Source organism: Rhodophyticola porphyridii (assembly GCF_003688285.1).
Classification (GTDB): domain Bacteria; phylum Pseudomonadota; class Alphaproteobacteria; order Rhodobacterales; family Rhodobacteraceae; genus Rhodophyticola; species Rhodophyticola porphyridii.
In genome coordinates this window covers 56,534-169,925 of the sequence record NZ_RCNT01000005.1, presented here as the reverse complement: position 1 = coordinate 169,925, position 113,392 = coordinate 56,534, and the positions used below count along the sequence as shown (strand labels likewise).

Annotated in this window: 106 protein-coding genes (2 of these 106 cut by a window edge); 43 read left to right on the top strand and 63 right to left on the bottom strand. The window is 65.0% G+C overall.

All coding sequences use genetic code 11. The features are described 5' to 3' along the window. The 5 genes from D9R08_RS11230 to D9R08_RS11210 form a co-directional block, all read right to left on the bottom strand. A protein-coding gene (locus D9R08_RS11230) for an ATP-binding protein (protein WP_121898140.1) crosses the window boundary here: on the bottom strand, nt 1-1,212 show its 5' portion. It extends 183 nt beyond the left edge of the window; only the first 1,212 of its 1,395 coding nucleotides appear in the window; the start codon lies at nt 1,210-1,212; its stop codon lies beyond the left edge, outside the window. 135 nt (nt 1,213-1,347) lie between these two features. Then, nucleotides 1,348-2,625, bottom strand: coding sequence for a phosphopyruvate hydratase (gene eno / locus D9R08_RS11225; protein WP_121898139.1), 1,278 nt, complete (start codon nt 2,623-2,625; stop codon nt 1,348-1,350). A gap of 93 nt (nt 2,626-2,718) precedes the next feature. Next, nucleotides 2,719-3,585, bottom strand: coding sequence for a DMT family transporter (locus D9R08_RS11220; RefSeq protein WP_121898138.1), 867 nt, complete (start codon nt 3,583-3,585; stop codon nt 2,719-2,721). 168 nt (nt 3,586-3,753) lie between these two features. After that, nucleotides 3,754-4,167 carry a Fur family transcriptional regulator gene (locus D9R08_RS11215; RefSeq protein ID WP_121898137.1) on the bottom strand — a complete coding sequence of 138 codons (414 nt, stop codon included), beginning with the start codon at nt 4,165-4,167 and terminating at the stop codon, nt 3,754-3,756. A gap of 124 nt (nt 4,168-4,291) precedes the next feature. After that, a complete protein-coding gene (locus D9R08_RS11210; protein ID WP_121898136.1) occupies nt 4,292-5,533 on the bottom strand; it encodes a cation:proton antiporter in 1,242 nt (413 codons plus the stop codon). Between the two features lie 108 nt (nt 5,534-5,641). Here D9R08_RS11210 and D9R08_RS11205 point away from each other — a divergent pair, with 108 nt between their 5' ends. After that, nucleotides 5,642-6,583 carry a DMT family transporter gene (locus tag D9R08_RS11205; RefSeq protein WP_121898135.1) on the top strand — a complete coding sequence of 314 codons (942 nt, stop codon included), beginning with the start codon at nt 5,642-5,644 and terminating at the stop codon, nt 6,581-6,583. Here D9R08_RS11205 and D9R08_RS11200 read toward each other — a convergent pair. Then, nucleotides 6,510-7,232: an endonuclease/exonuclease/phosphatase family protein gene (locus tag D9R08_RS11200; protein WP_121898134.1), complete on the bottom strand. Its 723-nt coding sequence runs from the start codon at nt 7,230-7,232 to the stop codon at nt 6,510-6,512. The two genes, D9R08_RS11205 and D9R08_RS11200, sit on opposite strands and share 74 nt — an antisense overlap. Before the next feature lie 64 nt (nt 7,233-7,296). On the opposite strand from D9R08_RS11200, the gene D9R08_RS11195 reads away from it, so the two are divergent. Further along, the gene (locus D9R08_RS11195) at nt 7,297-7,941 is read left to right on the top strand and encodes a hypothetical protein (protein ID WP_121898133.1); all 645 of its coding nucleotides are present in this window, start codon (nt 7,297-7,299) and stop codon (nt 7,939-7,941) included. Here the strand turns inward: D9R08_RS11195 and D9R08_RS11190 are convergent. From D9R08_RS11190 to gltX, 4 genes are all read right to left on the bottom strand, one after another. Next, complete coding sequence (locus D9R08_RS11190) at nt 7,938-9,380, bottom strand: protein adenylyltransferase SelO (protein ID WP_121898132.1); 1,443 nt, start codon at nt 9,378-9,380, stop codon at nt 7,938-7,940. The two genes, D9R08_RS11195 and D9R08_RS11190, sit on opposite strands and share 4 nt — an antisense overlap. A gap of 48 nt (nt 9,381-9,428) precedes the next feature. After that, complete coding sequence (locus tag D9R08_RS11185) at nt 9,429-10,367, bottom strand: nucleoside hydrolase (RefSeq protein ID WP_121898131.1); 939 nt, start codon at nt 10,365-10,367, stop codon at nt 9,429-9,431. A 173-nt stretch (nt 10,368-10,540) separates the two neighbouring features. Continuing rightward, the gene (gene gltA, locus D9R08_RS11180; RefSeq protein ID WP_121898130.1) at nt 10,541-11,833 is read right to left on the bottom strand and encodes a citrate synthase; all 1,293 of its coding nucleotides are present in this window, start codon (nt 11,831-11,833) and stop codon (nt 10,541-10,543) included. A gap of 100 nt (nt 11,834-11,933) precedes the next feature. Beyond that, on the bottom strand, nt 11,934-13,358 hold the full coding sequence (gltX, locus tag D9R08_RS11175) for a glutamate--tRNA ligase (protein ID WP_121898308.1): 1,425 nt from the start codon (nt 13,356-13,358) through the stop codon (nt 11,934-11,936). A 112-nt stretch (nt 13,359-13,470) separates the two neighbouring features. On the opposite strand from gltX, the gene D9R08_RS11170 reads away from it, so the two are divergent. Next, a complete protein-coding gene (locus D9R08_RS11170) occupies nt 13,471-15,651 on the top strand; it encodes a ComEC/Rec2 family competence protein (RefSeq protein WP_325048884.1) in 2,181 nt (726 codons plus the stop codon). 46 nt (nt 15,652-15,697) lie between these two features. Here D9R08_RS11170 and lexA read toward each other — a convergent pair whose 3' ends face one another. Both lexA and D9R08_RS11160 read right to left on the bottom strand, forming a co-directional pair. Beyond that, nucleotides 15,698-16,387 carry a transcriptional repressor LexA gene (lexA, locus tag D9R08_RS11165; protein WP_121898129.1) on the bottom strand — a complete coding sequence of 230 codons (690 nt, stop codon included), beginning with the start codon at nt 16,385-16,387 and terminating at the stop codon, nt 15,698-15,700. Nucleotides 16,388-16,472: 85 nt separating this feature from the next. After that, nucleotides 16,473-17,813, bottom strand: a complete 1,341-nt coding sequence (locus D9R08_RS11160) for an MmgE/PrpD family protein (protein WP_121898306.1) — start codon at nt 17,811-17,813, stop codon at nt 16,473-16,475. 130 nt (nt 17,814-17,943) lie between these two features. On the opposite strand from D9R08_RS11160, the gene D9R08_RS11155 reads away from it, so the two are divergent. Continuing rightward, nucleotides 17,944-18,819, top strand: coding sequence for a LysR substrate-binding domain-containing protein (locus tag D9R08_RS11155; protein ID WP_158598986.1), 876 nt, complete (start codon nt 17,944-17,946; stop codon nt 18,817-18,819). A gap of 2 nt (nt 18,820-18,821) precedes the next feature. On the opposite strand, the gene D9R08_RS11150 is transcribed toward D9R08_RS11155, so the two are convergent. The 6 genes from D9R08_RS11150 to D9R08_RS11125 form a co-directional block, all read right to left on the bottom strand. Beyond that, nucleotides 18,822-21,239 carry a GcvT family protein gene (locus D9R08_RS11150; RefSeq protein ID WP_121898127.1) on the bottom strand — a complete coding sequence of 806 codons (2,418 nt, stop codon included), beginning with the start codon at nt 21,237-21,239 and terminating at the stop codon, nt 18,822-18,824. Between the two features lie 112 nt (nt 21,240-21,351). After that, on the bottom strand, nt 21,352-22,536 hold the full coding sequence (locus D9R08_RS11145; RefSeq protein ID WP_121898126.1) for a molybdopterin molybdotransferase MoeA: 1,185 nt from the start codon (nt 22,534-22,536) through the stop codon (nt 21,352-21,354). Then, nucleotides 22,533-23,012 carry a cyclic pyranopterin monophosphate synthase MoaC gene (gene moaC / locus D9R08_RS11140; protein WP_121898125.1) on the bottom strand — a complete coding sequence of 160 codons (480 nt, stop codon included), beginning with the start codon at nt 23,010-23,012 and terminating at the stop codon, nt 22,533-22,535. The genes D9R08_RS11145 and moaC overlap by 4 nt, the downstream gene beginning before the upstream one ends. Beyond that, nucleotides 23,012-23,824, bottom strand: a complete 813-nt coding sequence (gene trpC / locus D9R08_RS11135; RefSeq protein WP_121898124.1) for an indole-3-glycerol phosphate synthase TrpC — start codon at nt 23,822-23,824, stop codon at nt 23,012-23,014. The genes moaC and trpC overlap by 1 nt, the downstream gene beginning before the upstream one ends. Further along, nucleotides 23,821-24,840 (bottom strand): anthranilate phosphoribosyltransferase, encoded by a 1,020-nt coding sequence (trpD, locus tag D9R08_RS11130; protein ID WP_121898123.1) that lies wholly within the window; start codon nt 24,838-24,840, stop codon nt 23,821-23,823. The genes trpC and trpD overlap by 4 nt, the downstream gene beginning before the upstream one ends. Beyond that, the gene (locus tag D9R08_RS11125) at nt 24,837-25,424 is read right to left on the bottom strand and encodes an anthranilate synthase component II (RefSeq protein ID WP_121898122.1); all 588 of its coding nucleotides are present in this window, start codon (nt 25,422-25,424) and stop codon (nt 24,837-24,839) included. Before D9R08_RS11125 ends, trpD begins: the two co-directional genes overlap by 4 nt. Before the next feature lie 124 nt (nt 25,425-25,548). Here D9R08_RS11125 and D9R08_RS11120 point away from each other — a divergent pair, with 124 nt between their 5' ends. Next, complete coding sequence (locus D9R08_RS11120; protein WP_121898121.1) at nt 25,549-27,132, top strand: divergent polysaccharide deacetylase family protein; 1,584 nt, start codon at nt 25,549-25,551, stop codon at nt 27,130-27,132. Between the two features lie 36 nt (nt 27,133-27,168). Here the strand turns inward: D9R08_RS11120 and trpE are convergent, their stop codons facing one another. The 4 genes from trpE to ssb all read right to left on the bottom strand — a co-directional run bounded on the left by trpE (nt 27,169) and on the right by ssb (nt 32,456). After that, a complete protein-coding gene (gene trpE, locus D9R08_RS11115) occupies nt 27,169-28,680 on the bottom strand; it encodes an anthranilate synthase component I (RefSeq protein WP_121898120.1) in 1,512 nt (503 codons plus the stop codon). Between the two features lie 3 nt (nt 28,681-28,683). Further along, entirely contained in the window at nt 28,684-30,540 is a 1,857-nt protein-coding gene (locus D9R08_RS11110) for a peptidylprolyl isomerase (RefSeq protein ID WP_121898119.1), read from the bottom strand. Nucleotides 30,541-30,612: 72 nt separating this feature from the next. Further along, a complete protein-coding gene (locus tag D9R08_RS11105) occupies nt 30,613-31,806 on the bottom strand; it encodes an aminotransferase (protein ID WP_121898118.1) in 1,194 nt (397 codons plus the stop codon). Nucleotides 31,807-31,973: 167 nt separating this feature from the next. After that, nucleotides 31,974-32,456 (bottom strand): single-stranded DNA-binding protein, encoded by a 483-nt coding sequence (ssb, locus tag D9R08_RS11100; RefSeq protein WP_121898117.1) that lies wholly within the window; start codon nt 32,454-32,456, stop codon nt 31,974-31,976. Between the two features lie 221 nt (nt 32,457-32,677). Here ssb and D9R08_RS11095 point away from each other — a divergent pair, with 221 nt between their 5' ends. After that, complete coding sequence (locus D9R08_RS11095) at nt 32,678-33,223, top strand: lytic transglycosylase domain-containing protein (RefSeq protein WP_233557432.1); 546 nt, start codon at nt 32,678-32,680, stop codon at nt 33,221-33,223. A 102-nt stretch (nt 33,224-33,325) separates the two neighbouring features. Here the strand turns inward: D9R08_RS11095 and D9R08_RS11090 are convergent, their stop codons facing one another. From D9R08_RS11090 to D9R08_RS11080, 3 genes are all read right to left on the bottom strand, one after another. After that, nucleotides 33,326-33,541 (bottom strand): hypothetical protein, encoded by a 216-nt coding sequence (locus tag D9R08_RS11090; protein ID WP_121898116.1) that lies wholly within the window; start codon nt 33,539-33,541, stop codon nt 33,326-33,328. Continuing rightward, nucleotides 33,538-34,686, bottom strand: a complete 1,149-nt coding sequence (locus tag D9R08_RS11085) for an aromatic ring-hydroxylating oxygenase subunit alpha (protein ID WP_233557421.1) — start codon at nt 34,684-34,686, stop codon at nt 33,538-33,540. The genes D9R08_RS11090 and D9R08_RS11085 overlap by 4 nt, the downstream gene beginning before the upstream one ends. 186 nt (nt 34,687-34,872) lie before the next feature. Then, nucleotides 34,873-35,544: an RNA polymerase sigma factor gene (locus tag D9R08_RS11080; RefSeq protein ID WP_158598985.1), complete on the bottom strand. Its 672-nt coding sequence runs from the start codon at nt 35,542-35,544 to the stop codon at nt 34,873-34,875. A 326-nt stretch (nt 35,545-35,870) separates the two neighbouring features. Here D9R08_RS11080 and D9R08_RS11075 point away from each other — a divergent pair, with 326 nt between their 5' ends. Beyond that, complete coding sequence (locus D9R08_RS11075; RefSeq protein ID WP_121898303.1) at nt 35,871-36,155, top strand: EF-hand domain-containing protein; 285 nt, start codon at nt 35,871-35,873, stop codon at nt 36,153-36,155. A gap of 209 nt (nt 36,156-36,364) precedes the next feature. On the opposite strand, the gene ilvN is transcribed toward D9R08_RS11075, so the two are convergent. The 4 genes from ilvN to D9R08_RS11055 all read right to left on the bottom strand — a co-directional run bounded on the left by ilvN (nt 36,365) and on the right by D9R08_RS11055 (nt 39,783). Continuing rightward, nucleotides 36,365-36,925: an acetolactate synthase small subunit gene (gene ilvN, locus D9R08_RS11070; RefSeq protein ID WP_121898114.1), complete on the bottom strand. Its 561-nt coding sequence runs from the start codon at nt 36,923-36,925 to the stop codon at nt 36,365-36,367. 70 nt (nt 36,926-36,995) lie between these two features. After that, complete coding sequence (locus D9R08_RS11065) at nt 36,996-37,526, bottom strand: hypothetical protein (protein ID WP_121898113.1); 531 nt, start codon at nt 37,524-37,526, stop codon at nt 36,996-36,998. After that, nucleotides 37,523-38,032 (bottom strand): hypothetical protein, encoded by a 510-nt coding sequence (locus D9R08_RS11060; protein WP_147450664.1) that lies wholly within the window; start codon nt 38,030-38,032, stop codon nt 37,523-37,525. The genes D9R08_RS11065 and D9R08_RS11060 overlap by 4 nt, the downstream gene beginning before the upstream one ends. Further along, complete coding sequence (locus D9R08_RS11055; RefSeq protein ID WP_121898111.1) at nt 38,029-39,783, bottom strand: acetolactate synthase 3 large subunit; 1,755 nt, start codon at nt 39,781-39,783, stop codon at nt 38,029-38,031. The genes D9R08_RS11060 and D9R08_RS11055 overlap by 4 nt, the downstream gene beginning before the upstream one ends. A gap of 744 nt (nt 39,784-40,527) precedes the next feature. Here D9R08_RS11055 and D9R08_RS11050 point away from each other — a divergent pair. The 3 genes from D9R08_RS11050 (at nt 40,528) to D9R08_RS11040 (ending at nt 45,055) form a co-directional block, all read left to right on the top strand. Further along, on the top strand, nt 40,528-41,616 hold the full coding sequence (locus D9R08_RS11050; RefSeq protein WP_121898110.1) for a TRAP transporter substrate-binding protein: 1,089 nt from the start codon (nt 40,528-40,530) through the stop codon (nt 41,614-41,616). Nucleotides 41,617-41,737: 121 nt separating this feature from the next. After that, the gene (locus D9R08_RS11045) at nt 41,738-42,649 is read left to right on the top strand and encodes a TRAP transporter small permease subunit (protein WP_121898109.1); all 912 of its coding nucleotides are present in this window, start codon (nt 41,738-41,740) and stop codon (nt 42,647-42,649) included. Between the two features lie 48 nt (nt 42,650-42,697). Next, nucleotides 42,698-45,055, top strand: a complete 2,358-nt coding sequence (locus tag D9R08_RS11040) for a TRAP transporter large permease (RefSeq protein ID WP_121898108.1) — start codon at nt 42,698-42,700, stop codon at nt 45,053-45,055. Between the two features lie 154 nt (nt 45,056-45,209). On the opposite strand, the gene D9R08_RS11035 is transcribed toward D9R08_RS11040, so the two are convergent. The 5 genes from D9R08_RS11035 to D9R08_RS11015 all read right to left on the bottom strand — a co-directional run bounded on the left by D9R08_RS11035 (nt 45,210) and on the right by D9R08_RS11015 (nt 48,025). Next, nucleotides 45,210-45,596, bottom strand: a complete 387-nt coding sequence (locus D9R08_RS11035) for a VOC family protein (protein ID WP_121898107.1) — start codon at nt 45,594-45,596, stop codon at nt 45,210-45,212. 3 nt (nt 45,597-45,599) lie between these two features. Then, the gene (locus D9R08_RS11030; protein WP_121898106.1) at nt 45,600-46,418 is read right to left on the bottom strand and encodes an arginyltransferase; all 819 of its coding nucleotides are present in this window, start codon (nt 46,416-46,418) and stop codon (nt 45,600-45,602) included. 93 nt (nt 46,419-46,511) lie between these two features. Then, on the bottom strand, nt 46,512-46,961 hold the full coding sequence (locus D9R08_RS11025) for an RDD family protein (RefSeq protein WP_158598983.1): 450 nt from the start codon (nt 46,959-46,961) through the stop codon (nt 46,512-46,514). 97 nt (nt 46,962-47,058) lie between these two features. Further along, nucleotides 47,059-47,532: a DUF2852 domain-containing protein gene (locus tag D9R08_RS11020; RefSeq protein WP_233557420.1), complete on the bottom strand. Its 474-nt coding sequence runs from the start codon at nt 47,530-47,532 to the stop codon at nt 47,059-47,061. 82 nt (nt 47,533-47,614) lie between these two features. Continuing rightward, on the bottom strand, nt 47,615-48,025 hold the full coding sequence (locus tag D9R08_RS11015) for a DUF2852 domain-containing protein (protein ID WP_121898104.1): 411 nt from the start codon (nt 48,023-48,025) through the stop codon (nt 47,615-47,617). Between the two features lie 271 nt (nt 48,026-48,296). Here D9R08_RS11015 and D9R08_RS11010 point away from each other — a divergent pair, with 271 nt between their 5' ends. Together D9R08_RS11010 and D9R08_RS11005 are read left to right on the top strand one after the other, a co-directional pair. Beyond that, the gene (locus D9R08_RS11010; RefSeq protein ID WP_121898103.1) at nt 48,297-48,641 is read left to right on the top strand and encodes an ArsR/SmtB family transcription factor; all 345 of its coding nucleotides are present in this window, start codon (nt 48,297-48,299) and stop codon (nt 48,639-48,641) included. Further along, entirely contained in the window at nt 48,638-49,141 is a 504-nt protein-coding gene (locus D9R08_RS11005; protein WP_121898102.1) for an SRPBCC family protein, read from the top strand. Before D9R08_RS11010 ends, D9R08_RS11005 begins: the two co-directional genes overlap by 4 nt. On the opposite strand, the gene mmsB is transcribed toward D9R08_RS11005, so the two are convergent. From mmsB to D9R08_RS10980, 5 genes are all read right to left on the bottom strand, one after another. Next, a complete protein-coding gene (gene mmsB / locus D9R08_RS11000) occupies nt 49,138-50,118 on the bottom strand; it encodes a 3-hydroxyisobutyrate dehydrogenase (protein ID WP_121898101.1) in 981 nt (326 codons plus the stop codon). The two genes, D9R08_RS11005 and mmsB, sit on opposite strands and share 4 nt — an antisense overlap. Then, nucleotides 50,028-51,065 (bottom strand): enoyl-CoA hydratase/isomerase family protein, encoded by a 1,038-nt coding sequence (locus D9R08_RS10995; protein WP_121898100.1) that lies wholly within the window; start codon nt 51,063-51,065, stop codon nt 50,028-50,030. Before D9R08_RS10995 ends, mmsB begins: the two co-directional genes overlap by 91 nt. Before the next feature lie 43 nt (nt 51,066-51,108). Further along, nucleotides 51,109-52,254, bottom strand: coding sequence for an acyl-CoA dehydrogenase family protein (locus D9R08_RS10990; RefSeq protein WP_121898099.1), 1,146 nt, complete (start codon nt 52,252-52,254; stop codon nt 51,109-51,111). Nucleotides 52,255-52,321: 67 nt separating this feature from the next. Continuing rightward, the gene (locus D9R08_RS10985; protein ID WP_121898301.1) at nt 52,322-53,455 is read right to left on the bottom strand and encodes a carboxylate-amine ligase; all 1,134 of its coding nucleotides are present in this window, start codon (nt 53,453-53,455) and stop codon (nt 52,322-52,324) included. Nucleotides 53,456-53,554: 99 nt separating this feature from the next. After that, nucleotides 53,555-54,136 carry a L,D-transpeptidase gene (locus D9R08_RS10980; protein WP_121898098.1) on the bottom strand — a complete coding sequence of 194 codons (582 nt, stop codon included), beginning with the start codon at nt 54,134-54,136 and terminating at the stop codon, nt 53,555-53,557. Nucleotides 54,137-54,345: 209 nt separating this feature from the next. Between D9R08_RS10980 and D9R08_RS10975 the strand changes: the two genes are divergently transcribed. Further along, nucleotides 54,346-55,224: a hypothetical protein gene (locus D9R08_RS10975; protein ID WP_121898097.1), complete on the top strand. Its 879-nt coding sequence runs from the start codon at nt 54,346-54,348 to the stop codon at nt 55,222-55,224. Nucleotides 55,225-55,380: 156 nt separating this feature from the next. On the opposite strand, the gene D9R08_RS10970 is transcribed toward D9R08_RS10975, so the two are convergent. Continuing rightward, complete coding sequence (locus D9R08_RS10970; RefSeq protein ID WP_121898096.1) at nt 55,381-56,880, bottom strand: CoA-acylating methylmalonate-semialdehyde dehydrogenase; 1,500 nt, start codon at nt 56,878-56,880, stop codon at nt 55,381-55,383. Nucleotides 56,881-56,989: 109 nt separating this feature from the next. On the opposite strand from D9R08_RS10970, the gene D9R08_RS10965 reads away from it, so the two are divergent. From D9R08_RS10965 to D9R08_RS10935, 7 genes are all read left to right on the top strand, one after another. Further along, nucleotides 56,990-57,922, top strand: a complete 933-nt coding sequence (locus tag D9R08_RS10965; RefSeq protein ID WP_121898300.1) for a LysR family transcriptional regulator — start codon at nt 56,990-56,992, stop codon at nt 57,920-57,922. Nucleotides 57,923-57,997: 75 nt separating this feature from the next. Further along, nucleotides 57,998-58,432, top strand: coding sequence for a CBS domain-containing protein (locus D9R08_RS10960; protein WP_121898095.1), 435 nt, complete (start codon nt 57,998-58,000; stop codon nt 58,430-58,432). 198 nt (nt 58,433-58,630) lie between these two features. Continuing rightward, entirely contained in the window at nt 58,631-59,125 is a 495-nt protein-coding gene (gene coaD, locus D9R08_RS10955; protein WP_121898094.1) for a pantetheine-phosphate adenylyltransferase, read from the top strand. A 63-nt stretch (nt 59,126-59,188) separates the two neighbouring features. After that, nucleotides 59,189-59,689, top strand: coding sequence for a peptidylprolyl isomerase (locus D9R08_RS10950; protein WP_121898093.1), 501 nt, complete (start codon nt 59,189-59,191; stop codon nt 59,687-59,689). Beyond that, entirely contained in the window at nt 59,682-60,281 is a 600-nt protein-coding gene (locus D9R08_RS10945; protein ID WP_121898092.1) for a peptidylprolyl isomerase, read from the top strand. Before D9R08_RS10950 ends, D9R08_RS10945 begins: the two co-directional genes overlap by 8 nt. A 96-nt stretch (nt 60,282-60,377) precedes the next feature. Beyond that, on the top strand, nt 60,378-61,355 hold the full coding sequence (locus D9R08_RS10940) for a DUF3179 domain-containing protein (protein ID WP_121898091.1): 978 nt from the start codon (nt 60,378-60,380) through the stop codon (nt 61,353-61,355). Nucleotides 61,356-61,394: 39 nt separating this feature from the next. Next, a complete protein-coding gene (locus tag D9R08_RS10935) occupies nt 61,395-63,209 on the top strand; it encodes an ABC-F family ATP-binding cassette domain-containing protein (protein ID WP_121898090.1) in 1,815 nt (604 codons plus the stop codon). A gap of 36 nt (nt 63,210-63,245) precedes the next feature. Here D9R08_RS10935 and D9R08_RS10930 read toward each other — a convergent pair whose 3' ends face one another. Both D9R08_RS10930 and D9R08_RS10925 read right to left on the bottom strand, forming a co-directional pair. Further along, nucleotides 63,246-63,692: a DMT family transporter gene (locus D9R08_RS10930; protein ID WP_121898089.1), complete on the bottom strand. Its 447-nt coding sequence runs from the start codon at nt 63,690-63,692 to the stop codon at nt 63,246-63,248. Nucleotides 63,693-63,719: 27 nt separating this feature from the next. Further along, the gene (locus D9R08_RS10925; RefSeq protein WP_121898088.1) at nt 63,720-64,403 is read right to left on the bottom strand and encodes a hypothetical protein; all 684 of its coding nucleotides are present in this window, start codon (nt 64,401-64,403) and stop codon (nt 63,720-63,722) included. A 161-nt stretch (nt 64,404-64,564) separates the two neighbouring features. Here D9R08_RS10925 and D9R08_RS10920 point away from each other — a divergent pair, with 161 nt between their 5' ends. From D9R08_RS10920 to D9R08_RS10910, 3 genes are all read left to right on the top strand, one after another. Then, nucleotides 64,565-64,990: a c-type cytochrome gene (locus tag D9R08_RS10920; protein ID WP_121898087.1), complete on the top strand. Its 426-nt coding sequence runs from the start codon at nt 64,565-64,567 to the stop codon at nt 64,988-64,990. Nucleotides 64,991-65,055: 65 nt separating this feature from the next. Then, nucleotides 65,056-65,457 carry a c-type cytochrome gene (locus D9R08_RS10915; RefSeq protein WP_121898086.1) on the top strand — a complete coding sequence of 134 codons (402 nt, stop codon included), beginning with the start codon at nt 65,056-65,058 and terminating at the stop codon, nt 65,455-65,457. A 6-nt stretch (nt 65,458-65,463) separates the two neighbouring features. Next, nucleotides 65,464-65,904, top strand: coding sequence for a hypothetical protein (locus tag D9R08_RS10910; protein WP_147450663.1), 441 nt, complete (start codon nt 65,464-65,466; stop codon nt 65,902-65,904). Nucleotides 65,905-65,999: 95 nt separating this feature from the next. On the opposite strand, the gene parE is transcribed toward D9R08_RS10910, so the two are convergent. The 3 genes from parE to D9R08_RS19230 all read right to left on the bottom strand — a co-directional run bounded on the left by parE (nt 66,000) and on the right by D9R08_RS19230 (nt 70,018). Then, entirely contained in the window at nt 66,000-67,961 is a 1,962-nt protein-coding gene (gene parE, locus D9R08_RS10905) for a DNA topoisomerase IV subunit B (RefSeq protein WP_121898084.1), read from the bottom strand. A 76-nt stretch (nt 67,962-68,037) separates the two neighbouring features. Next, nucleotides 68,038-68,379: a hypothetical protein gene (locus tag D9R08_RS10900; protein ID WP_121898083.1), complete on the bottom strand. Its 342-nt coding sequence runs from the start codon at nt 68,377-68,379 to the stop codon at nt 68,038-68,040. Nucleotides 68,380-68,470: 91 nt separating this feature from the next. After that, the gene (locus D9R08_RS19230) at nt 68,471-70,018 is read right to left on the bottom strand and encodes a hypothetical protein (protein WP_199709332.1); all 1,548 of its coding nucleotides are present in this window, start codon (nt 70,016-70,018) and stop codon (nt 68,471-68,473) included. A 191-nt stretch (nt 70,019-70,209) separates the two neighbouring features. Between D9R08_RS19230 and ppk2 the strand changes: the two genes are divergently transcribed. Continuing rightward, nucleotides 70,210-71,157 carry a polyphosphate kinase 2 gene (gene ppk2 / locus D9R08_RS10890; protein WP_121898082.1) on the top strand — a complete coding sequence of 316 codons (948 nt, stop codon included), beginning with the start codon at nt 70,210-70,212 and terminating at the stop codon, nt 71,155-71,157. 95 nt (nt 71,158-71,252) lie between these two features. On the opposite strand, the gene D9R08_RS10885 is transcribed toward ppk2, so the two are convergent. Then, the gene (locus D9R08_RS10885) at nt 71,253-71,708 is read right to left on the bottom strand and encodes a hypothetical protein (protein ID WP_121898081.1); all 456 of its coding nucleotides are present in this window, start codon (nt 71,706-71,708) and stop codon (nt 71,253-71,255) included. 126 nt (nt 71,709-71,834) lie between these two features. On the opposite strand from D9R08_RS10885, the gene D9R08_RS10880 reads away from it, so the two are divergent. From D9R08_RS10880 to D9R08_RS10870, 3 genes are all read left to right on the top strand, one after another. Further along, a complete protein-coding gene (locus tag D9R08_RS10880) occupies nt 71,835-72,560 on the top strand; it encodes a DUF1007 family protein (RefSeq protein WP_147450662.1) in 726 nt (241 codons plus the stop codon). Further along, entirely contained in the window at nt 72,545-73,450 is a 906-nt protein-coding gene (locus tag D9R08_RS10875; protein ID WP_121898079.1) for a nickel/cobalt transporter, read from the top strand. The genes D9R08_RS10880 and D9R08_RS10875 overlap by 16 nt, the downstream gene beginning before the upstream one ends. A gap of 71 nt (nt 73,451-73,521) precedes the next feature. Beyond that, complete coding sequence (locus D9R08_RS10870) at nt 73,522-74,856, top strand: MATE family efflux transporter (RefSeq protein ID WP_233557418.1); 1,335 nt, start codon at nt 73,522-73,524, stop codon at nt 74,854-74,856. A 108-nt stretch (nt 74,857-74,964) separates the two neighbouring features. Here D9R08_RS10870 and D9R08_RS10865 read toward each other — a convergent pair whose 3' ends face one another. Next, the gene (locus tag D9R08_RS10865; RefSeq protein WP_121898077.1) at nt 74,965-76,338 is read right to left on the bottom strand and encodes a M20/M25/M40 family metallo-hydrolase; all 1,374 of its coding nucleotides are present in this window, start codon (nt 76,336-76,338) and stop codon (nt 74,965-74,967) included. Between the two features lie 179 nt (nt 76,339-76,517). Here D9R08_RS10865 and D9R08_RS10860 point away from each other — a divergent pair, with 179 nt between their 5' ends. The 6 genes from D9R08_RS10860 to D9R08_RS10835 all read left to right on the top strand — a co-directional run bounded on the left by D9R08_RS10860 (nt 76,518) and on the right by D9R08_RS10835 (nt 83,769). Further along, entirely contained in the window at nt 76,518-77,096 is a 579-nt protein-coding gene (locus D9R08_RS10860) for a 5-aminolevulic acid synthase (RefSeq protein ID WP_121898076.1), read from the top strand. A 203-nt stretch (nt 77,097-77,299) separates the two neighbouring features. Beyond that, entirely contained in the window at nt 77,300-78,523 is a 1,224-nt protein-coding gene (hemA, locus tag D9R08_RS10855) for a 5-aminolevulinate synthase (RefSeq protein ID WP_121898075.1), read from the top strand. Nucleotides 78,524-78,626: 103 nt separating this feature from the next. After that, complete coding sequence (locus D9R08_RS10850) at nt 78,627-79,892, top strand: helix-turn-helix domain-containing protein (protein WP_325048882.1); 1,266 nt, start codon at nt 78,627-78,629, stop codon at nt 79,890-79,892. An 81-nt stretch (nt 79,893-79,973) separates the two neighbouring features. Then, nucleotides 79,974-81,116 (top strand): flavodoxin-dependent (E)-4-hydroxy-3-methylbut-2-enyl-diphosphate synthase, encoded by a 1,143-nt coding sequence (gene ispG, locus D9R08_RS10845; protein ID WP_121898074.1) that lies wholly within the window; start codon nt 79,974-79,976, stop codon nt 81,114-81,116. Nucleotides 81,117-81,613: 497 nt separating this feature from the next. Next, nucleotides 81,614-83,023 carry an FAD-binding oxidoreductase gene (locus tag D9R08_RS10840; protein WP_121898073.1) on the top strand — a complete coding sequence of 470 codons (1,410 nt, stop codon included), beginning with the start codon at nt 81,614-81,616 and terminating at the stop codon, nt 83,021-83,023. Nucleotides 83,024-83,058: 35 nt separating this feature from the next. Beyond that, the gene (locus tag D9R08_RS10835) at nt 83,059-83,769 is read left to right on the top strand and encodes a VIT1/CCC1 transporter family protein (protein WP_121898072.1); all 711 of its coding nucleotides are present in this window, start codon (nt 83,059-83,061) and stop codon (nt 83,767-83,769) included. Between the two features lie 152 nt (nt 83,770-83,921). Here the strand turns inward: D9R08_RS10835 and D9R08_RS10830 are convergent, their stop codons facing one another. The 3 genes from D9R08_RS10830 to D9R08_RS10820 form a co-directional block, all read right to left on the bottom strand. Beyond that, complete coding sequence (locus D9R08_RS10830; protein WP_121898071.1) at nt 83,922-84,155, bottom strand: hypothetical protein; 234 nt, start codon at nt 84,153-84,155, stop codon at nt 83,922-83,924. A 71-nt stretch (nt 84,156-84,226) separates the two neighbouring features. Continuing rightward, nucleotides 84,227-85,306, bottom strand: coding sequence for a Gfo/Idh/MocA family protein (locus D9R08_RS10825; protein ID WP_121898070.1), 1,080 nt, complete (start codon nt 85,304-85,306; stop codon nt 84,227-84,229). Between the two features lie 44 nt (nt 85,307-85,350). Next, the gene (locus D9R08_RS10820; RefSeq protein WP_121898069.1) at nt 85,351-86,055 is read right to left on the bottom strand and encodes a GntR family transcriptional regulator; all 705 of its coding nucleotides are present in this window, start codon (nt 86,053-86,055) and stop codon (nt 85,351-85,353) included. A gap of 95 nt (nt 86,056-86,150) precedes the next feature. On the opposite strand from D9R08_RS10820, the gene D9R08_RS10815 reads away from it, so the two are divergent. Then, nucleotides 86,151-87,305, top strand: coding sequence for an LLM class flavin-dependent oxidoreductase (locus D9R08_RS10815; protein ID WP_121898298.1), 1,155 nt, complete (start codon nt 86,151-86,153; stop codon nt 87,303-87,305). Continuing rightward, nucleotides 87,305-88,201: an aldo/keto reductase gene (locus D9R08_RS10810; RefSeq protein ID WP_121898068.1), complete on the top strand. Its 897-nt coding sequence runs from the start codon at nt 87,305-87,307 to the stop codon at nt 88,199-88,201. The genes D9R08_RS10815 and D9R08_RS10810 overlap by 1 nt, the downstream gene beginning before the upstream one ends. Before the next feature lie 55 nt (nt 88,202-88,256). Here the strand turns inward: D9R08_RS10810 and uxuA are convergent, their stop codons facing one another. Genes uxuA through D9R08_RS10770 form a run of 8 tightly spaced genes read right to left on the bottom strand, consistent with a single transcriptional unit; the run spans nt 88,257 to nt 97,016 of the window. Continuing rightward, nucleotides 88,257-89,438 carry a mannonate dehydratase gene (gene uxuA, locus D9R08_RS10805; RefSeq protein WP_121898067.1) on the bottom strand — a complete coding sequence of 394 codons (1,182 nt, stop codon included), beginning with the start codon at nt 89,436-89,438 and terminating at the stop codon, nt 88,257-88,259. Then, entirely contained in the window at nt 89,435-90,517 is a 1,083-nt protein-coding gene (locus tag D9R08_RS10800) for an ABC transporter ATP-binding protein (protein ID WP_121898066.1), read from the bottom strand. Before D9R08_RS10800 ends, uxuA begins: the two co-directional genes overlap by 4 nt. Continuing rightward, nucleotides 90,517-91,569, bottom strand: a complete 1,053-nt coding sequence (locus D9R08_RS10795) for a carbohydrate ABC transporter permease (RefSeq protein ID WP_121898297.1) — start codon at nt 91,567-91,569, stop codon at nt 90,517-90,519. The genes D9R08_RS10800 and D9R08_RS10795 overlap by 1 nt, the downstream gene beginning before the upstream one ends. Continuing rightward, the gene (locus D9R08_RS10790) at nt 91,562-92,530 is read right to left on the bottom strand and encodes a carbohydrate ABC transporter permease (protein WP_121898065.1); all 969 of its coding nucleotides are present in this window, start codon (nt 92,528-92,530) and stop codon (nt 91,562-91,564) included. Before D9R08_RS10790 ends, D9R08_RS10795 begins: the two co-directional genes overlap by 8 nt. 48 nt (nt 92,531-92,578) lie before the next feature. Continuing rightward, entirely contained in the window at nt 92,579-93,850 is a 1,272-nt protein-coding gene (locus D9R08_RS10785; protein ID WP_233557417.1) for an ABC transporter substrate-binding protein, read from the bottom strand. A gap of 24 nt (nt 93,851-93,874) precedes the next feature. After that, on the bottom strand, nt 93,875-94,960 hold the full coding sequence (locus D9R08_RS10780; protein ID WP_121898063.1) for a Gfo/Idh/MocA family protein: 1,086 nt from the start codon (nt 94,958-94,960) through the stop codon (nt 93,875-93,877). Continuing rightward, nucleotides 94,957-95,964 (bottom strand): Gfo/Idh/MocA family protein, encoded by a 1,008-nt coding sequence (locus D9R08_RS10775; protein ID WP_121898062.1) that lies wholly within the window; start codon nt 95,962-95,964, stop codon nt 94,957-94,959. Before D9R08_RS10775 ends, D9R08_RS10780 begins: the two co-directional genes overlap by 4 nt. Next, nucleotides 95,961-97,016, bottom strand: a complete 1,056-nt coding sequence (locus D9R08_RS10770; protein ID WP_233557416.1) for a Gfo/Idh/MocA family protein — start codon at nt 97,014-97,016, stop codon at nt 95,961-95,963. The genes D9R08_RS10775 and D9R08_RS10770 overlap by 4 nt, the downstream gene beginning before the upstream one ends. Before the next feature lie 104 nt (nt 97,017-97,120). On the opposite strand from D9R08_RS10770, the gene D9R08_RS10765 reads away from it, so the two are divergent. Next, nucleotides 97,121-97,837, top strand: coding sequence for a GntR family transcriptional regulator (locus D9R08_RS10765; protein WP_158598982.1), 717 nt, complete (start codon nt 97,121-97,123; stop codon nt 97,835-97,837). 7 nt (nt 97,838-97,844) lie between these two features. Here the strand turns inward: D9R08_RS10765 and D9R08_RS10760 are convergent, their stop codons facing one another. Together D9R08_RS10760 and putA are read right to left on the bottom strand one after the other, a co-directional pair. Beyond that, a complete protein-coding gene (locus D9R08_RS10760; protein ID WP_121898060.1) occupies nt 97,845-98,747 on the bottom strand; it encodes a dienelactone hydrolase family protein in 903 nt (300 codons plus the stop codon). A 37-nt stretch (nt 98,748-98,784) separates the two neighbouring features. Next, complete coding sequence (gene putA / locus D9R08_RS10755) at nt 98,785-102,255, bottom strand: bifunctional proline dehydrogenase/L-glutamate gamma-semialdehyde dehydrogenase PutA (protein WP_121898059.1); 3,471 nt, start codon at nt 102,253-102,255, stop codon at nt 98,785-98,787. Nucleotides 102,256-102,377: 122 nt separating this feature from the next. Here putA and D9R08_RS10750 point away from each other — a divergent pair, with 122 nt between their 5' ends. Beyond that, nucleotides 102,378-102,848, top strand: coding sequence for an Lrp/AsnC family transcriptional regulator (locus tag D9R08_RS10750; protein ID WP_121898058.1), 471 nt, complete (start codon nt 102,378-102,380; stop codon nt 102,846-102,848). On the opposite strand, the gene D9R08_RS10745 is transcribed toward D9R08_RS10750, so the two are convergent. The 3 genes from D9R08_RS10745 to D9R08_RS10735 are packed head-to-tail and all read right to left on the bottom strand — an operon-like array spanning nt 102,845 to nt 106,191. After that, complete coding sequence (locus tag D9R08_RS10745; protein WP_233557415.1) at nt 102,845-103,816, bottom strand: glucokinase; 972 nt, start codon at nt 103,814-103,816, stop codon at nt 102,845-102,847. The genes D9R08_RS10750 and D9R08_RS10745 overlap by 4 nt on opposite strands. A gap of 14 nt (nt 103,817-103,830) precedes the next feature. Then, nucleotides 103,831-105,141, bottom strand: coding sequence for a GH1 family beta-glucosidase (locus D9R08_RS10740; RefSeq protein WP_121898057.1), 1,311 nt, complete (start codon nt 105,139-105,141; stop codon nt 103,831-103,833). A 24-nt stretch (nt 105,142-105,165) separates the two neighbouring features. Continuing rightward, the gene (locus D9R08_RS10735) at nt 105,166-106,191 is read right to left on the bottom strand and encodes a substrate-binding domain-containing protein (protein ID WP_121898056.1); all 1,026 of its coding nucleotides are present in this window, start codon (nt 106,189-106,191) and stop codon (nt 105,166-105,168) included. 259 nt (nt 106,192-106,450) lie between these two features. Between D9R08_RS10735 and D9R08_RS10730 the strand changes: the two genes are divergently transcribed. The 6 genes from D9R08_RS10730 to D9R08_RS10705 form a co-directional block, all read left to right on the top strand. After that, nucleotides 106,451-107,794, top strand: a complete 1,344-nt coding sequence (locus D9R08_RS10730) for an ABC transporter substrate-binding protein (RefSeq protein ID WP_121898055.1) — start codon at nt 106,451-106,453, stop codon at nt 107,792-107,794. A 116-nt stretch (nt 107,795-107,910) separates the two neighbouring features. Then, a complete protein-coding gene (locus D9R08_RS10725; protein ID WP_121898054.1) occupies nt 107,911-108,888 on the top strand; it encodes a carbohydrate ABC transporter permease in 978 nt (325 codons plus the stop codon). A 15-nt stretch (nt 108,889-108,903) separates the two neighbouring features. Further along, a complete protein-coding gene (locus D9R08_RS10720) occupies nt 108,904-110,061 on the top strand; it encodes a carbohydrate ABC transporter permease (protein WP_121898053.1) in 1,158 nt (385 codons plus the stop codon). Nucleotides 110,062-110,076: 15 nt separating this feature from the next. Beyond that, the gene (locus D9R08_RS10715; RefSeq protein ID WP_233557414.1) at nt 110,077-111,741 is read left to right on the top strand and encodes an alpha-glucosidase; all 1,665 of its coding nucleotides are present in this window, start codon (nt 110,077-110,079) and stop codon (nt 111,739-111,741) included. Between the two features lie 36 nt (nt 111,742-111,777). Then, nucleotides 111,778-112,908 carry an ABC transporter ATP-binding protein gene (locus D9R08_RS10710; protein WP_121898052.1) on the top strand — a complete coding sequence of 377 codons (1,131 nt, stop codon included), beginning with the start codon at nt 111,778-111,780 and terminating at the stop codon, nt 112,906-112,908. A gap of 281 nt (nt 112,909-113,189) precedes the next feature. Continuing rightward, on the top strand, nt 113,190-113,392 hold the start of the coding sequence (locus D9R08_RS10705; protein ID WP_121898051.1) for an SDR family NAD(P)-dependent oxidoreductase. It continues 559 nt past the right edge of the window; 203 of the gene's 762 nt are visible here — the first part of the coding sequence; its start codon is at nt 113,190-113,192; its stop codon lies off the right edge, out of view.

Here is a 113,392-nt window from a genome sequence, read left to right as displayed (position 1 = left end):
GGTCGTGAAGAACGGGGCCTTGACCTCTTCCAGGCGCGCCTCGGGGATGCCGGGGCCGTTGTCGCGGACCGCGATGGCACAGAACCGCCCCGACAGGCGCTTGCCGTCGGAGCGGTGCGGGGCGTGCGGGTTGGGCAGTTTCCGGGGCCGCGCGGTGACCGAGATATGCCCGCCCTCCGGCATCGCGTCGCGTGCGTTGATGACCAGATTGAGCAGTGCCGTGGACAGCTGGTTCGGGTCGGCCCGGCAGGTCAGACCCGGCGGCCCGGCATCCATGATGAGCGTGATCGTCGCCGGCAGGATGCGCCGGTACATCGTCCCCATACCGTCGAGAAACTCGGCAATCTCGATGGGTTCCGGGCGAAGCGTGGCGCGGCCCGAAAAGCTCAGCAACTGCGCGGTCAGCGTGGCGGCGCGATTGGCGGCGACCTGCGCCTCCCGGACGACGCTGTCGCGTTCGCCCGGCTGATCCAGTTCCTCGTAGAGATCCAGATTGCCCAGAATGACCGTCAGGATGTTGTTGAAATCATGGGCCACGCCACCGGTAAGCCGCCCCACGGCCTCCATCTTCTGGGCCTCGGCCCGGATCATCTCCGCGTTGTTGAGACGGCCGCGGATGTGCAGGCTGCCCAGATAGGCAACGCCGAAATAGACCGACAGCCCCACAACCCCGGTCAGGATCAGCACGGCCTCGCCGGTGCTGGCGGCGTCGCGGACAAAAACCCAGGCAACCAGCGCCGCCCCGATACCCATGAGGATGACATCCCAGACCGCCACATGGGTCAGCCCGCGGTGGCGCACCAGATTATGCACGCACATGCCCAGAAATCCGCAGAGGCCGACGAAGGCCAGCCCAAGCTGATCGGTGGTGATCAGATAATAGGGCATCACTGCAAAGGCCGATGAGGTGACGATGTTCATCGCCATGATCATCACGTAGCCAGGCAGGCGAACCGGCGGGCGCCAGCGGCGCATGATCGACACATAGGAGGCGTCGATCACGATATAGCTCATCGCCCAGATCAGCGGCAGGGGCGCGGCCATGGCATACCAAAGCGCCAGCGCGCCCACGGTGATGACCGACCACCTCACGACGATATCCAGCGAGGCGCGCGCGTCCGCCTGAATCAGTTCCGATGCCTCGGGCCAGAAGTCCCGGCGCGGGGGCGGGGCGTCTTCGGTCCGGCCATCATGGGCAGGCTCAACTCTCATACATCAACATCATACTCGATAGACTTCATGCGTCACCGACGAAGTTGGCGCCAGAAACCCGAAAAACTGGTTAACGATAGTTGACCATGTATCGCAACGCCGCACGCGGCCGGACACGCCCCCGGCCGAACGGCGTCAGCCGCGCAGAATGCTCCGCCCGGCATAGACCGCCGTATCGGCCAGTTGCTCCTCGATCCGGATCAGCTGGTTGTATTTCGCCAGCCGGTCCGACCGTGCAAGGCTGCCAGTCTTGATCTGTCCGCAATTGGTGGCAACCGCCAGATCGGCGATCGTCGCATCCTCGGTCTCGCCCGAGCGGTGCGACATAACGCAGGTCATCCGGTTGCGATGGGCCATGTCCACGGCGGCCAGCGTTTCGGTCAACGTGCCGATCTGGTTCACCTTGACCAGAAGAGAGTTCGCGGCACCGCGATCTATCCCCATCCGGAGACGTGCCGGATTGGTCACAAAGAGATCGTCGCCGACAAGCTGCACCTTGGCGCCAAGCGCGTCGGTCAGCATCTTCCAGCCGTCCCAGTCGTCTTCGGCGCAGCCGTCTTCGATCGACAGGATCGGGTAATCGGCGCAAAGCGCCTCCAGATAAGCCACATTCTCTTCGGCGCTCAGGGATTTTCCTTCACCGGCAAAGACATATCTGCCGTCCTTGAAGTATTCCGTTGCGGCGCAGTCCAGCGCCAGCATTACCTGTTCGCCCGGCGTGTAGGAGGCTTTCTCGATGGATTTCAGGATGAAATCCAGCGCATCGCGGGTGGAGGAGATATCCGGTGCAAAGCCGCCCTCGTCGCCGATCCCGGTGGACAGGCCCGCGGCCGACAGCTCCTTTTTCAGCGTGTGGAAGATCTCCGAGCCCATGCGGACCGCGTCCTGCATCGTATGGGCCGCGACAGGCATGATCATGAATTCCTGGATATCGATCGGGTTGTCCGCATGCTCGCCGCCATTGATGATGTTCATCATCGGCACCGGCAGCACATGGGCCCGGGTGCCGCCGACATAGCGATAAAGCGGCTGCGTCGTGAACTCCGCCGCCGCCTTGGCCACGGCCAGAGACACGCCCAGAATGGCGTTCGCGCCCAGACGGCCCTTGTTCTCGGTCCCGTCCATCTCGATCATCGTGGCGTCGATTGCCGCCTGTTCCGTGGCATCGAAGCCCACCAGCCCTTCGGCCAGTTCGCCGTTCACGGCGGCCACCGCCTCGCGGACGCCCTTGCCCAGATAGCGCGCCGGGTCGCCGTCGCGCTTCTCAACGGCCTCATGCACCCCTGTCGACGCCCCCGAGGGTACGGCGGCCCGGCCCATCGTGCCATCTTCCAGCAAGACATCGACCTCGACGGTCGGGTTGCCGCGGCTGTCGAGGATTTCGCGGGCGTGGATATCGATAATGGTGCTCATTGGGTCCCTCATGTTCAGGTGTCGGGCGGTCTATAACAGGGCCGGCGCCGGGATCGAAGGCATATGTTGGCGGTCGCGGCGCGCGCGCCCGGATCATGGCCGCCGCAGCCGCGCCTCGCGGGCGAATGTGTAAAGGCCGGTCGCGATGACGATCGCGGCGCCGATCAGCGTCCAGAGATCCGGGCGTTCGTCGAAGATCACCAGGGCGATGATCAACGCAAAGACCAGCCGCGTATAGCGGAAGGGCGTGACCGCGCTGATTTCCCCGACGCGCATCGCCTTGGTGATCGAGAAATAGGCAACCAGACCCATCGTCAGCGCCCCTGCCATCGCGCCCCAGATCAGCGGCTCGGGCCAGATCGCTCCGCCGCCGGTCAGCGCCAGAACGGCCAGCCCGCCGGGCACGATCGCGGCCATGCTGTAGGCCGAAAGCTGCGCTGCCGAAATCGAGTGCGGCACGGGCCGGGTGGCCAGATCGCGGGCGGACATGAAGATCACGCCGAAGACCGCGAACCAGACATTGGCATCAAAACCCTCAAAGCCCGGGCGGATGATGATCAGTACGCCCGCCAGACCCACGATGATCGCGGTCCAGCGCCGCCAGCCCACGGGCTCCGCCAGAAACAGCGCTGCACCAAGGGTGACCAGCAGCGGGTTGGCCTGCAAAATGGCCGAAAAGGTGGAAAACGGCACCAGTGCTATGGCCGAAACGACGCAGATCGTGCCGCCCATTTCGGAGATGTTGCGGATCATCACGGGACGCATCCACAAGACCGGCGACAACAGAATCGCTCCTTCGCGTTTGGCCGCCGCCCCAAAAACCAGCGCCCCGCCAAGCCCGAACATCGCAAGGATCTGGCCCACGGGCAGGGTTTCGGACGCGAATTTTATGAACATGTCTGCCAGCGCGAAGCCGAGCATCGCCAGCGTCATCCACGCTATGCCGCGAATATTGTCCATGGATCGGCCTTTCCGGAGGTCTCAGCGCTTGCCCATAGGCTCAAGCGCCGGAAAGGGAAAGCCCGGCGGGCCTGTTTCGCTGCCCCCCGGAGATGGACGGGCATGTCGCGCCGCACCGCTACGGCCATGGCAAGAAGACAGCGCCGCAACCCGGCCCGCCCGGCCAGGTCAGCGCTTCTTGATCGGGACGCCGTAAAGCTCCAGCTTGTGCCCCTTCAGGCGATATCCCAGTTTTTCGGCGATCTTTTCCTGCAACGCCTCGATCTCGGGGTCGACAAACTCGATCACCTCACCGGAATTCATGTCGATCAGGTGGTCGTGATGGTCGCGCTCGGCATCCTCGTAGCGGGCCCGCCCGTCGCCGAACTCCAGCCGCTCGATGATCCCGGACTCCTCGAACAGCTTCACCGTACGGTAGACCGTGGCGATGGAAATCCGCGGGTCGCGGCCCGAGGCGCGGGCGTAAAGCTCTTCCACATCGGGATGATCGGCGGAGGTTTCCAGCACCTGCGCGATGACCCGGCGCTGGTCGGTCATGCGCAGGCCCTTTGCCTCGCAGCGCTCCTCTATCGTGTCGGTCATGGCCCGGCCCCCGCGTATCGTGTTGGGCCATTCTTCTAGGGCAAAGCGGCGGTTTGGAAAACCCCGCCATCGGCCCTCGGCGCATGATTTTCAGCAGGCTGGCGAGCGGCCCCGTGGCGGGGGCTCAGGAGGCGTCGGTCAGCCGCCGGGCGAGGGTGCCGACGGTCAGGCCCTGAACGATGATCGAGAAGATTACCACCAGATAGGTGGCGCCCAGAATGACCGGCTTCCACTCCCCTTCTGGCAGGGACAGGGCCAGCGCGACGGAGATGCCGCCCTTCAGGCCGCCCCATGTCATGATCGGGATCACGCCATCGGAAAACTCACGGAACGGCCGCAGCATCAGGATCGGCACCGAAACCGCCACCAGCCGGGCCAGAAGCGCAAGGGCGATCGCCGCCGCTCCGGTCAGGAGTACATCGCCGGTAAAGGCCACGGCGAAGACTTCCACTCCGATCAGCAGAAACAGGACCGCGTTCAGGATCTCGTCGATCAGCTTCCAGAACGCATCCACATAGGAACGGGTCTGCTCGGACATGCCGCCCTTGGGCCCGGTATGGCCGATCAGTAGCCCTGCCACCACCGCCATGATCGGGGCCGAAACATGCAGCGCGATGGCCAGTTCATAGCCGCCGAAGGCCAGGCCAAGCGTCAACAGCACCTCAAGCGACGGATCGTCGATCCGCCGCATCACCCGAAAGGTCAGAAAACCGAGGACCGCGCCCAGCACCGCGCCGCCAACGGCCTCCTGCACGAACAGGATCGCGGCGTCGCCCAACCCGCCTTCGCCATGGGACTGGTCGCCGGTGAAGGCCAGCCCGATCAGGATCAGGAACATCACATAGGCGACCCCGTCATTGAAAAGGCTTTCACCCGCGATCTTGGTTTCCAGAGATTTCCGCAGATTGGCCGCACGCAGCACGCCCAGAACGGCCACCGGATCCGTGGGCGTCACGATGGCGCCGAAGACCAGCGCGATCAGCAACGGCATGCCGGTTATCCAGGAAAACCCGACGCCGATGATCACAGTCGACAGACCCACGCCAATCGTCGCCATCAGGGCCACGACCCGCCATTCGGCGCGGAGATCCTCGATCTTCACATGCAGCGCGCCCGCAAAGAGCAGCAGGCCCAACATCCCGTCCAGCAGCGCTTCTGAGAAATCGATGCTGTTGACCAGCCCGCGGGCCTGATCGGCGATGCCAAGCGCGGGGAAGGCTGCATCGACCGCAAGTGCGGCAAGCGAGGCCGCCAACGCCACGATCAGAATGCCGATGGCCGATGGCAGGCGCAGAAACAGATAGTTCACGGCACCGAACGCGCCCGCCAGCACGATGAGGAGAGAGGTGATCTGCAAAAGCGACATCTGGATAGTCCTATCGCGGTGTTTGGCCTCTCCTATCACGGGCCCGGGCGGTTGACACCGGGCGATTGCGCGCCTCTGGTCGGATTTCAGGGGAAGGGCAGGGTCGCCATGCAGCGCAAAGACACCATGGATACGTTCGGCGTGATCTCGCTGACCGGTTTCGCGCTGCTTCTGGCGATCAATCAGGTCACCATCAAGGTGACCAACGAGGGGATCCAGCCGATCTTTCTGGCCGGGCTGCGCTCGCTTGGCGGGGCAGTCTGCATTCTTGCCTGGATGCGGTTCCGGGGGCTTTCCACGCATGTGGCGCCGGGCACCGCGCGCGCAGGGCTGCTGATCGGGCTGCTTTTCACCTTCGAGTTCGTCTTCCTGTTTCTGGCGCTCGATCTGACGACCGTCACCCGCAGTTCGGTAATCTTCTACACCATGCCCGTCTGGCTGACGCTTGGCGCGCATCTGCTCCTGCCGGGGGAGCGGATGAGCGTATCCAAGGCCGTGGGTCTTGGCCTGGCCGTTGCCGGCATGGCCTGGGCGATCCTCAACCGGGGCGGCCCCGAAGGGGAGGCGTCGCTTCTTGGCGATCTTTTCGCGCTGGCGGCCTCGATCTGTTGGGCGGCGATTGCGCTTTGCGCCCGGGCCAGCGCGCTGAAGGCGGTCCGACCGGAGATGCAGCTTTTGTGGCAACTGGTCATCTCCACCCCGATCCTCTTGCTGGCCGCGCCGTTTTTCGGGCCGCTCCTGCGGGAGCCGTCGCTGATCCACTGGGCGGGACTGGGGTTTCAGATCGTGGTGGTGGTCAGCGCGGGCTTCCTGTTCTGGCTCTGGCTGCTCAGCCTCTATCCTGCGGCCTCGGTCGCCTCGTTCAGCTTTCTGTCGCCGATTTTCGGCGTGCTTCTGGGCTGGGCGCTTCTGGGGGAACATGTGGGTCCCGAGATACTGGTGGCGCTCGGACTGGTCTGTGCGGGGCTGGTGCTGATCAACCGACCCGTGAGATATCCGCCCATACCGGCAAATGATCCGAGGCCCGGCCCGCCGCGCCCGCCCGCATGACCCCGGCCCGTTCCAGCCGCAGATCCGGGCCCGTGGCGACCCGGTCAAGCGCGGCCACGGGCCGGAATGCGGGGAAACTGCGGCCCGGCCGGTGCACGGTGAAATAGGGGTCGAGCGGGGCAAACCCCGCGGCGGGCGCCCATTCGTTCAGATCGCCAAGCAACACCGTCGGGCGCGCGGGCAGGCCCGCAAGCTCGGCCATGATCAGCGTCATCTGCCGCTGCCGGTCGCGCCGCCTCAGACCCAGATGGGTGGCCACCACCCGAAGCGGCCCGAAGGGTCCTGCCAGATCCGCGATGACCGCGCCACGCGGCTCCAGACCGGGCAGGCTCAGCCGGTGGATATGCGTGCTGTCCCAGCCATCGGCCAGCAACAGCGCATTGCCGTGCCAGCCCAGAGAGACCGCGTTGAGCGCCACCGGCGCGCGCTGCAATCCCGCCTCCGCGCGGGTCAGATCGGCGGGCAGGGCCGCCCGGCGCGGCGGAAGCCGCCGATCGGCCTCCTGCAGGGCCACCACATCCGCCGACAGGGCAGCCAGGACGCGTGCCACGCGATGCGGGTCGCGCCGCTGGTCCAGACCCACGGATTTGCGGATGTTGTAGCTGGCGACGCGCAGATGATGGTCGGTTTTGCGGGGCAGGGCGGTCATGATCGGCAAAGTGCCAGTGTCTCCGGCTCTGGGAAAGTGCGGTTATGGTCCCTAGATATCAGACATGAGCATCCTGCGCGGGCAAACACCGGTCACCTATCTGATATGGGGTATTCTGGCCGTGGCCTGTCTGGCGTCCCTTGCCATGGGCCGCTGGGCCGTCGCTTTCGTTTCGGTCGCCACATGGGCCGTCTCCATCCTGCCGCTGATCCTGGCGCCACGCTTCGGCCTGCAATTGCCGCGCCAGTTCATTGCGCTGATCGTGGTCTTTGTGTTTTCCACACTGTTTCTGGGAGAAGTCTTCGATTTTTATGAGCGTTACTGGTGGTGGGACATCGCGCTGCACGGGCTTTCGGCGGTCGGGTTCGGGCTTCTGGGCTTTCTGCTGGTTTTCATCCTCTTCGAAGGCGACCGCTATGCCGCCCCGGCCTGGGCGCTCGGCACGATCGCCTTCTGCGTCGGCGTCACCATCGGCGTGGTCTGGGAGATCTTCGAGTTCGGGATGGACCAGATCTTCGGGCTGAACATGCAGAAATCCGGGCTGATGGACACGATGGGGGACCTGATCGTGGATTGCATCGGCGCGGCCCTGGGTGGTTTTGCCGGGTTTCTCTATCTCAAGGGCCGCAGTCTGGGCGGCAGCGGTGCGCTGATTGACGAGTTCATAGGCCTGAACCGGCGCCTCTTCGGCCGGTCCCGCAACCGCTAGGTGCCGCAGAAGGTGCGTGTGACCTCCTCCCCGGCGCCGGGTGCGGCCTGATAGGCCCGGTGCTCGGGCTGATCCTCGAACGGGGTCCGCAATATCTCGTGCAGGGTGAAGAAAAGCGCGTAATCCCCTGAAACGGCGGCCTGTATCATTTCCTCCACGCGATGATTGCGGGGAATATAGGCAGGATTGACGGCCTGCATCGCCGCGGGCCTTTCGCCCGGGTCGCGCCGCTCGCGGGTCAACCGCTCCCGCCAGCGGGCCAGCCAGGCCGTGAAAGGGGCCGGATCGTCGAATTCCTGCGCGGCAAGTCCCGGATCCTCGCCGGAGAGGGCGCGGAACGTCCGGGTGAAATCGGCCTTGCCGGCTTCCATCGCGGTCAGAAGGTCGAAGGCGAGCGCCGCATCGTCGGCCTCGGTCTCGGCCAGCCCCAGCTTGGCAGTCAGGATCTCGTGCCAGGCGGTGTTGAACAGGTCTGGAAAGCGGTTGATCTCCTCGGTGAAGACTTCGATCGCGGCCTCCCTTTTCTCCATCAGCGGCAACAGCGCGGTGGCCAGTTGCGCGAGGTTCCACACCGCCACATTCGGCTGGTTGGCAAAGGCATAGCGCCCGAACTGATCGATTGAACTGAACACCTTTTCCGAATGATAGGCATCCATGAAGGCGCAGGGGCCGTAATCGATGGTCTCGCCCGCGATCGACATGTTGTCGGTGTTCATCACCCCGTGGATGAACCCCACGCCCATCCATTTCGCGATCAGATCGGCCTGTGCCGCGATCACGGCCTTCAGCAGGCCAAGCGGGCCGTCCGCACCGGGATAGTGGCGCGCGATGGCGTGGGTCGCCAGTGCCTGCAACGCGTCCACATCCTGCCGCGCGGCAAAATACTGAAACGTCCCCACCCGGATATGACTGGCGGCCACACGGGTGACGACGGCGCCCGGCAGGGCGGCCTCCCGCAAGACGGTTTCCCCGGTGGTGACCGCGGCCAGCGCGCGGGTGGTGGGGATGCCAAGCGCATGCATCGCCTCGGACACGATGTATTCCCGCAGGACCGGGCCCAGCCACGCCCGGCCGTCGCCCATGCGCGAATAGGGCGTGGGGCCTGACCCCTTGAGCTGAATGTCCCGGCGGTTGCCCCTCGTGTCGACCACTTCGCCCAGCAAAATCGCCCGGCCATCGCCAAGCTGCGGCGACCAGCCGCCAAACTGATGCCCGGCATAGACCTGCGCCAGCGGCGCCGCCCCGTCCGGCAGGGCGTTGCCGGCGAAGATCGCCGCGATCTCGTCATCCGCCTCGGGCAGGGTTATGCCCAGTTCGGCGGCGAGCAGGCGGTTCACGGTAATCAGCGCAGGTTGCGCCACCGGTGTGGGTGCCTGGGAGGTGAAGAACCGGTCCGGAAGCCGGGCATAGGAGTTATCGAAAGGGATCTGGATGGTCATGACGCGCTCCTTACCCCAGAACTAGGGGTTGCTCTCGGGATTACCAGATCACAGACGGGCGATCCGGTCCGTCAGCAGGTCGAAAAATCCGGCCGCATCCACGCTGCCCATGAAGGTCGCATTGGGCGCCCTGTCGGTGACGCCCCACCAGTCGGCAACGGTCATGCCAAGCGTGAGTTCCGAGCCGGTCTCGATCTCCACATTGACAAAGCGCCCCGCAAACAGATTGGGCCGGATCAGATAGGCGATCACGCATGGGTCATGGAGCGGCGCGCCTTCGGAGCCGTATTTCTCCTTGTCGAAACGCTCGAAGAAATCGGTCCATTCCGCCACCATCTTTCCGACATGGGTGCCCATGGCGCGGAACGCCTCCACGCGGTCGGCGGTGGTCAGCGCCTTATGGGTCAGATCAAGCGGCATCACTGTGATCTCGGCGCCCGATTTGAACACGATATCAGCGGCCTGGGGATCGACATAGATGTTGAATTCGGCCGCCGGAGTGATGTTGCCCACTTCGAAGTAGGCGCCGCCCATCAGCACGATCTGCTGCACCCGGTCGACGATATCGGGCGCGCGCCGAAAGGCCGTGGCGATATTGGTCAGCGGGCCAAGCGGGCAGAGCGTGACCGTGCCCGGGGCATGGCTGCGCAGCGTCTCGATGATGAAATCGACGCCATGGCGGTCCTGCAGCGGCATCGTCGGGTCGGGCAGTTGCGGGCCGTCAAGGCCGGTTTTGCCATGCACATGCTCTGCCGTCACCAGCTTGCGGTGAAGCGGGGCGTCGCAGCCCGCGAAGACGGGGATATCCTTGCGTCCCGCCAGTTCGCAGACGATCCGGGCATTGCGTTGGGTCAGCGGCAGGGGCACGTTGCCGGCCACCGCGGTGATGCCCAGCACCTCCACCTCCTCCGGACTGGCCAGCGCCAGCAGGATCGCGACGGCATCGTCCTGGCCCGGATCCGTGTCGATAATGATTTTGCGGGTCATTTCGGGGCGCTCCTGCGGCTGGCTCAAGCGCCAAACTCGCGCGATGCCGGAAAAGATTCAATGCTTTCCGTGGCGCTCCTCACTACCGGATGACAGGGCCTCTTTCGTCAGCTGCGCAGGGAAAAGGCCGCCCCTTTGGCAAGGGCGGCCGGTCGCGTCGGTCGCGCGGGCGATCAGCGGTTTTCGATATCCACGTAATCGCGATAGGTCTCACCGGTATACAATTGGCGCGGACGGCCGATCTTGCCAGACGGATCGGCGATCATTTCCTTCCACTGGGCGATCCAGCCAACCGTGCGGCTGAGCGCGAAGATCGGGGTGAACATCGAGGTCGGGAAGCCCATCGCGTCCAGAATGATCCCGGAGTAGAAATCCACGTTCGGATAGAGCTTCTTGTCGTGGAAATAGGAATCCTCGATCGCGATTTTCTCAAGCTCCTTGGCGACTTGCAGCGTGGGGTTGTTCTCCACGCCAAGCAGGTCCAGCACCTCGTCGGCGCTTTGCTTCATCACCTTGGCGCGCGGATCGAAATTCTTGTAGACCCGGTGGCCGAACCCCATCAGGCGGAACGGATCGTCACGGTCCTTAGCGCGGGCGATGTATTCGGGAATGCGGTCCACCGTGCCGATCTCGCGCAGCATTTCCAGGCAGGCCTGGTTCGCGCCGCCATGGGCCGGGCCCCAGAGACAGGCGATGCCGGCGGCGATACAGGCAAACGGGTTGGCACCCGAAGAGCCCGCAAGGCGAACCGTCGATGTGGAGGCGTTCTGTTCGTGATCGGCATGCAGGGTGAAGATCCGGTCCATCGCCCGGCTCAGGATCGGGTCGGGCTGATATTCCTCCGCCGGAACTGCGAAACACATGCGCAGGAAATTGGTGGCGTAATCGCAATCATTCCGCGGATACACGAAGGGCTGCCCGATCGTGTATTTATAGGCCATGGCCGCAATCGTCGGCATCTTCGCGATCAGCCGGATCGAGGCGACCTCGCGCTGCCACGGATCGGAAATGTCGGTCGAGTCGTGGTAGAAGGCCGACATCGCGCCCACCACACCGGTCATGACCGCCATCGGATGCGCATCGCGCCGGAAACCGCGGAAGAAATTGGCCATCTGCTCGTGGATCATCGTGTGGTTCGTCACACGGCTTTCGAAATCCTCAAGCTCCGCGGCGGTGGGCAGTTCGCCGTAGAGCAGCAGGTAGCAGACCTCCAGATAATGGGATTTCCCGGCAAGCTGGTCGATCGGATATCCCCGATGCAGCAACTCGCCCTTGTCGCCATCGATATAGGTGATCTTGCTTTCGCAGGCCGAGGTGGATGTGAAACCCGGGTCATGCGTGAATACGTTGCCTTGCGCGTAGAGCTTTGTGATGTCAATCACATCCGGCCCCGCAGTGGGCGAATGTATGGGCAACTCCAGTGTCTTGCCGTCAAAGCTCAGCGTCGCGAATTTGCCATCAGCCATGTCAGTCCCTCTTCGATTGGCCACATCTGACAAGGTGTCAGACGGGTCGTTTTCAGGGCCTTGTTCCGGCCCGCATTTCTGAGCCGGGGCCCGAGCACCGTCAGCGGGCGGGGGCGGCGGCCTCCGTCAAGCGGGCGATGGTTTCATCGCGGCCAATGACGAGCATCATATCGTAGACACTGGGCGTCGCAGTCCGACCGGCGAGAGCTGCGCGAAGAGGTTGCGCAAGCTGACCGAATTTGAGCCCATGAGCTTCGGCCGCCGTTGTCAGGGTCGCCTCAAGCGTGTCACGGGACCAGCTACCATTCTGCAACTGCGTAGTCAATTCCGACAGTATACCACGGGATACATCGGTCAGCGCCGCCTGGCTCCTCTCGTCCCGCTCAATCGGTCGATCCGTCATGATAAACTGGGCTTTTTCAAGCAGATCGGGCAGGGTTCTGGCCCGATCCTTGAGGCAATACATCGCAGCCAGAAGCCCGTCATGCTGCGCCTGCGAAAGCGGCGCCTGACCGGTCAGGGCGCGAAACCGTGCGATCTCCGCCAGCAGCTCGGTGTCGTCCATCCGGGCAATATGCCAGGACGATACGCTGTCCAGTTTCTTGAAATCGAGGCGCGCGGGCGATTTGCCGATACCGTCGAGATCGAACCACGCGCGGGCCTGCGCATCGTCGAACAATTCGTCATCGCCATGGGACCATCCGAGGCGGGCAAGATAGTTGCGCATCGCCGCGGCCGGGTAGCCCATCGCGGCATATTCCTCCACCCCCGTCGCGCCGTGGCGTTTCGACAGCTTCTTGCCGTCGGGCCCGTGGATCAGCGGAATATGCGCCCAGACCGGCACCTCCCAGCCCATGGCCTGGTAGACATGGATCTGCCGGGCGGCATTGTTTAGATGATCGTCGCCGCGGATCACATGGGTCACGCCCATGTCGTGGTCATCGACCACCACGGCCAGCATATAGGTGGGCGTCCCATCCGAGCGGAGCAGGATCATGTCGTCCAGCGTGGCGTTGCGGATCGTCACGTCACCCTGAACCCTGTCGGCGATCACCGTCTGGCCGTCGCGTGGCGCTTTCAGGCGGATCGCATAAGGCGCATCGGGATGGCTGGCCTCGGCCGCATCGCGCCAGGGCGACAGGAACAGGGTCGAGCGGCCTTCGGCCTTGGCGGTTTCGCGGAACGCGGCGATCTCCTCCTGCGTCGAGAAACACTTGTAGGCCGTGCCGCCGGCCAGCATCGCGCGGGCCACCTCTGCATGGCGGTCGCGCCGCGCGAACTGGCTCACCGCCTCGCCGTCATAATCCAGCCCCAGCCACTCGAACCCGCGCAGGATCGCCGCGGTCGCCTCGGGGGTGGAGCGGGCACGGTCCGTGTCCTCGATCCGCAACAGGAACTGCCCGCCATGCCTGCGGGCGAACAGCCAGTTGAACAGCGCCGTCCGCGCGGTTCCGATATGCATGTAGCCCGTCGGCGAGGGGGCGATGCGGGTCACCACGGGGCGCGCGGCATTGGGCTCGGTCATCTTCGTCCTTTCGGCGCGGGGCATCGGACGGCACGCGCGTTAACGTCTTGGAAACCATGGGGCGGATAGGTGTTGGCTGAGTGTTTAGGCAACCGCGCGCGGGGTGACAAGGGTGCGCCTCTGGCATCTGATCAACCGGCTTCAGCAGGACCAGCGCGGGGCCCTGATGCCGTGGTCGCCGGTTTTCGCCGGTCTGGGCGTGGCCTGGTACTTCGGTCTCCGGGCGGAACCGGGCTGGCCTTTCTACGGCGCCGCCTTGGCCGTGGCGGCGGTGTCGCTCCATCTGGCATGGCTCTGGCGCGATCGGGCGGGGCCGATCTTCGCCGCACTCTGTCTGGTCGCGCTCGGGCTGGGCCTTGCGGGGCTGCGCGCGCATCTGGTCGCGGGCCCGGTTCTGGACTTCCGGTATTACGGACCGATCGAGGGGCGGATCGTGGCCATCGACCGCTCCGCCTCGGACGCGCTGCGCCTGACACTGGATCAGGTCGTGCTGGACCGGACCGACCCGGCGCGCGTGCCCACACGGGTGCGGGTGTCGCTGCATGGGGATCAGCGGTGGCTGGTGCCGGAACCCGGCGCGCGGGTGATGATGACCGGGCATCTGAGCCCGCCCGAGGGCCCGGCGGAACCCGGCGGCTTCGACTTCCAGCGTCACGCCTGGTTTCTGCAGATCGGCGCGGTGGGATACACGCGCAATCCCGCCCTGCTGCTGGAACCGCGGCAGGGGCATGCGCGCCCGCTCACCCATTTGCGGCTGGATCTGTCCGCGGCCATCCAGGCGCGGATCCCGGACGATGCTGGCGCATTTGCGGCGGCGGTGCTGACAGGGGACCGTTCGGGTCTGTCCACCGGGCCGCTGGAGGATATGCGCCGCTCCAACATTGCCCATCTCCTGGCGATCTCGGGCTTGCATATGGGGCTTCTGACGGGGTTTATCTACGCCGCCCTGCGCTTCGGGCTGGCCCTGATCCCGGCGCTGGCGCTGGTCTACCCGATCCGCAAATGGGCCGCGCTGGCCGCCTTGTCGGCAGGGGCATTCTATCTGGCGCTGTCGGGCGGTAACGTGGCCACCGAACGGGCCTTCATTCAGGTGGCGGTGATGTTCGTCGCCGTTCTTCTCGACAGGCGCGCGATCACGCTCAGATCGGTGGCGATCGCGGCGCTGATCGTGCTGGCCCATCGGCCCGAAACTCTGATGGGCCCCGGGTTTCAGATGTCCTTCGCCGCCACCGCCGCTCTTGTTGCCGTCTTCAACGCGCTCCGGGACCGGGCATGGCTGAGCGGTCTGCCGGTCTGGGCCAAGGGTGCTGTGGCGCTGGTCATCTCCTCGGCGGTGGCCGGGGCCGCGACGGCGCCCTTTTCGGCGGCCCATTTCAACCAGATCGCGGTTTACGGCCTCGTCGCCAATCTGCTGACCGTGCCGGTGATGGGCAGCATCGTGATCCCGGCGGCGGTCTTCGCGGCGCTTCTGTGGCCTCTCGGGCTGGAGGGGCTGGCCTTCTGGGTGATGGAGCAGGGGCTGGTCTGGATTCTGGCGGTGGCGCATCACGTGGCGGATCTGCCGGGGGCGACGCGCGCCGTCACGGCGCCGCCCCCTGGGGTTCTGGGGGGCATCACGCTCGGGATGCTGCTGGTCATTCTCTGGCGGGGGCGGGCGCGCATGCTGGGCCTTGCGCCTGTCGCGGTTGCGCTGGCGATCTGGTCGGGGGCGGATCGGCCCGATCTCCTCCTCTCCTCCTCCGGTCGGCTCGCCGGTGTGCTCGCGCCCGAGGGTCGGGCATTGACCAAGCCGCGCGGAGACGGGTTCGTGGCCGGTATCTGGCTGGAAAACGACGGCGATCCCGCCGATCAGGAGGCCGCAGCCTCGCGCCGCGGCTGGCAGGTCGCGGGGGCGGGACACAGCCTTGCGCTGCCCGGTGGGCAAAGCCTTTGGCATGGCGGCGGGCGGCGGGCGGCGCGCGAGGTTGCGGAGGCCTGCGCCAGCCACGACATCGTTCTGATATCCGAACCTTTGGAGGATTTCTGGCCCGATCTCGTCCCGCTCGGGCGCGCTTCGGGCGACCTGCTCACGGATGCGGACCGGCTGATCTGGCAGGGCGGGCGCCTGGACGCGGGCGCACCTGTCGTCTCGATGGCGCGCGCCGCCCCGGCGGAGATATCCTGCCTTCTGATTTCAGGCGAAACATTGCGCGAAACCGGGGCCATCGCGATGGAGACAAGCGACGGGGGCCTGCGGATCACCAGCGCCCGCGCTCGTCAGGGCGCGCGCCTCTGGACGGGGGCGGGCCAATAGGCTTGGCCCCACCCGAAGACTCACGGGGGGGATCGCCGGGCTTGCGTTAATAGGTGCGGATCAGCCCCACCAGCTTGCCCTGCACCTTGACCTGATCGTCGCGCAGCATCCGCGTCTCGTAGGCCGGGTTCGCGGCTTCCAGCGCGATCATGTTGCCCTTCTGCCGGAACCGTTTCAGCGTCGCCTCCTGATCTTCCACAAGGGCCACGACGATATCGCCATTATCGGCGGTCTGACCTTCCTCGATCACGACGATATCGCCGTCATTGATCCCGGCTTCGATCATCGAGTCGCCTTTGACCTCCAGCGCGTAGTGATGCTTGCCCGTGCCGATCATCTGCTGGGGCACGGCCACATGGGCCGCGACCTGGCTGATCGCCTCGATCGGGGTGCCGGCGGCGATCCGGCCCATCACCGGCAGTTTCATCGCGCCATCCGTGGCAACCGGCATCGCACCCGCGGGCAGGTTCTGCCGATCCCCTTCGATCACGCGCGGGGTGAACCCGGTCTTCGCCTCAAGCGCGTCGGGCAGCTTCACGATCTCGATCGCGCGGGCCCGGTGGGCCAGCCGGCGGATGAAGCCGCGTTCCTCCAACGCTGTGATCAACCGGTGAATGCCGGATTTCGAGCGCAGATCCAGCGCCTCCTTCATCTCATCGAAAGAGGGGGGGACGCCATCGCGCTGCATCCGCTTGTGGATAAATTCCAGTAGGTCGAGCTGTTTCTTCGTCAGCATAAGAGATCTCTCCGCCTGTCCGATATGGCCTCGTTCAGGGTATGTTCTACCCCTGTTCCCCCTCTGTGTCAACGAATCCGCGGTTTCAAGCAGGCGAGAGCAACAGCGGCGCCAGATCGCCCAACCGGCTACGGGGGGCGGTCAGCCCGACGAGCCCCTGGCACAGCGCCTCGCCGCGGGCCGGGCCCAGAACCGGCGCCGCAAGCTCGGTGAACTTCGCGGCGATCTCGGCCTCGCTCAACGGGCGGTGCCTGTCGCCGCGGGCATGGGTGTCGCCCGAGGCCAGAATGCGACCGTCCGTTGTGGTGATGCGGATATCGGCCATCCGGCAGGCCGGAAACGTGGCGTCGTGACGGGCCGCGCGGGCCACGTCGATCCGGCGGTGCATCGCGATCACGTCGGCATCGACAAGCCCGCGCCCCGAAATCTGCTCCAGTCCTATCTCTCCGTGAACAAGATAGGCGGCGAGGGCGAATGGCAGGGAATACTGCGCCTCGGACGTGGTTCGCGGCAGGCCCGAAAAAAGGGCCACGGCCTCCGCAAAACTGTTGACCTGCACATGGGCGATATCCCCGGGGCCAAGCTTGTGGGCCAGCACCACATCGCGGGCCGCGTCAATCGCGCCGTGGGCCCATCGGCAGATCGGGTAGGGCTTTATGTATTGATCCTCCACCAGCCAGTCGCGCCCCAGATCGGTCCAGAATTCGGGCGCGTCCTCCACCGTCACCGCGGGCGCGCCGGTAAATCCCCTTTCGGCCAGAACCGCGGCGGAGAGGCCCGCCAACGTGCCCCAGCCGGACCCGTCATGCAGCATCGTGGGGCTGGCGATCTCGCGCATCATCTGACTGCGGGGGCCGTGATATTCGGCAATGCCCAGCCCCTCGCGCAGCATCGCCGGCCCATGGCCGCGGATCCGCGCCGCCATCGCCGCGACGCCAAGCGCGTTCCACGCCCCCGATGTGTGATAATCGCAGGCGGTCGCGTGCAGCGCCTTGCCCGCGCGGCCCGCGATCTCGTAGCCCACCACAAGATGCGCCAGCGCCTCGGGGCCCGTCATCTCCGGTGCCCGCTGCATCAGCGCGCAGAAGGCCGCCACCGCCGCCACCCCGATATGGCCCTTGCAGGGATTGTAGCCGTCATGGGCATCCAGATTGTCGATCTGCGTCGCCGCGGCATAGCCCGCACCGGCAAGGCTGACCGGTCGCCCGTCGAACATCATCCGCGCGGTCAGGGCCGGATCGGCGCTGCCATAAAGGGCGCAGGCCGTATCCCGCGCGATGATACCTGCCTCCATCGGGCCCGCGGCGGCGGCCACGCCGACCGTATCAAGCAGCAGCCAGGCCGCGCACCGCAGGGCACTGGCGGGCATGTCGGCGGCGGGCCGGTCCAGCACGAAGGCGGCGATATGCGCGAACGTCCTACTCATGGCCCATTGCGGCATGCGCCTCTCCGCCAGTCTCGCAATGAAAACGGGGTCTCACGCATAAATATTCTGGCCCATGGGGCGAATTGCGGGTTTCATGTGCCTCACATGGCAAGAAGGCGCTCCGACCCCCGTGGAACACCGACCCTATCTGAACCACCTCCGCTCCTTCGAGGCGGCGGCGCGGCACCTGAACTTCACGCTCGCCGCGGAGGAGCTGAACTATACCCAGGCCGCGATTTCCAATCACGTCCGCTCGTTGGAGGAGTATCTCGGCAAGCCGCTGTTCATCCGCCACGCCCGCAGCCTCGAACTGACCGGTCCGGGGCAGGCCTATCTGCCCGGCATCCGCCGCGCGCTGCTTCAGATCGAGGACGCGACCGAGGCGATCATCGCCCGGACCCATGACCAGACAGTGGTGATCTCCTGCCCGATCAGCCTGGCCGAAAACTGGATGGCGTCGCGGGTCGCCGCTTTTCTGGCGGACCATCCCGATTTCACGATCACCCTCAACGGAACGGTCTGGGGCGACCGGATCAGCGAGGTTGCCGATCTGACCGTCGCGATCAAGCACCGGGACGAGGTTCTGCCCGGCGACGCGCTGCTGGCGCCCGAGCGTCTGACGGTCGTGTGCGCGCCCGGCTACATGGTCGCCGGAGAGGTGTTGTGCCGGCCCGGGCAACTCAAGGCAGCCGGGCTGATCCATATCCTGACCCGGCAGGATTGCTGGGGCGCGGTCGCCGCGGGGCTGGATCTCGACGATCTGGATCTGCACGGGGGCGTGCGGTCGAACTCCTCCAATGTCGCGCTGGAACTGGCGGCGAGCGGTTTGGGCTGCGTCGCGGTTCTGCGGTCGCTCGCCGAACCCTATCTGGCGCGCGGCGTGTTGACCGAACCCTTCGCCTGCGCCGTCGACAGCCCGTGGAACTATTATCTGAGCCGGCCCGCCCGGACCCTGAAGCCACCTGCCAGACGGTTCCGAGACTGGCTGCTCGACGGCAATGGCTGATTTCATCCGCGCAGTCTCAACCCCTCAGGATCGAACGGCGGCGTGGCCAGCATGCGCGCCTTGTGCGGCCGCCCCAGCACATGGATCTCCACAATGTCACCCGGCTGCGCCGTCCCGGCCCGTGCGAAGCCAAGTGCGAGGGATTTGCCCGTATGGGCCGAATACGCCCCGGAGGTGACCCGGCCCACACCGGTGCCGTCCGGCAGGAAAATCGGTTCTCCGCCGCTGGCATCGGCGTCATTCACCGCATCGATCTCGAAGATCGACAACGTCTCCCGCGGCGGCGTCCCGGCCAGCGCAAGATAGGCGTCCTTGTGCAGAAAATCCTTGTCCAGCTTGATCAGCCGGTCCAGCCCGACCTCCTGCGGCCAGTATTCGGGGCTGTATTCGCGGCCCCATGAGCCATATCCCTTCTCGATCCGCAACGCGCCGAGCGCGCGGCTGCCGACCGGGCCGCCGCCCATGTCGCGCGCGGCCTCGATCAGGGCCCGGTAAAGGGCGGTCTGCTGCTCCTCCGCGCAATGCAGCTCCCAGCCGAGATCGCCGGTGAAGGACACGCGCAGCGCCACGACCGGCACGCCGGCCACCACCATCTGCCGGGCCTGCATGAACCCGAAACCCGCGTTGGACAGATCCTCGTTCGTCAGCCTTTGCAGCAACTCGCGCGATTTCGGTCCGGCGACATTCATGCCGCAAAGCGCATCGGTCCGGTTCTCGAAGGTTGTGCCCTGCGGTAATGGCACCATGTCGAAAAATCGCCGGTGATAGCGTTCCGCCAGGCCCGAGCCGATCATCATGAAGCGGTCCGGAGCCAGTCTGGTGACGGTGAAATCGCCGGCCACGCCGCCCCGCACCCCGATCAGCGGCGCAAGGCAGGCGCGCCCCACAACGGACGGCACGCGATTGGCCAGAAGCGCATCCAGCCAGTCCTGCGCGCCGGGCCCCCTGATCTCGTAGGTGGCGAAGTTGGAGATGTCGAGCACGCCGACATGGGTTCGTAGCATCCGGACCTCACGGCCGACCGGCTCGAACCAGTTTTGCCGCTCGAACCCGGTCGTTTCGGTCCCACCGGGTTCATCGGCGAACCACAACGGATGTTCCCACCCGCAATTCAACCCGAACACCGCGCCCATGGATTTCTGCATCTCATAGGCGGGCCGCAGGCGGGCAGGGCGGCCGGCGGCGCGTTCCTCGTTGGGGAAATGTATCGCGAAGCGGTTGGCGTACTGGTCCTGAACCCGCGCCTTGGTGAAGGCCTTGCCGGCCCATGGGCCGAACCGCGCCAGATCCCAGCCGAACATGTCCAGCCTCGGCTCCCCCTCGATCATCCATTCCGCCGCCAGAAGCCCCAGCCCGCCGGATTGGGAGAAGCCCGGAATGATCCCGTTGCAGCAGAAATAGTTCCGCAGTTCCGGCACCGGCCCGAAGAGCGCCGCGCTGTCGGGCGACCAGATCATCGGCCCGTTGATCACCCGCTTGATCCCCGCCGTCGCCGCAACCGGCACCCGCGCCATGGCGCGCATCACGTTGTCCATGATCCGGTCCAGATCGTCGGCGAAGAGGTCATGGCCGAAGCCCTGCGGCGTGCCGTCCTCGGCCCAGAACCGCATATCGCGCTCATAGGCGCCGATCAGCAGGCCCTGACCTTCCTGGCGCATGTAGTATTCGCCATCCCGGTCCGCGACCGAGGGCAGGCGACGGCCCTGCGCGGCCACTTCGGCGATGGTTTCGGTGACGAAATACTGGTGCTCGGTCGGGATCAGCGGCAACTCCAGCCCCGCCATCGCCGCCACTTCCCGGCCCCAGAGCCCGGCGGCATTCACTACCCAGTCCGTGCGGACAGACCCTTTCGGCGTCTCGACGACCCAGGATCCGTCGGGTTGAGGCACCGTGGCGGTGACGGGCGTGAAGCGGTGGATCTCCGCGCCCCGCGCGCGGGCGCCCGCCGCATAGGCCATGGTCACCCCGGACGGATCCACATTGCCGCCATCGGGCTCGTACATGATGCAGCGGATACCATCGAAATCCACCAGCGGGTGCAGGCGCTCCGCCTCGTCCCGGCTCACCTCGTGGAAATTCATCCCGTAATAGCGCGCCTTGGCCTCCTGAAGCCGCAACTGGTGTTCCCGCGCCTCGGTCTGCGCCAGATAGAGCGAGCCGGGCTGAAACACGCCGCAACCCTGGCCGGTTTCCGCCTCCAGCTGCTTGTACAACCCCATAGTGTAATGCTGGATCCGGCTGATATTGGTGCTGTCGTGAAGTCCGTGAATGCCGGCTGCCGCATGCCAGGTGGAGCCCGATGTCAGCTCGTCCCGCTCCAGCAGAACGACGTCGCGCCAGCCCAGTTTGGCCAGATGATACAGGATCGAACAGCCGACCAGCCCGCCGCCGATCACCACGGCCTGTGCATGTGCTTTCATCACGCGCCCGTCCTTTTCGCCTCTGGCCCTCAGGACCGGGCTAGAGGCTTGGCCAGATCGCGACAACGAAAAAACCTTATGGGAATGACCCCGCTCTTTCGGGGTCATCGGTTCAGAGCGGCAGGATCTCCACCATCGCGCCGGCCTTCAGTGGCGGCTGATGCGGCGGCAGGACCAGAAGCGTGTCCGCCTCCGACAGCCGTGTCAGAAGGGAGCTGTCCTGCATGTCGACAGGCGTCACCTCGGGGAGGTCCGCCCCATGGGACAGGCAGGCGCGCATATAGTGCTCCCGCGGGCCGTTCGCAGGCACATCCACGGTCAGCCGGGCGCGGCTTCGGCGGCGTTCGCCCGCGGGCAGCCCAAGAAAGGCGCGCATCATAGGAACGATGAAGAGATGCCCGCAAACCATTGACGAAACGGGATTTCCGGGAAGCCCGACCAAGGCCGACCCGGCCAGTCGCCCGGCCATCAACGGTTTGCCCGGGCGCATGGCGATCTTGTAGAAGGACCGCTCCAGCCCCATCGCCTGCGCCACCTGTCCGACAAGATCGTGATCGCCCACGGACGCCCCGCCGATCGTCACGATCAGATCGGCGCCCGCGGCCAGACCCAGCACCTGTTCCAGGCTTTCATGCGTGTCCCGCGCGATGGGCAGCAGCCGGGCCTGCCCGCCCTCGGCCTCGATCACGGCTTTCAGCCCATAGGTATTCGATGCGATGATCTGGTCGGGCCGCGGGGTCTCGCCGGGCTGCACAAGTTCGTCGCCGGTGGCGATCAGCGCCACATCGGGGCGGCGGGTCACCGGCATGCGGGGGTGGTTCATCGACGCCGCCAGCGCGATATCGGCCGGCGACAGGCGGCGCGGTGCCTCGATCCCATGCCCCTTGCGGAAATCCACGCCGGCCGCGCGGATATGAAGGCCCGCATCCAGCTTGTCGCCAAGCATGATTTGGTCGCCCTCGCGCTGCACATCCTCCTGAATGACGATCCGGTCGGCACCCTCGGGCACCGGCGCGCCGGTGAAGATCCGCAGCGCCTCGCCCGCGCCGATCCTTCCGGACCACATGTGGCCCGCCGGGACCTCGCCCACTACGGTCAGCCGCGCGCCCGGCGCCACGTCCGCGCCCCGAACCGCATAGCCGTCCATCGCCGAGGCCGCAAAGGGCGGCTGGTCCCGCCGGGCCAGCACCGAGCGGGCCAGCACGCGGCCCGCGGCCTCGCTCAGCGGCACCTCCTCCACCTCCAGCGGTCGGGTCAGGGCCAGACAATGGGCCAGCGCCTCGGCGACGGAAATCACGGTTCGGCCTCGAAACGCCCGGATTTGCCGCCGTCTTTCAGGAGTACGCGCAGCCCGCCGATCTCCATCCCCCGATCGACGGCTTTCAGCATGTCGTAGACCGTCAGCGCGGCGGTGGAGGCCGCGGTCAGCGCCTCCATCTCGACGCCGGTCTGACCGTTGGTCTTGACCGTCGCTGCGATCCGGACCCCGGGCAAGGCGGGGTCCGCCACCAGCTCCATGGCGACCTTGGTCACCGGCAGTGGATGACAAAGCGGGATCAGATCGGCGGTGCGTTTGGCACCCATGATGCCCGCAAGCCGCGCAACCGCCAGAACGTCACCCTTTTTGGCATTGCCTTTCTCAACCAGATCAAGTGTTTCAGGCAACATCTTCACCCAGACTCCGGCCTTGGCAACTCGGGCCGTCACCGGCTTTTCGGACACATCGACCATATGGGCCTGCCCGTCGCCGTCGAAATGCGTGAGTTTCGGCATCAGAACCGCGCCGTCAGCGGGTTGGCCAGCAGGTTGCGCGTCGCCGTGGCCACATCCTCCTGCCGCATCAGGCTCTCCCCGATCAGGAAGCAGCGCGCCCCGTATTGCGCCATATCAGCCAGATCCTCCGGCGTGGAAAGCCCGCTTTCGGCGACCACCAGCCGGTCGTCTGGGATCATCCGCACCAGCCGCCGGGTCACATCCAGAGAGGTCTCGAACGTGTTGAGATCCCGGTTGTTTATGCCGACAAGACGTGAGCTCAGATGGCTTGCGCGATCCAGTTCCGCCTCGTCATGCACCTCGATCAGCGCATCCATCCCCCAATCGGCGGCGGCGGCCTCCAGTTCGCCGGCCTGCCCGTCATCGACACTGGCCATGATGATCAGGATGCAATCGGCACCAAGCGCACGGGCCTCCGCCACCTGGTAGGGATCATAGAGGAAATCCTTGCGCAGCACCGGCAGCTCGCAAGCCTCCCGCGCGGCCACCAGAAACCCGTCGGCGCCCTGAAAGCTCGGCCCGTCGGTCAACACGCTCAGGCAGGTCGCGCCGCCCGTGGCATAGGCCTGCGCAAGGGCGGGCGGGTCGAAATCCGCGCGGATCAGGCCCTTGGACGGGCTGGCCTTCTTGATCTCCGCGATCAGGCCGTAGCCTTCGCGCGCCGCCGCGCTCAGCGCCTCGGCGAAAGGGCGGACCGGCGGGGCGCTGCGGGCCTCCGTCTCGACCGACTCAAGCGGGCGTTCGGCCTTGCGGCGCGCGATCTCTTCCAGCTTGTAGGCTTTGATCTTTTCCAGAATCGTCGGCGTTGTCATGTGCTCTCCGATGTGATGCGGGCCAGGGTCTCGACGGCCTGCTTCGCCTTGCCGCTATCTATGCTTTCCCGTGCGATCTCAACACCCTCCGACAGGGTCTCCACCATGTCCGCAACGATCAGCGCCGCTGCTGCGTTTAGCAGGACCGCGTCCCTGTAGGCCCCGGTTTCGCTCGCCAGAAGCGCGCGCAGCGCCGCGCCGTTCTCCTCGGGCGTGCCGCCCAGAATGTCGCGGAGCGGGTGCACCGGCAAGCCGGCCTCTTCGGGGTGGACCTCCCTGGCGGTGATGTCGTCCCCGTCGAGAACCGCCACGGATGTCGGCCCGCTGATCGAAATCTCGTCCGTGCCGTCGGCGCCATGCACCAGCCAGGCTTTCTCGCTGCCCAGATCCTGCAGGGTTTCGGCCATGGGAAAGATCAGGTCGATAGCAAAGGCGCCGGTCAGTTGCCGCTTCACGCCCGCGGGGTTGGTCAGCGGCCCCAGAATGTTGAAGATGGTCTTCGAGCCAAGCTCAAGGCGCACCGGCATCACATGTTTGATCGCCGGATGGTGCATCGGGGCCATCATGAAGCCGATCCCCGCTTCGGCGATGGCGCGTTCCACAACCTCCGGGCCGACCATGACATTGATGCCCATCTGGCCAAGCGCATCCGCAGCGCCGGATTTCGAACTGAGGTTCTTGTTGCCGTGTTTCGCAACCGGCACACCGGCACCCGCGACCACGAAGGCCGTCGCGGTCGAAATGTTCAGCGTGCCCATACCGTCGCCGCCGGTGCCGACGATATCCATCGCTCCTTCCGGCGCGCGCACCTTGATGCATTTGTCCCGCATGACGGCGGCGGCGGCGGCATATTCGGCCACGGACTCGCCGCGCGCCCGCATCGCCATCAGCAGCCCGCCGATCTGTGCCGGCGTCGCAGCCCCCTCGAACAGATGCTCGAACGCGGCGCGCGCCTGCGCCCGGCTGAGCGGCCCTTCGGAGGCCGAATAGATCAGCGGCTTCATCGCGTCGGTCATGCGGGCTCTCCGATCCGGGCGCTGTCGAGGAAGGTGCGAAGCATCCTGTGCCCGTGTTCCGAGCGAATGCTTTCGGGGTGAAACTGCACCCCTTCTATCGGAAGGTTCCGGTGGCGCAGGCCCATGATCGTGCCATCGGCCAGTTCGGCCGTCACGGTCAGGCAGTCCGGCAGATCGTCGCGTGCCACCACCAGCGAGTGATAGCGCGTCCCCAGAAGCGGGGAGGGGAGCCCGGCAAAGACACCCTGACCGCGATGCAGGATCTGGCCCATCTTGCCATGCACGATTTCGGCATGCTGGACGACGCGGCCGCCAAAGGCCTGCCCGATCGTCTGGTGGCCCAGACACACGCCCAGAAGCGGGGTTCCCGTTTCCGCCGCCGCCGCGGTCAGCGCCAGACAGATGCCGGCCCGGTCCGGGTCGCACGGACCCGGAGACAGCACGATCGCGCGCGGCTTCAGCGCCATCGCCTCCTGCACGTTCAGCGCGTCATTACGCGCAACCTGCACATCGGCACCCAGTTCCCCAAGGTAGTGCACCAGATTATAGGTGAAACTGTCGTAATTATCGATCAAGAGCAGCATGTTGCCCAAGCCTTTCCGAAAGGGGTCGAAGGCGACGCGCGCCCGCGTTATACATGTTCAACAGCCGCGCCGCGGGGTCAAGGGACCGGGCAGGGACGGTGCGTGATAGCGGATGAGGAGCGGAATGGGCAGAGGTGTGGTGACCGGGATGCTGCTGGGGGTGCTGTTCGCGGCGCTGTTTCTGGCGATATTGTCACTCAGCGCCCCGCTTCCGAACCGTTCCGGCGGTGTGAACGAGGCGCAGTCCGCGCCTTCGGGCACATCGGGTCCGGAAGAAACTGCCGGGACGCAGACCGCCCCCGCACCGGTCGCGCCCGGGACCGGACAGCCCGTGAGCGAACCGCCCGCCGGCACTGCGCCCGCCGATCCCGTGCCCACGTCCACCGATCCCGCCCCGGTGGAGGACGCGCCCGCGGATCAACCGGCCGCGTCCGTAGATACCGCAACCCGTACCGGCCCCGCTGACAATGTGCCCCTGCCCGCAGGGTCCGAGTTCAACCGCCCGCCGCCCGAACAGGCCGCGACAGTGCCCGCGCCCGACAGCGCGCCGGTGTCCGCGCCGCCACAAGGCAGCCCGGCTCCCGCGCCAGATACGCTGGCGGCTTCACCGGTGCCCGATACGGCGCCCGCGCCGCGCCCCGCAGGAACGGCCGCGCTGGCTCTGCCCCAGGTGGAGAGCCCGATGCCCGACACGTCCACGCCCGAGGTGAGCGATACAAGCGCCGATCCCCTTGCGCCGCCGCCGGAATTACAGCCCGCCCCTCTGGGCCTGCCGCAGATCGAGACCGATCCCGGTACGCCCGCGACCATGCCCGCCCCGGCCCCGGACCTGCCGGAGGGGCCCGCGACCGACACCCCCGCCGCCGGGGAGGAGACCGCGCGCGCCGCGCCTGCGCCTACCGTCGCACCGGCGCCGCCCGCATCGTTCCGCCCTGCACTGCCGCGGGTCGGCGACGCGATCGATGCTCCGGGACCGCAGGCGACCGAAACGGCGGCGGGCGTGCCCGTGCCCGATCCATCCGAGGGGGAAGATCCGCGCCCCGCGATCGAGGCCTATGCCGCGCCTTTCGACCCGTCGGAAACCCGCCCCGTGATGGCGGTGATCCTGATCGATGACCCGGCCTTCGGTCTCGACAGGTCGGTGCTGCTCGATTTTCCCTTTCCCGTCAGCTTTGCCGTCGACCCGACCGCCCCTGGCGCCGCCGAGACCGCTGCGGCCTATCGCGCCGCCGGGTTCGAGGTGCTGATCCTTGCCGAGATGCTGCCCGATGGCGCGTCGCCTTCGGATGTGGAGACGGCGCTGGCCGGTGCGCTGGACGTGTTGCCCGAAACCGTGGCACTGCTCGATACCGACCAGAACCGCGTGCAGGGCGATCGTCCGGTGCTCGATGCGGTCGTTGCCGCGCTGGCCGATACCGGTCATGGGCTCGTTGCCTATCCGCGCGGTCTGAATGCCGCCGAGCAAAGTGCCGTCCGGGCAGGGGTGCCCGCCGCCACACTCTTCCGCGAGATCGACAGCGAGCGGGAGCGTGCCACGGTCATCACCCGCTATCTGGACCGCGCTGCCTTCGCCGCCGGACAGGAGGGGAGCGTCATCGTCGTCGGTCATACCTATTCCGACACGGTGACGGCGCTGTTTTCCTGGGCTCTTGGCGACCGGTCGGAGAGCGTGGCGATGGCGCCCGTGTCGGCCGTGCTGACGCGCTAGCGCTACGCGGGGGCCCCGAAGGGCGCGGGTCCGATCTCAGCCGTTGCCGCGCGATGTGAACATCGCCGCATCCTCCGCCGCCTTGCGGATGGCGCGGGCCTTGTTCACGGTCTCTTCGAACTCGGCCTCTGGATCGCTGTCATAGACCACGCCGCCGCCGGCCTGAATGTAGAGCTTTTCATCCTTCACCACGGCGGTGCGCAGGGCGATACACATATCCATGTCGCCGCCGGCGGAGAAATAGCCGACACCGCCGCCGTAGATGCCGCGTTTTTCCGGCTCAAGCTCGTCGATGATCTCCATCGCGCGTACCTTGGGCGCGCCGGACACCGTGCCCGCGGGCAGACCGGCCAGCAGCGCCGAGAGCGCATCATGCTCCTCCGACAGCTCGCCCACCACGTTGGAGACGATATGCATCACGTGGCTGTAGCGTTCGACGATGAACTCCTCGGTCGGGCGCACCGTGCCAATCCTCGAGACGCGGGCGGTGTCGTTCCGGCCCAGATCCAGCAGCATCAGATGCTCGGCCAGTTCCTTCTGGTCGGCCAGCAGATCGGCTTCCAGCGCCTTGTCCTCCTCGGGCGTGGCACCGCGCTTGCGCGTGCCGGCGATCGGCCGGATCGTGACCTCGCCGCCGAAAACCCGCACGAGGATCTCGGGGCTGGCGCCCACCACCTGAAACGGCCCGAAATTGAAGAAGAACATGAAGGGGGAGGGGTTGGTCCGCCGGAGCGCGCGGTAGAGCGCGAAGGGCGGTTCCGGAAACTCCTGGGTCCAGCGCTGCGACGGGACGACCTGAAAGATGTCACCCGCACGGATATAGTCCTTGGCCCTTGTGACCGCGGCCAGATAATCGGCCTTCGTGAAATTCGAAACGGGCTCCGCCATCGGCGCCGTCGCGCCCATTTCGCGGGTTGCGCCCAGGGGCGCGCGCTCCAGATCGCGCAGCGCGTCGGAAACCCGCTCGGCAGCCTGCGCATAGGCCGCGCGCGCCGACAGGCCGCCCGAAACCCAGGCCGGCGACACCACCGTCACCTCGCCCTTCACCCCGTCCAGAACGGCAATGACCGACGGGCGCATCAGCACCGCATCGGGCAGGCCCAGAGGGTCGGGGTTCACATCCGGCAGATGCTCCACCAGCCGGATCATGTCATAGCCCAGATATCCGAACAGGCCCGCGGCGGCGGCGGGCAGATCGCCCGGCATGTCGATGGCGCTTTCGGCCAGCAGTGCGCGCAGCGCATCGAGCGGCGGCACGTCGCAGGGGGCGAATGCATCGCGGTCGTAGCGGGCAGTGCGGTTGATCCGCGCGCAGTCACCCCGGCACTCCCAGATCAGATCGGGTTTCAACCCGATGATCGAATAGCGCCCGCGCACCTCTCCTCCGGTCACGGATTCCAGGATGAAGCTGTCGCGGCCAGCATCGGCCAGCTTCATCATCACCGAAACCGGCGTGTCCAGATCCGCGGCCAGACGGGCGTGCACAAGCTGATTGCGCCCCGCCGCCCAGCCTTCGGCGAACGTGTCATATGTCGGGATCAGCGCCATGCCTCAGGGGAACTGAGCATGCACGGCATTGATGACCGACGGGCTCAGCGAAATGCCCACATCCGCCTCCAGCGCCTGACCGAAGCTCTCGAACACATCCTGCGCGATCGATTGGCGGACCTGCTCTGAAACCAGCGCCAGCAGCGCCTCGGCTCCGGGGCTGCCACGGGTGCCGGAGTTGATCTCGTCCAGCCGCGCGATCACCGCAAAATCCGCGCCCGGGATCACGGCGGTATCGCCCGGGCTGTCAAGCTGGAAGATCTGCGAGACCAGCGTGGGCGGCATGTCCGGTATGAAATCCTGACGCCGGATCTGCACCTCCTGGGTCACCGCCGGCCCCAGGTCCTCAAGCGCGGTGCCGCGCGTCAGCCGTCCAACCAGCTCCTGCGCATGTGCGGCCAGCTGTTCGCGCCGATGCCGGGCCAGCCAGCTTTCGGCCACCTCATCGCGGATCTCGTCCAGCGGCGGCAGGGCCGGGGGGATCACCTCGTCCAGACGGATCGCGAAAAGCCCGCCATCGGATAGCTCCAGCAATTCCGGAAAATCGCCCTCCCGCGCTGCGGCTGCGGCCTCGCGAAAGGCGTCGTAGCCCGCGATCCCCTCGTCGGAACCGGGGGACCACTCGATCGTGCCCAACTCCATCAGCGTATCGCCGGCCAGTTCCTCAAGGGTTGCGCCGCCGGCCAGCAGGTCGTCCACATCGCCCCGGATATCGTCGATCGCCCGGCGCGCGGCCTCCGCGGCCAGTTCGGCGCTCAGATCCTCCTCGGCCTCCTCGAAGGGCACCTGCGTGGCATCCAGCACCGCGTTCACCCGGAAAATCGCCGGACCGAAGGCGCTTTCCACCGGCCCGATGATCTCCTGTTCCTCGGTTCCGAACACGGCCTCGGCGGCGGCCCCGCTCAGGTCCGGGGCGGCCACTTCGCCCATATCCACGTCTTCCAGCGTCAGACCCCGCGCCGCGACCAGATCGTCATAGCTCGCCTCGCCGGCATCCAGCGAGGCGCGCGCCGCCTCGGCCTCTTCCAGAGACGGATAGACCAACCGCTCCAGCAGCCGCCGCTCGGGCTGATTATACAGCTCCGCGCGTTCCTCATACAGATCGCGCAGCGCCTGCTCGTCGATCTCCATGTCATCCATGATCATGCTCGGCCGGACCCAGGCATAGGTGACCGCGCGCATCTCGGGCCGCATGAACTGCGCCTCGTTGGCGGCGTATTCGGCCTGCAGATCGTCCTCGCTCGGCGCGGCCAGCCCGGTGGGCAGCTGCGCCTCGGTCACGCGCAGCACCGAAAAGTCGCGCGTTTCGGTCTGGTAGGCCGTCAGGGTCTCGGCGAAGAGCTCTGGCGCCTGAACTCCGCCCACGACCGCGATCTGCAACAGCGAGCGGGCCACGTCCTCGCGCACATTTTGCTCGAACTCCGCCGGGGTCAGCCCGGTTTCGCGCAGGGCGAACTCATAGGCTGCCCGGTCGAACCCACCCTCGGGCGTGGCGAACCCACTGGTTTCCCGGATTTGCCGCGCAACCTCCAGATCGCCGATCGAAAGGCCCATCTCGCGGGTTTCGTTGGCCAGCGCCGCACGCGCGATCAACCCGTCCAGCACGGCCCGGTCCAGCCCCTGCGCCGTCAACTGGTTCAGGTTCACCGGCCGCCCGGTCTGGGCCACCTGTGCGCTTATCTCCCGCTGGAGCGCGCGCGCGTAGTCATTGGCGGTGATACGGGCGGAGCCGACGCTGCCCACCTGGCTGGCGGAACCGCTGAAACTGGTGATCCCGAAGCCGGTCAGGGCAATCATAAGAAGGCCCAGAATGATCCAGACGAAGATGTTGGAGGCTTTCTTGGCGGTACCTTTGACCATCGCGGATCATCCCCTCCCATGGGCGTTGTTTGGCTTGATCTACGCGCTGCGGGGCAGGGGGGCAAGAGGTGGCTAGAGCGTAACGCCGGCCAAACGGTCCACCACCTGCGCCAGCCCCTCCGCATCGGCATTGGCAAAGGCGATCCTCAGGCTCGCCTCTGCCTGACCGTCGCCGCCTTCGGCGCGGGTCGGCCCGAACATCGTGCCGGGCAGCACCAGAATGCCCGCCTTGCCGACCAGCGCCTGCGCTACCGCGTCCGAGGGAAGGTCGAAAGGGTGGCGCGCATAGGCGAAATAGGCGCCGCAGCCCATCAACTGCCAGCCCGGCAACCGCTGGAAGCCCGCGATCAGCGCGTCACGGCGGCGCAGGATCTCCATCCGTTCGCCGGCCAGCCAGCCCCCCAGATTGCGCATTCCCCAAAGCGCGCCGATCTGGCCGATCTGTGGCGGGCAAATCGCGACGGTGTCGAGAAACTTCTCCACCTCCACCAGCCGCGCGGGTGAGGCCATCACCGCGCCCACACGGTGTCCGGTCAGCCGGTAGGCCTTCGAGAAGGAGTAGAGATGGATCAGCGTCTCGTCCCAGTCGGGATCGGCGAAGAGGTCATGGGGCGCGCCAGTCTGCGAATGAAAGTCGCGATAGGTCTCATCCAGGATCAGGGCCAGCCCGTGCCGTTTCGCCAGATCGCGGAATGCACGCAGGACGGGGGCGGGGTATTCGACCCCGCCGGGGTTGTTCGGGCTGACCAGAATGATCGCGCGGGTCCGCGCGCAGACGAGGGCCGCCGCCGCTTCGGGGTCGGGGATCAGGTCATCGCCGGTGGCCAGCAGCCTGGCCTCGACCCCTTCCATGTCCAGCCACATCTTGTGGTTGAAATACCAGGGCGTCGGCAGGATCACCGCATCGCCCGCGCCCGCGATGGTGGAAAGCGTCGCGGTGAACGCCTGATTACAGCCCGCGGTCACCGCGACCTGATCGGGCCGGATCGTCCCGCCATAGGCCGTGCTCCACTGGCCAGCCAGTTCGGCGCGCAGCTCGGGCAGGCCCAGAACCGGGCCGTAAAGATGGCTCTCCGGCCGGTTCAGCAACGCCTCGGCCATCGCTTCGCGAAGCGGTTCCGGCGGCGGCGAGACGGGAGCGGCCTGGCTCAGATTGATCAGCGGGCGATCCTCGGGGAAGCTCACGCCATCGATCCAGCGCCGCGCTTCCATCACCGGAGGGGCGATTGTCCTTGCGTATCGCGGGTTTATCGGTGTCCCAACCATTGCGTCCCTATCCCCAGATCATGGCCTTGCCTGTCAGGGCGGCTCCGATGGCGCAGCGGCCCCCTTCAGGGGCCATCACACGCGTCTGCCGGCCCGAGGCTGCAATCACGCCGGCGGCCTGTCGCTGTTGCGCGCCGTGGCGCATGGAACCCGTCCGCCCGGTCGCTTCAGAACGGTATTTCGTCATCCAGATCGCTGGCGCCGCCAAATCCGCCCGCGGGCGCGCCGCGATCGTCCGGCGGGCCGCCGCGATCGTCGCCGTACCCGCCACCGCCGCCACCCCCGCCGGAGCCGCCGTCGCGCCCGTCAAGAAACGTCATCTCGCCGGCATAGGGCCGCAGCACCACTTCGGTGGAGTACCGGTCCTGCCCGGATTGATCCTGCCATTTGCGGGTTTCCAGCTTGCCTTCGATATAGACCTTCGACCCTTTGCGAAGATACTGCTCGGCCAGCCGCGCAAGATTTTCGTTGAAGATCGCCACCGAATGCCATTCGGTCCGCTCGCGCCGTTCGCCGGTGGTGCGGTCCTTCCAGGTTTCCGAGGTGGCGATGCGAAGGTTGCAGACCTTGCCGCCATTCTGGAAGCTGCGCACTTCCGGGTCGCGGCCAAGGTTGCCTATCAGGATCACTTTGTTGACGGAACCGGCCATATCACCTCCTGGAAAATCGTCGCACGAATCTGCATCTGATCCAGAGTTAGACCATCCGAATTTGGTGAATGGAAGGTGAATTGCCCGGCGCGGGCACGCCGGTACTGGAAATGGCGGCGGGTTTCCGTATTATGCGCGCGTGGGTTCGGGGCGATACGGGGGATCGGATAGCCATGGGGGACAGAGGATTTGCCGCGCGTCTCGCGCTGATCGGCGGGGCGATGTGCCTTGTGGCCGGCACTGCGCTGGCCGATACCCAACGCGACCGGTTCAGCGCCGCAACGCGGCTTCTGGACAACCGCGCCGCCACCCAATATGCGGCCTCGGTCCGGCTAACCCCCAATTACATCGAAAGTGCCAGCAGCGCCTCCACCGTCGTGCCCCGCTGGACCGGCAGCTATCGCGGCCCCTATCTCGATCTGGCCCGGGCCGCCGCGCGGCGGCACGGAATTCCCGAAGACCTGTTTCTGCGGCTGGTCAGTCAGGAAAGCAACTGGAACCCCAATGCGGTCAGCCATGCGGGTGCCATAGGTCTGGCGCAGTTGATGCCCGGCACGGCGCGCATTCTGGGCGTCAACCCGCGCGATCCGTCGCAAAACCTCGATGGCGGCGCGCGGTACCTGGCGGAGCAATACCGCACATTCGGGTCCTGGCGGCTTGCGCTGGCGGCCTATAACGCGGGCCCCGAAGCCGTGACCCGGCACAATGGCGTACCGCCGTTCCGCGAAACGCGGAACTACGTGCGGGTGATCCTGGGCAGTAGCTGAGCCCGCCGCGCAAACCGCGCCTGTCCGTCGGTCTCGCCGTCACCCAATCCCCCGAATGACCGCATCAAACCCGCACCCCGGTCGCCGCACCGGAGGGTCCTGTCAGATCGCGTTCAGCGCCTGCAGGCCCGCGCGCAGCCTCTCGGCCTCCGGCGTGCCCGCCTCAAGCGCAAAGACATAGGCCTGCGTCAGATAGAAGGCGCGGGCCGTGCGCTCCGCCGCCATGTCCGACGCCTTGGCATAAAGCGCGATCAGCGCCGTCCGGTCGTCCCTGGCATGGGCTGCCAGAAGGGCGCGGTCCAGATCGTCGCGCGTCATGCCTGCCGGGCGGCGATCCGGCCCGCAACCCAGGCGTGGAACAGATGCGTAGGGCCATCCATCGCCGGTGAAAACCGCCCGCCATCGAACCCCGGCGCGGCGCGCCCGGCCTGCATGCCCTCGACCACGAAGATGTCCTCTTCGAAGACGGCGCGCCACTGCTCGGCATTCCGCGCGCGCAGGGCCGGGTCGGTGTCGGGGCGCGCATAGTAGATATTCACATGCTCCCGGGTCCGCATATGGTCGACCGGTTCCAGAACGATCGAATAGGCATGATCGCGGTGAACCCCGAACAGCACATTGGGAAAAAGGGAGATGTATTCCGCGCCCGTGTCCCATTTCGGCGACAGCCCCTCGAAATCGGGGAAGGTCCGCCCCGCCTCATCGGTCAGTTGCCGGTAGACATGGGTGCCCTGACCGGAAAACCGGCCCGGCGCCTCGATATGATAGTGATCCTCCAGCCGGGAATAGCTGTTCAGGCCCGGATGAACCCAGGGCAGGTGATAGCTCTCGCAGTAATTCTCCACCGCCAGCTTCCAGTTCGTCGCCACATCCAGCGTGAAGCGGCTGTCCTCGCCGCCATGGTGAAGCGGTCTGTCGAACTCCGCCCACCGGGCGATGACGTCGCCATGACCCTCGGCGAAGCCGGGTGCGTCGCCCGACAGGTTCACGAAAACCACATCGCGCCAGACATGGCTGCGGACCTCGATCAGCCCAAGCGAGGCGCGGTCGATCCCCGCGTGGGTGTTCTGGCCGGGGCCGCCCACATGGGGCGTGGCCACCAGCCGCCCATCTTTGGCATAGCACCAGGAATGATAGGGGCAGCGGATCGCGCCCTCGATCCGGCGCGGCGCCGAGACGAGGATCATGCCGCGATGGCGGCAGATGTTCTGGAACACGCGAACCTGCCCTGCCTCGTCCCGCAGCAACAGAAGCGGCTGGCCCAGAAAGCTGATCGGCACGGCATCGCCCGGCGCGGGCACATCCGCGCCTACCGCCAGCCCGGCCCAGGTATCCGCCAGCACGGCGCGGGTTTCCTCGGCAATGGTTGCGGGGTCCGTGTAATGGGCGTTCGGCAGGCCACGGGCCCGTTCGATCGGGGCCTGGACGTCTTCCAGCCCGGTGATCCGCATATCGTCGGCCATGTGCAGTGACCCCCTCGGCGTGTCATTCTCACCGCGACAGGCTGGCGCGGCGGGGCGGGGGCCGTCTTCTTCACCGGCGACATGGGCGATGTCGCGAACAAACCGCGGAGCGCGCGGGCATGGGTGTCATGACGGGGCAGGGTCCGGACGGGGATTTCGGCGCGCTTCCGGCCACGCCCACCCGTCTCAGCCCTGATCGAGAAGTGCGGAAACCGGGGTGTCGGGGCTCAGCCCCATCTTTTCGCAGAGCGCGGCGCGCCCGCGTGCCAGCCGCGAGGTGACGGTCCCGATGGGCAGTCCCGTGGCCGCCGCGATCTCCGCATAGCTTTGGCCTTCAAGCGCGCGCAGGCGCAGCAGATGGGCCTGATCGGCGGGCAGCGCGTCTATTGCCGCCAGCGTTTCGGCGCAGGCAAGACGGGCGGGCGCCTCCGGCGGGCTGGCGGGCTCGGTCGTCAGTTCGGCCCAGGGCAGGCTTCGCGCGCGCGCCCGGTTGCGCAACGCGGTGAAGGCATAGGCGCGCAGATCCTCAATCTCCCCGCCCTCGGGATCGGCCATCCGGGTCCAGACCCGCAGGAGCGTGTCCTGCACCAGATCGTCGGCATCCTCCCATGTCCGGCTCAGGCGTCGTCCGACCCGCCGCAGATCGGGAAGGAGCGCCTCCAGCTTGCGGGCGGTATCGGTGGGCATCACCCGCGGGACAGGGCCGTTGGATGGGACGGGGCCGTTGGATGGGGCGCCGACGCCGTCAGGGCGGGTCGCCGCGACATCCAGCGGTGCATGGCGCGGGCGCGGCGGGCCGCCTGGCCGGGCCTGAGGGTCGGGCGGTGCACCGTCGGACGGGGGGCGGGGCTGGGGCATGGACGCTCTCGGGACGGGTTTGAGATGTGGCATGGGCCTCACCCTTAGGCACGCGCGGAGCTTGTGCAATCGGGGGTGCGCATTGGCCCGACCATCTCGGCGGCGGCTGGCCCAAAGCGGCGGCGGATCGGCAAAGGACCGCGCGGGCTCATTTGCATCGGCGGCGGCTTGCTGGGTCCGGTGGCGCGGTTTCAGCGGTGCCCTGCCGAGATCCGGCGGGCGGTGCGATAGGGGGATTAAACTCTCGCTAACCTTGTCTTGTTAACCACGGGTGCCGGTTCGGACCGGTTCTCGAAACCCAACTGTTCTCAAAGGAGACGACACGGATGACCTTTCCCCAAATCAAACAGGCCACGGGCCGCCGTACTTTTGCTCTCTGGCTCGGCGCTCTGGCGCTTGTCATGGGTCTCGTTGCCGCAAGCTATGCGATGGGCCAAGGCTCGTCGCTGGATACCGATGGCGACGGGCTGGTCTCGTATACCGAGCTGTTGATGGCCATGCCCGACATGACCGAGACCGATTTCGCCACGCTGGACGCCGATGAAAGCGGCGCGCTGGACGCGGATGAGCTGAATGCGGCGCAAGAGGCCGGCATCATTCCCGCAGGTTAACGCGGGGGACGTGTGTACCTGCGCCCCGTAATCCCCGATCCACCGGGGCAGGGTGCATGCGGGAACCGGCGCGGCTGTTTATGCCTCGGCTGCGCCGGTTCTGACCACAGGGCGGTTCCGACCAAAGGGACCGTCACGATCACGGCCCGGGCCGGTCGTGCCTCGGGCCGAAAATGTAACTTCGGCCTCGGCAGGCGAACCGGTGCCGCTCAGATCCCGCGCGCGATTGCCGCCACGCCCGTCCGGGCCAGGCGCACATCGCCAAGCGGGCGCATCAGTTCGCAGAAGGCGTCGATCTTGTCCGGCGTGCCGGTGATCTCGAAAACGAAGCTTTCCAGCGTCGAATCCACCACATTGGCCCGGAAGATCTCGGCAATCCGCAAGGCCTCCACCCGGGCCTCGCCCTTCCCCATCACCTTGATCAGCGCCAGTTCACGGCTGACGAAGGCGCCCTCGACCGACAGGTCCGAGACCTCGTGAACGGGAACCATACGTTCCAGCTGCATCTTGATCTGCTGGATCACCTGCGGCGTGCCGCTGGTCACGATGGTGATGCGGCTGCGATGGCCTTCATGGTCCACCTCGGCCACGGTCAGGCTGTCGATATTGTAGCCACGGCCCGAGAACAGGCCGATAACGCGCGCCAGAACGCCGGCCTCGTTGGTGACCAGAACGGCCAGCGTATGGGTCTCGATCTCGTCGGACATATGGCTGCGAAGGTCATAGGCGGAATGGCTGCTGGCGCCTTGTTCGATTTTCAGCGGGGACATGTTCGGGCTTTCATCTTTGGGGGTCCTTGTGGGCGCGCGGCCCAAAGGGGCCGGCTATCTTGCGGGGCGGTCACATCATCAGGGTGCCGCAGGCCCGTTCGGGCGGTTGGTCGGGAAACTCGGTCCGCAGCGCCGCGACCGAAACGGGCCGGCTGAAGGGCAGAGCGAACGGAGGCAGGCCGGAGGCGAGATTGTAGGGATCGCCGTCGCGCACGCCGTCTTGCGGCACATCCGAGATCAGCATCTCCCAATCGAAGCAGAATTCCGAGCCCGGATCGTCCGCGCCGAACGAGCCAGGTCGATAGACATAGCAGACCTCTCCGATATCGGGCGTGATCTCCGTGACCTCCCAGATACCCAGGACCAGAACCTCGTTGCCGCTATGCCAGAGATAGGCGGAGCCGTCGGGCGCGGTGTATTCGATCTGGTTGCCAAGCTCGGGGCTGAAGTAATGCACCGTGCGTCCGCAGATCAGCGCGAGGATCGAGGCCGCATCCTGCGCGCTGGCGGGAAGGGCGGTCAGAGTGGCCGCCAAAATCCCGGCAAGGCGGGTGCGGTGGCGCATCTGCCGCGTCGCACGGGCAGGGTCACCGGCGCTCATGACAGGTTGGCGCTGCAGCTCGTGCTGCGCGCGTCATCGGGAAAATCCATGCTGAGCGAGGCGATATCGAGCGGCGGCTGCGCGGCAAGAACATAGGGCGGGGTGCCGCTGCGCAGGTTGTAAGGGTCGCCGTCGCGCAGGCCGTCCCTGAGAAAGGTGCCCAGAAACCAGTCGCCCGAAAAGCAGAACTCCTCCCCGTCGTAGCCCGGGCGGAGCGCGTCTTGCGCATATTGGAAACAGATTTGCGCTCCGCCCTCCTGCGTCTCGCCGATGCGCCAGGTGCCCTCGATGACCGCCGCGCTGCCCGGTTGCCAGAAATAGCTGTCGCCGTTGGCCGCAAGAAACTCGATCTGGTTTCCGACACCGTAATAGACATGGACGGTCCGGTCGCAGAGAAGCTCATGCAGGCTGCCGGGCGTGTCGGCCCGCGCGCCGGCTCCGGCAAGGCCCATGCCCAAGAGCGACGCCACCAGCGCGGCGCTGCATATGGCCGCTCGGGATGTCACACCAGAACGCCCCCCTCGGCGCCGATCACGCCCTGGGTCTCCGCCTCGCCCAGAAGCATTTCGTTATGGGCCTTGCCCGACGGGATCATCGGGAAGCAGTTCTCGTGCTTCTCGACCAGGCAATCGAAGATCACCGGCCCGTCATAGGCCAGCATCTCCATGATCGCGTCATCCAGATCGGCGGGATCCTTGCAGATGATCCCCTTGGCGCCGAATGCCTCGGCCAGCTTTACGAAATCGGGCAGCGCCTCCGACCAGCTGTGGCTGTAGCGCTCGCCATGCAGCAGCTCCTGCCACTGGCGCACCATGCCGAGGCGTTCGTTGTTGAGGATGAACTGTTTCACCGGCAGGCGATACTGCACCGCGGTGCCCATCTCCTGCATGTTCATCAGCCACGACGCCTCTCCGGCAACATTGATGACCAGCGCGTCGGGATGGGCGACCTGCACCCCGATGGAGGCGGGGAAGCCGTAACCCATCGTGCCGAGACCGCCCGAGGTCATCCAGCGGTTCGGCCCCTCGAACCCGAGATATTGCGCGGCCCACATCTGGTGCTGGCCCACCTCGGTGCAGATATACCGGTCGTGATCCTTGGTCAGCGCCTCAAGCCGTTCCAGCGCGTATTGCGGTTTGATCGTCTTGGCGTCGGGCTTGTAGGACAGGCAATCGGTCTTGCGCCACGTCTCGATCTTATCCCACCACTTGGCCAGCGCGGCGGAATTGGTCTTGCGCCCGCGCGCCTTCCAGATCCGCAGCATGTCTTCCAGCACATGGGCCACGTCGCCGATGATCGGGAAATCGGCATGGATCACCTTGTTGATCGAGGAGGGGTCGATGTCCACATGGGCCTTGCGCGATCCGGGGCTGAAATCGGCGATGCGCCCGGTGATCCGGTCGTCGAACCGCGCTCCGATATTGATCATCAGGTCGCAGCCATGCATCGCCAGATTGGCCTCGTAGAGCCCGTGCATGCCGAGCATCCCCAGCCAGTTCTTGCCCGAGGCCGGGTAGCTGCCCAGACCCATCAGGGTCGAGGTGATGGGAAACCCGGTCGCCTCCACCAGTTCGCGCAGCAGGGTGCTGGCCTGCGGGCCCGAGTTGATCACCCCGCCGCCGGTGTAGAAAACCGGCCGCTCGGCCGTTTCCATCGCCTCGACCAGCGCGGTGATGATCTGCGTGTCGCCCTTCACGCGCGGCTGGTAGTGGTGCAGCCTGACCTGACGCTTGTCGGTATAGGTTCCGGTCGCGAACTGCACATCCTTGGGAATATCCACCAGAACGGGGCCGGGGCGGCCTGCGGTGGCGATATGGAAGGCCTCGTGGATCGTGCCCGAAAGCGCCTCGGTCTCCTTGACCAGCCAGTTCATCTTGGTGCAGGGCCGGGTGATGCCCACCGTGTCGGCCTCCTGAAACGCGTCCGAGCCGATCATGAAGGTCGGCACCTGACCGGTCAGAACCACGATCGGGATCGAATCCATCAGGGCGTCGGTCAGCCCGGTCACCGCATTCGTCGCCCCGGGGCCGGAGGTCACCAGAACTACGCCCGGCCGCCCGGTGGCGCGCGCATAGCCCTCCGCCGCATGCACCGCGCCCTGTTCATGGCGGACGAGGATGTGGCGTATCTCGTTCTGCTGGAACACCTCGTCATAGATCGGAAGCACCGCGCCGCCCGGATAGCCGAAAATCGTATCGACGCCCTGATCCTTCAAAGCCTCGACCACCATCTGTGCGCCGGTCATCTGACGTGTCATCTTGCCCTTGTCCTTTACCGTCTGTGTGGCGTGTCCGCCGACACTCTCGCATAAAAAAGCCCCCGATCCGGCGGGGGCGCATGGGAAACCGATATGGCTGTCGTCACCGACCCATGCGCGTGTTTCCTACAAGTACGAGAATGCCGGCCATGTGACCCTCTGAGTTATCGTCTGCGCGGGACATTAGGATCGGGTGCCAGAGGCGTCAACAGGCAATTCCGATAATAAACTGTCCCAGGCGCGATTTTTTGCGCAAGAATGCTGCGTGTACGGTCTCGTCCCCGCAATGCGGCCCCCGAAGCCGGCATATCGGGCGTGATCCGGGGCAGGCCACGGCGCTGGTGGCGCCATCGGGGTAAGGGGTCCGGAGCAATCCCGCCTGACGGTGGCCCGGATGTGCGGCGCCCCGGCCTCGGTGACAGGCTGGTGATCTTCCCGCGAATGGGTCGCGTCCGGGTCGGTCCGGGCGGCGACAGACCCCGAGTCACGATCGATCCCGGTGCGAATTCCTTGCACTCAAAGCTAATTTTTCGGGCATCCGCGGGAGTTAGCGATAACGTCATGCAACCTCAGGTAGAAAATCCGCCCAAAAGCCGATTTTGGTAAAAAAATTTGACAAAAAACCGTGTTTCGAGTTGAAAACTGTTTTCTGCGACCCACGGCTTCGCTAACGTGTGGTCACCATGAACCAATAATCCGCTATCCGAGGGGGATAGCGGCAATTCCGAATGGGGAGGATACCATATGGATCGTCGTTCTTTCTTGAGAACGTCTGCACTTGGTGGCGCGGCAGCGGCATCGACAACGCTGGCCGCACCGGCATATGCGCAGGGCAACCGGACACTGACCATGGTCACGTCCGTGCCGGATGGCTTCGCCATCTTCGACGATGCGGCACAGCTGGCCATCGACTACATCACCGCGATGACCGATGGCGCGCTGAGCTTCAACAAGATGCCCGCGGGCAGCCTCGTCGGCGCGTTCGAAGTGTTCGACGCCGTGTCTTCGGGCCAGGCGGATGTCTACCATTCCGCGGAATACTACTTCCTGAACCAGCATCCGGCTTTCGCCTTCTTCACCTCCGTGCCCTTCGGCATGACGGCGCAGGAAATGGCCAACTGGTATTATCGCCGTGGCGGTCAGGATCTGCATGACAACCTGTCGTCGCTGTTCAACCTCAAGCCGATCATGTGCGGCATGACCGCGATGCAGCCCGGCGGCTGGTACAACATCGAGATCACCTCGGCGGAAGACCTGCAGGGTCTGCGGTTCCGGATGCCGGGCCAGGGCGGTCAGGTTCTCGGTCGCCTCGGCGCGTCGGTGCAGAACATTCCCGGCGGGGAGATCTATCAGGCGCTGGCAAGCGGCCAGATCGACGGTGCCGAGTGGATCGGCCCATATGCGGACGAGCGGATGGGCTTCCAGGAGGTCACCAACACCTACTATGCCGCCGGTTTCCACGAGCCGGGCTCGGCGCTGGCACTGGGCTTCAACCTCGACGTCTGGAACGAGCTGAGCGAACAGCACAAGGCGATCGTCAACGTCGCCGCGCAGGCCGCGCACGCGCAGAACACGGCGCTTTCGCTGGCCGAAAACGGTGCAGCCCTTGCCCGTCTGCAGGCCGGTGGCGTGCAGGTGCGTCAGTTCCCCGACGATGTCTGGGATGCGTTCGGTCGTGCCTCCGCCGAGGTCCGCGAAGAGAACATGGGCGATCCGCTCTATGCGGAAATCGCCAACAGCTACTTCGCGTCGATGGAAGAATCGGCCGGCTGGTACGAGATCGCGGACGGCGAGTACATGCGTCAGCGTAACCGGGTCAACGCCGCAGGTTAATCCGCCTCAGGTGGAACCATGATGGCCCCGCCCGACCCGTAATCCAGGCGGGCGGGGCCAGCTTCGAGACATGCCATGATCGTCGCGTCCGCAATCCGGCCGCGTTCGGGGGGACAACCGTATGATCGACTTTATCGTCTGGGTGCTGCAGAATATCGCGCTGGCCCCGTACCATCTGTTCCTTGCGATCACGAACCCCGGCGACTGGCTGAACTGGTCCAATCCCGAAGCGGTGATGCGCTTCATCTATTACGGGGCCTCGGTCGAATTCTTCTTCGTGGTCATGACCGCCTTCGCCGTGATCAGCGCGCTCGGCATGGCCTGGAAGCGCGAAATTCTCTGGACCTGCGTGCGCGTGCTGGAGGCCTTTGCGAACGGCGTCGGCCGGTTCGCGGCCTGGGCCGGTCTGCTGATGGTCCTCCAGCAGGTCATGATCGTGTTCCTGCAGCGCATTTTCCGGGTCGCGGAAATCCAGCTCGGCCCGCTCGGCACCGCGTTTTCGCAAGATCTCAGCTGGTGGGGCGAGGAGCTGAAGCTCTATAACGCCATCGTCGTCTGCCTGTGCGTGTCCTACACCTTCGTGCAGGGCAGCCATGTGCGCGTCGATCTGGTCTATTCCGCCGTCAGTCACCGCACGCGGCGCGTGATCGACATGTTCGGCAGCCTGTTCTTCATGATCCCGGCGATCACGATCACCTATCTCTACGCCTGGTTCTTCATGTGGCGCCATCTGATGACACCCACGGTGACGGCCACCAGCGATCTCGACCGGATGCTGATGCAGGCCCGCATCTTCCGCTGGAATGTCGAGACGATCGGTTTCAGCCCGAACGGCTTCAATGCGTATTTCCTGTTCAAGATCCTGATCGTGGCCTTTTGCGTCATGGTGTTCCTGCAGGCCATCGCATTTTTCTGGCGCTCCTACCTCGAATGGATCGAAGGCGAGGACAGCGCGGGCAAATACGCCGATTATGACACCACCGGTGACGAGGCCGAAGACCTCGAACACGCGATTCACTCGGGCTCGACCTGATCCGTAACGACGACGCCAAAGACGCGCGCAGCAAAGGGACATAAGCACATGCTTTTCGGATTGGATGGAGTCGAGATCGGACTGATCATCGTCTTCCTGACACTCTTCGCAGGGATCATGACAGGCTTTCCGGTGGCCTTCGCCATCGGCGGGGCCGGGGTCATCTCCTTCGCGATCATCGCTGCGCTCGACAGTGCGGGGCTTCTGATCCACCAGGCCATCGACACAAGCTCGGCCGAATACTCTGCGCTGGTGGCCGAGGGGGTGGCGCGGGACGCCATATCGGTCTTCCGATACCCCGAATTGCCCCGGATCGAAGAGGCCCTGTTCCCCGGCGGTTGGGAACAGGCGATGGACCGGAACATTTCCTTCATAGTCAACCGGATGAACGAGCGGGTGATCGCGGGCCAGAGCATCGAAACCCTGCTGGCGGTTCTGATGTTCGTGATGATGGGCATCACGCTGGAACGCTCCAAGATCGCCGAAGACCTGCTCACCACCATGGCCCGCGTCTTCGGCCCGCTGCCCGGCGGCCTTGCCGTGTCCATCGTGATTGTGGGCGCCTTCCTCGCCGCCTCCACCGGGATCGTCGGCGCCACCGTGGTGACAATGGGCCTGCTGGCTCTGCCGACGATGCTGCGCAACAACTATTCGCCCGAACTTGCCACCGGCGTCATCGCGGCCTCGGGCACGTTGGGCCAGATCATCCCGCCCTCCATCGTCATCGTTCTTCTGGGCACGCTCGTGGGCGACCTCTATGCGACGGGTCAGGAAACCCGCGCGCAGCTTGCGGGCTGCTCCGACGCGCTGACCTTCCTGGGCGAACCGGCCGTTCTGTCGGTGGGCACCCTGTTCCAGGCGGCGCTTTTGCCGGGTCTGTTCCTCGCCTTCCTCTACGGCGCCTATGCCTTCGGCTTCGCATTGGTCAAACCGTCCGCGGCACCGCCGGTGGTGATCGAAGGCGGCAGCAACAGCGAACCGGTCACCCGCAACGAGGCGCTGACCTGGTATCTGGCGGCGCCGGTCGCGCTGATCGTCGCGATGGTTCTTGCCGGGTCCGCCGGCCTTGTGGGCAGCCAGACGATCTTCGTCTCGGACTATGCCGAGCGTGAGGCCGGCCCCGCCCTGCGGACCAACGTCTCCGAACAGTGCCAGGCCGCGATGATCGACCTGCACGGGCAGGAGGCCTGGGACGAGGCGGTCGCGCAACGCGCCGCTCAGGCCGAAGCCGGGACCAATACAGAAACGGCTGTCGAACTTACAGAGGAAGAACTGATCGCGGCGCGCGCCGATGTGCTGGCCAATGCTGCGCCCATCGGCACCGGGGTCGCGGTCCTGTTTACGCTGCTCGCTCTGGTGCTGATCATCGCGCGCGGTGTATCGCCCTCCGGCGATCCGATGCCGCTGATCATCGGCGGGGGTGGCATCGTGCTGGCGCTGCTGGCCGATATCCTGCTGATCGGGCCGCTGACCGGACCGGGCGCCACCTTCATGATCCTGGCAATTCCCACGCTGCTCACGCTTTACGGCTGCCGTGTCGCGATGATGCGACTTTCCAAGAACGAGCTGTTGCGCGTCGTCTTCCCGCCGCTGGTCCTGATCGTGGCGGTTCTGGGCTCCATTCTGGGCGGGATCACCAACCCGACGCCGGCCGCAGCGCTCGGCGCGGCGGGTGCCATCATGCTCGCGGCCTATCGCAAGCTGAAGGAGGAGAACGGCAAATCCAAGATCGTGATCTGGGCCAGCTTCGCCCTTGTGATCATGATCATCGTGGGCGTGAACTTCGACCTGCGGATCACGCGCGAAAGCGTGCCCTTTGCCGATTGGGTGGCCTATATCGTGGCCCAGGGCGCCTATCACTTCGCCTTCTTCGGCCTGCTGTTCAGTTGTTGGGTGCTGTTCCGGACCAGTGTTCTGGGCCCCGTGGTGCGGGAAACGGCCAAGGTCACCTCAATGGTCTTCACCATCCTGATCGGCTCGCAGCTTCTGAACCTCGTGCTGATCTCTTTCGGGGGGGAGCACTACATCCAGCAGTTCCTGCGCGCCTTCGACAACGAGATGGTGGTGTTCCTGCTGGTGATGCTGATCCTGTTCATCCTGGGCTTCGTGCTGGATTTCCTGGAGATCATCTACATCGTGATCCCGATCGTGGGGCCGGTCATCTATGGTGGCACGCTCGATCCGAAATGGGTGACGATCATGATCGCGGTGAACCTCCAGACCTCGTTCCTGACGCCACCTTTCGGCTTCGCGCTCTTCTACCTGCGCGGCGTGGCGCCGAAATCGGTGACAACGGGGCATATCTACCGCGGTGTCATTCCGTTCGTGGGGATCCAGGTGATCGGGTTGGCGCTGCTCTGGCTGTTCCCGGGGATCGTGACGATCGTGCCGGACCTGCTGCCCTGATCCGAGATCGGCATCAAGGCGGCACCGGGCCGGACGTGGGGAGGCGTCCGGCCCGTTTGGTTTCGGGGTCTCGCCAGGATGCCAGACAGGCAGGGGATACAGGCCAGACGCGCCCGCCTCGCAAGATCGCTTTGCCCAAGATGACAAGGGTGCGTCAGCCCGTGCGCTGAAGCAAATCCCACAGATTGCCGAACGGATCGCGCCATTGCGCGACGGTGCCATAGGGTTCCTGCCGCGGCGCTTCGAGGAACGTGCCGCCGGCGGCGGTGATCCGGGCCGCGTCGCGCCCGAAATCATCGGTTTCGAGGAAAAACGCCACCCGGTCGCCGGTCTGCGCGCCGACGGTCCGGGTCTGAAGCGGTGTCATCGCCTCGGAGAGGAGCAGCGCGGCACCGCCCTCCGGGTCAGGGGAAACGGTCACCCATCGCTTGCGTCCCTGATCCTCGTCCGCAGTGCAGGTCCAGCCGAGGCCGCTCACGAAAAACGCGAGGCCCGTGTCGTAATCCGGCACCAACAGGGTGATCGTGGCAAGGCGCGGCACGTTTCAATCGTCGGCGCGCAGGTCGGGCAGGCTGATCTGCGCCACCTGCTGCGCGATGGGATCGACGGAGAGCGGATGGGTCTTGTTGGAGTACTTCGCCGGGTCGCCCAGATCCTGCCACGCACCATCGAGATAGATCTCCAGGGCGGAGAAGTTCGCCTTGTAGCCCATCTTGCTGCTGCCTGGCACCCAATAGCCCAGATAGACATGGGGCAGGCCCGCCTCGCGCGCGATTTCCAGATGGTCGAGGATCACATAGGTGCCAAGAGACTGGGCGGGCAGGTCCGGCCGGAAGAAGCTGTAGACAAGGCTCAGCCCGTCATCCAGCACATCCGTGAGGCACACCGCCGTCAGTTCGTCGGTCGTGCTGTCGCGATACTCCACGACGCGGGACCGCACCGGTGTCTCCTCGATCATCGCGGCGAACTCGAACACATCCATATCCGCCATTCCGCCATCGGCGTGGCGGCTGTCGAGATAGCGGCGGAAGAGGGCATATTGCTCCTCGGTCGCCCATGGCGACCGCGCGGTGCGGGTCAGATGGGCGTTGCGGCGGATCGACCGGCGCTGGCTTTTCGAGGGTTCGAAATCCGCCACCCGGATCCGTGCCGACAGACAGGCCGAGCAATCCGCGCAGGACGGTCGGTAAAGCACGTTCTGCGACCGGCGAAAGCCCTGCTTGGACAAGGCATCGTTCAACTTGCCCGCATGTTCCCCCTGCAACGCCGTGAACAGTTTCCGCTCCCGCCGGCCATCCAGATAGGGGCAGGCCTGCGGCGCTGTCACATAAAACTGTGTGGCAATCGGAAGGGTGTGGCGCATATCCAGGGCTGAGTTGTCCGCGTGTTACGCCAAAGCCTGCACCAGTCGCCCGGTTGGGGGCAACTGGTTTTTGTTTCGTTAACGATGATGCGGTCAGCGGGGGCGGTTGATGGCGGCCGATCCGATCAGCATGTCATGCAGGCCCTGGTGTTTGTCCCCGATCACGATCAGCACCAGAGAGATCAGTTGCGGCAACGCAAAGGCGGAACAGGTCAGGTAGGCCAGCGTGTGGATCGTCGCCTCGCCGCCTGAAAGCCTTTCGCCGGTGGGGCCGCGCAGCTGAAGGTTCATGATCCGCATGCCGAGCGTGGCGGAGCCGCCGGCGATGGTTATCGTGCGATAGAGGAAACTCACGGTGAGATAGACCAGCGGCCAGAACCAGAACAGGGCCGTCAGCGTCAGTATGCCGAGGGTCACCGTGATCAGTGTGATCAGTGCCACGTCGATCACCCAGGCGAAAAACCGTTTCGTTGGCACGCCCTCGTAGAAGACGGACTGGTAATGCGGGTCGGGCAGGCGGGAAGGGGGGGAGGCAAATGACATGGAACTGGACATGGGGGATCATGAACCTTTTGCAAGATGAATGATGTCGCGGCCCCGGAGCCGGGAGGGCTCTGACCGGCCCGGGACCGCGCTGCGCTCAGCCGGAGTGGGGGACGAGAGCTGCGGCCGGGCGACTCTGTTCATGGCCTCGCGACATTGCGCGATCATCCATGAACCTGTCGAATTCGAACGTGTCCTTGGCGGCGCGCAGCCGCGACAGGAAACCCTCGAATTCCGCCTGCTCCTTTTCAAGCCGGTTGAGGAGCTGGTCGCGATAGGAGTCGAAACTCTGGTTGCCGCTCGATCTCGGTGCGCTGTGCTCCACCTCCGGGCGGAGCAGATCGACCGCGTCGTCAACGCTCATGCGGCCGCCCAGTGTGGGGATGCGGCCCCATTGCCAGGCGAAGAGAACGGCCAGAAAAACCCCGATCAGGCCGAACAGCGCCATCGCCACGATCGAAACCGAAATCGCGAAACCGCCATAGAGGAGGATCGAGAGGATCTGCACCGGCACCGGGACGCGCTGGCTCGGCACTGCAGATGATGAAGAGGCTCCACTGTTGGTGGTCATGATGTCTTTCCTTCAGAATGCGCGGCCAATATCCGCAATAAAGGATCGCCGGGCCCGATTTCGGCGGGCCCGGCCTTTCAGGTCAATCGTCGGACTCGTCGGCCGTTGCCGGCTTCTTGCGGTCATTCATGAACTGGTCGAACTCGGCCTTGTCCTTGGCGTCCCGCAGACGTTGCAGGAATTCCTCGAACGCGGTCTGCTCCTCCTCCAGCCGGCGCAGTGTGTCGGCCTTGTAGCTGTCGAACGCCGTGTTGCCCGAGCTGCGGAACTTGTGGCTGCCCACATGGGCGAGACGGCGGGATTTGCAGGAACCGTTGAACATGCGTTTGCTCCAGATCATATAGAACAGAAGGGCCAGCCCGATGGGCCAGAAGAAGATGAAGCCAAGGATCATGGCAGCGATCCAGGCACCTTTGCCTTTGCTGTCAAGCCAGGCCTCGGAACGCGAAAACCAGCCTTGGGCGGTTTCGACGTGGGCGGCTGTTGTGGACATTTGCTGTGCTCCTTTATTCAGGCTTGGATGTTAATGTTAATCACATTAACTCATATGGTATTCCGACCGCGCCGCGCAAGAGGGCGCCTGTCAAAAAGTGAATCTTTTTTACATGCGGCGCGAAGGAGGTGCGACCGGAGGTATTGGTCTGCCCAGCGCGCGCCCGTGCCGGATGCCGTATCCGGCTTTACAGAAGACACTATTTTCCCGAAGACATTATATAGCGAATCAGTTATATAAGTATATATGCATTTAGCAGGATGCCCATGTCATGCAGCTTGACCGGACCTTTGCCGCGCTGTCCGATCCCACCCGGCGCGCGATCCTCGCAAGGCTCGCCAGCGGGGAGGCGACCGTCACCCAGCTGCGCGCGCTTTCCCGCATCAGCCAGCCCGCCATTTCCCGCCATCTCAAGGTGCTGGAGGAGGCGGGGCTGATTGAGGCGCGGGTTGCGGGCCAGTCCCGCCCGCGGGTCTTGAAGGCCGAGGCGCTGACCCCCGCGCGGGAGTGGCTGGAGGATGTCCGCGCCGCGTTCGAGCAAAACTACGCCCGGCTGGACGCGCTTCTGGCCGAGTTGCAGGACGCTCCTCCCACCCAGAGCGGAGACGATACATGACCACCCCTTCGAACACGGCCCGGGTCACGCAGCCGGGCGATGCCGAGATCCTCGTCACCCGCCGGTTTTCCGCGCCGCGCGCTCTGGTCTTCCGGGCCTATACCGAACCGGCGCTGATGCAGCGCTGGCTGCTTGGCCCGCCGGGATGGACCATGCCGGTCTGCGAGATGGACCTGCGCGTGGGCGGCACCTATCGCTGGCAATGGCGGAACGAGGCCGATGGCGCCATTTTCGGCTTTCACGGCGAGTTTCTGGAGGTCGTCACCCACGCCCGGCTGGTGGAAACGCAGATCTACGATCCCGGCACCATGGGCGGGGAGATGGGGCCACCCAGCACCGTCACCATAGATTTCGCCGAGGATGGCTCCGGCACGATCCTGACCACGCGGATCGCGTTTGCCTCGCCCGAAGCCTGCCGTGCCGCGCTTGAAACCGGTATGACCGACGGGATGGAGCAAAGCTACCGGCAGCTCGACCGGCTGATCCCCGGGATGTCCTAGCCGCGCCCGCGCGCTTCGAACCGGGGCAGCATGGCCGAGAAATCGCGGCCCGCGCCGCCTTCTTCCTCCACGAACCGCTGATACAGCGCCATTGCCGCCTGACCCATGGGCGTGTCGGCATCCGCGGCCTCGGCGGCCTGCTGGCTCAGGCGCAGATCCTTCAGCATCAGTTCCGCCGCGAAACCGGGTTTGTACTCGTTGTCGGCGGGGCTTTGCGGGCCGATGCCGGGGGCCGGGCAATAGGCGTTCATCGTCCAGCTATACCCCGACGAGGTGCTGACCACATCGAACATCGCCTGCCGGTCCAGCCCCAGCTTGTCGGCCAGCGCGAAGGCTTCGCAGGTGGCGATCATGGTCACGCCGAGGATCATGTTGTTGCAGATCTTCGCCGCCTGTCCGTTTCCCGCGCCGCCGCAATGCACCGCTTTCTGGCCCATGATGTCGAAAAGCGGTCTGGCGGTTTCGAATGCCGCGTCGCTGCCGCCCACCATGAAGGTCAGCGTACCCGCCGCCGCGCCGCCAACCCCGCCGGAGACCGGTGCGTCGAGAAAGCCGAGCCCCGCCGCCTCCGCCGCGGCCGCCACATCGCGGGCCGCGTCCACCTCCACCGTGGAGCAATCCACCAGCACAGCGCCTGGCTGCATCGACGGCAGGATCTCGTCGGCCACCCGGCGCAGGATCGCGCCATTGGGCAGCATCGTGATCACCACATCCCGATCGCTCGCGGCTTCGGCCGCACTGCCGGCCTGGCTCACCCCCTCGGGGCACTCGGCCACAAGGTCGAACCCGGTCACCTGATGGCCCGCCGCCGCCAGATTGGCCGCCATCGGCGCGCCCATGTTTCCCAACCCGATAAACCCGATCTTCATGGTGTAATGTCCCTGTTCTAGATATCCGGTGCGTCCGCAGCCGGAACCGGGCGCAGCATCTGCGCCACCTCCGCCAGCGTCACATCCCGGGCCGCCGCATGGGCCCATTTCGGTGTGCGGTCCTTGTCGATGATCTGGGCGCGGATGCCTTCCAGGAAATCGCCCTGTTCCATCGACCGTGAGGTAAAGCGGTATTCCTGCATCAACGCCTCGTCGATCCGGTCCCGGCTGCGCGCCCGATGCACCAGCTCCACCGTGCAGGCCATGGACAAGGGCGCATTGCGCGCGATCTTCTTCAGGCTCTCGCGGGCGAAGTCCGTGTCCCGAAACTCCAGCATCGTCAGGATATCGCGCAGGGTTTCGCCGGCAAAGCTGTCGTCGATATCGGCCTGCATCGCGGCCAGCGGGCTGTCGGGCGGGGGCAGGGTGCTCCGGTCCACCGCGTCCCAGTCGCCGGTTTCGCTCAAGACCCCGATCAGCCGGGGCCAGTCGGCGCGCGGGATGTAGTAATCGGCGAAGCCCGCGAAGATCGCGCAGCCCGGGCCCATCCGGGTGCCGGTCACGCCCAGATACTCGCCCACGCGCCCCGGGGCGCGCGCCAGCAACAGCGAGCCGCCCACATCGGGCACGAGCCCGATGCCGCATTCCGGCATCGCGATCTGGCTGTCCTCGCAGACGATCCGGTGCGACCCGTGGCAGCCGACGCCGACGCCGCCTCCCATGGTGAACCCGTGCAGAAAGGTCACGACCGGTTTCGGAAACTCGAACATCCGCCGGTTCATGCGGTATTCGTCTGCCCAGAACCTGCGCCCGTAGCCGAAATCGCCCCGCGTACCGGTCTCGTACATCTGCATCAGGTCGCCGCCGGCGCTGAACGCCCGCTCGCCCGTGCCGTCGATCACCAGCAGGGCGACGGCCGGGTCCCCCTCCCAGGCCGTCAGCGCCTCTTCGATCGCCAGACACATCTCATGGGTGACCGCGTTCAGCGCGTCCGGCCGGTTCAGCGTGATCCGCCCCGCGCGGCCCTCGATGCGGATATGGATATCGGTGCTCATCAAACCCCCTGCCTCAGAAATTGCGGCCCGCCAGGCGCGCGCGCTAGCCCCGCTCCGCCAGCAGATGCCGCGCGGTGATCACCCGCATGATCTCGTTCGTGCCTTCGAGGATCTGATGGACCCGCAGATCGCGCACGATCTTCTCCACCCCGTAATCGGCCAGATAACCGTAACCGCCATGCAGTTGCAGGCATTGATCGGCGATGCGGCTTCCGGCCTCGGTCACGAATTTCTTCGCCATCGCGCAGTGCTTGGAGGCATCCGCCGTGCCATGATCCAGCTTCCACGCCGCCTGCCGCAGGAACACGCGCGCCGCCTGAAGCTCGATCTCCATATCGGCAAGCCGGAACTGCAACGCCTGAAACTGGTCGATCGGCTGCCCGAACGCCGTCCGTTCGCCCATATAGGCCAGCGTTGCCGCCAACGCCGCCTGCGCCGCGCCAAGCGAGCAGGCCGCGATGTTCAACCGGCCCCCGTCCAGCCCCGCCATCGCATAGCTGAAACCCTTGCCCTCTTCTCCCAGCAGGTTTTCGGCCGGCACGGCGCAATCGTCCAGCTGCACCTGCCGCGTGGGCTGCGACCGCCAGCCCATTTTCTCCTCCAGCCCGCCGAAGCTCAGCCCCGGCACCCCGTCCTCCACGATGATGGAAGATATGCCCCGCGGCCCGTTCTCGCCTGTCCGGCACATGACGATATAGGCATCCGCATACCCCCCGCCCGAGATGAACGCCTTGGTGCCGGTCAGCCGATAGCCGTCATTGGTCCGCTCCGCGCGGGTCTTCAGTGCCGCCGCGTCCGAGCCGCTGCCGGGTTCGGTCAGGCAATAGGCAAGGAAGCTCTCCATCGCGATGGCCCTGGGCAGAAACCGGGCCTTCAACTCGGGGCTGCCGAATTTCTCCACCATCGCGGCGCACATGTTGTGGATCGACAGAAACGCCGCGACCGAGGGGCAGGCCATCGACAGCGCCTCGAACACCAACGTCGCGTCCAGTCGGGACAGGCCCGATCCCCCGTTCTCCTCCGAGACGTAGAGCCCGCCGAACCCGAGTTCTGCCAGTTTCGGCCAAAGCTCTTTCGGGATCGTGCCGTCGGTCTCCCAAGCCTGGGCATGGGGCGCGATATGCTCGGATCCGAACGCGCGCGCCATCTCGAAAATCGCCTCCTGCTCCTCCGTCAGTGCGAAGTCCATCGGCTCCCTCCCTCGATGAATTGAACGCTTGTTTAATTAGCGATTGTTGCAGAACTATTGCAACCCCTCACAGGTCGGCATGATACTCCTCGATCAAATGCCGCACCACGTCGCGCATCGCCTCGTCATGGTCCCGTTCGGCGACCCGTGCCCCGTCATAGACGCCGCGCTGACGCTCCGAACTGGTGCCGTCGCGCAGGATGTTCCGTGCCCCCTCGACCTCGGCCAGACAGCCAAGCGCATCGGCGTCCTCCTGCACCAGCTCGATGATCTCGTCGAGCAGCTCATTCATCGGTACCAGCGCGCGCCGCCCGAAATCGATCAGCCCGTCACCCACCCCGTAGCGTTGCGCGCGCCACCGGTTTTCGCCCACAAGAAACCGGTCATACAGCCGCCAGCGCTGGTTTTTCTGCCTGAGCCGCGTCAGCATCCGCGCAAGGCTCTGGATCAGCGCCGCCACCGAAACCGTGTGTTCCAGCCGCGGCATCACATCGCAAATCCGGGTCTCCAGCGTCGGGAACTGGTGGGAGGGGCGCAGATCCCACCAGATTTTCGAGGAATCCTCCACCAGTCCCAGTTCGATGATGGCATCCACCGACCGGCGATAATCCGACCAGCTGTCGAAATGCGGCGGCAGGCCGGTGCGCGGCAGATTGTCGAAAATCGTCAGCCGGTAGCTGGCAAGCCCCGTATCCTGCCCCTGCCAATAGGGCGACGAGGTCGACAGCGCCAGAAGATGCGGCAGGAAATAGCTCAACTGCCCCATCAGGTCGTTGCGCAGATCATTGTCGTCCAGCCCCACATGCACATGCATCCCGCAGATCAGCATCCGCCGGGCCACGCCGGCCAGATCTTTCTCCAGCGTGTTGTAGCGCTCCTTGTCCGTATGGGTCTGATGCTTCCAGTCCGCGAACGGGTGGCAGGACACCGCAATCGGGGCCATGTCGAAGGTGGCCGCCTGTTTCGCCACGCAGGCGCGGAGCCGCTTCAGATCCTCCCGCGCCTCTGCGATATCCGCACAGACCTTGGTGCCGATCTCGATCTGGCAGGCCAGGAATTCCGGACTGACCTGGCCTTCAAGCTCGGCCTTGCATGCCTCCATCAGCGCCTCGGGCGCCTCGACCAGATCAAGGGACTGGCGGTCGACCAGCAGGTATTCTTCCTCGATGCCCATGGAAAAGGGCGGCATGGATGGCGCCATCGCGGTCTCCTTTTGCCCCAGCAAAGCGATCCGCGAGCGAATTGCCAAGAGAAAACCGCGATTTGGCCGCCTGCGGGCCCGGGCCGCGCGCGCCTAGCGCTAAAGCAGACGGACCTGCGCGCCGATCGGCGTCAGTTCGAACAGCTCGGCGATATGTTCGTTGAACAGCCCGATGCAGCCCGAAGACGACCGCCGCCCGATCTTGCGCGTATCATGGGTGCCATGGATCAGATAGGCGGGCCATGTCAGGTACATCGCATGGGTGCCAAGCGGATTGTCCGGCCCCGGCGGCATATAGGCGGGCAGCGACGGGTCGCGCTCCCGCATGGATTGCGTCGGCGTCCAGTCGGGGTCCACGCGCTTGCGCACGATCTCGGAATAGCCGCGCCGCGTCAGCTCGTCGGTCAGCGGCACGGAGGACGGGTAAAGCCGGTAATCGCTGCCATCGCCGCTCCAGTAATGCAGCGCGCGCGACTGGATATCGGCAACGATGGTGGCCCGGCCAAGACTGTCGAAATGATCCTGCCAGCGCTGCACCCGGAACGAGGACAGGTTGCGCCTTGTGCCCGCGCCGGCGCGTACGTTCGGGGCAGGGGCCTCGGCCAGGGCCAGCATCGGAGTGGCCAGCACCGCCGCGCCGCTCAACAGCGTGCTCCGCCGTGTAATCCGTGATCCGCTCAATTGGTCTCTCCCTCAATCTGCTGCCTTTCGGAGAAACGTGGTGTCCGCGACGCGCTCGGACAACGGCGCGCGGAGCCGCCTCACGCAATTGTCAGATCGGGGCCGCGAGGTAAGGCATCCCTCCATTGCCCGGCAGGGCTCAATCCGGCAGGCTTCCCCTACGTCAAGTCATTTCAGGAAGTCATTTTACGAAGGATCGGAGCCACCCCATGCCAGACCCAACCCGTGTCGCCATCGCCGTGATTCACGGCATGGGCAGTCAGGGCGACAAGCCCCAGGGCCCAAATGATATCAGCTTTTCCGCCGGGCTTTACCGCGCGCTTCGCAATTACATGGCGCCGGAGGAATGGAACGGCCGTGTCGCCTGGCGGGAGATTTTCTGGGCCGACATCCTGCAGGAACGGCAGGAAAACTACGTGCTGAACGCCCTGAAGGGCAAGGCGCGCTGGCTCAAAACCCGCCGTTTCGTGATGCACAACCTCACCGACGCCGCCGCCTATCGCAAGGTGTCCGACAACGAAACGGATGTCTATCAGCGCGTGCAGGCCCGCGTGACGGGCGCGATCGACAATCTGCAGGCGGTGGCCGGGCCGGACACGCCGCTTCTGGTCCTCGCCCATTCGCTTGGCGGCCATATCGTCTCCAACTACATTTACGACCGGCAAAAGGCGATGCGGCTCGATGCGCCCTGGGTGCAGGCGCTGACGCCGTTCCAGCGGCTGGAAACGATGGCCGGGTTCGTCACATTCGGCTGCAACATCCCGATCTTCACCTTCGCCTATCCCCCCGATGAGGTCTGGCCGATCAACTATCCCGGCATCCGTATTCCCCAGGCGCGGCGGATCTCCCCATGGTGGCAGAATTTCAACGACAAGGACGATGTGCTGGGCATGCCGCTCGCCCCCGCCGGCACCAGGTATCAGGACATGGCCGATGCCGGGGATCTGAGCGACCGCTGGATCAACGCGGGCAGTCCGCTCACATCCTGGACCCCGGCTTCCCATAACGGATACTGGGCCGACAGGCATTTCTACCGCCCGGTCGCGGCGATGATCCGCAAGGCCCTGAAAATCGGCCCCGTCACTTGAGCGGGGAGGGGCTCTGCCCCGGTCGGTTCTTGCTTCATAAGGCGGGCCGCCCGCTTGCCTGCGCGAAAGGCGCGCGGCCATTCGGACCGCGCGCCTCTCTGTCTCTTGGACGGGACAAGGCCGAAATACCTGCGCGCGGGCCTCAGCCCGGCGCCGTCACTCCATCACCGGGATCGAGAACTCGCCGCCTTCCTTGATGCCCGACGGCCAGCGCGCCGTCACCGTCTTGGTCCGCGTGTAGAACCGGAACGCATCCGGCCCGTGCTGGTTCAGATCGCCGAAACCCGACTTCTTCCAGCCGCCGAAGGTGTGATAGGCCAGCGGCACCGGGATCGGCACGTTGATCCCGACCATCCCGATATTGATCCGGTTGGCGAAATCCCGCGCCGTGTCGCCGTCGCGGGTAAAGATCGCGGTGCCGTTGCCGTATTCATGATCCATCGCGTAGCCGATGGCCTCCTCATAGGTCTTGGCCCGGACGGTGGACAGGACCGGGCCGAAGATCTCGGTCCTGTAGATGTCCATATCCGTCGTCACCCGGTCGAACAGATGCGCGCCGACGAAAAAGCCGTTCTCATAGCCCTGCAACGAGAAATCGCGCCCGTCGACCAGCAGCTCCGCCCCCTGATCGATGCCGGTCTGCACCAGCCGCAGGATGTTCTCCTTGGCCGCCGCGGTCACCACGGGGCCGAAATCCACATCGTCTCCGGAGGTATAGGGCCCGATCTTCAGCGCCTCGACCTTGGGCACCAGCTTCTCCATCAACCGGTCGGCGGTCTCCTCGCCCACCGGCACCGCGACGCTGATCGCCATGCAGCGTTCGCCCGCCGCACCATAGCCCGCGCCCACCAGCGCATCCGCCGCCTGATCCAGATCGGCATCGGGCATGATGATCATGTGGTTCTTGGCGCCGCCGAAACACTGCACGCGTTTGCCGTTGGCGCAGCCCCGGGAATAGATGTATTCCGCAATCGGCGTCGATCCCACGAAGCCCACCCCGGCAATCACCGGGTTGTCCAGGATCGCATCCACGCTCTCCTTGTCGCCGTTGATCACCTGCAACACGCCATCGGGCAACCCGGCCTCTTTCAGCAGTTCCGCCAGCATCAGCGGCACCGAGGGGTCACGCTCCGACGGCTTCAGAATGAAGGCGTTGCCGCAGACCAGCGCCGGCGCCATCTTCCACATCGGGATCATCGCCGGAAAGTTGAACGGTGTGATACCGGCCGCCACGCCCAGGGGCTGGCGCAGCGAATACATGTCGATCCCGGGCCCGGCGCTGTCGGTGAACTCGCCCTTCAGGTGATGCGGCGCGCCGATGCAGAACTCCACCACTTCCAGCCCGCGCTGCACATCGCCCTTGGCGTCGGGAAAGGTCTTGCCGTGTTCGCGGCTCAGCGCCTCGGCCAGCTTGTCCATGTCGCGGTTGATCAGCTGCACGAAGGCCATCATCACCCGGGCGCGTTTCTGCGGGTTCATCGCGGCCCATGCCGGCTGCGCGGCGGCGGCATCGGCCACGGCGGCGTCCAGCTCCGCCTTGGAGGCCAGCGGCACGCGTGCCTGCACCTCGCCAGTGGCCGGGTTCATCACATCGGCAAATCGCCCCGATGTGCCCTTGACGTGTTGGCCGTTGATCCAATGGCTCAGCTCTTCCATCGCCGGTGTCCTCCCATATGCGGTTCGGCGCAAACCCTAGCCTTGCAATGCTGCGCGGAAAAGGGGCAGGTTCTCAAAAGCGTTTTGCGAAAATGCAAGGATGGCCCCGATGACCAACTGGGATGACCTGCGTATCTTCCTGTCCGTCGCGCGTGGCCAGAGCCTCACCGCGGCGGGCAAATCCCTGCGGATGGATCCCGCGACCGTGGGCCGCCGCATTGCAAGGCTGGAAAGCCGGCTTGGCGCCGATCTGTTCCTGAAATCGCCGCAAGGCTACGGGCTGAGCGAGGCGGGCGCCCGTCTGATGCCCGCCGCCGAAGAGGCGGAGGCGGCGTTGTCCGCGGGTGTCAGCGATCTGACCGGAGGCGGCGAAACGCTCTCCGGCAGCATCCGGATCGGCGCGCCCGATGGCTGCGCCAACTATCTCCTGCCGCAGGTCTGCGCCGCGATCTGCGACCTCAACCCGGGGCTGGAGGTCCAGATCCTCGCCTTGCCCCGCGTCGTCGATCTCAGCCGGCGGGAAGCGGATCTCGCCATCGCCGTCTCGCGGCCCCGCACCGCGCGGCTCCGCGCCGAAAAGCTCAGCGCCTACCGCCTGTCCCTCGCCGCGTCGGAGGCATGGCTCACCCGGCACGGGGCCCCGCGAAGCCGGGCCGATCTGCAGGGCGCGCGGATGATCGGCTATATCCCGGACATGATTTTCGATGCCGAACTGGACTATCTGGCCGAACTGGGGCTCAGCCATGTGCCGCTGGCCTCCAACTCCGTTTCGGTCCAGCTCAACTGGGCGCGGGCGGGCGCGGGTCTGGCGGTGGTCCATGATTTCGCGTTGCCGGCGGCACCGGGTCTGCGCAGGGTGCTGCCGGGGCAGATCGCGCTGCACCGCAGTTTCTGGCTGATCCGCCATGCACAGGCGCTCCGCGACCGCCGGTTGCAGCGATTTGCCGGGCTTCTCGCCGATGGCATCCGCGCCGAAATCATCCGGCTGGAAACCGCCGTCACACGGGCCGAGACGGGCGCGGCGCGCAACACATCTTCTTGACAGTAAAGGGCGATCCGGTGGACGCTGCTTTCAAGGGACGCATCATTCCAGACATCCAGACAAAAGGAGGCGCCCATGCTTGTTCAGCAGATCCTCAAAAGCAAACCCACTCAGGGTGTGGACACGATCGAGCCCGGCAGCACCGTCGCGCAGGTGGCCGAAGCCCTGTCGAAGAAGCGGATCGGCGCGCTGGTCGTCTCCCCGGATGGAAAGGCTGTGGCCGGGATCGTGTCGGAACGCGATATCGTCCGCGAACTGGGCGCGCGCGGGCCCTCCTGCATGGCCGAAACCGTGGACAGTCTGATGACCAGGGACATCATTTCCTGCACCGGCGAGGAGACCTCCGATGCGGTGCTCGCCAAGATGACCCAGGGCCGGTTTCGCCACATGCCGGTGATGGACGGGGCCGACATGGTTGGGCTGATCTCCATCGGCGACGTGGTCAAGGCGCAGCTCTCCAAACTGGCGATGGAGAAAGAGGCGCTGGAAAGCATGATCAAGGGGTTCTGAGACGGCGGCAGGCCGGTCGCCGAAGGCGCGCCCGCTCAAGGGTGGCGCGCGGCATCCGCTTGTGTCTCTCTCCGCGCGCGGAGGTCCGGGCAGGCCCCCGCCGGCAACACGCCCGGGCGTCCGATGCATCCGGGGCTGGACAAGGCCGCGCAATGATGTTGCGTTGGCGAGGCTGAGACTTGGAAGGGACGGCTGGCGATGCGTGTGGGGCTTTATCCGGGCACTTTTGACCCGATCACCTTGGGTCATATCGACATCATCAGGCGGGCCTGCACGCTGGTCGACCGGCTGGTCATCGGCGTGGCGATCAACCGCGACAAGGGACCGCTGTTCACGCTGGAAGAGCGCGTGGAGATGGTTGAGGCGGAATGCGCGCGTCTGGCCGAGGCGACCGGATGCGAGATCGTGGTCCATCCGTTCGAGAACCTGCTGATCGACTGCGCCAAGGATGTCGGCGCGGGCGTGATCATCCGCGGCCTGCGCGCTGTGGCCGATTTCGAGTATGAATTCCAGATGGTTGGCATGAACCGCAAGCTGGACAGCAAGATCACCACCGTGTTCCTCATGGCCGAGGCCGACCGGCAGGCCATCGCCTCCAAACTGGTCAAGGAGATCGCGCGGCTTGGCGGGGACGTCTCCCATTTCGTGCCGCCCGCGGTGCATCAGGCCCTTCTCGGCAAGTTCCCGCACTAGGCGCTTTTCCTTTCGGGCCGCGCGCAGTAGGGTCCGCCGCGACTGTTGCAGAAGGAGCGCCCGATGGCCGAGATCAAAGACCCCGAAAACACCATTCTGATGGAGCTGCAAGCCGGCACCGTCGTCATCGAGCTGATGCCCGATGTGGCCCCCAAACATACCGAACGGATGAAGGAACTGGCCCGCGACGGCGCCTATGACGGCGTGGTGTTTCACCGGGTGATCGAGGGGTTCATGGCGCAGACCGGCGATGTGGCCAATGGCAAGGAAGGCGGCAATCTGCGCGCCGCCGGCACCGGCGGCTCCGACAAGCCCGATCTCCCGGCGGAGTTCTCCAAGCTGCCCCATGATCGCGGTACTCTTGGCGCGGCCCGGTCGCAGAACCCGAACTCGGCCAACAGCCAGTTCTTCATCAACTTTTCCGACAATCACTTCCTGAACGGGCAATACACGGTCTATGGCCGTGTGATCGAGGGGATGGAGCATGTGGATGCGATCACCCGTGGCGAGCCGCCCGCGAACCCCGACAAGATGATCTCCGTCAAGGTGGCCGCTGATGCATAGGCTGGCCGCCGCGCTCTGCCTGCTGAGCGGCCCGGCGCTTCTGTCTCTCGCCGCGCCCGCCGCCGCGACAGGGCTTGAGATCGATCTGGCCGGGGAAGCCGAGGGCACCATCGTCATCGACCTCTTCGAAGAGGTGGCCCCGGCCCATGTGGAGCGGATCGTGACCCTGGCCGCGGATGGCGCCTATGACGATGTGGTGTTTCACCGGGTGATCGACGGGTTCATGGCGCAGACGGGTGATGTGGAGTTCGGCCGCATGGGCATGGATATGCGCTATGCCGGGCGCGGTGGGTCCGAGCTTGCGGACCTGCCGGCCGAGTTTTCCGATCTGCCGTTCGAGCGGGGCGTGATCGGCATGGCCCGCGCCGCCGATCCCGACAGCGCCAACAGCCAGTTCTTCATCATGTTCGCGCCCACCCCGCAACTGAACGGCGACTATACCGTGATCGGTGAAGTGGTTGGCGGCATGGATGTGGTCGATGCGATCAAGCGGGGCGAGGGGCGCAATGGCGCCGTCATCGGACAGCCCGACCGGATGGTCGCCCTGCGCGTGCTGGAGGAAGACCCCGAGCCCGTCGCCCTGACGGAGTGACCGATCAGGAAAGCGCACATCCGCGTGAGCGGGGCTAGGCGGCCCGGCGGCGCTCTGGCACGGTAGGTTTGCCTTGTGGAAGGAGCCCCGATCCAGATGCGCCTTGCCCCGCTTGCCGTCCCTCTCTTCGCGGTGTTCGTCGCAGCCGTCAGCCTGCCGGCCCCGGCGCAGCAGCCCCGCTGGGCCGCCGAATGGCCAAATACCGATTTCGGTACGGCCTCGGTCGATCTCGATGAGATCCGCGCCGGCGGTCCGGGGCGCGACGGCATTCCGGCCCTCGATGATCCCGCGTTCATTCCGGCCGCCGGGGAAACCCGCATCGCCGCGCGCGAGCCGGTCATCACGCTGGAGTTCGAGGGCGTCGCGCCACGCGCCTATCCGATCCGCTATCTGACCTGGCATGAGATCGTGAACGATACGGTCGCGGGCATTCCCGTGGCGGTCACCTTCTGTCCCTTGTGCAACTCCGCCATGACCTTCGACCGCCGCGTCGACGGACGGACGCTCAGCTTCGGGGTCTCGGGCAATCTTCGCCATTCCGACATGGTGATGTACGACCGCGAAACCGAAAGCTGGTGGCAACAGGCGGTGGGTGAGGCGATCGTGGGCACAATGACAGGGGCCGACCTCGTCGAATTGCCAGGCTGGATGGAAAGCTTCGCCGCGTTCCGCGCCCGCAACCCCGATGGGCTGGTGATGGATGAGCCCGACTGGCGCCGCCCCTATGGCCGCAATCCCTATGTCGGCTATGACAGTCTCGCCCAGCCCTTCCTTTACGACGGCCAGATGCCGCCCCATGGCATCGAGCCGCTGGCCCGCATGGTCCGCGTGGGCGACCGGGCCTGGCCGCTGACCCGGCTGGCCGACCTGGGCGAGATCACCGAAGCCGGGGTGACGATCTCCTGGGCGGCGGGCAAGGCCTCCGCGCTTGATACGGCAGACATCGGTGCCGGCCGTGATGTGGGCATGATCCGGGTGCGCGATGCCGCCGGCGCAGACCTGCCCCATGACGTGATGTTCGCCTTTGCCTATCATGCGTTCTGGCCCGATGGCGACTGGATGCTGGGCAACTGACACCTTGACCTCCGCGGCTCCGCCCCATAGCAGGCGGCCATGGCCCGCGCACCGCTTTTGCAACTCAACGACATCTCGCTGACTTTCGGCGGCGATCCGGTTTTCGCCGGGCTCGACCTGGTCCTGCAGGAGGGCGGCCGCGTCGCGCTCGTCGGGCGCAACGGTTCGGGAAAATCCACCCTTCTCAAGGTGATGGCAGGGCTTGTTGAAGCCGATAGCGGCACCCGAACCCTGCCGCCCGGCATCCATACCGGCTATATGGAGCAGGACCCGGATTTCGCGGGTTTCGCCACATTGGGCGATTACGCGCTCAGCGATCTGGGCCCCGATCAGACCTGGCGCGTGGAGGCCGCCGCCGAGGGGCTGAAGCTCCGGCTCGATGCCGATGTGGACAAGGCCTCCGGCGGCGAACGGCGCCGCGCGGCCCTCGCCAAGCTGCTGGCCGAGGCGCCGGACCTGATGCTGCTCGACGAGCCCACCAACCATCTCGATATCGAGGCGATCCGCTGGCTGGAGGCCGAGCTGGGGCAGACCCGCGCCGCCTTCGTGCTGATCTCCCATGACCGTGCGTTTCTGACCGCGCTCACCCGCGCCACGCTCTGGATCGACCGGGGCAAGGTGCGGCGGCAGGAAAAGGGCTTCGCCGATTTCGAGGCCTGGCGCGACAGGACATGGGAAGAGGAAGATCTCGCCCGCCACAAGCTTGACCGCAAGATCAAGGCGGAGGGGCGCTGGGCCGTGGAAGGCATCTCTGCCCGGCGCAAGCGCAACATGGGCCGGGTGCGCGCGCTGGCCGATCTGCGGGCCGAGCGGGCCAATATGATCCGCCGTCAGGGCGCGGCGGGCATGGTGCTGGACGCAGGTCAGAAATCCGGCAAGCGGGTCATCGAAGCGAAAGGTATTTCAAAGAGCTACGGGGGGAGGCTCATTCTGAAACCGTTCGATTTCCGGGTCCTGCGCGGCGACCGGGTGGGCTTTGTCGGCCCCAATGGCGCGGGCAAGACAACGCTGGTCAACATGTTGACCGGGCAGCTTGCCCCCGACACCGGCAGCGTCACCCTCGGCACCGGCCTGTCGATGGCCGTCTTCGACCAGACGCGCAGCGCGCTCGACCCGGACGCCACGCTCTGGGACAGTCTCACCAACGATCCGCTGATGGGGGTCAGCGGCCGCTCCGATCAGGTGATGGTGCGCGGTCAGCCGCGCCACGTGGTGGGGTATCTCAAGGAATTCCTGTTCGACGATGCGCAGGCGCGCGCGCCGATCCGGTCGCTTTCGGGCGGCGAAAAGGCGCGCCTGCTTCTGGCCCGGATCATGGCGCGTGAATCCAACCTTCTGGTGCTGGACGAGCCCACCAACGATCTCGACGTGGAAACACTCGATCTGTTGCAGGATATCCTTGGCGATTATCCCGGCACCGTGCTGCTGGTCAGCCATGACCGCGATTTCCTCGACCGGGTGGTCGGTACCACAGTCGCGATGGAAGGCGACGGGCAGGCCACGATCTATGCCGGCGGCTGGAGCGATTATCAGGCGCAGCGGGGCCCTCAGGCGGGCAGCACCGGTGCCACCCCGAAACCCGCCCGGCCCGCCGCCGCGCCGAAACCCGCGCCTGCGCCCGGGTCATCGCGTCTCTCCTTCACCGAGGCGCACCGCCTGAAGGATCTGCCGGCGGTCATCGCCCGTCTGGAGGCCGAGATCGCCAAGCTGGAATCACTCCTGTCCGATGCGGAGCTTTTCACCCGTGAGCCGGTGAAGTTCCGCAAGGCGACCGAGGCGCTTGCCGCCCGTCAGACGGCCCTGGCCGAGGCGGAGGAGGAATGGCTGCTTCTGGCGGAAAAGGCCGAAGGCTAGGGCACGGCCGCGGCCTCGAATTGATATACCATTGTTCTACCCCCTTGCCCCGAATTGCGTCAGGGCGACGCCCGCGGCCATCACCACAATTCCCGCGGCCCGCATCGGCGAGAGGCTCGCCACCTGCGCCCCGAACAGCCCGAAATGGTCGATCGCGGCCGCCGAGATCAATTGCCCCAGAAGCACGAAAAACACCGCGTTTCCAACGCCGAACGTGGGCGCGACCCAGGTGATCGACAGCACGTAGAACGCCACCAGCAACCCCGCCAGAAACAGATGCCGGGGCTGATCCGGCAGATCGGCCAGCGCGCCGGTCCCGCCACTGAGCACCATCGTCACCGCCGTCGCCGCGAAAGCCACGATGAACAGGATCAGCGCCGCCGCGGCGGGCGAGCCGATATTCGCACCCAACCGCGCATTCAGCGCCGCCAAGAGCGGAATGCCGATCCCGGCGGCCAGCATGATCAATGCCTGATGTGTCATCTCAAGATCCTGATAAATATGGGGGAATCACGAGCATATCCCGCGCAACTCCACCCCGTCCCATGGTAGGTAAACCTGCATCCCGTCGACGCGGGATTGCAAGGGCTGAATGGGCATCACCTCTTGCAGCAGGTGCAACAGCCGCTCCGTCCGCGCGCCGTCGGGGTCCAGCGTGCGGCAGCAGACATATTCCTCCACAAGGCTCGCCTGTTGCTCGTAGCCATAGTCCAGAAATCCGAAGTCACTATCCCCGTCAAAGAGATAGGGGTCTTCCGTCCGCAGATGCTCGGCGAAGGCGCGCGCCGGGTGATAGCCGGTGACATCGCGGTTCTGCCATTGCCAGATATGGGTCATTTCATGGGCGAAGAACATCGCCGCGACCAGATTCATGCCGCCATCGGCGGTGCGCACATAATCGGGTATCGCGTAATCCCGGCGCACATGCAGCCGGTTGAACAGCACGATCCCCGCGGTCTGCCCGACCAGAAACTCCCCTTCCGGCTCGGGAAAAATCCTTTCCCGGCAAGTGGTTCGGGGCCGGACCGGGAAAACCTGCCTGCGCAGCCCCACCAACGGGTTCTCGATGATCCTGACCTGGCTCACATCCAGCTGGTCGCCCTGCAGGGTGCCCATGAAGGCCCGCTCCGCCTCTGTCAGCGGGCGGCCGCAGGCGGCAAGGCTCAGGAACAGCAAACAGATCATCAGGCGCATGAAGGTCACGATAGGCAAGCCATTCTGGCTTGGAAATGCCGTTCACGAAAAATCCCGCCCGCGCAGAGGATTATCCGATTGCCGGGCGGGTTTGACGCCGATCAATGCGGCATGTGATCAATCGGTCATCCTGACCGTGTCATCAGCCGAGGAGCCTATCGATGCGCATCACCATGCTGACCTTCGCAGCCCTGGCCGCCGCCCCTGCCGGAGCCCTTGTCTTCGCCCCGCCCGCTCTGGCGCAGGACGCCGCCGCGGGGCGGGAGCATTTCGTCACCTACTGCGCCGCCTGCCACGGGATGGAGGGACGGGGCGATGGCCGTATGGCGGAGTTGCTGACCGTGCTGCCGCCCGATCTGACCCAGCTAAGCGCAGGAAATGACGGAGTTTTCCCCACCTACCGCGTGGCGCGCCAGATCGATGGGCGCGATCCGTTGCTGGCCCATGGAGGTGAGATGCCGCTCTTCGGAAGCTTCTTTCAGGAGGCCGGCGCCGATGTCGCCATTGCCGACGCCACGGGCCAGCCGATCATGACAACGCAACCGATTGCCGAATTGGTGACGTATTTGCAGGAGATACAGGAATGAGTCTGGCCCAAGGCGGGGCCGGTCGCGTATCCCGGCCCGGACCAGGGCTGCAGACGGAGTAAGACATGGCAGTGAAAGCACTGATTTTGACGGGGGCCCTGCTCCTTGGCCTGCCGGCGCTGGCGCAGGATGTCCAGCGCGGCGAACGGCTCTATTTCCAGCATTGCGCCGTCTGCCACGGCGAGATCGCGCAGGGCGGCGGCCCGATGGCGGAGGTGCTGATGGTGCCGCCTCCTGATCTCACCCGCATTGCCGAACGTCGCGACGGTGTGTTCCCCGTCATCCAGATCGCCCGGCTGATCGACGGGCGGGACCCGATCCTGACCCATGGCGGCGACATGCCGATCTTCGGCTTCGTCTTCGGGGAGTTCAACGTGGTCCTGCGCGAACGGGGCGGAGGAACGCTGCTCACCAGTCGCGAGGTGGTGGATCTGGTCGGGTGGTTGGAGACCGTGCAGGTAGAGTGAACAGTCGTGCCAAATGATCAAGAATACTGTAAACCGCTGATTTCACTTCTTGAATCTGATAAGCAACAGATGATGTTGTTTGTCGCTTTCGAGATTGGCTTACCGATACTCACCCTGAAAGACCTGTCTTTTGGCAACGTGGTTTTCGCGGCGGGTGAGACTGTCCCGGCCGAACTGCGCCTCTGGCTGGGCGTGAGCACCGCATGTCTTTTGCTCGCGGCGCTTTGCCATTTCATTTATATGCGCCGCATTCACATGAACGCATTTGCAGTTGCGCGCGTCATGTTGGAAACCGCTCAGGGAGCCGACGCACGACGCCTGGTGTTCGACCGCCAATCAGGATTATGGGCAAGGCATGGAGCGAAGTACCGCCTCGGGATGGTCTTTCTGATTTTGGGATGCCTAGCATATTGTGGCTTCGTCTGGACCCACATCGGAACGCTATGACCGCGAAGCCGCCGGCAGACTTCAGAATCGATCATACCGTGTAATATTGCTTACCCATAACCTGTTCAGGCGAATGTTTGAGCGGATACCGCCGCTCAGACATCCAACTCCTCCACAAACCGCGCGTTCTCCTGGATATACTGGAACCTCAGTTCCGGCTTCTTGCCCATCAGCCTTTCCACCAGATCGCCGGTTTCCCCCGGCTCATCCTCCTCGATGGACACACGGATTAGCTTGCGGGTCTCCACGTTCATCGTGGTGTCCTTCAGGTCCTTCGCGTCCATCTCTCCCAGACCCTTGAAGCGGGAGACGTCGATCTTGCCCTTGCCGCCCAGACCCTTGGCCAGCCATTCATCGCGTTCCGTGTCGTCCAGGCAATAGACCCGGCGCGCGCCCTGGGTCAGCCGGAAAAGCGGCGGGCAGGCGAGATACAGATGCCCCGCATCGATCATCGGGCGCATCTGGGTGAAGAAAAACGTCATCAGCAGGGAGGCGATATGCGCGCCGTCCACATCCGCGTCGGTCATGATAATGATCTTGTCATAGCGCAGGTCGTCCAGGTTGAACCGCGTGCCCATTCCAACGCCAAGCGCCTGACACAAATCGGAAATCTCGGCGTTCTGGGACATCTTGGAGGAGGCCGCGCCAAGCACGTTCAGGATTTTCCCGCGCAGCGGCAGCAGGGCCTGGGTCTTGCGGTCCCGCGCCATCTTGGCCGAGCCGCCGGCGGAGTCCCCCTCGACGATGAACAGCTCCGTGCCCTCGCGGGCCTGTTGCGAGCAATCCACAAGCTTGCCGGGCAGGCGCAGCTTTTTCGTAGCCGATTTTCGCGCGGTTTCCTTTTCCTGCCGCCGACGCAGCCGTTCCTCCGCCCGCAGGATCAGGAAATCGAGGATCGCGCCCGCCGATTTGGTATCGGCCGCAAGCCAGTTGTCGAAATGGTCCCGCACCGCGCCTTCGATCATCCGCGCGGCCTCGGTTGTGGCCAGACGGTCCTTGGTCTGGCCCACGAATTCGGGCTCCCGGATGAAGCAGGAGACCAGCGCGCAGCCCCCGGTGATCAGGTCGTCGCGGGTGATCTGCGCGGCCTTGCGGTTGCCGGCCAGCTCGCCATAGGCGCGGATACCCTTCAGGATCGCGGCCCAGAACCCCTGTTCATGGGTGCCGCCTTCGGGCGTGGGAACGGTGTTGCAATAGCTCTGGATGAACCCGTCCCGCGACGGCGTCCAGTTGATCGCCCATTCAACACTGCCGGGTTCGCCGAACCGCTCCTGAAACGCGACCTTGCCCGCAAAGGGCCGCTCCGCATAGGTGGAGGCGCCGCCGAGCGTCTCGCCCAGATAATCCGACAGGCCGCCGGGGAAGTGGAACACCGCCTCCGCCGGGGTCTCGCCATCGTCTATCGCTGTTTTCCAGCGGATCTCGACCCCGGAGAACAGATAGGCCTTGGAGCGCACCATCTTCATCATCCGGGCGGGTTTGAACCGGTGCTGGCCGAAAATCTGGTCATCCGCGTGGAAGGTGATGGAGGTGCCGCGCCGGTTCGGCGCGCTGCCTGCCGCGGCCACCGGGCCCTGCGGGAGACCGCGTGAGAACTCCTGCACGAACAACTCGCGATTGCGCGCGACCTCCACCCGCAAATGATCCGACAGCGCGTTGACCACCGACACGCCCACGCCATGCAGCCCGCCCGAGGTCTGATAGGCCTTGCCGGAGAACTTGCCGCCCGCATGCAGCGTGCAGAGGATCACCTCAAGCGCGGACTTGTCGGGGAATTTCGGGTGTGGATCGACGGGGATGCCACGCCCGTTGTCGCGGATCGTGACGGAGTAATCCGAGTTCAGCTCCACCTCGATCCGGGTGGCGTGACCGGCCACCGCCTCGTCCATGGAATTGTCGAGCACTTCGGCCACCAGATGGTGCAGCGCACGCTCATCGGTGCCGCCGATATACATGCCCGGGCGTTTGCGCACCGGCTCCAGACCTTCCAGCACCTCGATGGAGGAGGCATCATAGGCATTCGGATCGGGCGCGCCGGAAAGAAGGTCGTCAGCCATGCATCTGCTCTATCTTGTGTTTGTTGCGCCGTATTAGAGCAGGTTTGGGGGCAGGGGGGAAGTGTCTCCCGTCGCCTCAGCTACAGGCGACCACCAGCGAACTGGGCTCGGTCTCGCGCCGGGCAAAGAACTCCGAGGCGCGGGGCGAACTGCCGTCGATATCGGAGACGGTGCGGATCGACTGGCGGTTGTTGCAGGCGGTGCGCGCGTCCGCGATGCAGTCGCCCGGCACCGAACACCACAGCGCAAGCCCCTGGCTGCCATCGGTTAGCGTGACGGGCACGCCGTTGATCACCGGCGCGGGCGCGGGGTTGGAGGGCACGGGCGTGTAGGTGGTCGATGTGCGGATCGGTCCGGTCTGATACGTGATGCAGCCCGAAAGCGCGATCAGGCTGGTCAACAGAATGGGTCGGATCATGGCTGCTCCCTCCGGTCATTTTCGCCAGAATGACAGGGCGCGGGGCAGATGCAAGCCCCCCGCCGCCCATCGGCCGGTTCCTGCCCGGATTTCAGAAGGACAGAAGGCCCGCGTTATACGCTTCTCCGTTGATCTGCACCGGCCCGCCATTCAGGGTTTCGGCCTCGATATGGACCGGCGGGTGGCCGAGATCGCTGGCAAGCTGGTTGGCGGGCGAATTGGGCAGCAGGTTGACCCGGACACCGCCGCCCGGATTGTCGAAACTGACCCCGCCGCTCGGGTCGTAATGGCCGTCGGCACGCAGATATCCGCCCACCGGCCCGATCGACGCCCCGGCCTCCACCCGCACATCGACACTGCCGTCCCCCTGCACCAGAACATGGGCCGAGAAACCGGGCACCGCCACCGAGAAACCGGAATTCAGGCCCGGGATCAGAATGCCGTATTCGGGCAGATCCTCCTCGCAGCGATAGCTGGTCGGGTAGGGGCGGCCTTCGGTGCAGGCGATCTGGGCGGAGCTGTTTTCGATCTCGTAGGTCACCGACATCAGCCCGCCGATGATCGAGCGGGGGCAGATCTCCTGACAGCGGAAATTGACGTCGCACTGGGTCTGCAGGGCGCGGGAATAGCCGGGCGCGGCTCCGGGCAGCGCCGGCAGGGTTTCCAGCAAGGCCAAACCGTTGGGCTCAAGCAGATGGGCCCGGGCCAGCGCCGCGGCGGCCCCGTCCGCATCGCCCGCAGCGGCCAGCGACCGGGCAAGGTTGGTCCAGTAAAGCGGTTCCTCGGGGGCGAGTTCGGTGGCGCGCCCGCCATGCTCCGCCGCCGCGTCATGCAGCCCCAGCCGCCGGGCTGCATTGCCCAGATTGGTCAGGATCGCGGGCTCGTCCGGCTGTACCGCGTTCGCCGCGACCAGCGCGTCATGGGCGGCCTGCAGCATGGTCTCGGGCCAGGCGTCGGGGGCATCGGCATAAACCTCCATCGCCAGCACACCGAAATTGTTCAGGCTCGCGGCACTGGCCCCGGGCCGTTGGGCCGCGACGCCGAAGAACCATGCGGCCCGGTCGAACTGCCGGCGCGGGTAAAGCAGATGGCCGATCGTGTCCGCGCTCACCCCGTCCGGCAGGCCGATGAGCATCTGGGTGAAGCTTTCGGCCTCTCCTTCGGGGAAGCCCGCGGCCAGTACCGCCAAGGTGGCGGGAATGTCCGCCCCGACTGCGGGCGCGGGGCCGCTGCTCTCCTCCGGTGCGAGCGCCCCGGCTTCGGGCGTCTCCGTCCCGGTATCGGCCGTCTCCTCGGGCGGGGTTGTGCCGGCCTCCTGCGGTGTCTCGGGCGCCGGTGCCGGCTGCGGCGGCTCCGGTTGCGGGGCCGGGACCGGCAGCGGGACGGGCGCGGGGGCCGGGCCGCCCTTCGGGTCCGTCGTACCGACCGCGGGCTCGGTCGGAGGCGGTGCGGGCCGTGGCGCCAGTGGCCCGGTGCCACCTGCGACATTCTTGCCCTCGTCGGGATTGCTCAGCAGTGTCTGGGCCTTCAGATCATCCGCCAGCACGCCGCCGATCACAGCGCAAAGCCCCAGAATGGACAGGCGCATCGACAGACTACGCACTGAATCCCGCACGCCCTGGCTGACAGAATAGGCCATGCCGGTCCCCCCTCAGACGGTCATGTCCGGCCGGAAATACGTGGCCGGTTGTGGAAAACCTATCACATTGATGCTTTTTTCCAAAGATACCGCGTCCGATTTGACACTGATCAAGGTCCGCGCGCGCGGAACGTGACAGGGGCGTGACACCTTTCAGCAAGATCTTTTAGCCAGAATAGAGGTGTCGTGCGATGGAAGACCTTGATCCCGCGACCGCAGGAAATGCGGCAGAGACGGCCAAACCAGCCATTGATACCCTCCCGCGCAAGCGCGGGTTCCCGACCGTGACACCGGATACGATCCGCCACGCGTTCGAGACCGGGGCCTATCCCTACGACACCAAGCTGTCGCGCCGCAGTTACGAGGCGCAGAAAGCCAGACTTCAGGCAGAGATGCTGAAGGTGCAGAAATGGGTGGGCGAAACGGGTCAGAAAATCGTGATCCTGTTCGAAGGCCGCGATGCGGCGGGCAAGGGCGGCACGATCAAGCGTTTCATGGAACATCTGAACCCGCGGGAAGCGCGGGTGGTGGCGCTCAACAAACCCACCGACGAGGAACGCGGGCAGTGGTTTTTCCAGCGCTATATCGAACATCTGCCCACCACAGGCGAAATGGTGTTCTACGATCGCTCCTGGTACAACCGGGCCGGTGTGGAGCGCGTCATGGGCTTCTGTGCGCCGAATGAATATCTGGAGTTCATGCGCCAGACGCCGGATCTGGAGCGGATGATGGTCCGCTCGGGCATCAGGCTCTACAAATACTGGTTTTCCGTCACTCAGGAGGAGCAGCGCGCGCGGTTCGAAAGCCGGCGGCTCGACCCTCTCAAAAGATGGAAACTGTCGCCCATCGACATGGCCAGCCTCGACAAATGGAACGACTATACTGAGGCGAAGGAGGCGATGTTCTTCTACACCGACACCGCCGACGCGCCCTGGACCGTGATCAAGTCGGACGACAAGAAACGCGCACGGCTGAACTGCATGCTGCATTTCCTGGACAGTCTGGACTACCCCGACAAGAACCCCCGGGTCGCGCGGCACCCCGACCCGCTGATTGTGGGCCGTGCGGCCCATGTGATCCACAAGGCGGACCACATCCTTGGCACTTCGTTGCATCCGGATGCCCGTCGCGGCGGATGACTGCGGAGAGCGGCGGCGCCAAGCACTGGCCCGGGCGCAGAAAAAACGCCGCTATTTCGGGTGGAATATCAGGGCCGTGGCGGTGTGTCGGGGCGTCAGACGGTGTGGATGTCGCTGAAGAACTGCTCGATGACGGCATCATCGACAATGTTCCGCTGGTAGGCCACCGAAGCCACCGCGACCAGTTCGGCCATCTGCGCATCTGTCAGGGTGCCCGCGTTCATCGCCGAGATGCCATTTTCCAGCGCGGTAAGAATGGCCGAGTTGGTCATCTCGTTGGCGTTGGTGAACAACTGCTCCGCCTGCGCGACGGTGAGTAGGTCTTGCTGATAGAAGGGTTCGAAATGGGCAGAGGTGAACTGGACGAAGGAATCCGATATCTGCTGCGTCCGCAGCTGAGCCTCAAGATCCGACGCAAGCTCGCCGATACTGCCTTCCAGAACGTCGGTCGCCGCAACGGCCATCGAGACGGCCGCAGCGGACAGCACAACCCAGTCCACAGTGATGGCGCCGCTTTCATCGCGGAAAAACTGTCTAAAAAATTCAGACATTTTTCATCAACCTCACCACATTCAATCAAAGACAGTACATGCCCCAAAATATGGGCATAATTGTGGCCGATTGTTGATCAGCGCCACAACAATGAACCAGGTTTTGCGAAACAATGGCTTGGGCAGGTGTCTGCCGGCGCGCGGTTCGGGCGGTTGCGGCGGGCCGCCGAAGGGTCCTATATCGCGCTTATGACGCGATCGTTTCTGCGCTCTCTCGCCCTGTCGGCCTTCCTGGCATCGGCCCCCACTCTGGCGGGCGCGCATCCGCATATCTTCATCGATGCGGGGCTCGACCTGATCCATGATGATGACGGCAGCCTTGTCGAGGTGCGGGTGACATGGCGCTATGACGAGCTTTACTCGCTTCTGATCCTTCAGGATTATGGGTTGGACCCGGATTTCGATGGCGTTCTGACCGAAGACGAGATTGCCCGGACCCTTGGTTTCGATCTCAACTGGGGCGCGGGGTTCGAGGGGGGGCTGACCCTCTCGGCGGATGGCGCCGTGCTGGATATCGGCGCACCCGAACCGGTCAGCCTGAGCCTGACCGACGGACATCTGGAAACCACCCACCGCCGTCCCGTCACCGGCGCGGCCTCCGGGGCTCTGCCGCTGGAGGCGGCGATCTACGATCCCGAATTCTACATCGCCTTCGAGATGACGCTGCCGATGGCGATCTCCGGGCGCGACGGCTGCACCCCCCGGCTGGTGCGCGCCGATCTGGATGCCGCCTATGCCACGCTTCAGGCCGAGATCGAGCGGATCGGCGGCGCGGTTTCCGCCGAAGACAATTTTCCCGCCGTGGGCGCGGTCTTCGCCGACCGGGTGGTGGTGACATGCGCCGCGCCCTGATCCTGCTCGCCGCTCTTCTGGCCGTCGGGCTGGCGGCGCTGGTCCTGACCGGGGCCGACGACATGCTTCTGCGCTGGGCCATGGAGGAGCAGCGCGACACCCAGAACGCGCTGGCCCGGGCTCTGCGCGCGCTCCGCGCGGGCGATCCCGGCGCCATGGCCGCCTTTGCAGCGCTCTGTTTCGCCTACGGGTTCTTTCATGCCGCGGGCCCCGGCCACGGCAAGATCCTGATCGGCGGCTATGGCGCGGCGCGGCGGGTGGGGCCCTGGCGTCTGTCGGGCATCGCGCTTCTGTCGAGCCTTGCACAGGCTCTGACCGCCATTCTGCTTGTTGCGGCGGGTCTCTGGGTTCTGGGATGGAGCCGCGAGCGGATGACCGGCCTTGCCGAAGACAGTTTCGCGCCACTCAGCTTCGCACTGGTGGCCCTTGTGGGGCTGTGGCTGGCCTGGCGCGGGGCCCGCGCGCTGGGTGGCGGTCATGCCCATGCCCATGCCCGTGCCCATGCTCCCGGGCCCGATGGTCTCTGCACGACCTGCGGGCATGCCCATGCGCCCGCGCCCGCGGATCTGGAGCGGGCCACCGGCTGGCGCGATACGGCCATGCTTGTGGGCGCGGTGGCCGTCCGGCCCTGCACCGGCGCGCTTTTCGTCCTGATCCTCACCGCGCAGATGGGCATCTTCGCCACCGGCATCGCCGGTGCGCTGGCCATGGGGCTTGGCACCGCAAGCGTGACCGTGGCCGTGGCCATCGCCGCCGTGACCCTGCGGGAGGGCGCGCTGGCCAGCCTGCCGGGCAGCGCGGCCATCGCCCGGGTGCAGCCGATGATCGAGCTTGGGGCAGGCATCGTCATCGCGCTTCTGGCGGGCCGTCTGGCGCTCGGCGTGATTTAGCCAACGCGCACCTTGGCAAGTCCGTCAACCCCGGATAAGCCCGGATCGTCATGTCTCCGTTCCGCACACATATGCGCGCCACGCTCACGCTTGGCCTGCCGCTCATTGGCGGCCAGCTGGCCCAGATATCCATCGGGCTGACCGACACGATCATGGTCGGCTGGTACGGTGTGCCCGAACTGGCCGCCGTGGCGCTCGGCGCGTCCTATTTCCACATCGTTCTGGTCGTCGGTCTGGGCTTCGCCCTTGCGGTGATGCCGATGGTGGCCGCCGCCGTCGCCAATGACGACAAGACGCAGGTCCGCCGGGTGACCCGCATGGGTCTCTGGATCGCGGTGCTCTTCAGTCTGGCCACCTTGCCGGTCTTCTGGTTTTCCGGCCCGCTTCTGCTGGCCCTCGGGCAGGAGCCGCAGGTCGCCGCCGACACGCAATCCTATCTGCGCATCGCGGGCGGCGCGATAGGGTTCGCGGTGATGTTTCTGGTGCTGCGAAGCCACTTGTCGGCACTGGAACACACCAAGGTCGTGCTGTGGTCCACGCTGGCCGGTGTGGTCATGAACGTGGCGCTGAACTGGGTGCTGATCTTCGGCAATCTGGGCGCGCCCGAACTGGGCCTGCAGGGCGCGGCCATCGCGTCGCTCGGCACCAACGCGGTGATGATGACCATCATCGCCGTCTATGCGGCCCGTGCGCGGGGCGTCGCCGAATACGATCTCTTCGCCCGGCTCTGGCGCCCCGACTGGGAGGCGTTCGGCCAGGTCTTTCGCCTTGGCTGGCCCATCGCGCTGACGCTGCTGTCCGAAGGGGGGCTGTTCATTGCCACCATGATCATGATGGGCTGGATCGGCACGCTGGAACTGGCCGCACACGGGGTTGCGCTCCAGATCGTCTCGGTCACCTTCATGGTGCATGTGGGGCTCAGCTCGGCGGCAACGGTGCGCGCCGGCCACGCCTGGGGGCGCAGCGACGTCTCCGCCTTGCGCCATGTGGCCATCGCCGCGCTGACCCTCTCGGCGATCATGGTCGCGCTGACCATCGTTCTGTTCCTCGCCCTGCCGGAACCGCTGATGTCGGTTTTCGTCGATCCCGCCGATCCGCTCAGGCCGCAGATCATCGCCATCGGCTCGGGGCTGCTGGCGGTGGCGACGCTGTTCCAGCTGGCCGATGCGGCCCAGATCATGGCGCTCGGCCTTCTGCGCGGGGTGCAGGACACGCGCCTGCCGATGCTCTACGCGGTCTTCAGCTACTGGCTGATCGGCATCCCCTGCAGCTATCTGTTCGGGTTCCTCCTTGGCATGGGCGCGGTGGGGATCTGGCTCGGTCTGGTGGTGGGGCTGGCCTTTGCGGGCGCGTTGATGATGGCGCGGTTCTGGCGCGGCCCGGCCCGGCTGACAAACCCGGCCTGACCATGACCGGGCAAGGCGCGTGGCGGAAACCGCCGCGCCCCGCCTGCCAAGTGTTTCTTCCCGCCGGCGGCACCCGCCACCAGCCGCAGCTTCGGATGGGTGCCACGTTCAGGCCGACAGGCCGCCCAGCACCCGCGCCCAGGCCCGGATACCGCGATGGAAGCTGCTCAGATTGTACTTCTCGTTCGGCGAATGCACCGCGTCGTCATCATTGCCGAACCCGGCCAGCAGCGCGTCCATGCCCAGATGGCTCTTGAAATATCCCGCCACCGGAATCGAGCCGCCACAGCCGATGAAGGCCGCCGGTTTCGGCCATTCCGCCGACAGCGCCGCCCGCGCCACCTCGAAGGCGGGATGGCCGGTATCCATATGGCCGGCGGGGGAGGCGCCGTGATCGGTGAAGCTCACCTCGCAATCGGCTGGCAGCCGCTCCCGCACCCAGGCCCGGAAACTCTCGCGCAGCTTCAGCGGATCCTGACCGCTCACCAGCCGGAAACTGACCTTGGCATGCGCCTCCGATGGCAGGACGGTCTTGAACCCCGCGCCCGTGTAGCCGCCCCAGATCCCGTTGATCTCCGCCGTGGGCCGGGACCAGATCATCTCAAGACCAGACCGCCCGGCTTCGCCCGCTTTCCCGGACAATCCGACATCGCCCAGAAACCGCGCTTCGTCAAAGCCGAGCGCGTCCCACTGCGCCTTCAACTCGGGCGACAGCTCGGCCACATCGTCGTAGAAGCCCGGCACCTGAATGACGCCGTTGTCGTCATGCAGCCCGGCCAGAACCCTGGTCAGCGCCCGGATCGGGTTCATCGCGATCCCGCCATACATCCCCGAATGCAGGTCGAGTGACGGGCCGGTGACGCGGATTTCCTCCCCCAGAAGCCCGCGCAACTGCGTGACGATTGCCGGCGTTTCGGGGTCGAAGAGCCCGGTGTCGCAGATCAGCGCGATATCGGCGCGCAGTTCGTCGGCGTTTTCCTCCAGAAACGGGATCAGCGAGGGGGATCCGCTTTCCTCCTCCCCTTCGAAGAAGATCGTCACCCGGGCGGGCAGGGTCCCCGTCTCCGCCTTCCAGGCACGGCAGGCCTCCACGAAGGTCATCAGCTGGCCCTTGTCGTCGGCCGCACCGCGGCCGCGAATGACCTTGCCCTTGGGCGTCTCCTCGATCGCGGGATCGAACGGATCGCGATGCCACAGATCCAGCGGGTCCACCGGCTGCACGTCGTAATGCCCGTAGAACAGAACGTGCGGGCCGTCCCCGCCGCCATGGGCCACAACCATCGGGTGGCCGGGCGTGGGCCGCGCCGAGGCGTCGAAGCCAAGCGCGGTCAGCTCCCGCACCAACCAGTCCGCGGCCTTGCTGCAATCCGCCTTGAAGGCCGGATCGGTGGAAATCGAAGGAATGCGCAGCAGTTCCATCAATCGGCCGGTGGCGGCATCCAGATCGGCATCGACTCGGGCAAGAACGGCATCAAGCGACATGGGGGTGTTTCCTTTGGGTCAGGCGGTTTCGCCGAACATTACGCTGCTCCTGCCCGGTGTCCAGCGGTTGCCGGAGCCGGGCCGATCCGCTACATCGCGCGACACCGGCCCGCCCGACGGGCGGAGGCGCCGGAACGCCACCGGCGGAGAGTTTTGAAAGCAGCAAGAGGAGCGGAGACATGCGCGCCATCATCGGAGCAGTTGCGATTGCGGCCCTGGGCTTGCCGGTTCTGGCCCAAAGCCTGCCGACCGGCCGGGAGGCGCAGCGGATGCTGTTTTCGCCTCGCGGCCAGGCCGAGGGCGTGGTCATCCCCCATGAGAGCCTGAACGCGGCCGAAATCGCGCTGCTGGGCGGGGCGATCGACGAGGGCCTGCTGCCGGATATGCTCTATTACGGCGCTCTGGCGATTGCGCCGGATGCGGGGCTGGCCAACCCGGCCACGACCGCCGCCGTCGGAAACTACCACGACGAGGCCGCGGCGCGCGACGCCGCACTGGCCCAATGCGAAGCGGGCCGGGAGGAGGGCGCGGACTGCGTGGTGGTTCTGGTCGTGCGTCCGCGCGGCTGGGAGCCGGGCGCGGCCCTGCAGCTCAGCGCGTCGGCCAGCGCGGTCTTGCGCGGCGACTACCGGCGCGCCGACCGCCCGAAGGTCTTCGCGATATCGCCGGCCACCGGAGCCTGGGGGATAGGCGATACGGAGACATCCGCGAATGCCGCCTGCGGGCAGGCGGATTGCCGTGCCGTCATCGCCGATTGACGTGCGGTTTCCGCCGCTTGCTTGATACATGTCAAAGTACACAGCGCGGCAATTTGTAACTTGGCCATGACAGCCCCGCCGCCATAAGTCAGCGGCAGAAGAAAGAGATGGCCGTTCGCTCGGGGCGGCGGGAAAAGACAGCCAGCGTCTTTGGGTCAGGTCCCGGATCGTAGTCCGGAACCCACCCGGAAGGGAGACAGCCAGTGAACTACGACAGCGCGCTTGATACAGCCCTGAACCGTCTGCATGACGAAGGGCGCTATCGGACCTTCATCGATATCGAGCGGCGGCGCGGTCAGTTCCCCCACGCGGTCTGGACCCGGCCCGACGGCTCCACACAGGAGATCACCGTCTGGTGCGGCAACGACTATCTGGGCATGGGGCAGCACCCGGTCGTTCTCGACGCGATGAAAGAGGCGCTGGAGGCCACCGGCGCGGGCTCGGGCGGCACGCGCAACATCTCGGGCACGACAGTCTATCATAAGGCGCTGGAGGCCGAGCTTGCGGATCTGCACGCCAAGGAGGCGGCCCTTGTCTTCACCTCCGCCTATATCGCGAACGACGCGACGCTGAGCACGCTGCCCAAGCTGTTTCCGGGCCTCATCATCTATTCCGATGCGCTGAACCATGCCTCGATGATCGAAGGGGTCCGCCGCAATGGCGGCGCCAAGCGCATCTTCCGCCATAATGACATGGACCACCTGCGCGAGCTGATGGCCGCCGACGACCCGGACGCGCCGAAACTGATCGCCTTCGAATCGATCTATTCCATGGATGGCGATTTCGGCCCGATCGAGCAGGTCTGCGATCTGGCCGACGAATTCGGCGCGCTGACCTATATCGACGAGGTGCATGCCGTGGGCATGTACGGACCGCGCGGCGCGGGCGTGGCGGAGCGTGACGGCCTGATGGACCGGATCGACATCATCAACGGCACCCTGGGCAAGGCCTATGGCGTGATGGGAGGCTATATCGCGGCAAGCGCAAAAATGTGCGATGCCATAAGGTCTTATGCGCCGGGCTTCATCTTCACCACCTCGATCCCGCCGGCCATTGCCGCCGGGGCGGCCGCCTCCGTGCGCCATCTGAAGACCGACCAGACCCGCCGCGATCTGCAACAGGAACGCGCCAGGGTGCTGAAGATGCGCCTGAAGGGGATGGGCCTGCCGATCATCGATCACGGCTCCCATATCGTGCCGGTGATCGTGGGCGATCCGGTCCATACCAAGAAGATCTCCGACATGCTTCTGGCCGATTACGGGATCTACGTGCAGCCGATCAACTACCCGACAGTGCCGCGCGGCACCGAGCGGCTGCGGTTCACCCCGTCGCCGGTCCATGATCCGAAAATGCTCGACGGGCTGGTGCGTGCCATGGACGGGCTCTGGAGCCATTGTGCGCTAAATCGTGCCGAGTTGAGCGCCTGAGCCTTTTTCTGCTGGTGCACAGGCTTCTCCCTTTGTGATAAGGTGTTTCAAACGCGGGTGATTGGGGAATCACCCGTTCGGGGATGATGACGCCGAACCAACAATGCGGGCCCGATCCGCCGATTGGTGGAACAGGGTCCGGATAAACGCGCGGGGCAGGGCCGGTATGGGCCATGACAGGGTAGAACATCAGGTGCCGGGTGTACCGTTCGAGGAGTTTGCAGCTCTCGACGTGCCCTTGGGAGATCTGATGCGCGGCGAGCGCGCGACGCTCGGCAAATCCCTCCTTGATGTCGAACGCGAACTGAAGATCAAGGCCGCCTATATCGCAGCCATAGAAAACGCTGATCTTTCTGTCTTCTCCTCACAGGGTTTCATCGCTGGTTACGTGCGCTCCTACGCGCGGTATCTGGGGCTCGATCCCGAATGGACCTTCGAGAGATTTTGCCGCGAAAGCGGGTTTTCCGGCGTACACGGGTTTTCCGCCCGTCAGGCCGGGCTTGCCAAGCGCTCGCTGGCCGAAGCGCCTGGGCGTGTCGACCCCAATGACGTGATCAGGGCCGCGCGGGTCTCCTTCGCGCCGGAGCGCGAAAGCGTGTTCTCGAAGGTGGAGCCCGGTGCGATGGGCTCGGCACTTGTGCTGATCGCGCTGGTCGTCGGCATCGGCTACGGCGCCTGGGCGGTGCTGAACGACATTCAGCGCCTGCAATTCGCGCCCGTCGAACAGGCCCCCGATACGCTGGCCACGCTGGCGCCGCTCGGCGGCGCGGTCGATGGCAATTTCGGCGCCGACCTGCCCGATGATGTGGCCACCGCCGTTCCCGCCGCCGACGCGCTCGACCGGCTTTACCGCCCTCAGGCGCTGGATGTGCCGGTCATGACCCCGCGCGACCAGCCGCTTGCCACGCTCGACCCCGACGAGGTCGGGGCGCTGGCGCCGGCGGTGCACCGTCTGACCGGCGATCCGCTGCCCCTTGCCGACACCCCGCCCACGGGCAGTCAGGTGCAGGTGACCGAACGCACCGGGGACGAGGTGATGCTGTTTGCCGTCCGCCCCTCCTGGGTGCGCGTCACATCGGCCTCCGGTACGGTGATCTACGAAGGCACGCTGAACGCGGGCGACAGCTATGTGCTGCCGGCATCTGAAGTGCCGCCGACCTTGCGCGCGGGCAATTCCGGCTCGCTCTATTTCGCGGTGAACGGCGTCACCATGGGCCCTGCCGGGCCCGGAACCTCCGTGGCGCGCGATGTGGTCCTTTCCGCCGATGCGATCTCGGAGGCCTATGTGATGGCCGATGCCACGACCGACCCGGATCTGGCCGAGGTGGCCGCCCTGGTTCTGAGCGACGCGCCCCAGGCCGAGGAATGAGGCCCGAGGGCGTTGTGCCTGCGGCCCGGTCGGCCTATCTTTCAATCTGACTGTCACGCCGATCCGACGGAGTTTTCGCGCATGTCGCATAATCCGATCCGCCCATGGCGCAATATCGATCGCCGGAAGACCCGGCAGATCCATGTGGGCAATGTGCCTGTGGGCGGCGACGCCCCGATTACCGTGCAGACCATGACGAACACGCTGACCACGGATATCAAAGGCACGATCGCTCAGGTTCAGGCCTGCGCGGAGGCGGGCGCCGATATCGTCCGCGTCTCGGTCCCGGATCAGGCGTCCTCCAGGGCGCTGAAGGAGATCGTGGCCGAAAGCCCGGTGCCGATCGTTGCGGATATCCATTTCCACTACAAGCGCGGCATCGAAGCGGCGGAGGCCGGGGCGGCCTGCCTGCGGATCAACCCCGGCAATATCGGCGACGAAAGCCGGGTGAAAGAGGTCATTCAGGCGGCTCGCGACAACAATTGCTCGATGCGGATCGGGGTGAATGCGGGATCCCTGGAAAAGCACCTGCTGGACAAATATGGCGAGCCATGTCCCGACGCGATGGTGGAATCCGGTCTCGATCACATCAAGATCCTCGAAGACAACGACTTCCTGAACTTCAAGATCTCCATGAAGGCGTCGGACGTGTTCATGACGGTCGCGGCTTATCAGATGCTGGCCGAACAGACCGATGCGCCTTTCCATCTGGGCATCACCGAAGCCGGGGGTTTTGTCGGCGGAACCGTGAAATCGGCCATCGGGCTGGGCAATCTGCTCTGGGCGGGGCTTGGGGACACGATGCGGGTCAGTCTTTCCGCCGATCCGGTCGAAGAGGTGAAAATCGGCTTCGAAATCCTGAAATCCCTTGGCCTGCGCCATCGCGGGGTCAACATCATTTCCTGCCCGTCCTGTGCGCGGCAGGGGTTTGACGTGATCAGGACGGTCGAGGCGCTGGAGCAGCGTCTGGAACACATCAAGACCCCGATGAGCCTCAGCATCATCGGCTGCGTGGTCAACGGCCCGGGTGAGGCACTGATGACCGATGTGGGTTTCACCGGCGGCGGGGCCGGCAGCGGCATGGTCTATCTTGCGGGCAAGCAGAGCCACAAGCTGTCCAATGACGAGATGATCGAGCATATCGTCGAACAGGTGGAAAAAAAGGCCGCCGAGCTTGAGCAAACCCGCGCCGCCGAAGACGCCGCAAGCCAGGCTGCGGAGTAGCGCGGGCAGGGACACGTATCCTGCCGCCACAACTGGCGGGCGGAAATAGGGGCAGCCCCGGGGGGCCACCCCACACGTGATGAAATGATCTTACCCCAGGGGAAACTCCGCGGGGGCCGTGCCGGGGGCCCTCAGGTCTCCGGCCCCCGACAATCTGCCTGAGGGAACAAGGGTCCCGGCTCTGCGCTGCTGGGGGCCAGCACGGGGGGCCGGGTAGGGCAGACTGCCGCGGACCGGAGGGCCAAGGCAGGCAGGGCCGACTCTGCCGACGAACATGTCAGCCACGTAAAGCCGCGGTGACATCTGCATAATCATCCCGGTCCGGCCCCCGAAACCTGTGGATAAGCGGCCCTCGCCCGGCCGCGCGTCCGTCGCATGCCGTGTTCCTGCGTCCGCGCTCCTGGCGGCCCTTGCGACGGCGGGACCGAGAATTCCGATACACCTTGGGCGGAAAAGGCCGTAGTCTGGGCCGGAGACAACTGTGAAGGACCACCCCCATGGCGCTTCTGGCCGATCTGCCGCGCAACGAAGACGGGATTGCCGCGGCTCTGGGTATCCTCGCCCAACGGTTCGGACCGCGTATGGATACGGGCCGCGCGCTGCGCGAACAGCATGGCCACACCACGACATGGCTGAAAAACCAGCCCCCCGACGCGGTTGTCTTCCCTCATTCGACCGACGAGGTGCAGGAGATCGTGCGCATCTGCGCCACCCACCGCGTGCCGATCATTCCCTTCGGCACCGGCACCTCGCTGGAGGGCCATGTGAACGCCCCCGCCGGGGGGATCAGCGTCGATCTCAGCCAGATGGACCGGATCCTCGCCGTGCATCCCGAGGATATGGATGTGGTGATCGAGCCCGGCGTGACCCGCAAGGCGCTGAACACCCATCTGCGCGACACGGGCCTTTTCTTTCCCATCGATCCCGGCGCCGATGCCTCGCTCGGCGGGATGGCCGCGACCAATGCCTCGGGCACCAATGCGGTCCGCTACGGCACGATGAAGGACAATGTGTTGGCGCTGAAAGCGGTCCTGCCCTCGGGTGAGGTGCTGCAAACCGCCACGCGCGCCCGCAAGACCTCCGCGGGCTACGATCTGACCCGGCTGATGGTCGGCTCCGAAGGCACGCTTGGCCTGATCACCGAACTGACGCTGCGTCTGCAGGGCATTCCGGAGGCAATCTCCGCGGCCACCTGTTCCTTTCCGAGCGTGGAGGCCGCCTGCAACACGGTGATCGCGACCATCCAGTACGGTCTGCCCGTGGCCCGGATCGAACTGCTGGATGCGCTGACCGTCCGGGGCGTCAACGCCTATTCCCGGCTCAGCCTGCCCGAAACGCCGCTTCTGTTGGTGGAGTTTCACGGCTCGCCCGCGGGCGTGGCCGAACAGGCCGCCGCCTTTGGCGAGATCGCGGACGAGTTCGGTGCGGGCGGGTTCGAGGCGACGACGCTTGAGGAAGAGCGCAACCGCCTGTGGCAGGCGCGTCATGATGCCTATTGGGCCTCGCTTGCGCTGCGCCCGGGAGCGAAGGGCATCTCCACCGATGTCTGCGTTCCGGTCTCGCGCCTTGCCGATTGCGTGACCGCGGCGCAGGATAAGACCGCCGAGATGGGCTTTGTCGCCCCGGTCGTGGGCCATGTGGGCGATGGCAACTTCCATGTCCTTCTGCTGATCGACATGGACGACACCGCCGAGGTTGCACGGGCCGAAAACTTCGTCGGCTGGCTGAGCGATCTGGCCATCTCGATGGACGGCACCTGCACCGGCGAACACGGGATCGGGCAGGGCAAGGCACCCTATCTGGTCCGGGAACTGGGCGACCCCGCGATGCAGGTTATGGCGGCGATAAAGGCGGGCATCGACCCGTATAACATTCTCAACCCCGGCAAGATCGGCCTGCCGACCTGACATGCCCCCTATCCCCTGCACTCCAAAGAACCTCTATGACCGAAACGCATCGCTTCACCGCCCATAAGGAACCCCATCTCTCCGGCCGCTCCGGCTGGCTGCGCGCCGCCGTCATGGGCGCCAATGACGGCATCCTGTCCACCGCGTCTCTCATCGTGGGGGTGGCCGCCGGTGGCGCGGACCGGGTGGAGATGATCCTCGCCGGTGTGGCGGGGATGGTGGCCGGAGCCATGAGCATGGCGGCGGGCGAATACGTTTCCGTGTCCAGCCAGGCGGATGTGGAGCGCGCCGATATCGCACGCGAGAAAACCGAATTGAAGCGCAATCCCGAAGGGGAACTGCGTGAACTGGTGGCGATCTACCGGACCCGGGGGCTCAGCACCGAGCTTGCGACGCAGGTGGCCGAGGAACTGACCCGGGCCGATGCGCTCGGCACCCATCTGAGGGACGAAATCGGGCTGACCGATCTGTCGCCGCCGCGCCCCCTTCAGGCGGCCGTCGTCTCCGCGTCGACCTTCGCCCTCGGGGCGGGCGTGCCGCTGATCGTGGCCATGATCAGCCCGCTTGCGATGGTTCTGCCGTCGGTCGGGATTGCCACGCTTCTGGCGCTGGCGATCCTCGGCGGGCTCGGCGCAAAGGCAGGCGGGGCACCGAAACTGCGCGCGGCGGCGCGGGTGATGCTCTGGGGTGTCCTGGCCATGGCCGCTACCTCGGTGATCGGTGCTCTGGTGGGGCAGGCGCTCTGAGCCCGGCCCGTCTCGCAGATCGCCTGAAGATTGAACACCACCGGACGCACGGGCCATCACATGCGCCGGACTTTCCCGTCAGCCGGTGCCCCGACACATCCCGGGCGGGTGCCGATCCTCTCCTATGTCGGCTACACCGCGCCGATCCGCGCTCATGGCAGCGCCGCCGCCATTGCAAGCGCCCCGTCCAAGGCGCTGCCCTTCGCCGACACGATACCGGCCCGCAAACCGTCGGGCAAATGCATGGCCAGCGCCTGCCGAAACCGCCGGTCAGGACCAGCGGCGCGCCCGGCATCGGTGAAGGCGTTGGCGAGGCCCCCAATCGACCCGCAGCACCCCGCCATCGGGCAGGCGTATCGCCACCCGGCAGCCGCTGCCCCCGCCATTTATCCCGATCGTGATCCGCGCCCGCATGACAGCCAATCTACGCGGCAAGACGATCCCCGGCCAGCGGTCATCACAGGGTCACGACCCGTCCTTCGCGCGCCGCCTCCTGCGCGGCAAGCCCCATGCGCACTGCCGCGATCCCGTCGCTCAGGCTGACCGCGGGCGGCGTGCCGCTCTGCACAGCCTCCAGAAACAACCGGTGCTGATAGAAGGTTGCGCCATTGTGGTCTCCGGCCTCCAACAATGTCGGATCGACCGGAATCTCCATCTCGCGAGGGCCCTGCGGCATGCGCGGGCTGACGATCACGCGCGGCACCGGGGCGGGGCCCAGATGGGCGGGCCAGAACCGTCCGGGCCCGGGCACCAGCGCCTCGATCTTGCCGCGCGGGCCAATCGCCGATAGCTCTTCCTGATAGCGGGAGCCTTCGGCGAACATGCATAATTCCAACATTCCCCGCGCTCCGTTGGCGAAATCGATGATCACGTAACCATGGTCCCAGATATCCGGGATCTCGTCACCATAACGCTCCTCCAGATGGTTCAGGGCCTGCCCTGCGCTGGCCATGACCCGAACCGGTTCCGAGTTCAGGGTGAGCCGCATCAAGTCAAAGAAATGACAGCATTTTTCCACCATCGTGCCGCCGGTGTTGCGATTGAACCGGTTCCAGTCCCCGACCTTCGGGAGAAACGGAAACCGGTGTTCCCGAATGCTCAGCATGGCGATGCCGCCGGTCTCTTCCCGGGCCAGGGAGAGGAATTTCGCAATCGGGGGCATATATCGATATTCCAATGCAACCCAGATCAGGGCAGGATAGCTGACCTGAAGCTTTTCCAGCCGCGGCGCCTCTGCCGGATCGGTGTAAACGGGCTTCTCCACAAGGACGGGCAGGGGCCGCGTCGCCGCGATTTCCTCCAGTTGCGAAAGATGTTGATGATTGGGGGTGGCGATCACCAGCGCGTCGATATCGCGCCGGGCCAGAAGCTCGGCGATGCTGTCGCAAAACGCGGCATCCGGAGCCAGCGCCCGCGCCGTCTCCCGCATGCCCGGGTCCGGCTCCGCGATCGCTGCGACCGTGACTCCGGGCAGCAGCCGGATATTGCGGATATGTTCCTGCCCCATCATGCCGCAGCCAATGATGCCGTATCGCATATGCGTTCTTTCCTGTTGTGGAACGTCAGTTCATTCGGGTGGAGTCAGCTGATCCGCGCAACGTAACGCGCGCGGGCGGGATCGAACCATGTGCGGGAGAACTCCGCCGGCTCGTTATGCTGGCTCCAGGCGCGGCGCTCGACAAGGCCGGTCGTGGCGCCCGCTGCAAGGCCGAACGCGTCCGGCACCCAATCCGGCGCCTCGGCGATGCCCACCCTGTCATCGGCGCGCAGAACCGACAGGCGCAGCGCGTCACGGTAATAGAGATAAAGGGACTGGCTCAAATCCCCGGCGCGGATATCGCCGGTGAAGCGGCCATCGAGCCAGATCTCCTCCACCGCCACGGCCAGCTTGTTCAGAAACCTGAGCCGCCGGATACGCCAGCCAAAATCGACCACATTGCCGATATCCGGGATGTCGTCGGGTTTGGTCATCTTGCGCAGATCAAGCAGCCGCGCCGTGGGCAACCCGCCGCCATTGAGAAGTTCCAGCCGAAAGAGCGCATATAGGCCGCGCGCGTTCTGTCCCGCCCGGATCGTGTTGCCGGAGCCTTGCCGGCGCTCCAGCAGGTCGCGCCGCTCAAGCTCGGCCAGCGCCTTGCGCAGTGTCACCACCGACACGCCATGATCCGCCGCCATTCGACGCTCCGGCGGCAGGCGCTGTCCGTCGGCCAGACGCCCTGCGGCGATGTCGCGGATCAGCAGCTCGCTGATCTGCAGATAAGCCGGCAAGGCGCCCGGTTCGGTCATCTCGGCGCCCTCCCGCGCGGAAATTGATATACCATTGATCTACCCCAAACCCGATGCTACGCAAGTCGAAACTGCGCATCCGGGGGAGGATCAAGATGACAGTTGTGCCCGTCACATCAGCCGACCTGGATGCCGCGGAGATCTCGTGGTTCGCAGCACTCTGCTCCGACGATTACCAGTTTCTCGGGGTGCCCGACGGTTCCCTCAGATCCAGTTGGGAGCATTGCTCTGCCATCATGAAAGAGGCTGAAAATCAGGGATTCAGAAACATTCTTTGCCCCAGTTCCTATCAGGTCGGGCAGGACACTCTGAGCTTCGTTGCGGGCTGCGCGCCGATCACCGAGCGGATCAATATGCTTGCCGCCGTCCGCTGCGGGGAGATGCAGCCGATCATGCTCGCGCGCACCATCGCCACCCTCGATCACATGCTAAAGGGGCGCTTGACCATCAACATCATCTCGTCCGATTTCCCGGGCGAAAAAGCCGAAAGTTCCCTTAGATATCAACGCTCCCGCGAGGTGGTCGAGATCCTGAAACAGGCCTGGACCCAGGACGAGATCAGCTACAAGGGCGATGTCTACGAGTTCGAGGGGCTGACCACCGATCCGGCAAAACCGTATCAGACGGGTGGGCCGCTTCTGTATTTCGGCGGGTACAGCCCGGCTGCGCTTGAGCTCTGCGGCCAGCATTGCGACGTGTATCTGATGTGGCCCGAGCCCAAGGAGCAGATTGCACAGAGGATGAAGGACGTCCACGAAGTTGCTGACAAATATGGAAGAACCCTGGATTACGGGTTGCGCGTTCATATGATCGTGCGCGATACGGAAGCTGAAGCGCGGGAGTATGCCGAACATCTCACCAGCAAGCTTGACGATGACTATGGCAAGCTGATCCGTGATCGGGCCCATGACAGCATTTCACTTGGCGTGGCACATCAGGCCAGGGCGCGGGAACTGGCTGATAAATTCGGCTATGTGGAGCCCAATCTCTGGACCGGGATCGGCCGCGCACGATCGGGCTGCGGTGCGGCCCTGGTGGGCTCGACGGATCAGGTGCTCAGCGAGATCGAGGCCTATCGGAAGATGGGTATCCGGGCCTTCATCTTCTCTGGATACCCGCATCTGGAGGAATGCAGGCAGTTCGGGCAAAAGGTGATGCCGCATCTTGAAACATGTTCTTTGCCTGAGGTTTACGGGCGGGTGCCCGATCAGCCGCCGGCAACACCGCTGGCCGCGGGGGAGCGGCGGTGATGGAGCGGATCGACCTCTCGCCCGGCGGGCTTGCTCTGTCGCGGCTCGTGTATGGGATGTGGCGGATCGGGGATGATGCGGATACCTCGCCTGCCCATGTTCAGGCCAAGATCGAAGCCTGTCTGGCCCAGGGCATCACAACCATGGATCAGGCCGATATCTATGGCGATTACGGGGCCGAGGAAATCCTCGGAGACGCTTTTCGCGCGGCCCCGCAGTTGCGCGATCAGGTGGAACTTGTCACCAAATGCGATATTATCGCGCCGATCGGCAAATACGCCACCAGACGGGTGAAGTATTACGACACCTCCGCCGCGCATATCACGGCCTCGGTGGAAGGCTCGCTGGCGCTGATGCGGACGGACCGGATCGATCTGCTGCTGATCCATCGGCCGGACCCCTTGATGGATCATTTGGAAACCGGCCGGGCGCTGGACGATCTTGTCGCCTCCGGCAAGGTGCGCGCGGTGGGCGTGTCGAACTTCAGGTTGTATGACTGGACGCTGCTGCAATCGGCCATGTCCACACCGCTGGTGACCAACCAGATCGAGGCGAGCGTACTGCATCATGTGCCGTTCACCAATGGGGATATCGCCTGGATGCAGGAGCGTGGCATCCCCCCGATGGCCTGGTCGCCCCTTGCGGGCGGGGCGCTCTTCGCACCGGAGGCCGCGCCGGTCCGCGTCGTGCTGAACCGCGTCGCCGAAGCGCAGGGCGTGGGGCTGGACGCGGTTGCGGTGGCGTGGCTGCTGGCGCATCCGGCCCGCATCATGCCGGTTATGGGAACCAATAATCTGAACCGGATCAGTAAGATCGGGGATGCGGTTAATGTGGATTTGGACCGGGAGACATGGTTCGAGATCTATACCGCCGCCTTGGGTCAGGAGGTGCCATAGGCATCTGAGCCGCTGCCGGGCGGTGTGTCGGCGGTGGGGATATTGCAAACCTGTCTCAGGACAGGGCCGCGATGACGCCCCTGAGTTCGGCCAGCCCCTTCATCCGTCCGATCAGCGGATATCCGGGCTGCGAGGCGCGGGCATGATCATCCAGCAGATCGTGCCCGTGATCGGGGCGCATCGGAATTTGCCAGTCATCGCGGCCTTCGGCCTGTCTGCGGTTCTGCTCGGCCAGAAGCGCGCGGATCGTTGCGACCATATCGGTATCGCCCGCCAGATGATCGCTTTCTGTAAAGCCGGGCCGCGCCATCGACGTGTCGCGTCGTGTGTTTCTGAGATGGACGAAATGGATCCGCGGCCCAAGCGCTTCGACAAACGCCACCGGGTCGAAATCCACGCGGACGCCCAGTGAACCGGTGCAGAAGGTAACTCCGTTGGCATGCAGGTCCACGGCAGCCGTCACGGCACGGTAATCCGACAGGTCCGACATCACCCGGGGCAGCCCGAGCAGCGGAAAGGGCGGATCGTCTGGATGGCAGCAAAGGCGCAGGCCAAGGCTCTCCGCAAGCGGCGCGACCTCACCCAGAAAGTCGATCAGGTTCCGGCGCAGGCGATCCGCATCGATCTGGTCATAACGCAGCAGCAAGCCGCGGACATCCTCCAATGTCCAGCTGTCATTAGCGCCAGGCAGCCCGGCCACGATATTGGCCACAAGCTGGCCTGTATCCGTATCCGGCAGCCGCTTGGCGGCCTCGGCCTGTACGCTTTCGGGATAGTCATGGGTGGCGCCGGGACGCGCCAGAAGGTGAATATCGAACAGCGCGAAATCGGTCAGGTCGAACCGCATGGCGGTGCCCCCGTGGGGCAGGGGCTGGCGCAGGGCGGTTCTGGTCCAGTCAAGCACGGGCATGAAATTGTAGCAGATCACCTGCGGTCCGGTCGCCGCGAGCGCCTTCAGGCTTTCCTTGTAGGCCACGATATGGTCGCGCCACGGACCTGTCCGGGTCTTGATCGGCTCGCTGACGGGCAGGCTTTCCACTACATCCCAGGAGAGACCGGAGGGCGCGTCTTCCGTCCCTTCGATCAGGGCCTTGCGCCGGGCGATCTCGGCGACTGGCCAGACCTGCCCGGGTGGGATGTGATGCAGGGCAGACACCACGCCCTGGGCCCCGGTTTGCCGGATCTCGGCAATCGAGATCGGGTCAGCGGGCCCGAACCAGCGCCAGGTTTGCCTCATGGCGTTTCGCGGAGGGTCAGCCCCGTTTCGGTGTCGAAAAGATGCACCGCGTCGGGTGCGAAGCTGAGCGCCACCCGCTCACCGGCCACCACCCGGGTCTGTCCCGGGTTGTGGACGGTCAGCCGCGTGCCATCGGCCAGTTGTCCATAGAGATAGCTGTCGCTGCCCAGTTGCTCCACGCTGCGCACATCGGTGTGGATGCTGCCCATCTCGCTTGGCAGAAGATCGTTCGGGCGCACGCCAAGTGTCACCTTCTGCCCTTCGCGATGGGTAAAACCGTCGACCGGAAGGCTGACCTCCTCCCCGGTATCGAGTGTCAGAAGCGAGCGGTCCGCGGGATGAACGGCGCCGGTCATGAAGTTCATCTTGGGGCTGCCGATGAAGCCCGCCACGAACAGATTGCGTGGATGGTTGAACAGATCGAGCGGGCGGCCGAACTGCTCCAGCTCTCCCAGACGCAGCACTGCGATCTTGTCGGCCATGGTCATCGCCTCGACCTGATCGTGGGTCACGTAGATCATCGTGTTTTCAAGTCGCTTGTGAAGCGCCGAGATTTCGCCGCGCATGTCCACCCTGAGTTCGGCGTCCAGATTGGAAAGCGGCTCGTCGAACAGAAACACCCGCGGCTCGCGCACCACCGCGCGCCCAATGGCGACCCGCTGCCGCTGCCCGCCTGACAGATCCTTGGGGCGGCGATCCAGAAGCTGGTCGATCTGCAGCATTGTCGCCACTTCATTGATCTTGCTGTCGATCTCCGCTCTGGGCGTCTGGATGTTTTCGAGCCCGAAGCTGAGATTCTGCCGCACAGTCATATGCGGGTAGAGCGCATAGGACTGGAACACCATCGCCAGCCCGCGATCTGCGGCGGGTATGGTGTTGACCACCTCGCCGCCGATTTCGATGTCGCCCGACGAAATGCTCTCCAGCCCCGAGATCATACGCAGCAGCGTGGATTTTCCGCACCCCGAGGGCCCCACGAAGACGCAGAACTCTCCATGAGCGATCGACAGGTCGATCCCCTTGATCACATCCGCCGCGCCGTAGGATTTGCACAGTCTCTTGAGTTCGATCGATGCCATCATTTCCCTCCTGTCGAGGCGATGCCGGTGGCGATGTATTTTTGCAGGAACATGAAGACGGCCGCGATGGGAAGAAGTGTCAGCACCGTCATCGCCAGCAGGCTCGACCAATCGGTCTGCAACTCCCCCTGGAAGGAGTTGAGCGCCAGTTGCAGCGTGAAGTTTTCCGACTGCGTCAGCACGATGAGCGGCCAGAGAAAATCATTCCAGCGCCACATGATCGCAAGGATCGCAAGGACCGCAATGGCCGGGGCCGACAGCGGCAGGATGATCCGCCAGAAGATCTTCCACTCGCTGGCCTTGTCCATCCGCGCGGCGTCGAGGATCTCGTCGGGAATCGTGATCATGTATTGCCTGAGCAGGAAGACACCGGTGGGCGTGGCTGCGCCCGGAATGATCACCCCCCATAGTGAATTGAGCATGCCCAACTCGCTCACGATCAGGAAAAGTGGTACCAGCACCACCGTCTGCGGGATCATCAGCGTGCCGATCACCAGAAGCAGCACGGTCGTCCGCCCGCGGAACTCGTATTTCGAAAGGGCGAAGGCGGCCATCGCATTGACCAGCAACATAATGAGCGTGGCGGTCACCGTGATGAAGGTGGAGTTCCAGAAGAAGCGCAGGAAATTGAACCGTTCGAACAGGCCGGTGTAGTTCTCCAGCGCAAGCGCCACGCCCTGCACCGGTTCCCTGTCGTCGATCGAGACACGCAGCCGCTCCGCCGGGTTGGCGGGGTCGATCATCTGCGCCTGCAAGCCCACCCGCCGGAGTTGTGCAAGGGTCTGCCCCTCGTAGTCTCCCGCGGTCATCCGGAACAGCGGCAAAGGCTCGTCAAAACCCTCCACCATCACGGTTTCCTGCTGGTAAGGCAGGAAAGTCGGCGGGTAGCGCTGCAAATCGGCCTCGGTCTTGAAGCTGGAAAGGACCAGCCAGATGACCGGGAAGAACATCAGGAAAACGCCAAGGAACAGGTAGGAGTAGGATACCCAGTCGGTCCAGTCCCACCTTCCCTTGTTGCGTGTCGCCGTCAGCATCGACCAGAGATTAGCCATCCACATTCCTCCGGTTGATCCAAAGCTGTATCAGCGTGAGCATCACCAGAACGATTGCCACCAGCAGCGATGCGGCGGCCGCAAGGCCGAAGAGCCGCGGTGCACCGGCGAAGCCTTCCTCGTAGATGTACTGGATGATGAAGGTGGTGGCCGTCCCGGGCCCGCCGCCGGTGAAGGCATAGACCTCGTCGAAGGTCTGAACCCCCTTGATCAGCGCCAGTACCAGAACCACCAGCATGGTGGGCGACAGAAGCGGCAGGGTGATCCGCCGGAAGGTTCGCCAGGGCGAAGCCCGGTCCATCAGTGCCGCCTCATACACGTCTCGCGGGATCGCCTGCAGCCCCGCCAGCAGGATCAGCGTGTAGAACCCCATATGCGCCCAGACCGAGAGGAAAACGGTCCAGGCAAAGGCCCATTCCGCGTCGATCAGCCAGTTGAACCCGCCGATCCCGATCCAGTCGAGAAATGCGTTCAGCACGCCTTCGCGCTGCAGGATCCACTTCCAGATCAGTGCCACGACAACCGGCGACAGCAGTACCGGAAAGAAGAAGACCGAGCGGAAAAAGCCGCGCGCGCGGATGTCGCGATTGAGGATGATCGCAGTGAGAAGTGCGAAGCCGACCATGATGCCGACCTGAAGCGTCACGAACCAGAGCGTGTTCCAGACCGCGCGCCAGAATTTGTCTTCGATACAGGTGTTGGGGTCGAGAAAGCTGCTGCAACTGGTCAGAGTCTCGAAATTGCGCCCGCCCACATAAGGCCGCGCCTCCAGCAGCACATTGTCGCCGCCGGTCAGCGAATAGGAGAAGTTCAGGATGACGGGCAGAAAGGCGAACAGCCCGAACAGCAGAAGATTGGGCAACAGAAACACCCAGGCCAGCCGATTGACCCCGAGAAGCCGTTGCAGCGCCATCATCGGAATTTCGATGATCCGCATCAGAGGATTGAGTATCACCAGCATGGCACGTACCGGTCCCGCGCGATCCGAAAACCGCGCGGGACCAAAACTTTACTGGGTCTCGGCCATGGCGGCTTCGAGATCGGCCGCGGCGCGCTCCATCGCCTGATCGACCGTCAACTCGCCGACAATGGCCTGGCTGACCCGCTCGACGGTGATGCCGAACATCGCGCGGTTGCCCGCATAGCCCTGATAGGCGAAGGCCGCAGGCGCCACATCGGGCAGATCGCCGGCAAATGCGTTGAGCGCCGCCTGCGCACCTTCCGAGACGCCCTCATAGGTCACGCCCGCGGCCGCCACGCCCAGATGTGCGGGCAGGTTTGAAGTGCGCGCCGTCACTTCTGCATAGACGTCTTCCTGCGCCAGGAAGTCGATCACCGCGGCCACCGCCTCGGGGTGGTCGGTCTGTGCGAAGCCCACGATGCCCGCGCCGCCAGGCATGCCGGAACACGCCCCCGCCGGACCGCAGGGTGAGCCCACGACCTGCCAGTCGAAGAAATCGCCGACCTGTTCGTTCATCCGGCCCACCTGCCAGCTGCCGGAATAGTAGAAGACCAGCTCACCATTGATGAATTCCTGAGCCGCGTCCTGATAGGTCGCGCCGCCCTGACCGGCCCAGACATCGCGCGCCATCGTGCCGTCTTCGTGCCAATCGACGAATTGCTGCACGAAGGCCCGGAACCCGTCATCGACGAGGATTGCCTCGCCATCCTCGTTGAAGAGCGCCGCGCCATAGGAGATCGCGGGGCCCGCAACCCGGTGGCCCGAGCGGTCGATCGCCATGGGGAAGGGCGTGTCGGTCGCTTCGGCCACGGCGCGCGCGGCCTCTGCCCATTCGGCCCAGGTGGCGTCCTCGCCCGGGATCTCGATGCCGGCCTGTTCGAACAGCGTGGCATTGATGAAGGCCCCGGTGATCGTCAACTGGCTGTGCATACCATAGATGCCCTGCCGGTCATCGCCGCCGCGATACCAGTCCAGCGTATCGCCGAAGCTGGCTTCCCAGTACCCGGCATCCACATAGGGCGTCAGATCCAGATAGTATTCGTTGAGGCCGCCCAAATCGGTGACCTTGGCGATGTCCGGCCCCGTGCCGGCGGCAAGCTGAACCGGCAGATTCTCAAGGATCGCCTGGTAGGGCACAACGTCGATGGCCACCGTGATGCCTTCGTTCTCCGCCTCGAACCGGTTCAGAACATCTTCATAGACTTCGCATTCGTTGCCATCGGAATAGCACATGAAGCGGACTTCTTGGGCCGAGACCGCTCCGGCGCCCGCCAGCATTGCCGATGTCAGCAAGGTGGTTGTCAGAATTCTTTGTCTCACGTCGTTTCCTCCCTTTGGATATGGTCATTTCTGTTCTTGTTTGTTTCCTTTGGCCGCCTGCGCCGGCAGCCAGCCTTGGTAGAGTGCCGCGTTTGTACCAAGCGGTAAAGAAATCCTTTTCCCGGTTCGCGCCGCGTCATAGATCGCGGTGACCAGCTCGATCGAGCGGCGGCCGTCTTCTCCGGTGACCTCGCGGCCGGGCCGCCCGTGGATGGCCTCTGCCAGCGCTTCGAAGAAGCCCGCAAAGCCCGATCTGACTTCCGGCACCGTGGCCAGAACCGCGTTTATCTGACTTTGCTCAACCGGCGCGCGCGCCTCGAATGTCCAGATGTCCTCGGCGGGCGCATAGGGTGTGGTGCCGCTGGTCGCGGTCAGCGTCTCGAAGACCAGCCGCAGCCGTGAGGTGTCTGTCGCGGCACCGAGTGTGACCGAGCTGGTGGCCAATGCGCCATTTTCAAACTGCATGAGGATTGCGGCGCAATCATCTGTTTCAATGCTGTTTATTCGTGTTTCAACCTGCGCGCTCAGAATCGTGACAGGCCCGAAATAGCGCCCAAGCAGATCATGATTGTGGATTGCATGACCCAGGACCGCGCCGCCGGATTCGCCGGCCCATGTGCCCCGCCAAGGGGTTTTGTAATAGACCGCGTCCCGGTTCCAGTGGGTTTCAAGGCTCGCCACCTGCGGCTTGCCAGCCAAACCCGCGGCGATCAGCGCATCGAGCTGCGCGGTAGCGGGACCGTACCGGTACTGGAAAACCGGCGAAAACACGCGGCCCGATGCGCGCGCCACATCGGCCAGCGCATCGGCCTCGGCCAGAGACCGCACCATCGGCTTTTCGCAGACCACATGCTTTCCTGCCCGAAGCGCCGCTGCAGACATCTCGAAATGCAGATGCGGCGGCAGGCAGATATCGATGAGATCGAGCGTGTCATCGGCGAGTATCGCGGAAAAATCCGTGGCGATGGCCAGCCCGTCGCCCGCGACCAGCCGTGCCCGCGCCACGTCCAGATCGCACAGCACCCGGACATCGAACAGATCGGGCAGGGCGCGGTACCCTTCCAGATGGGCCGCGCCGATCCCCGCGCCAATGATCGCCACCCGGATCACCCGCGTCCCTCCGCCATGGCCTGGGCGCGTAACGCCAGATCCATCACCTTGAAGGCATGGGCCTGCGGCATTGCTGTTTCGGTCCGGTCGCGGATATCGCGGGCAAGCCGCGCGAAATAGGGCAGGCCCGCATCGGATGCGTCGATCATCTCGGAGCGGGTGCCGTTCGCCAGCAGCAGATGATCGGTTCCCGCCCGCCCGCCGACATCCACATATTTCCGCAGTTCGATATAGCCCTCGGTGCCCAGAATGGTCAGCCGCCCGTCGCCCCAGGTGGGCAGCGCGTCCGGCGTGAACCAATCGACGCGGATATAGCCATGCCCGGTATCCGAGCGAAGGGCGATCTCTCCGAAATCCTGCAAACCGGGATCTTTCCGATTGGCGAAGTTCCCGACCGAAGCCAGTGTGATCTCGGCATCGGTGGAGCCGGTGAAGAACAGGAACTGGTCGATCTGGTGGCTGGCGATATCGGTCAGGATCCCGCCATAGGCCCCGCGGTCGAAAAACCACTCCGGCCGCGAGGCGCGATTCAGCCGGTGCGGCCCCAGACCGACGGTTTGCACCACCCGGCCAATCGCCCCCTCCGCCACCAGTTCGGCGGCGCGGGTGACGCACGGCACCTCGAACCGTTCCGAGAAATCCACCGACCAGATCCGCCCGGTCTTCGCCACACAGGCCCTGATCGCGTCGAGCTGCGCCAAAGTGGTGCAGCCGGGCTTGTCCACCATCACGTCCTTGCCCGCCTCCATCGCCGAGATGGCAAGCGCGGCACGGTCGCGGGGGATGGCGGAGATCAGGATCAGATCGATCGCGGGATCGTCGAGTAGCGCGTCCTTGTCTGACACGCGCGGCACGCCCGGAAAGCGCTTGCCGAACCCGTCCAGAGTGTTGGGGTTGCCATCGGTCCACCAGCCTGCGAACTCGGCCCCCGCGCCGATCATGTTCGCCGCCATGCCGTAGATGTGCCGATGATCGAGGCCGAGGGCTCCAAAGCGCAAACTCATGAAATTTCCCCGCAGCTTACGGCACGACCTTCACACGCGGAAAAAGCAATCGCGTCGATCAGGCGGTGGCTCTCCAGAGCTTGCCTGCCGGTGATCATCGGCGCGCGGCCGTCGCGCAAGGCGGCCGCGAAATCCTCCAGAATGTCCTTGTGCCACTCATGGGTGAAGGCCATCGGGTCGGCCCCGCCGCCGGTTCCCGCGGCCGCCCCATGTGTCTCCCTGTGGCCGTCGCGCCAGTGAACTGTCAACACGCCTTCGCCCAGATGCAGGCTGGCGCGTTCGAAATGGAGGGTGATGGTCTCCGCGCCTCCGGGAAAGCTGGCCGTGGAGGCAACCAGCGAGCCGACGGCGCCGTTTTCAAAGCTGAGCCCGGCAGTGGCGAAATCTTCCGCTTCCATGTCGTGGAACCGGGTGGTCGCGGTCATCGCCTGAACCTCTGTCACCGGCCCGGTCAGGCTCAGGGCCAGGTCAATCGTGTGGATTGCCTGCGAAATGAGGACCCCGCCACCGTCGCGCGCATATGTGCCGCGCCCGGGCTCGTCATAATAAGCCTGCTCCCGCCACCAGGGCACGGTTATCTCCACAAGGCCGAGCGCGCCGAGATCGCCCGTGCTCACAAGCGCCGCCGCGTGTTGCGAAGCGGCCCGCACCCGATGCTGAAACACGACCCCGAGCGGGACGTTCAGTTCTTCGCAGAGGGTGACGATTGCCAAGGCCTCGCTTGCGTTTCGCGCCACGGGTTTTTCCAGCAAGATCGCCTTGCCCGCGCGGGCGAGCGGTGTAATGAGCTCCAGCCGTGCATCGGGGGGCGTGACGATCAGGGCGATGTCGATATCGGGATCCCCTGCAACGGCCTCGCTGTCGGCATAAATCGCGGGCCGGTTGCCCAGTTCCGCCTCGGCCTTGTCGGCGAAAGCGGCGACACTCCCGGGGCGTCGGGCGCAGATCCCGGCAAGGTTCAGGGCAGGGCGCGCGTCGCGAATTGCGCGCAGATGCGTCGCGGCCACCATGCCCGCACCGATCATCGCGACTGTCAGCGGCGCCTTGTCCACGATCTATAATCTCCCCAGGATCGCGACCATCTCTGCATGTTCAAATCGCGTTGTCAATAAACCTGTATACCGGTATGCTGGCTGATGGGGAGGTGCTTGCTTTCATGCCCGCACAGAAAAATTCCGCGGATCTGGCAGCGATCCCGTTTGCCGAACTGGAGACCTCTTCGCCCCCTGCGGAGCAGATCTTCCGCCAGGTGCGCGATGCGGTTTTGCAAATGCAGATCCGCCCTGGCAGTCTCCTGTCGGAGACCGAAGTGGGGCAGCGCTTCGGCGCCAGCCGCACGCCCGTGCGGGAAGCGTTTACGCGCCTGCGGGAGGCCGGCCTGATCGTGACCCGCCCGAGCCGGGGCAATTTCGTCACCCGTCTGTCCGAGCCGCGGTTGCGTGAGGCGCAGTTTCTGCGCAGCGCGATTGAAACGGCCGTCGTTATCCGGCTCTGCAAGATCGGTCTGGGGGCTGAGCATCTTGATCGGATCAAGATGAGCATATCAGGGCAGGTTACTGCTATCGCTGACAATAATGACTTGGATTTTCAGGCGCAGGACGACCGGTTTCACACCCTTCTGGCGGCGGCCACCGGCTATCCGCGAACGGCCATGCTGCTGGCGCAGGAAAAGACGCCTCTGGATCGCCTGCGGGTGCTGGCGCTCAGCGACCGGGGCCACAAGGCACGGCTTCTTTCGGAACATCGGGATATCCTGAACGCGGTGCGCGCGCGCGATCCGGCGCAGGCGCAGGCCGCGATGGCCCGGCATCTCGCCTCGGTGCTGGACCTGATCGCCGATCTGCGCGATGCCGATGGCGACTATTTCGAATAGGCCCCTGTCAAAGCCGCCGGTCGAGAAAATCAAGAACCCTAGCCCGCATTGCCGCACTTTCCGCATGACCCAGATCCTCCTCGATATGGGTCTCCAGGGCGGTCTCCGGGCCGGAGATGCGATAGGCCGCGCGCAGATCCGTCAGCCCCGCCTCCAGCGCGGTTTTGGGTGTGCTCCAATCCTGCAGGCCGGCGCAGACCAGTTGTGCGCGGGGGGCCACAAGCCCCGCGATCTGCCCCGACCGTGCCTGCGGCAACAGGCCCGGCACCATCATGTAGATCCCGTGCCCGTCATGCGCTTCCAGCTCCACCAGCGTTTCCAGATCTGCGAAACAGCACATATGCACAACCGCCCTGATCCGCGTATCCAGGGCCGCAAGCCACCAGGCATGGGTGCCGCCCATCGAAAGGCCCATTGCGCCAAGCCTGCCAGCGTCGATCTCGGGCTGTGCGGCAAGCCAGCCAAGCCCTGCGGCAAGTTCGGCCAGCATGCGCCCGAAAAGCGGCTTGCCCGCCCATAACCCGGCCTTGGCCAGCGCCGTCTCGCCCGGCGTGGCACGCTCCGCAAAACAAGGCATTTCCAAGCATAACGCAGCGATGTTCCGAGCGGCAAGATCCGCTGCATAAGGGGCTTGAAGTGCCGGGCGGCCCCGGATCAGTTCATCCCGTCCGATGCCGTAATTGTTGCCATGAGCATGGCAATAGACAACCGCCCTTGCGGGCGGCGCGCCTTGGGGCGGATGGAGGAAAAAGGCCGGTATGCGCGCACCGTCCGCGCAGGTCAGTTGCAGGTCGTCCAGATGCCAGCCCGCAATCCCGGAGCGGCCGGATCGTGCCGCATCGGCAATCTCGACCGTGCCGACCTGATGGCCAAGAAGGGCGTTCAACATCTGCCGGTCAGGTTTCGTCATCCCTGCCTGCTAAGACGGCTGCGCGCGCTTGGCAAGCCTATCCCGAAGCCGCCAGAAGCGATGCGTTGCCACCGGCTGCGGTGGTGTCGATGCAGATATGACGCTCGATGATCAGGCGCGGTATCGGGTTGGCCTCGGTGATGAGCGGGATCAGCGCACCTTCCCGCGCCGCCAGCGCCTGACGCAAGGGGCGGGTGGCCTCAGCGTCCGCCCAGATTATCACGGCGTCGAATCCGGTGATGTCCGTCAGCACCTCCGGAGGGACGACGCCGTCGAGACCGTCCGTCACATCTGGTGCGACCGGCAGTGCCGCGCAGCCGATCGAGCGCGCGATCCGGGCCTGGCTGGCCGCCGCCTTAGCAGTCGGGCCGAGGCAGAGAACCCGGCCGCGCGCAAAAGTCGAAAGACGGTTGGATTCGCCGGTCGGCCCGGGCAGATCCTGTGAGGACAACGCGATGTTGCGAGAAGGCGTGAGCGCATCAAGTGCCTGCTGCACCGCCGTCGCTGTGACTGGCTTGCCCCTGACAACGAGGTCCGCCCGGGTTTCCGACGCGGCGAAGCGTGGCACGTAATGGGGCCCTCCGGCCTTCGGTCCGGTTCCTGAAAGGCCTTCTCCACCAAAGGGTTGCGACCCGACGATGGCACCGATCTGATTGCGGTTGATATAGGTGTTTCCCACCTTCAGGCGTGCGCAAACCGCCTGTACGCGGTCGTCGATCCGGCTGTGCATTCCGAAGGTCAGACCGTAGCCCTTTGCGTTGATCGCATCGACCACCGCGTCGATCTCGTCGGCGGCGAAACGGGCGACATGGAGGACCGGACCGAACACCTCGCGCTCCAGCGCGGCAATCCCGCCCGGCAGGTCGATCACACTTGGGGGTACGAAATGGCCGCCGGTTGGTGTGGGCAGGGTTTTCAGCAGGCGGCCATCGGTCTTTGCCGCTGCGATGTAGCGGCGGATATCGCTTTGCGCATCCTCCGAGATTACCGGGCCGATATCGGTTTTCAGGTCCCAGGGATCACCGATCACGAGTTCGTCCATGGCGCCATGGAGCATGTTGAGGAAGGGCGCGGCGATGTCGTCCTGCACATAGAGCATCCGCAGGGCCGAACAGCGCTGCCCGGCAGACTGGAAGGCGGATGTCACGATGTCGCGGATCGCCTGTTCCGGCAGGGCGGTGCTGTCCACGATCATGGCGTTCAGCCCGCCGGTTTCCGCAATCAAAGGCGCGGAGGGGTCCAGAGCCCCGGCCATGGCCCGGTTGATCCGCTGCGCGGTTCCGGTGGAGCCGGTGAAACACATGCCCGCAATGCGCGGGTCTGACGACAGACCCGCGCCGATCACCGATCCGGGGCCCGGCAAAAGCTGCAACGCGGTGCGTGGAACGCCGGCCTCGTGCAGCAGGCCGACCGCGCGGATTGCCACGAGCGACGTCACCTCCGCGGGTTTCGCGATGACACCGTTTCCCGCCGCCAATGCCGCCGCGATCTGGCCGGTGAAAATCGCAAGCGGGAAATTCCAGGGCGAGATACAGGCGAAAACCCCGCGGGCCGGGGAAGTCAATCGGGGGGCCTGGGCCGCGTAATAGCGCAGGAAATCCACTGCTTCCCGCAGCTCGGCCACGGCATCGGCGGGGTTTTTCCCGGCCTCGCGCGCCAAGAGGGCAAAGATCTCGCCGAAATTCGCTTCGTAAAGCTCGGCTGCCCGATTGAGTGCCTTGGCCCGTTCTCCGGCATCGGCGCTCCACGGGGTGGCCGCTGACAGGGCCGTGTTCAGGTCATCCGCTGTAGCTTCCCGCAAATGTCCAACGATATCAGATGGGTCTGCGGGGTTTTTCACGTCGTGGGAGGGGCCATCGCCGGGCTTTCCCGCGATCAAGGGCGCGCCTGTCCAGTGATGCGTGCGAAATGGCGCGCGCGCCGCCTCGATCTCTTCCAGATCGACAGGATCGTGCAGATCCCAGCCCTGCGCATTCGGGCGCTCGGGCTGGAACAGGTCGGCCGGCGGAATGACGGCCGGGTTCGGCCCCAGACCCTCCAGGGCCGAAAAGGGGTCGGTGGCGACCTCTTCCGGGGCGACATTCGTATCGAGGATCTGATGCACGAAGGAGGAGTTGGCCCCGTTTTCCAGAAGACGTCGCACTAGATATGCAAGCAGATCGCGATGCGCCCCTACCGGTGCATAGATCCGGCAACGGGTCGCGTTGGATTTAAGCACCTGATCGTGCAGCGCCTCGCCCATTCCGTGGAGGCGTTGAAATTCAAAGGCTTGCGGATTATCGCTCATCTCGATGATCGCGCCGACCGTGTGGGCGTTATGGGTCGCGAATTGCGGATAGATGCGGTCCGTCATGCCAAGCAGCTTGTTGGCGCAGCACAGATAGGCGGCGTCTGTGGCGGGTTTGCGCGTGAAGACCGGAAAGCTCCGCAACCCTTCCACCTGGGCGCGCTTGATTTCGGTGTCCCAATAGGCGCCCTTGACGAGCCGCAGCATGATCTTGCGATCAAGGCTTCGGGCCAGCATGTAAAGCCAGTCGATCACCGCGCTGGCCCGCTTGCCATAGGCCTGAACCACAACGCCGAACCCGTCCCATCCGGCCAGCGCCTCGTCCCGCAAGACGGCTTCGATCACGTCAAGCGACAGATCCAGCCGGTCGGCCTCTTCGGCGTCGATATTGAGCCCCATGCCCGCGTTGCGCGCCTGCAAGGCGAGTGCGCGCGTCCGGTCCACCAGTTCCGTCATCACCCGGTCGCGTTGAGACACCTCATAGCGGGGGTGCAGCGCCGAAAGCTTGATCGAAATGCCGGGATTATCCCGAATGTCGTCCGACCGGCATTCCGGCGTCAGGCGCGAAATCGCCGCGCGATAGGATTTGTAGAACTCGTCCGCGTCCCTCTGTGTCATCGCGGCTTCGCCAAGCATATCAAAGGAGTAGGTGTATCCCTTCATCTGCATCTTGCCGCCTCTTTTCAGGGCCTCGTCCATGGTCTGGCCCAGAACGAATTGCTGCCCCATTTCGCGCATGGCCCGGCCCACGGCCACGCGGATCACCGGTTCGCCCAGGCGCCGTACTGCGCCGCGCAGCACATTCGCCATGCCCTCGCCATCCTGCAGAACCTTGCCGGTCAGCATCAGCGCCCAGGTCGAGGCATTGACCAGAGAGGAGGAGGATTTGCCCAGATGCGTTCCCCATTCCGAAGGCGCGATCTTGTCTTCGATCAGCGCATCCACGGTTTCCGCATCGGGCACGCGCAACAGCGCCTCGGCCAGGCACATCAGCGCGATACCCTCTCGCGTGGACAGGCCGTATTCCGCGAGAAAAACTTCCATCAGACCCGGCGTGCTGTCGGAACGCAGGGAGCGGACCAGTCGCGCGCCCCGCGCGGCCGCGGCGGCGCGGGTGTCCGCATCCGGCGCGGCCTCCCCGATCAACGCGGTGAGGACGTCATCCTCCGTTGCGTGGGTCAGGCTGCGGATGCGTGTTCGAAGGGCGGCAAGCGGGTCCATCTGGGGGCCTCGTGAGGATCGGTTTCGACGCAGATTACAGCAAGCCGGGCAGGGCGGTCTGCCTTGACTTTTCAAACTGGCAGGCGTTTGTCCTGAAATAGGTCGATTGAACGGGGAAAAAGATGCCAGATAAACCGGATACGGGGCAGCTTGACGGTTTTGATCGCAAGATTCTCAGAATACTATCCACCGAGGGCCGGATTCCGGTTACCGATCTGGCCCGCCAGGTCGGTCTGTCGAAGAGTCCCTGTCAGGTCCGGGTGAAACGGCTTCAGGCGCAGGGCTACATCCTGGGCTTTCGGGCGGTTCTGAACCCCGCCAAGCTGAATCGCGATCACGTGGCCTTTGTCGAGGTCAAACTGAAGGACACGACCGAGGGCGCGCTTGGCGCGTTCAACGCCGCGGTGCACAAGGTGCCCGAGATCGAGCAATGCCACATGATCGCAGGAGCCTTCGACTATCTGCTGAAGGTGCGCACCAGCGACATGCGCGGCTATCGCCGCGTGTTGGGAGAGGTGATTTCGGCGCTGCCCCATGTCGCCTCCAGCTCGACCCATGTCTCGATGGAGGCGGTGAAGGACAGTGCCTTCTAGAGATGGGTCAGATGGGAGGCGCAGCCGGTCAAGGCGGCATAGTCATCCGACACGACGGCCACGCCGAACTGCTTCAGAAACGGCCCGAACCGGCCTTTGGCGTGCATCGCTTCGGCAAAGCCGAACCGTTCCAGATAGGGCGCGAAGGCGCGGCTGACCCCGCCCACCAGAAAGATGCCGCCAAAGGGCAGGTGCACAAGGGCCAGATCGCCCACAACCGTGCCCAGAATGCGCACGAACAGACGCGCCGTTGCCTCCGCCTGGGAGTTTCCATCCTCCAGCGCCGACATGATGTCGGCAGCCGACATGCGTTGGTTGTGCAGGAAGACGTGGATCGCCTCGATCCCACGCCCAGACAGCGCCTCTTCGACCGCGGCGAACCCATGCGCATCGCGCAGATGCGCTGACAGCGCCGCGCCTTCGGGGCCGCAAAGCGGCAGGCTGATATGACCACATTCCGACGGCGGCACGAACCGGCCGAGAGTGGTGTCGTAGATCGGTGCTGCGTTGAAACCGGTACCCACACCCACCACCAGTTTCGCGGCCTGTCCGCTTGCCTCGGGCTGGGACAGGACCGGACTGATCATCTCCGGCGAGAGATGGCCGATCGCGTGACCCTGGGCCTGCAAATCGTTTAGAACGGCCACTTTTTCAGCGCTCAACACCTGCGCCAGCATCGCGCGTTCCACACGCCAGGGCAGGTTGGTCAGATCTGCCACGCCGTCATGAACCGGGCCCGCCGCCGCCACGCAGACCCCGGTGATCTGCCCGTGATCGGTGCCCGTGTCGGCCAGATAGCGGTGCAGCACATGGGCCAGATCGGGGGCGTCGCGATTGGCGTAGCGGCGCACACTGCCGGCATCCACAACCTTGCCGCTGGCCAGCGCCACGCGGGTGTTGGTGCCGCCGATATCGGCCACAAGCGACAGGGCAGAGGGCATATGCGGATCCTTCGGGGTTTCGGGCATGGCTCGTCTGGCGGTCAGCGCCACCAGTCTGCCAGTGCCTGATAGGATGCTTTCGGTGTCCGCTGCAAGCTGTCGAAATCCACATGGATCAGGCCGAAGCGTTTTTCATAGCCAAGCGCCCATTCGTAATTGTCCATCAGCGACCAGGTGAAATACCCGCGCAGCGGTACGCCCTCGGCAATCGCCGCCCGTGCGGCGTTCAGGTGGCGGGAGAGATAGTCGATCCGGGCGATATCGGGCCGATCGGCCGTGTCGGCATTCGCCATCCCGTTTTCGGTGACGTAAAGCGGCAGATCGCCGGTATAGTCTCGGGCCGTTCGGATCAGGAAATCACGTAGACCGTCGGGATAGATCTCCCACCCCATCTGGGTTTTCTCCAGCGGCCCCTCCACCTCGGCATAATTGGGCCACGGGCCGGGCCTGTGGTCGATCAGCTTGCGGGTGTAATAGTTCAGCCCCAGCCAGTCGAGCGGTTGCGCGATGCTGTCGAAATCGTCCTGCCAACCGTCGGGCAGATGCGGCTCCAGCCCCGCGAGAGCCTCCTCCGGATAGGCTCGCTTGAAGAGGCCGCCCAGAAAGAACCGATTGTAGATCGCATCATAGGTCGCCGCCGCTCCGATGGCCCCCGCGTCGTCACTGGCTGGCTCGCTCCACTCGAAATTGCAGACGGCGCCGAGGTTCCGCATCCCCAGGCCGCGCATCACCTCCGTGGCGCGGCCATGGGCCAGCAGCACGTGATGCATCGCCCGTGCGGCGGCGCGTATGTCGCGGAGGCCCGGCGCGTGATGCCCGTCGAAATGGCTCAGCCATCCGACGCACCAGGGCTCGTTGATCGGTGCGGCCGACCAGACGCGATCCCCGATGCGGCCCATGATCACGGCGGTGAAATCGCCGAACCAGTCAGCGATATCCCGGTTGCGCCACCCGCCCAGATCGGCCAGCGCACTTGGAAGTTCCCAGTGATAAAGGGTGGCCGCAGGTTTGATTCCGCGCGCGAGAAGTCCGTCGACCAGCCTGTCGTAGAAATCAAGACCCGCCTCGTTCACCGGGCCGCGCCCTTCGGGCAGGACCCGCGCCCAAGAGGTGGAGAAGCGATACGCATCGGCGCCCAGTCCGGCAAGCAGGTCAAGATCCTCCTCCAGCCGGTTGTAATGGTCGCAGGCGACGGCCCCGTTTTCCGCCCGCACCACATTGCCGGGCGTCGCGGCGAAGCTGTCCCAATGGGTGGGGCCCGCGCCGCCGAAGCCGTGGCCTTCGATCTGATAGGAGGAGGTGGCCGTGCCGAAGACGAAGCCTTCGGGAAAATCGGCGCGGCTGAGGGTCATCTTCATGCGGTATCTTCCCTTGGGTCAGCCGGCCGGGGCCGGGCCTGTGGACCGGCCTACTGTCAGCTCCGTTTCCCACAACTCCTGTACATGGGGCTGGTTGGGTTTGCGGATGAGGTCGATCAGGATTTCCGCGCAGCGCTGCCCCGCGCCGCGGATCGAGGATCGGGTGGCCGTAAAGGCGGGGCCATCGGCATCGTTGTTCATATAGGACAGCACATCGTCATGGGTGACCAGAGAGATATCGCGGCCCAGAACCAGCCCGCGCTCCACCACGGCCCGCCGGACCCCTATCGCGGGGATCACGGAGGAGACCAGAAAGGCCGTGGGCGTTTCGGCCAGATCCAGCATCTTGGACGCGGCGACATAGCCGAAGCCTTCGGTCATGACATCGGCGCGCATCCAGTCGGGGTTGGGGGCCATGCCGCGGGACCATATCGCCTCGGCATAGCCAGCGCGGCGGCGCGCGGCGAAGTCCAGATTTTCCTGCCCGTTGATCAGCGCGATCCGCCTGTGGCCCAGATCCAGCAGGAAATTCGTGGCCTTGCGAAAGGCGGATTTGTTGGCCACGTCCAGCCAACTGTATCCATCGGGGTTCTGGGTGCGGCCATGAACCAGAAACGGCAGGCCAAGCTCCCGCAGAAGCGCGATCCGCGTATCGTCGGTTTCCGGCGATTGGATCATGACGCCATCGACCGACCCGTTGGCCGCCATCTGCCGATAGGCGCGTTCCGCCTCACCGTCCGAGACGATGGAGAGAAGCAGATCATACCCCTCGTTGGCATAGACCTCGCCCGCGCCGGCCAGAAAGTCGGCGAAGATCGGGTTGACCATTTCGGTCTTGCCGGCCAGCGGAATGACATGGCCGATGGTCATGGCGCGCCCGGTTGCTAGGCGCCGGGCGCGGGAGTTGGGCTGATAATTTGCGGCCTGCGCCGCGGCCAGAACCCGCGCGCGGGTTTCCTCGCGCACCTCGGGATATCCGTTCAGGGCCCGGCTGACCGTGGTCTGGGACAGGTTCAACGACTCGGCCAATTGTTTGAGATTCATTGCCAATCTGGACCCAAAGCGCTTCGGAAAGGAGCCCAAGACTAGCCATGCCCATGGTCTCTTGTCAAAGATTCAAACCTGCCGGATTTTTCTGCACCTGCATAATAACTCATTATTTTTCAGGGCGATGGCAGAAGGCGGATTGACTCGTAAGACGGCTTGATTGAGTGTGCCATATGCTCAAAGCGCTTTGAACGCCGCTTTGATGCACTGGGATAACACGCGACCGCCAGGGCGTCGCATCAACTGGGAGGTACCAATGAAGAATTCATTCTATACCGGTGCTGCGCTTCTGGCGCTGACCGCCGGAATGGCGCAGGCCGACGGACATCTGATTTTCCCGATCGGGGAGGGCGACTTCAACTGGGACAGCTTCGAAGCCTTCGCCGAGGCGCATGATCTGAGCGGGCAGACCCTGACGATGACCGGCCCCTGGACGGGGCTGGATGCGGAACTGGTGGAAAGCGTGGCGGCCTATTTCGAGGAAGCGACCGGCGCGACGGTGCAGTATTCCGGTTCGGACAGTTTCGAACAGGATATCGTGATCGCGGCGCAGGCCAATTCGGCCCCCAATATCGCCGTCTTCCCGCAGCCAGGACTGGCCGCGGATATGGCCGCGCGCGGGTTTCTGACGCCGCTGGCCGATGGTACCGCGGACTGGGTTCGCGAAAACTATGCCGCCGGACAATCCTGGGTCGATCTGGGCACCTATGCCAATCCGGACGGGGCGGACGAGCTCTTCGGCTTCTTCTACAAGGTCGATGTGAAATCGCTGGTCTGGTACTCGCCCGAGGCTTTTGACGAGGCCGGTTACGACATCCCCGAAACCATGGAGGATCTGCGCGCGCTGACCGATCAGATCGTTGCCGATGGCGGCACGCCCTGGTGCATCGGGCTCGGGTCGGGCGCGGCCACGGGCTGGCCCGCGACCGACTGGGTCGAGGACATGATGCTGCGCACGCAGCCGCCCGAGGTCTACGATGCATGGGTCGCCAACGAGATCCCGTTCAACGACGAACGCGTCGTGGCGGCGATCGAGGAGTTCGGCAGCTTTGCGCGGAACGACGATTACGTGAACGGCGGCGCGGCCGCCGTCGCCTCGACCGACTTCCGCGACAGCCCCGGCGGTCTCTTCTCCTTCCCGCCGGAATGCTACATGCACCGTCAGGCGTCGTTCATTCCGACGTTCTTCCCCGAGGGGGCCGATTCGGACTTCTTCTACTTCCCGGCCTACGAAGGTCAGGATCTGGGGCAGCCGGTGCTGGGTGCGGGCACATTGATGGCCATCACCGACGACTCGCCCGCGGCGCAAGCCTGGATCGAGTTCGTGAAAACCCCCATCGCGCATGAAGTCTGGATGGCCCAGACCGGGTTCCTGACCCCCCATGACGGCGTCAACACCGAACTGTTCGGCACCGAAGCCGCGCGCCAGATGAACGATATCCTGCTGAACGCGACCACTTTCCGCTTCGACGCATCCGACCTGATGCCGGGTGAGATCGGGCAGGGCGTGTTCTGGTCCGGGATGGTGGATTACACCACCGGGGCAGACGCCGCCGATGTGGCGACGATGATCCAGGAACGGTGGGACTCGATCCGATAACCGGTCATCCGGTCTAAGGCAGTCCGGTCCGCGCCGAATGCGCGCGGGCCGGGACAACCAAGATAACAGCAAGCCGTCATCGGGCCGACAGGCCGGCAGGCTTAAGGGAGGGTCTCATGTCACCAATGCTGCAAGGTGCGATCACCATCGTCATCGGCGTGGGGGGGTGTATCGGATACTTCTATTTCGCCAATCTGATCCTCGACAAGGTGATCTTCCCCGCGCGCGGCAACGATGCCGGGCGCAACATCAACCGCGCCAATGCCGTGCGACCATGGCTGTTTCTGTTTCCGGCGATCTTCGCGCTTGGCCTCTATCTGGTCTATCCGGTGGTCGGCAGCTTCATCCGGTCGCTCTACAACCGGGCGGGCAACGAGTTCATCGGGTTCGGGAACTATGCCAACCTGATCGCGGACGAGACCTTCCGCACCGCGTTTTTCAACAATTTCCTCTGGGTTCTGGTCGTCCCCGCGATGGCGACTTTCCTGGGGCTTCTGGTGGCGCAGCTGACCGACAGGTTGAGCTGGGGCAACATCGCCAAATCCCTGATCTTCATGCCGATGGCCATCTCCTTCGTGGGTGCCTCGCTGATCTGGAAGTTCGTCTATGCCAATGATCCTGATATCGGGATCATCAACGCGATTCGCGCCAGCATGGGTATGGACAGTGTCGATCCGATGCAGATCCCTTTCTGGAACAACTTTTTCCTGATGGTGATCCTGATCTGGATCCAGACTGGCTTTGCCATGGTAATCCTGTCCGCCGCACTGCGCGGCATTCCCGAAGAAACGGTGGAGGCCGCGATCATCGACGGGGCGAACCCGTTCCAGGTGTTCTTCAAAATCAAGGTGCCCCAGATCATGGGCACGATCGTGGTGGTCTGGACGACGATCACGATCCTCGTGCTGAAGGTTTTCGATATCGTCTACACCATGACGGGCGGCAATTTCGGGACCGAAATTCTGCCCAGTTACATGATGAGCTTCATGTTCCGCGATGACGGGCGAGCGACGGCCGTGGCGTTCGTGATCATGCTGGTGGTTCTGCCGGTCATGATCTGGAACATCGTGCAAGCCCGCAAAGAAATGCGCTGAAAGAGGATAAGAGACATGGACAATATTGCCGGTACCAAATCCTCGCTCACCTGGGCCGTGAACATCTCGGTCGTGGTCCTCGTGGTCCTCTGGCTGATCCCGACCATCGGGCTCCTGGTTTCCTCTTTCCGCGACCGCGACCAGATCTCCGTCTCTGCTTGGTGGCAGGCGCCGCTGCCCGTGGAACAGGCCTACCGCCTGCGCGCCGAGGGCGACATCATCCGGTCCGGCGATCTCTGGGTGATCGAGGGCAATGTCTTCTCCGCCTCCGAAATGGCGGAGGCCTTCCCCGAAGGCACGGATCATCCGCCGATTTCGGCCTTCGGGACGACCGGGCGCGATCCGGGTGCCTACGCGGCCGGAGAAGAGGTGCCGAACCGCGATGGCGGCACGCTGGTGATCAACGAAGACGGATCCTATGTCTTCACCACCAACGAAGACCCGAGCGAGCGTCCGCCCCGGCTTTACGTCATGGCCGAAACCCCGCCGGAATTCACCACCGCCAATTACGATACGGTTCTGGGTGGGGATGGCATGGGGCAGGCCTTCATCAACACGCTGACGGTGACCATTCCGGCCACGGTCATCCCGATTCTGATCGCGGCCTTCGCGGCCTACGCCCTTGCCTGGATGGATTTCCCCGGTCGCGGGTTGTTGATCGCCGCGGTCGTGGGGCTGCTCGTCGTGCCGCTGCAATTGGCGCTTGTGCCGCTGCTTAGCCTGCATCAGCAAATCGGCATCGGGCAAAGCTTTGTCGGCATCTGGCTTGCCCATACCGGGTTCGGCCTGCCGCTCGCGATCTATCTTCTGCGAAACTACATGGTAGGCCTGCCGCGCGATATCATCGAAAGCGCCAAGGTCGACGGGGCGACGGACTTCCAGATCTTCACCAAGATCATCCTTCCGCTCAGCTTCCCCGCGCTGGCCAGTTTCGCGATCTTCCAGTTCCTGTGGACCTGGAACGACCTGCTGGTCGCCAAGGTGTTCCTGCCCTCCAGCGATGAAAGCTGGGTGATGACGGTGCGCATCGCCGATGACCTTCTGGGGTCCCGCGGCGGCGACTGGGGCATTCTTGCGGCGGCGGCTTTCGTCTCCATCGCGGTGCCGCTTCTGGTTTTCTTTTCGATGCAACGGTATCTGGTGCGCGGTCTTCTGGCCGGCTCCGTCAAGTAAAGGTCTGAACCACTGATGAACCTGATGCAGGATCTCGCGCCGCAAGCAGTGATGGCGCATGACAAGGACTGGTGGCGCGGCGCGGTGATCTATCAGATCTACCCCCGCAGCTTTCAGGACTCCAACCATGATGGCATCGGCGATCTGGCCGGCATTATCCACCGGCTGCCCCATATTGCAGAGCTTGGGGTCGATGCGATCTGGATCAGTCCGTTCTTCCGCTCCCCGATGCTGGATTTCGGATATGATGTCAGCGATTACCGCGACGTGGATCCGATGTTCGGCTCCCTTGGCGATTTCGATGCGCTGATCGGCCGGGCCCATGATCTGGGCCTGAAGGTTCTGATCGATCTCGTTCTCAGCCACACCTCGAACCAGCACGCCTGGTTTCAGGAAAGCCAGACCAGCCGCGAGAACGCGAAAACCGACTGGTATGTCTGGGCCGATGCCAAGCCCGACGGCTCGCCCCCGAACAACTGGCTGTCGATCTTCGGCGGCTCGGCCTGGGAATGGTCGGGCGACCGGATGCAATACTATCTGCACAATTTTCTGAAGGAGCAGCCCGATCTGAACATGCACAACCCCGCCGTGCAGCAGGAGATGCTGGACGTGGCCCGGTTCTGGCTCGATCGGGGGGTGGATGGTTTCCGGCTTGATACGATCAATTTCTACTTCCACGACCAGCAGTTGCGCGACAACCCCCCTCTGGCGCCGGAGAGCCGCAACTCGACCATCGCGCCCGAGGTGAACCCGTATAACTGGCAGGATCACATCTATGACAAGAACCAGCCGGAGAACCTGACTTTCCTGCGCCGTCTGCGCGCGCTGCTGGATGAATACCCCGCCGCCGCCGCGGTGGGCGAGGTGGGGGACGGCCAATACGGGCTGGAGCTTCAGGCAGAATACACCTCCGGCGGCGACAAGATCCACATGTGCTACAGCTTCGAGTTTCTCTCGGGGATCGCCCCCACGCCCGAACGCGTGGGCAAGGTGATCACCGATTATGAGAACGCCATCGGCGATGGCTGGGCCTGTTGGGCATTTTCCAATCATGACGTGATGCGCCACCCCTCGCGCTGGAATCTGGGCGAGGAGGCGCGCCGCGTCTACGCAGCCTTGCTTCTGTGCCTGCGCGGGTCGGTCTGTCTCTATCAGGGCGAAGAGCTTGGCCTGACCGAGGCCTATGTCTCCTACGAGGATCTGCAGGATCCCTATGGCATCCGCTTCTGGCCCAAATTCAAGGGCCGGGACGGTTGCCGGACGCCGATGCCGTGGGTGAGCGACAATCAGAATGGCGGATTTTCCGATGCGAAACCCTGGCTGCCGATGGCTGTCGAACATCTGAGCCGGTCGGTTGCCAATCAGGGACGGGAGCCCGACAGCACGATGGCGTTCTACCGGTCCATGATCCGGTTCCGCCGCTCCTATCCGGCGCTGTCCAAGGGGGCGTTCAGCATGGTTCAGGCCGATGGCGGGATCGTGTCATTCATTCGCGAGCAGAATGGGCTGCGGATTTTCTGCGCCTTCAACCTGACCAATATGGCCCAGCCCGCGACATTGCCCGAAGGCGACTGGCGCGAGGATAAGGGCGCGCCCTTCACCGCGATCGCCAATACCGAGGGGGAGGTGACGCTGCCGCCCTATCAAGCCTATTTCGGCGTTCAGGATGCTGCGACCTGACGGCCGCAAAACGAAGACAAGAGGGAGGAAAAACCAATGGCCGAGCTGAAGATGACAGATGTCGCCAAAGCCTATGGCGATGTTCGGGTGCTCAGTGACATCAACCTGGACATCGAGCAGGGGGAGCTGATCGTCTTTGTCGGTCCGTCCGGCTGTGGCAAGTCCACACTTCTGCGCATGGTCGCGGGACTGGAGAAGATCACCGAAGGGACGCTGGAAATCGACGGGCAGGTGGTCAATGACGTGCCGCCATCCGAACGGGGCATCGCCATGGTGTTCCAGTCCTACGCGCTTTACCCTCACATGACCGTGCGCGACAACATGGCCTTCGCCCTGAAAATCGCGGGCAAGACCAAGGATGAGATCGATGAGGCGGTGAAAGCGGCGGCCGACAAGCTGCAACTCACCCAGTTTCTGGACCGCCTGCCGAAGGCGCTTTCGGGCGGGCAGCGCCAGCGCGTCGCCATCGGGCGCTCCATCGTGCGCGACCCCAAGGTCTATCTCTTCGACGAGCCGCTTTCCAATCTGGATGCGGCCCTGCGCGTGGCCACCCGGCTGGAGATCGCGCAACTGAAGGAGCAGATGCCCGACAGCACGATGATCTACGTGACCCACGATCAGGTGGAGGCGATGACCCTTGCTACGCGGATCGTGGTTCTGGCGGGCGGCGGTGTCGCGCAGGTCGGCTCGCCGCTGCAGCTCTACGAGAAGCCGAACAGCGAATTCGTGGCCCAGTTCATCGGGTCGCCCGCTATGAACCTTCTGGGTGGCGAAATCGTCGGGACGGGCGAGATCACGACCCTGAAACTGAACGAGGGAGGCGGAACGATCACCTCTCAATATCCGTCCAGAGCGGAAGACATGGGCTCGAAGGTGAATGTGGGTATCCGGCCGGAAGACATGGTTGCCACCGACGGCAGCGATTTCGCCTATCACGGAACCGTGGAGATCACCGAGGCCTTGGGCGAGGTGACGCTGCTCTATTTCGAAAAATCCGCGCCCGAGCATGATCCGGTCATCGGCAAACTGCAGGGCATCCACTCCAATGTCCGCCGCACCGATGTCAAACTGACGGCCGATCCGTCCAAAGTACATGTGTTCAAGGACGGGATCTCGCTCCACTACCGCGACCAGCCGGTCTTCCTGCCCGGTGTACAGCCGCATTGAGGTTGGTTGTGACCGTCTTCGGGGAGCGGTCAGATTGCGGGGCACATCGTCAAGACCCCACGGTATCTCGTCTGATGCCGGCAAAGGACAGGGCTTCGGGGCGTGCATGCCTCCTGCATTGCCTCTAGGGCCCTCGCGCGTTTTGGGTTTTGGCCTCCGCTGGTTGCACGTGGCCGTCTTGCGTCGGTTGTCTCCGCAGGCAGGGATGTCGGTGCGATTGAACCTGCGAGGGGTTGGCGATAAATGAACCTTCGTTCAGTTCATATGCAAGGACCGCGAAGATGGAAATTTCAACGGCCAAGGTCATCGTCACCGGCGGGGCGTCCGGGCTGGGGGAGGCTTGTGTACGTCATCTTGCCGGGCAGGGCGCGCAGGTGACGATTTTCGATCTGGAGGCCGCGCGCGGGTCCTCCGTGGCGGGCGAGCTTTCCGGGGTTCGCTTTGCCGAGGTCGATGTGACCGAAGACGCCGCAACCGCGAACGC

Bases quoted from the DNA above. Each gene is read 5' to 3' on its own strand.
- moaC (WP_121898125.1), bottom strand. From the start codon at position 23,012: ATGCCGAAACTCACGCATTTCGACGGCGACGGGCAGGCCCATATGGTC.
- D9R08_RS11085 (WP_233557421.1), bottom strand. From the start codon at position 34,686: ATGGCCGACGATATGCGGATCACCGGGCTGGAAGACGTCCAGGCCCCG.
- eno (WP_121898139.1), bottom strand. From the start codon at position 2,625: ATGAGCACCATTATCGATATCCACGCCCGCGAAATCCTCGACAGCCGC.
- D9R08_RS11015 (WP_121898104.1), bottom strand. From the start codon at position 48,025: ATGTCCACAACAGCCGCCCACGTCGAAACCGCCCAAGGCTGGTTTTCG.
- D9R08_RS10775 (WP_121898062.1), bottom strand. From the start codon at position 95,964: ATGAGTTTGCGCTTTGGAGCCCTCGGCCTCGATCATCGGCACATCTAC.
- D9R08_RS11065 (WP_121898113.1), bottom strand. From the start codon at position 37,526: ATGAGCGCCGGTGACCCTGCCCGTGCGACGCGGCAGATGCGCCACCGC.
- D9R08_RS19230 (WP_199709332.1), bottom strand. From the start codon at position 70,018: ATGGCCTATTCTGTCAGCCAGGGCGTGCGGGATTCAGTGCGTAGTCTG.
- D9R08_RS10795 (WP_121898297.1), bottom strand. From the start codon at position 91,569: ATGGCTAATCTCTGGTCGATGCTGACGGCGACACGCAACAAGGGAAGG.
- D9R08_RS10995 (WP_121898100.1), bottom strand. From the start codon at position 51,065: ATGAGCACCGATATCCATATCCGCATCGAGGGCCGCGCGGGGCGGATC.
- D9R08_RS11055 (WP_121898111.1), bottom strand. From the start codon at position 39,783: ATGACACGTCAGATGACCGGCGCACAGATGGTGGTCGAGGCTTTGAAG.
- D9R08_RS10925 (WP_121898088.1), bottom strand. From the start codon at position 64,403: ATGCGCCTGATGATCTGTTTGCTGTTCCTGAGCCTTGCCGCCTGCGGC.
- D9R08_RS10915 (WP_121898086.1), top strand. From the start codon at position 65,056: ATGGCAGTGAAAGCACTGATTTTGACGGGGGCCCTGCTCCTTGGCCTG.
- D9R08_RS11045 (WP_121898109.1), top strand. From the start codon at position 41,738: ATGATCGACTTTATCGTCTGGGTGCTGCAGAATATCGCGCTGGCCCCG.
- D9R08_RS11080 (WP_158598985.1), bottom strand. From the start codon at position 35,544: ATGCCCCAGCCCCGCCCCCCGTCCGACGGTGCACCGCCCGACCCTCAG.
- D9R08_RS11215 (WP_121898137.1), bottom strand. From the start codon at position 4,167: ATGACCGACACGATAGAGGAGCGCTGCGAGGCAAAGGGCCTGCGCATG.
- gltA (WP_121898130.1), bottom strand. From the start codon at position 11,833: ATGGCTGATGGCAAATTCGCGACGCTGAGCTTTGACGGCAAGACACTG.
- gltX (WP_121898308.1), bottom strand. From the start codon at position 13,358: ATGACCGAGCCCAATGCCGCGCGCCCCGTGGTGACCCGCATCGCCCCC.
- D9R08_RS10760 (WP_121898060.1), bottom strand. From the start codon at position 98,747: ATGACGAAACCTGACCGGCAGATGTTGAACGCCCTTCTTGGCCATCAG.
- ilvN (WP_121898114.1), bottom strand. From the start codon at position 36,925: ATGTCCCCGCTGAAAATCGAACAAGGCGCCAGCAGCCATTCCGCCTAT.
- trpE (WP_121898120.1), bottom strand. From the start codon at position 28,680: ATGGCGCTGATCCCGACATATGACACGTTCGCCGAAGGCTGGGCGGCG.
- D9R08_RS10800 (WP_121898066.1), bottom strand. From the start codon at position 90,517: ATGGCATCGATCGAACTCAAGAGACTGTGCAAATCCTACGGCGCGGCG.
- D9R08_RS10875 (WP_121898079.1), top strand. From the start codon at position 72,545: ATGCGCCGCGCCCTGATCCTGCTCGCCGCTCTTCTGGCCGTCGGGCTG.
- D9R08_RS10715 (WP_233557414.1), top strand. From the start codon at position 110,077: ATGAACCTGATGCAGGATCTCGCGCCGCAAGCAGTGATGGCGCATGAC.
- D9R08_RS10740 (WP_121898057.1), bottom strand. From the start codon at position 105,141: ATGACCCTCAGCCGCGCCGATTTTCCCGAAGGCTTCGTCTTCGGCACG.
- D9R08_RS11105 (WP_121898118.1), bottom strand. From the start codon at position 31,806: ATGGTTGGGACACCGATAAACCCGCGATACGCAAGGACAATCGCCCCT.
- D9R08_RS11190 (WP_121898132.1), bottom strand. From the start codon at position 9,380: ATGACCATCCAGATCCCTTTCGATAACTCCTATGCCCGGCTTCCGGAC.
- D9R08_RS10850 (WP_325048882.1), top strand. From the start codon at position 78,627: ATGCGGGCCCGATCCGCCGATTGGTGGAACAGGGTCCGGATAAACGCG.
- D9R08_RS10865 (WP_121898077.1), bottom strand. From the start codon at position 76,338: ATGTCGCTTGATGCCGTTCTTGCCCGAGTCGATGCCGATCTGGATGCC.
- D9R08_RS11095 (WP_233557432.1), top strand. From the start codon at position 32,678: ATGTGCCTTGTGGCCGGCACTGCGCTGGCCGATACCCAACGCGACCGG.
- D9R08_RS11120 (WP_121898121.1), top strand. From the start codon at position 25,549: ATGGGCAGAGGTGTGGTGACCGGGATGCTGCTGGGGGTGCTGTTCGCG.
- coaD (WP_121898094.1), top strand. From the start codon at position 58,631: ATGCGTGTGGGGCTTTATCCGGGCACTTTTGACCCGATCACCTTGGGT.
- D9R08_RS10870 (WP_233557418.1), top strand. From the start codon at position 73,522: ATGCGCGCCACGCTCACGCTTGGCCTGCCGCTCATTGGCGGCCAGCTG.
- D9R08_RS11150 (WP_121898127.1), bottom strand. From the start codon at position 21,239: ATGAAAGCACATGCACAGGCCGTGGTGATCGGCGGCGGGCTGGTCGGC.
- D9R08_RS11010 (WP_121898103.1), top strand. From the start codon at position 48,297: ATGCAGCTTGACCGGACCTTTGCCGCGCTGTCCGATCCCACCCGGCGC.
- D9R08_RS11040 (WP_121898108.1), top strand. From the start codon at position 42,698: ATGCTTTTCGGATTGGATGGAGTCGAGATCGGACTGATCATCGTCTTC.
- ispG (WP_121898074.1), top strand. From the start codon at position 79,974: ATGTCGCATAATCCGATCCGCCCATGGCGCAATATCGATCGCCGGAAG.
- D9R08_RS11220 (WP_121898138.1), bottom strand. From the start codon at position 3,585: ATGGACAATATTCGCGGCATAGCGTGGATGACGCTGGCGATGCTCGGC.
- D9R08_RS10985 (WP_121898301.1), bottom strand. From the start codon at position 53,455: ATGGCGCCATCCATGCCGCCCTTTTCCATGGGCATCGAGGAAGAATAC.
- mmsB (WP_121898101.1), bottom strand. From the start codon at position 50,118: ATGGGCCCATGCGGCGGCCCGGGATGTGACGCTGGCGGAGGTGGCGCA.
- D9R08_RS11200 (WP_121898134.1), bottom strand. From the start codon at position 7,232: ATGACCGCCCTGCCCCGCAAAACCGACCATCATCTGCGCGTCGCCAGC.
- D9R08_RS10965 (WP_121898300.1), top strand. From the start codon at position 56,990: ATGACCAACTGGGATGACCTGCGTATCTTCCTGTCCGTCGCGCGTGGC.
- D9R08_RS10960 (WP_121898095.1), top strand. From the start codon at position 57,998: ATGCTTGTTCAGCAGATCCTCAAAAGCAAACCCACTCAGGGTGTGGAC.
- ssb (WP_121898117.1), bottom strand. From the start codon at position 32,456: ATGGCCGGTTCCGTCAACAAAGTGATCCTGATAGGCAACCTTGGCCGC.
- D9R08_RS10725 (WP_121898054.1), top strand. From the start codon at position 107,911: ATGTCACCAATGCTGCAAGGTGCGATCACCATCGTCATCGGCGTGGGG.
- putA (WP_121898059.1), bottom strand. From the start codon at position 102,255: ATGGACCCGCTTGCCGCCCTTCGAACACGCATCCGCAGCCTGACCCAC.
- D9R08_RS10990 (WP_121898099.1), bottom strand. From the start codon at position 52,254: ATGGACTTCGCACTGACGGAGGAGCAGGAGGCGATTTTCGAGATGGCG.
- D9R08_RS10835 (WP_121898072.1), top strand. From the start codon at position 83,059: ATGACCGAAACGCATCGCTTCACCGCCCATAAGGAACCCCATCTCTCC.
- ppk2 (WP_121898082.1), top strand. From the start codon at position 70,210: ATGGAAGACCTTGATCCCGCGACCGCAGGAAATGCGGCAGAGACGGCC.
- D9R08_RS10970 (WP_121898096.1), bottom strand. From the start codon at position 56,880: ATGGAAGAGCTGAGCCATTGGATCAACGGCCAACACGTCAAGGGCACA.
- D9R08_RS11005 (WP_121898102.1), top strand. From the start codon at position 48,638: ATGACCACCCCTTCGAACACGGCCCGGGTCACGCAGCCGGGCGATGCC.
- D9R08_RS10720 (WP_121898053.1), top strand. From the start codon at position 108,904: ATGGACAATATTGCCGGTACCAAATCCTCGCTCACCTGGGCCGTGAAC.
- D9R08_RS10900 (WP_121898083.1), bottom strand. From the start codon at position 68,379: ATGATCCGACCCATTCTGTTGACCAGCCTGATCGCGCTTTCGGGCTGC.
- D9R08_RS10815 (WP_121898298.1), top strand. From the start codon at position 86,151: ATGACAGTTGTGCCCGTCACATCAGCCGACCTGGATGCCGCGGAGATC.
- D9R08_RS11025 (WP_158598983.1), bottom strand. From the start codon at position 46,961: ATGTCATTTGCCTCCCCCCCTTCCCGCCTGCCCGACCCGCATTACCAG.
- D9R08_RS10820 (WP_121898069.1), bottom strand. From the start codon at position 86,055: ATGACCGAACCGGGCGCCTTGCCGGCTTATCTGCAGATCAGCGAGCTG.
- lexA (WP_121898129.1), bottom strand. From the start codon at position 16,387: ATGCTGACGAAGAAACAGCTCGACCTACTGGAATTTATCCACAAGCGG.
- D9R08_RS11090 (WP_121898116.1), bottom strand. From the start codon at position 33,541: ATGACGCGCGACGATCTGGACCGCGCCCTTCTGGCAGCCCATGCCAGG.
- D9R08_RS10750 (WP_121898058.1), top strand. From the start codon at position 102,378: ATGCCAGATAAACCGGATACGGGGCAGCTTGACGGTTTTGATCGCAAG.
- D9R08_RS10950 (WP_121898093.1), top strand. From the start codon at position 59,189: ATGGCCGAGATCAAAGACCCCGAAAACACCATTCTGATGGAGCTGCAA.
- D9R08_RS10745 (WP_233557415.1), bottom strand. From the start codon at position 103,816: ATGCCCGAAACCCCGAAGGATCCGCATATGCCCTCTGCCCTGTCGCTT.
- D9R08_RS10930 (WP_121898089.1), bottom strand. From the start codon at position 63,692: ATGACACATCAGGCATTGATCATGCTGGCCGCCGGGATCGGCATTCCG.
- uxuA (WP_121898067.1), bottom strand. From the start codon at position 89,438: ATGAGGCAAACCTGGCGCTGGTTCGGGCCCGCTGACCCGATCTCGATT.
- D9R08_RS10790 (WP_121898065.1), bottom strand. From the start codon at position 92,530: ATGCTGGTGATACTCAATCCTCTGATGCGGATCATCGAAATTCCGATG.
- D9R08_RS10860 (WP_121898076.1), top strand. From the start codon at position 76,518: ATGCGCGCCATCATCGGAGCAGTTGCGATTGCGGCCCTGGGCTTGCCG.
- D9R08_RS10975 (WP_121898097.1), top strand. From the start codon at position 54,346: ATGCCAGACCCAACCCGTGTCGCCATCGCCGTGATTCACGGCATGGGC.
- D9R08_RS11050 (WP_121898110.1), top strand. From the start codon at position 40,528: ATGGATCGTCGTTCTTTCTTGAGAACGTCTGCACTTGGTGGCGCGGCA.
- D9R08_RS11210 (WP_121898136.1), bottom strand. From the start codon at position 5,533: ATGTCGCTTTTGCAGATCACCTCTCTCCTCATCGTGCTGGCGGGCGCG.
- D9R08_RS10830 (WP_121898071.1), bottom strand. From the start codon at position 84,155: ATGGCGGGGGCAGCGGCTGCCGGGTGGCGATACGCCTGCCCGATGGCG.
- trpC (WP_121898124.1), bottom strand. From the start codon at position 23,824: ATGACAACGCCGACGATTCTGGAAAAGATCAAAGCCTACAAGCTGGAA.
- D9R08_RS11075 (WP_121898303.1), top strand. From the start codon at position 35,871: ATGACCTTTCCCCAAATCAAACAGGCCACGGGCCGCCGTACTTTTGCT.
- D9R08_RS11195 (WP_121898133.1), top strand. From the start codon at position 7,297: ATGAGCATCCTGCGCGGGCAAACACCGGTCACCTATCTGATATGGGGT.
- D9R08_RS10940 (WP_121898091.1), top strand. From the start codon at position 60,378: ATGCGCCTTGCCCCGCTTGCCGTCCCTCTCTTCGCGGTGTTCGTCGCA.
- D9R08_RS10765 (WP_158598982.1), top strand. From the start codon at position 97,121: ATGCCCGCACAGAAAAATTCCGCGGATCTGGCAGCGATCCCGTTTGCC.
- D9R08_RS10920 (WP_121898087.1), top strand. From the start codon at position 64,565: ATGCGCATCACCATGCTGACCTTCGCAGCCCTGGCCGCCGCCCCTGCC.
- D9R08_RS10710 (WP_121898052.1), top strand. From the start codon at position 111,778: ATGGCCGAGCTGAAGATGACAGATGTCGCCAAAGCCTATGGCGATGTT.
- D9R08_RS11125 (WP_121898122.1), bottom strand. From the start codon at position 25,424: ATGCTGCTCTTGATCGATAATTACGACAGTTTCACCTATAATCTGGTG.
- D9R08_RS10945 (WP_121898092.1), top strand. From the start codon at position 59,682: ATGCATAGGCTGGCCGCCGCGCTCTGCCTGCTGAGCGGCCCGGCGCTT.
- D9R08_RS10935 (WP_121898090.1), top strand. From the start codon at position 61,395: ATGGCCCGCGCACCGCTTTTGCAACTCAACGACATCTCGCTGACTTTC.
- D9R08_RS11160 (WP_121898306.1), bottom strand. From the start codon at position 17,813: ATGAGTAGGACGTTCGCGCATATCGCCGCCTTCGTGCTGGACCGGCCC.
- D9R08_RS11030 (WP_121898106.1), bottom strand. From the start codon at position 46,418: ATGCGCCACACCCTTCCGATTGCCACACAGTTTTATGTGACAGCGCCG.
- D9R08_RS11020 (WP_233557420.1), bottom strand. From the start codon at position 47,532: ATGACCACCAACAGTGGAGCCTCTTCATCATCTGCAGTGCCGAGCCAG.
- parE (WP_121898084.1), bottom strand. From the start codon at position 67,961: ATGGCTGACGACCTTCTTTCCGGCGCGCCCGATCCGAATGCCTATGAT.
- D9R08_RS11185 (WP_121898131.1), bottom strand. From the start codon at position 10,367: ATGACCCGCAAAATCATTATCGACACGGATCCGGGCCAGGACGATGCC.
- D9R08_RS10730 (WP_121898055.1), top strand. From the start codon at position 106,451: ATGAAGAATTCATTCTATACCGGTGCTGCGCTTCTGGCGCTGACCGCC.
- D9R08_RS10810 (WP_121898068.1), top strand. From the start codon at position 87,305: ATGGAGCGGATCGACCTCTCGCCCGGCGGGCTTGCTCTGTCGCGGCTC.
- D9R08_RS10825 (WP_121898070.1), bottom strand. From the start codon at position 85,306: ATGCGATACGGCATCATTGGCTGCGGCATGATGGGGCAGGAACATATC.
- D9R08_RS10840 (WP_121898073.1), top strand. From the start codon at position 81,614: ATGGCGCTTCTGGCCGATCTGCCGCGCAACGAAGACGGGATTGCCGCG.
- D9R08_RS10885 (WP_121898081.1), bottom strand. From the start codon at position 71,708: ATGTCTGAATTTTTTAGACAGTTTTTCCGCGATGAAAGCGGCGCCATC.
- trpD (WP_121898123.1), bottom strand. From the start codon at position 24,840: ATGACCGACGCGATGAAGCCGCTGATCTATTCGGCCTCCGAAGGGCCG.
- D9R08_RS11205 (WP_121898135.1), top strand. From the start codon at position 5,642: ATGCAGCGCAAAGACACCATGGATACGTTCGGCGTGATCTCGCTGACC.
- D9R08_RS10735 (WP_121898056.1), bottom strand. From the start codon at position 106,191: ATGAATCTCAAACAATTGGCCGAGTCGTTGAACCTGTCCCAGACCACG.
- D9R08_RS11110 (WP_121898119.1), bottom strand. From the start codon at position 30,540: ATGGTCAAAGGTACCGCCAAGAAAGCCTCCAACATCTTCGTCTGGATC.